The organism is Nonomuraea sp. NPDC050394 (assembly GCF_044459065.1).
Lineage (GTDB): Bacteria > Actinomycetota > Actinomycetes > Streptosporangiales > Streptosporangiaceae > Nonomuraea.
The window spans coordinates 77,797-187,956 of sequence record NZ_JBITIO010000002.1; the positions used below are offsets into that span (position 1 = coordinate 77,797).

General features: G+C 71.9%; 103 protein-coding genes and 1 pseudogene (2 of these 104 cut by a window edge). 53 read left to right on the plus strand and 51 right to left on the minus strand.

Annotation, left to right across the window (positions count from 1 at the left end):
• Together ACIBKY_RS08575 and ACIBKY_RS08580 are read left to right on the plus strand one after the other, a co-directional pair.
• Positions 1-23, plus strand: the 3' end of a protein-coding gene (locus tag ACIBKY_RS08575) for an ABC transporter permease (protein WP_397095571.1). It extends 865 nt beyond the left edge of the window; only the last 23 of its 888 coding nucleotides appear in the window; the start codon falls outside the window, past its left edge; the stop codon is at positions 21-23.
• Positions 20-2,079 (plus strand): annotated as a pseudogene (locus ACIBKY_RS08580) (dipeptide ABC transporter ATP-binding protein). Before ACIBKY_RS08575 ends, ACIBKY_RS08580 begins: the two are co-directional and overlap by 4 nt.
• A 4-nt stretch (positions 2,080-2,083) precedes the next feature.
• Here ACIBKY_RS08580 and ACIBKY_RS08585 read toward each other — a convergent pair.
• Positions 2,084-2,341 carry a hypothetical protein gene (locus ACIBKY_RS08585; protein WP_397095572.1) on the minus strand — a complete coding sequence of 86 codons (258 nt, stop codon included), beginning with the start codon at positions 2,339-2,341 and terminating at the stop codon, positions 2,084-2,086.
• A 117-nt stretch (positions 2,342-2,458) separates the two neighbouring features.
• On the opposite strand from ACIBKY_RS08585, the gene ACIBKY_RS08590 reads away from it, so the two are divergent.
• A complete protein-coding gene (locus tag ACIBKY_RS08590; RefSeq protein ID WP_397095574.1) occupies positions 2,459-3,745 on the plus strand; it encodes a cytochrome P450 in 1,287 nt (428 codons plus the stop codon).
• 103 nt (positions 3,746-3,848) lie between these two features.
• A complete protein-coding gene (locus ACIBKY_RS08595) occupies positions 3,849-4,418 on the plus strand; it encodes a hypothetical protein (protein WP_397095576.1) in 570 nt (189 codons plus the stop codon).
• Between the two features lies 1 nt (position 4,419).
• Here the strand turns inward: ACIBKY_RS08595 and menD are convergent, their stop codons facing one another.
• Both menD and ACIBKY_RS08605 read right to left on the minus strand, forming a co-directional pair.
• A complete protein-coding gene (gene menD, locus ACIBKY_RS08600) occupies positions 4,420-6,075 on the minus strand; it encodes a 2-succinyl-5-enolpyruvyl-6-hydroxy-3-cyclohexene-1-carboxylic-acid synthase (RefSeq protein WP_397095578.1) in 1,656 nt (551 codons plus the stop codon).
• Positions 6,072-7,016 (minus strand): o-succinylbenzoate synthase, encoded by a 945-nt coding sequence (locus ACIBKY_RS08605; RefSeq protein WP_397095579.1) that lies wholly within the window; start codon positions 7,014-7,016, stop codon positions 6,072-6,074. Before ACIBKY_RS08605 ends, menD begins: the two co-directional genes overlap by 4 nt.
• A 30-nt stretch (positions 7,017-7,046) precedes the next feature.
• Here ACIBKY_RS08605 and ACIBKY_RS08610 point away from each other — a divergent pair, with 30 nt between their 5' ends.
• From ACIBKY_RS08610 to ACIBKY_RS08625, 4 genes are all read left to right on the plus strand, one after another.
• Positions 7,047-8,171 carry an AMP-binding protein gene (locus ACIBKY_RS08610; RefSeq protein WP_397095581.1) on the plus strand — a complete coding sequence of 375 codons (1,125 nt, stop codon included), beginning with the start codon at positions 7,047-7,049 and terminating at the stop codon, positions 8,169-8,171.
• A 47-nt stretch (positions 8,172-8,218) separates the two neighbouring features.
• Positions 8,219-8,524 (plus strand): hypothetical protein, encoded by a 306-nt coding sequence (locus ACIBKY_RS08615; protein WP_397095582.1) that lies wholly within the window; start codon positions 8,219-8,221, stop codon positions 8,522-8,524.
• Positions 8,525-8,693: 169 nt separating this feature from the next.
• A complete protein-coding gene (locus ACIBKY_RS08620) occupies positions 8,694-10,004 on the plus strand; it encodes an RNA polymerase sigma factor (protein ID WP_397095583.1) in 1,311 nt (436 codons plus the stop codon).
• 191 nt (positions 10,005-10,195) lie between these two features.
• Entirely contained in the window at positions 10,196-11,350 is a 1,155-nt protein-coding gene (locus tag ACIBKY_RS08625) for a phosphatidylserine/phosphatidylglycerophosphate/cardiolipin synthase family protein (protein WP_397095585.1), read from the plus strand.
• 75 nt (positions 11,351-11,425) lie between these two features.
• Here the strand turns inward: ACIBKY_RS08625 and ACIBKY_RS08630 are convergent, their stop codons facing one another.
• From ACIBKY_RS08630 to ACIBKY_RS08665, 8 genes are all read right to left on the minus strand, one after another.
• A complete protein-coding gene (locus ACIBKY_RS08630) occupies positions 11,426-12,307 on the minus strand; it encodes a hypothetical protein (RefSeq protein WP_397095587.1) in 882 nt (293 codons plus the stop codon).
• A complete protein-coding gene (locus ACIBKY_RS08635; RefSeq protein WP_397095588.1) occupies positions 12,304-14,019 on the minus strand; it encodes an ABC transporter ATP-binding protein in 1,716 nt (571 codons plus the stop codon). Before ACIBKY_RS08635 ends, ACIBKY_RS08630 begins: the two co-directional genes overlap by 4 nt.
• Positions 14,019-15,215: a cytochrome P450 gene (locus ACIBKY_RS08640; protein WP_397095590.1), complete on the minus strand. Its 1,197-nt coding sequence runs from the start codon at positions 15,213-15,215 to the stop codon at positions 14,019-14,021. Before ACIBKY_RS08640 ends, ACIBKY_RS08635 begins: the two co-directional genes overlap by 1 nt.
• Positions 15,212-15,643: a lasso peptide biosynthesis B2 protein gene (locus ACIBKY_RS08645; RefSeq protein ID WP_397095591.1), complete on the minus strand. Its 432-nt coding sequence runs from the start codon at positions 15,641-15,643 to the stop codon at positions 15,212-15,214. Before ACIBKY_RS08645 ends, ACIBKY_RS08640 begins: the two co-directional genes overlap by 4 nt.
• On the minus strand, positions 15,640-15,903 hold the full coding sequence (locus tag ACIBKY_RS08650; protein WP_397095593.1) for a lasso peptide biosynthesis PqqD family chaperone: 264 nt from the start codon (positions 15,901-15,903) through the stop codon (positions 15,640-15,642). Before ACIBKY_RS08650 ends, ACIBKY_RS08645 begins: the two co-directional genes overlap by 4 nt.
• Positions 15,884-17,695: an asparagine synthase-related protein gene (locus ACIBKY_RS08655; RefSeq protein ID WP_397095594.1), complete on the minus strand. Its 1,812-nt coding sequence runs from the start codon at positions 17,693-17,695 to the stop codon at positions 15,884-15,886. Before ACIBKY_RS08655 ends, ACIBKY_RS08650 begins: the two co-directional genes overlap by 20 nt.
• A 314-nt stretch (positions 17,696-18,009) precedes the next feature.
• The gene (locus tag ACIBKY_RS08660; protein WP_397095596.1) at positions 18,010-18,192 is read right to left on the minus strand and encodes a hypothetical protein; all 183 of its coding nucleotides are present in this window, start codon (positions 18,190-18,192) and stop codon (positions 18,010-18,012) included.
• Positions 18,189-18,749 carry a MauE/DoxX family redox-associated membrane protein gene (locus ACIBKY_RS08665; RefSeq protein ID WP_397095598.1) on the minus strand — a complete coding sequence of 187 codons (561 nt, stop codon included), beginning with the start codon at positions 18,747-18,749 and terminating at the stop codon, positions 18,189-18,191. Before ACIBKY_RS08665 ends, ACIBKY_RS08660 begins: the two co-directional genes overlap by 4 nt.
• Positions 18,750-18,950: 201 nt before the next feature.
• On the opposite strand from ACIBKY_RS08665, the gene ACIBKY_RS08670 reads away from it, so the two are divergent.
• Both ACIBKY_RS08670 and ACIBKY_RS08675 read left to right on the plus strand, forming a co-directional pair.
• Positions 18,951-21,206, plus strand: coding sequence for an ATP-binding protein (locus ACIBKY_RS08670; RefSeq protein ID WP_397095599.1), 2,256 nt, complete (start codon positions 18,951-18,953; stop codon positions 21,204-21,206).
• Positions 21,207-21,713: 507 nt separating this feature from the next.
• The gene (locus ACIBKY_RS08675; protein WP_397095601.1) at positions 21,714-23,612 is read left to right on the plus strand and encodes an ABC transporter ATP-binding protein; all 1,899 of its coding nucleotides are present in this window, start codon (positions 21,714-21,716) and stop codon (positions 23,610-23,612) included.
• Positions 23,613-23,737: 125 nt separating this feature from the next.
• Here the strand turns inward: ACIBKY_RS08675 and ACIBKY_RS08680 are convergent, their stop codons facing one another.
• Both ACIBKY_RS08680 and ACIBKY_RS08685 read right to left on the minus strand, forming a co-directional pair.
• Positions 23,738-24,982 carry an AI-2E family transporter gene (locus ACIBKY_RS08680; protein ID WP_397095602.1) on the minus strand — a complete coding sequence of 415 codons (1,245 nt, stop codon included), beginning with the start codon at positions 24,980-24,982 and terminating at the stop codon, positions 23,738-23,740.
• 74 nt (positions 24,983-25,056) lie between these two features.
• Complete coding sequence (locus ACIBKY_RS08685) at positions 25,057-26,148, minus strand: winged helix DNA-binding domain-containing protein (protein WP_397095604.1); 1,092 nt, start codon at positions 26,146-26,148, stop codon at positions 25,057-25,059.
• A gap of 62 nt (positions 26,149-26,210) precedes the next feature.
• Between ACIBKY_RS08685 and ACIBKY_RS08690 the strand changes: the two genes are divergently transcribed.
• Genes ACIBKY_RS08690 through ACIBKY_RS08710 form a run of 5 tightly spaced genes read left to right on the plus strand, consistent with a single transcriptional unit; the run spans position 26,211 to position 30,808 of the window.
• Positions 26,211-27,149 (plus strand): helix-turn-helix transcriptional regulator, encoded by a 939-nt coding sequence (locus ACIBKY_RS08690; protein ID WP_397095606.1) that lies wholly within the window; start codon positions 26,211-26,213, stop codon positions 27,147-27,149.
• 41 nt (positions 27,150-27,190) lie between these two features.
• On the plus strand, positions 27,191-27,949 hold the full coding sequence (locus tag ACIBKY_RS08695) for an ABC transporter permease (RefSeq protein WP_397095607.1): 759 nt from the start codon (positions 27,191-27,193) through the stop codon (positions 27,947-27,949).
• A complete protein-coding gene (locus ACIBKY_RS08700) occupies positions 27,946-28,719 on the plus strand; it encodes an ABC transporter permease (RefSeq protein WP_397095609.1) in 774 nt (257 codons plus the stop codon). The genes ACIBKY_RS08695 and ACIBKY_RS08700 overlap by 4 nt, the downstream gene beginning before the upstream one ends.
• A 59-nt stretch (positions 28,720-28,778) precedes the next feature.
• Positions 28,779-29,741, plus strand: a complete 963-nt coding sequence (locus tag ACIBKY_RS08705; protein WP_397095611.1) for an ABC transporter substrate-binding protein — start codon at positions 28,779-28,781, stop codon at positions 29,739-29,741.
• On the plus strand, positions 29,738-30,808 hold the full coding sequence (locus ACIBKY_RS08710) for a nitrilase-related carbon-nitrogen hydrolase (protein ID WP_397095613.1): 1,071 nt from the start codon (positions 29,738-29,740) through the stop codon (positions 30,806-30,808). Before ACIBKY_RS08705 ends, ACIBKY_RS08710 begins: the two co-directional genes overlap by 4 nt.
• Here ACIBKY_RS08710 and ACIBKY_RS08715 read toward each other — a convergent pair.
• Positions 30,765-31,859, minus strand: coding sequence for a response regulator transcription factor (locus ACIBKY_RS08715; RefSeq protein WP_397095615.1), 1,095 nt, complete (start codon positions 31,857-31,859; stop codon positions 30,765-30,767). The genes ACIBKY_RS08710 and ACIBKY_RS08715 overlap by 44 nt on opposite strands.
• Positions 31,860-31,948: 89 nt before the next feature.
• On the opposite strand from ACIBKY_RS08715, the gene ACIBKY_RS08720 reads away from it, so the two are divergent.
• From ACIBKY_RS08720 to ACIBKY_RS08735, 4 genes are all read left to right on the plus strand, one after another.
• Positions 31,949-33,334, plus strand: a complete 1,386-nt coding sequence (locus ACIBKY_RS08720; protein WP_397095617.1) for an FAD/NAD(P)-binding protein — start codon at positions 31,949-31,951, stop codon at positions 33,332-33,334.
• A 133-nt stretch (positions 33,335-33,467) separates the two neighbouring features.
• Positions 33,468-34,025 carry a hypothetical protein gene (locus tag ACIBKY_RS08725; RefSeq protein WP_397095619.1) on the plus strand — a complete coding sequence of 186 codons (558 nt, stop codon included), beginning with the start codon at positions 33,468-33,470 and terminating at the stop codon, positions 34,023-34,025.
• 40 nt (positions 34,026-34,065) lie between these two features.
• On the plus strand, positions 34,066-34,374 hold the full coding sequence (locus tag ACIBKY_RS08730) for a hypothetical protein (protein ID WP_397095621.1): 309 nt from the start codon (positions 34,066-34,068) through the stop codon (positions 34,372-34,374).
• 76 nt (positions 34,375-34,450) lie between these two features.
• Positions 34,451-35,074: a maleylpyruvate isomerase family mycothiol-dependent enzyme gene (locus ACIBKY_RS08735; protein WP_397095622.1), complete on the plus strand. Its 624-nt coding sequence runs from the start codon at positions 34,451-34,453 to the stop codon at positions 35,072-35,074.
• A 6-nt stretch (positions 35,075-35,080) separates the two neighbouring features.
• On the opposite strand, the gene ACIBKY_RS08740 is transcribed toward ACIBKY_RS08735, so the two are convergent.
• Genes ACIBKY_RS08740 through ACIBKY_RS08760 form a run of 5 tightly spaced genes read right to left on the minus strand, consistent with a single transcriptional unit; the run spans position 35,081 to position 39,065 of the window.
• The gene (locus ACIBKY_RS08740; RefSeq protein WP_397095623.1) at positions 35,081-36,625 is read right to left on the minus strand and encodes a hydantoinase/oxoprolinase N-terminal domain-containing protein; all 1,545 of its coding nucleotides are present in this window, start codon (positions 36,623-36,625) and stop codon (positions 35,081-35,083) included.
• Positions 36,622-37,695: a DUF917 domain-containing protein gene (locus tag ACIBKY_RS08745; protein ID WP_397095625.1), complete on the minus strand. Its 1,074-nt coding sequence runs from the start codon at positions 37,693-37,695 to the stop codon at positions 36,622-36,624. Before ACIBKY_RS08745 ends, ACIBKY_RS08740 begins: the two co-directional genes overlap by 4 nt.
• Positions 37,696-37,714: 19 nt before the next feature.
• Positions 37,715-38,197: a RidA family protein gene (locus ACIBKY_RS08750; RefSeq protein WP_397095627.1), complete on the minus strand. Its 483-nt coding sequence runs from the start codon at positions 38,195-38,197 to the stop codon at positions 37,715-37,717.
• A gap of 5 nt (positions 38,198-38,202) precedes the next feature.
• Positions 38,203-38,511 (minus strand): DUF6092 family protein, encoded by a 309-nt coding sequence (locus tag ACIBKY_RS08755; protein ID WP_397095628.1) that lies wholly within the window; start codon positions 38,509-38,511, stop codon positions 38,203-38,205.
• Complete coding sequence (locus ACIBKY_RS08760; protein WP_397095630.1) at positions 38,508-39,065, minus strand: nitroreductase family protein; 558 nt, start codon at positions 39,063-39,065, stop codon at positions 38,508-38,510. The genes ACIBKY_RS08755 and ACIBKY_RS08760 overlap by 4 nt, the downstream gene beginning before the upstream one ends.
• A gap of 131 nt (positions 39,066-39,196) precedes the next feature.
• On the opposite strand from ACIBKY_RS08760, the gene ACIBKY_RS08765 reads away from it, so the two are divergent.
• Genes ACIBKY_RS08765 through ACIBKY_RS08775 form a run of 3 tightly spaced genes read left to right on the plus strand, consistent with a single transcriptional unit; the run spans position 39,197 to position 43,089 of the window.
• Positions 39,197-40,777, plus strand: coding sequence for a PucR family transcriptional regulator (locus ACIBKY_RS08765; protein WP_397095632.1), 1,581 nt, complete (start codon positions 39,197-39,199; stop codon positions 40,775-40,777).
• Complete coding sequence (locus tag ACIBKY_RS08770) at positions 40,774-42,405, plus strand: DUF885 family protein (protein WP_397095634.1); 1,632 nt, start codon at positions 40,774-40,776, stop codon at positions 42,403-42,405. The genes ACIBKY_RS08765 and ACIBKY_RS08770 overlap by 4 nt, the downstream gene beginning before the upstream one ends.
• A 30-nt stretch (positions 42,406-42,435) precedes the next feature.
• Complete coding sequence (locus ACIBKY_RS08775; protein WP_397095636.1) at positions 42,436-43,089, plus strand: class I SAM-dependent methyltransferase; 654 nt, start codon at positions 42,436-42,438, stop codon at positions 43,087-43,089.
• On the opposite strand, the gene ACIBKY_RS08780 is transcribed toward ACIBKY_RS08775, so the two are convergent.
• Together ACIBKY_RS08780 and ACIBKY_RS08785 are read right to left on the minus strand one after the other, a co-directional pair.
• Positions 43,067-43,525: a peroxiredoxin gene (locus ACIBKY_RS08780; protein WP_397095638.1), complete on the minus strand. Its 459-nt coding sequence runs from the start codon at positions 43,523-43,525 to the stop codon at positions 43,067-43,069. The two genes, ACIBKY_RS08775 and ACIBKY_RS08780, sit on opposite strands and share 23 nt — an antisense overlap.
• A gap of 9 nt (positions 43,526-43,534) precedes the next feature.
• Positions 43,535-44,335, minus strand: coding sequence for a helix-turn-helix domain-containing protein (locus ACIBKY_RS08785; RefSeq protein ID WP_397095640.1), 801 nt, complete (start codon positions 44,333-44,335; stop codon positions 43,535-43,537).
• Between the two features lie 103 nt (positions 44,336-44,438).
• Between ACIBKY_RS08785 and ACIBKY_RS08790 the strand changes: the two genes are divergently transcribed.
• A complete protein-coding gene (locus ACIBKY_RS08790; protein ID WP_397095642.1) occupies positions 44,439-45,263 on the plus strand; it encodes a phytanoyl-CoA dioxygenase family protein in 825 nt (274 codons plus the stop codon).
• On the opposite strand, the gene ACIBKY_RS08795 is transcribed toward ACIBKY_RS08790, so the two are convergent.
• A complete protein-coding gene (locus tag ACIBKY_RS08795) occupies positions 45,203-46,405 on the minus strand; it encodes an ROK family transcriptional regulator (RefSeq protein ID WP_397095643.1) in 1,203 nt (400 codons plus the stop codon). The two genes, ACIBKY_RS08790 and ACIBKY_RS08795, sit on opposite strands and share 61 nt — an antisense overlap.
• 162 nt (positions 46,406-46,567) lie before the next feature.
• On the opposite strand from ACIBKY_RS08795, the gene ACIBKY_RS08800 reads away from it, so the two are divergent.
• Genes ACIBKY_RS08800 through ACIBKY_RS08825 form a run of 6 tightly spaced genes read left to right on the plus strand, consistent with a single transcriptional unit; the run spans position 46,568 to position 53,346 of the window.
• Positions 46,568-47,881 carry a glycoside hydrolase family 36 protein gene (locus ACIBKY_RS08800; RefSeq protein ID WP_397095645.1) on the plus strand — a complete coding sequence of 438 codons (1,314 nt, stop codon included), beginning with the start codon at positions 46,568-46,570 and terminating at the stop codon, positions 47,879-47,881.
• Complete coding sequence (locus ACIBKY_RS08805; protein WP_397095647.1) at positions 47,878-48,813, plus strand: carbohydrate ABC transporter permease; 936 nt, start codon at positions 47,878-47,880, stop codon at positions 48,811-48,813. The genes ACIBKY_RS08800 and ACIBKY_RS08805 overlap by 4 nt, the downstream gene beginning before the upstream one ends.
• An 8-nt stretch (positions 48,814-48,821) precedes the next feature.
• On the plus strand, positions 48,822-49,628 hold the full coding sequence (locus ACIBKY_RS08810; RefSeq protein WP_397095649.1) for a carbohydrate ABC transporter permease: 807 nt from the start codon (positions 48,822-48,824) through the stop codon (positions 49,626-49,628).
• Between the two features lie 14 nt (positions 49,629-49,642).
• The gene (locus tag ACIBKY_RS08815; protein ID WP_397095651.1) at positions 49,643-50,956 is read left to right on the plus strand and encodes an ABC transporter substrate-binding protein; all 1,314 of its coding nucleotides are present in this window, start codon (positions 49,643-49,645) and stop codon (positions 50,954-50,956) included.
• A 9-nt stretch (positions 50,957-50,965) separates the two neighbouring features.
• Positions 50,966-52,495 carry an alkaline phosphatase D family protein gene (locus ACIBKY_RS08820; protein WP_397095653.1) on the plus strand — a complete coding sequence of 510 codons (1,530 nt, stop codon included), beginning with the start codon at positions 50,966-50,968 and terminating at the stop codon, positions 52,493-52,495.
• Positions 52,496-52,539: 44 nt separating this feature from the next.
• Complete coding sequence (locus tag ACIBKY_RS08825) at positions 52,540-53,346, plus strand: SDR family oxidoreductase (protein WP_397095655.1); 807 nt, start codon at positions 52,540-52,542, stop codon at positions 53,344-53,346.
• On the opposite strand, the gene ACIBKY_RS08830 is transcribed toward ACIBKY_RS08825, so the two are convergent.
• Together ACIBKY_RS08830 and ACIBKY_RS08835 are read right to left on the minus strand one after the other, a co-directional pair.
• Positions 53,330-54,904: an ABC transporter substrate-binding protein gene (locus ACIBKY_RS08830; RefSeq protein ID WP_397095657.1), complete on the minus strand. Its 1,575-nt coding sequence runs from the start codon at positions 54,902-54,904 to the stop codon at positions 53,330-53,332. The genes ACIBKY_RS08825 and ACIBKY_RS08830 overlap by 17 nt on opposite strands.
• Before the next feature lie 178 nt (positions 54,905-55,082).
• Entirely contained in the window at positions 55,083-55,688 is a 606-nt protein-coding gene (locus ACIBKY_RS08835; protein ID WP_397095659.1) for a TetR/AcrR family transcriptional regulator, read from the minus strand.
• Between the two features lie 37 nt (positions 55,689-55,725).
• Between ACIBKY_RS08835 and ACIBKY_RS08840 the strand changes: the two genes are divergently transcribed.
• Positions 55,726-56,208 carry a hypothetical protein gene (locus ACIBKY_RS08840; RefSeq protein ID WP_397095661.1) on the plus strand — a complete coding sequence of 161 codons (483 nt, stop codon included), beginning with the start codon at positions 55,726-55,728 and terminating at the stop codon, positions 56,206-56,208.
• Between the two features lie 113 nt (positions 56,209-56,321).
• Positions 56,322-56,723: a hypothetical protein gene (locus ACIBKY_RS08845; protein ID WP_397095663.1), complete on the plus strand. Its 402-nt coding sequence runs from the start codon at positions 56,322-56,324 to the stop codon at positions 56,721-56,723.
• Positions 56,724-56,769: 46 nt separating this feature from the next.
• On the opposite strand, the gene ACIBKY_RS08850 is transcribed toward ACIBKY_RS08845, so the two are convergent.
• The 3 genes from ACIBKY_RS08850 to ACIBKY_RS08860 form a co-directional block, all read right to left on the minus strand.
• The gene (locus tag ACIBKY_RS08850; protein ID WP_397095665.1) at positions 56,770-57,912 is read right to left on the minus strand and encodes an NAD(P)/FAD-dependent oxidoreductase; all 1,143 of its coding nucleotides are present in this window, start codon (positions 57,910-57,912) and stop codon (positions 56,770-56,772) included.
• A 67-nt stretch (positions 57,913-57,979) separates the two neighbouring features.
• On the minus strand, positions 57,980-58,852 hold the full coding sequence (gene sigJ / locus ACIBKY_RS08855) for an RNA polymerase sigma factor SigJ (protein ID WP_397095667.1): 873 nt from the start codon (positions 58,850-58,852) through the stop codon (positions 57,980-57,982).
• Positions 58,853-59,042: 190 nt separating this feature from the next.
• The gene (locus tag ACIBKY_RS08860) at positions 59,043-59,906 is read right to left on the minus strand and encodes an alpha/beta fold hydrolase (protein ID WP_397095668.1); all 864 of its coding nucleotides are present in this window, start codon (positions 59,904-59,906) and stop codon (positions 59,043-59,045) included.
• 96 nt (positions 59,907-60,002) lie between these two features.
• On the opposite strand from ACIBKY_RS08860, the gene ACIBKY_RS08865 reads away from it, so the two are divergent.
• Both ACIBKY_RS08865 and ACIBKY_RS08870 read left to right on the plus strand, forming a co-directional pair.
• Entirely contained in the window at positions 60,003-60,464 is a 462-nt protein-coding gene (locus ACIBKY_RS08865) for a pyridoxamine 5'-phosphate oxidase family protein (protein ID WP_397095669.1), read from the plus strand.
• Positions 60,465-60,567: 103 nt separating this feature from the next.
• On the plus strand, positions 60,568-63,201 hold the full coding sequence (locus ACIBKY_RS08870) for a DUF6493 family protein (protein ID WP_397095671.1): 2,634 nt from the start codon (positions 60,568-60,570) through the stop codon (positions 63,199-63,201).
• A gap of 41 nt (positions 63,202-63,242) precedes the next feature.
• Here ACIBKY_RS08870 and ACIBKY_RS08875 read toward each other — a convergent pair whose 3' ends face one another.
• Positions 63,243-66,566 carry a DNA-directed RNA polymerase subunit beta gene (locus ACIBKY_RS08875; protein ID WP_397096863.1) on the minus strand — a complete coding sequence of 1,108 codons (3,324 nt, stop codon included), beginning with the start codon at positions 66,564-66,566 and terminating at the stop codon, positions 63,243-63,245.
• A 700-nt stretch (positions 66,567-67,266) separates the two neighbouring features.
• Here ACIBKY_RS08875 and helR point away from each other — a divergent pair.
• Positions 67,267-69,414, plus strand: coding sequence for an RNA polymerase recycling motor ATPase HelR (gene helR / locus ACIBKY_RS08880; RefSeq protein ID WP_397095672.1), 2,148 nt, complete (start codon positions 67,267-67,269; stop codon positions 69,412-69,414).
• A gap of 18 nt (positions 69,415-69,432) precedes the next feature.
• Here the strand turns inward: helR and ACIBKY_RS08885 are convergent, their stop codons facing one another.
• Complete coding sequence (locus tag ACIBKY_RS08885; RefSeq protein WP_397095673.1) at positions 69,433-70,032, minus strand: TetR/AcrR family transcriptional regulator; 600 nt, start codon at positions 70,030-70,032, stop codon at positions 69,433-69,435.
• A gap of 101 nt (positions 70,033-70,133) precedes the next feature.
• Here ACIBKY_RS08885 and ACIBKY_RS08890 point away from each other — a divergent pair, with 101 nt between their 5' ends.
• From ACIBKY_RS08890 to ACIBKY_RS08900, 3 genes are all read left to right on the plus strand, one after another.
• Positions 70,134-71,504 carry an APC family permease gene (locus tag ACIBKY_RS08890; RefSeq protein ID WP_397095674.1) on the plus strand — a complete coding sequence of 457 codons (1,371 nt, stop codon included), beginning with the start codon at positions 70,134-70,136 and terminating at the stop codon, positions 71,502-71,504.
• A gap of 93 nt (positions 71,505-71,597) precedes the next feature.
• Positions 71,598-72,356 (plus strand): IclR family transcriptional regulator, encoded by a 759-nt coding sequence (locus tag ACIBKY_RS08895; protein ID WP_397095675.1) that lies wholly within the window; start codon positions 71,598-71,600, stop codon positions 72,354-72,356.
• 80 nt (positions 72,357-72,436) lie between these two features.
• Complete coding sequence (locus ACIBKY_RS08900) at positions 72,437-73,318, plus strand: SMP-30/gluconolactonase/LRE family protein (protein ID WP_397095676.1); 882 nt, start codon at positions 72,437-72,439, stop codon at positions 73,316-73,318.
• On the opposite strand, the gene ACIBKY_RS08905 is transcribed toward ACIBKY_RS08900, so the two are convergent.
• The 4 genes from ACIBKY_RS08905 to ACIBKY_RS08920 are packed head-to-tail and all read right to left on the minus strand — an operon-like array spanning position 73,308 to position 77,615.
• On the minus strand, positions 73,308-74,120 hold the full coding sequence (locus ACIBKY_RS08905) for a carbohydrate ABC transporter permease (protein ID WP_379627200.1): 813 nt from the start codon (positions 74,118-74,120) through the stop codon (positions 73,308-73,310). The two genes, ACIBKY_RS08900 and ACIBKY_RS08905, sit on opposite strands and share 11 nt — an antisense overlap.
• Entirely contained in the window at positions 74,117-75,043 is a 927-nt protein-coding gene (locus ACIBKY_RS08910; RefSeq protein WP_397095678.1) for a carbohydrate ABC transporter permease, read from the minus strand. The genes ACIBKY_RS08905 and ACIBKY_RS08910 overlap by 4 nt, the downstream gene beginning before the upstream one ends.
• Positions 75,040-76,326, minus strand: a complete 1,287-nt coding sequence (locus ACIBKY_RS08915; RefSeq protein ID WP_397095679.1) for an ABC transporter substrate-binding protein — start codon at positions 76,324-76,326, stop codon at positions 75,040-75,042. Before ACIBKY_RS08915 ends, ACIBKY_RS08910 begins: the two co-directional genes overlap by 4 nt.
• Positions 76,323-77,615 carry an alpha-glucosidase/alpha-galactosidase gene (locus ACIBKY_RS08920; protein ID WP_397095681.1) on the minus strand — a complete coding sequence of 431 codons (1,293 nt, stop codon included), beginning with the start codon at positions 77,613-77,615 and terminating at the stop codon, positions 76,323-76,325. Before ACIBKY_RS08920 ends, ACIBKY_RS08915 begins: the two co-directional genes overlap by 4 nt.
• Before the next feature lie 214 nt (positions 77,616-77,829).
• Between ACIBKY_RS08920 and ACIBKY_RS08925 the strand changes: the two genes are divergently transcribed.
• Positions 77,830-78,780, plus strand: coding sequence for an endo alpha-1,4 polygalactosaminidase (locus tag ACIBKY_RS08925; RefSeq protein ID WP_397095683.1), 951 nt, complete (start codon positions 77,830-77,832; stop codon positions 78,778-78,780).
• A 38-nt stretch (positions 78,781-78,818) separates the two neighbouring features.
• Here ACIBKY_RS08925 and ACIBKY_RS08930 read toward each other — a convergent pair whose 3' ends face one another.
• Genes ACIBKY_RS08930 through ACIBKY_RS08940 form a run of 3 tightly spaced genes read right to left on the minus strand, consistent with a single transcriptional unit; the run spans position 78,819 to position 81,646 of the window.
• The gene (locus tag ACIBKY_RS08930; protein WP_397095684.1) at positions 78,819-79,868 is read right to left on the minus strand and encodes an amidohydrolase family protein; all 1,050 of its coding nucleotides are present in this window, start codon (positions 79,866-79,868) and stop codon (positions 78,819-78,821) included.
• Positions 79,869-79,880: 12 nt separating this feature from the next.
• Positions 79,881-80,816, minus strand: coding sequence for a zinc-binding dehydrogenase (locus tag ACIBKY_RS08935; protein WP_397095685.1), 936 nt, complete (start codon positions 80,814-80,816; stop codon positions 79,881-79,883).
• Positions 80,813-81,646, minus strand: coding sequence for a fumarylacetoacetate hydrolase family protein (locus ACIBKY_RS08940; protein WP_397095687.1), 834 nt, complete (start codon positions 81,644-81,646; stop codon positions 80,813-80,815). Before ACIBKY_RS08940 ends, ACIBKY_RS08935 begins: the two co-directional genes overlap by 4 nt.
• Positions 81,647-81,831: 185 nt before the next feature.
• Between ACIBKY_RS08940 and ACIBKY_RS08945 the strand changes: the two genes are divergently transcribed.
• Together ACIBKY_RS08945 and ACIBKY_RS08950 are read left to right on the plus strand one after the other, a co-directional pair.
• Entirely contained in the window at positions 81,832-82,914 is a 1,083-nt protein-coding gene (locus tag ACIBKY_RS08945; protein ID WP_397095688.1) for an alanine racemase, read from the plus strand.
• Positions 82,915-82,925: 11 nt separating this feature from the next.
• The gene (locus tag ACIBKY_RS08950; protein WP_397095690.1) at positions 82,926-83,690 is read left to right on the plus strand and encodes an SDR family NAD(P)-dependent oxidoreductase; all 765 of its coding nucleotides are present in this window, start codon (positions 82,926-82,928) and stop codon (positions 83,688-83,690) included.
• Here ACIBKY_RS08950 and ACIBKY_RS08955 read toward each other — a convergent pair.
• The 3 genes from ACIBKY_RS08955 to ACIBKY_RS08965 all read right to left on the minus strand — a co-directional run bounded on the left by ACIBKY_RS08955 (position 83,683) and on the right by ACIBKY_RS08965 (position 88,516).
• Positions 83,683-84,243 (minus strand): dihydrofolate reductase family protein, encoded by a 561-nt coding sequence (locus tag ACIBKY_RS08955; protein ID WP_397095691.1) that lies wholly within the window; start codon positions 84,241-84,243, stop codon positions 83,683-83,685. The two genes, ACIBKY_RS08950 and ACIBKY_RS08955, sit on opposite strands and share 8 nt — an antisense overlap.
• A gap of 92 nt (positions 84,244-84,335) precedes the next feature.
• Entirely contained in the window at positions 84,336-87,296 is a 2,961-nt protein-coding gene (locus ACIBKY_RS08960; RefSeq protein WP_397095693.1) for an AAA family ATPase, read from the minus strand.
• A gap of 263 nt (positions 87,297-87,559) precedes the next feature.
• Positions 87,560-88,516 carry a helix-turn-helix transcriptional regulator gene (locus tag ACIBKY_RS08965; protein ID WP_397095694.1) on the minus strand — a complete coding sequence of 319 codons (957 nt, stop codon included), beginning with the start codon at positions 88,514-88,516 and terminating at the stop codon, positions 87,560-87,562.
• Between the two features lie 99 nt (positions 88,517-88,615).
• Here ACIBKY_RS08965 and ACIBKY_RS08970 point away from each other — a divergent pair, with 99 nt between their 5' ends.
• Together ACIBKY_RS08970 and ACIBKY_RS08975 are read left to right on the plus strand one after the other, a co-directional pair.
• Positions 88,616-88,822 (plus strand): hypothetical protein, encoded by a 207-nt coding sequence (locus tag ACIBKY_RS08970; protein WP_397095695.1) that lies wholly within the window; start codon positions 88,616-88,618, stop codon positions 88,820-88,822.
• Between the two features lie 49 nt (positions 88,823-88,871).
• Positions 88,872-89,807 (plus strand): Gfo/Idh/MocA family protein, encoded by a 936-nt coding sequence (locus tag ACIBKY_RS08975; RefSeq protein WP_397095696.1) that lies wholly within the window; start codon positions 88,872-88,874, stop codon positions 89,805-89,807.
• A gap of 57 nt (positions 89,808-89,864) precedes the next feature.
• Here the strand turns inward: ACIBKY_RS08975 and ACIBKY_RS08980 are convergent, their stop codons facing one another.
• A complete protein-coding gene (locus ACIBKY_RS08980) occupies positions 89,865-90,314 on the minus strand; it encodes an iron chaperone (RefSeq protein ID WP_397095698.1) in 450 nt (149 codons plus the stop codon).
• Positions 90,315-90,440: 126 nt separating this feature from the next.
• Between ACIBKY_RS08980 and ACIBKY_RS08985 the strand changes: the two genes are divergently transcribed.
• The 4 genes from ACIBKY_RS08985 to ACIBKY_RS09000 all read left to right on the plus strand — a co-directional run bounded on the left by ACIBKY_RS08985 (position 90,441) and on the right by ACIBKY_RS09000 (position 93,248).
• Complete coding sequence (locus ACIBKY_RS08985) at positions 90,441-91,550, plus strand: MFS transporter (RefSeq protein WP_397095700.1); 1,110 nt, start codon at positions 90,441-90,443, stop codon at positions 91,548-91,550.
• Between the two features lie 216 nt (positions 91,551-91,766).
• Positions 91,767-92,453, plus strand: coding sequence for a hypothetical protein (locus ACIBKY_RS08990; protein ID WP_397095702.1), 687 nt, complete (start codon positions 91,767-91,769; stop codon positions 92,451-92,453).
• Positions 92,454-92,555: 102 nt separating this feature from the next.
• Positions 92,556-92,924: a nuclear transport factor 2 family protein gene (locus tag ACIBKY_RS08995; protein WP_397095703.1), complete on the plus strand. Its 369-nt coding sequence runs from the start codon at positions 92,556-92,558 to the stop codon at positions 92,922-92,924.
• A 33-nt stretch (positions 92,925-92,957) separates the two neighbouring features.
• The gene (locus ACIBKY_RS09000; RefSeq protein WP_397095704.1) at positions 92,958-93,248 is read left to right on the plus strand and encodes a DUF1330 domain-containing protein; all 291 of its coding nucleotides are present in this window, start codon (positions 92,958-92,960) and stop codon (positions 93,246-93,248) included.
• Between the two features lie 13 nt (positions 93,249-93,261).
• Here ACIBKY_RS09000 and ACIBKY_RS09005 read toward each other — a convergent pair whose 3' ends face one another.
• The 7 genes from ACIBKY_RS09005 to ACIBKY_RS09035 form a co-directional block, all read right to left on the minus strand.
• Positions 93,262-94,671, minus strand: coding sequence for an amino acid permease (locus ACIBKY_RS09005; RefSeq protein WP_397095705.1), 1,410 nt, complete (start codon positions 94,669-94,671; stop codon positions 93,262-93,264).
• Positions 94,672-94,745: 74 nt separating this feature from the next.
• Positions 94,746-95,564 (minus strand): GNAT family N-acetyltransferase, encoded by an 819-nt coding sequence (locus ACIBKY_RS09010; protein WP_397095707.1) that lies wholly within the window; start codon positions 95,562-95,564, stop codon positions 94,746-94,748.
• Positions 95,565-95,608: 44 nt separating this feature from the next.
• Positions 95,609-96,787 (minus strand): ABC transporter permease, encoded by a 1,179-nt coding sequence (locus ACIBKY_RS09015; protein WP_397095709.1) that lies wholly within the window; start codon positions 96,785-96,787, stop codon positions 95,609-95,611.
• Positions 96,774-97,451 carry an ABC transporter ATP-binding protein gene (locus ACIBKY_RS09020; RefSeq protein ID WP_397095710.1) on the minus strand — a complete coding sequence of 226 codons (678 nt, stop codon included), beginning with the start codon at positions 97,449-97,451 and terminating at the stop codon, positions 96,774-96,776. Before ACIBKY_RS09020 ends, ACIBKY_RS09015 begins: the two co-directional genes overlap by 14 nt.
• Positions 97,444-99,198 carry a peptidoglycan-binding protein gene (locus ACIBKY_RS09025; RefSeq protein ID WP_397095712.1) on the minus strand — a complete coding sequence of 585 codons (1,755 nt, stop codon included), beginning with the start codon at positions 99,196-99,198 and terminating at the stop codon, positions 97,444-97,446. The genes ACIBKY_RS09020 and ACIBKY_RS09025 overlap by 8 nt, the downstream gene beginning before the upstream one ends.
• Before the next feature lies 1 nt (position 99,199).
• Entirely contained in the window at positions 99,200-100,078 is an 879-nt protein-coding gene (locus ACIBKY_RS09030; protein WP_397095714.1) for a hypothetical protein, read from the minus strand.
• A 243-nt stretch (positions 100,079-100,321) separates the two neighbouring features.
• Entirely contained in the window at positions 100,322-101,425 is a 1,104-nt protein-coding gene (locus ACIBKY_RS09035; RefSeq protein WP_397095716.1) for a serine hydrolase domain-containing protein, read from the minus strand.
• Positions 101,426-101,571: 146 nt separating this feature from the next.
• On the opposite strand from ACIBKY_RS09035, the gene ACIBKY_RS09040 reads away from it, so the two are divergent.
• The 3 genes from ACIBKY_RS09040 to ACIBKY_RS09050 all read left to right on the plus strand — a co-directional run bounded on the left by ACIBKY_RS09040 (position 101,572) and on the right by ACIBKY_RS09050 (position 103,979).
• Complete coding sequence (locus ACIBKY_RS09040) at positions 101,572-103,179, plus strand: PucR family transcriptional regulator (protein WP_397095718.1); 1,608 nt, start codon at positions 101,572-101,574, stop codon at positions 103,177-103,179.
• A gap of 12 nt (positions 103,180-103,191) precedes the next feature.
• Positions 103,192-103,542: an STAS domain-containing protein gene (locus tag ACIBKY_RS09045; protein ID WP_397095720.1), complete on the plus strand. Its 351-nt coding sequence runs from the start codon at positions 103,192-103,194 to the stop codon at positions 103,540-103,542.
• Positions 103,543-103,775: 233 nt separating this feature from the next.
• Positions 103,776-103,979: a cold-shock protein gene (locus ACIBKY_RS09050; protein WP_184963150.1), complete on the plus strand. Its 204-nt coding sequence runs from the start codon at positions 103,776-103,778 to the stop codon at positions 103,977-103,979.
• Here ACIBKY_RS09050 and ACIBKY_RS09055 read toward each other — a convergent pair.
• Both ACIBKY_RS09055 and ACIBKY_RS09060 read right to left on the minus strand, forming a co-directional pair.
• A complete protein-coding gene (locus ACIBKY_RS09055; RefSeq protein WP_397095721.1) occupies positions 103,976-104,905 on the minus strand; it encodes a DMT family transporter in 930 nt (309 codons plus the stop codon). The two genes, ACIBKY_RS09050 and ACIBKY_RS09055, sit on opposite strands and share 4 nt — an antisense overlap.
• Positions 104,902-105,405: a MarR family winged helix-turn-helix transcriptional regulator gene (locus ACIBKY_RS09060; protein ID WP_397095722.1), complete on the minus strand. Its 504-nt coding sequence runs from the start codon at positions 105,403-105,405 to the stop codon at positions 104,902-104,904. The genes ACIBKY_RS09055 and ACIBKY_RS09060 overlap by 4 nt, the downstream gene beginning before the upstream one ends.
• A 107-nt stretch (positions 105,406-105,512) precedes the next feature.
• Here ACIBKY_RS09060 and ACIBKY_RS09065 point away from each other — a divergent pair, with 107 nt between their 5' ends.
• Entirely contained in the window at positions 105,513-106,934 is a 1,422-nt protein-coding gene (locus ACIBKY_RS09065; RefSeq protein WP_397095723.1) for a hypothetical protein, read from the plus strand.
• 186 nt (positions 106,935-107,120) lie between these two features.
• Here ACIBKY_RS09065 and ACIBKY_RS09070 read toward each other — a convergent pair whose 3' ends face one another.
• The gene (locus ACIBKY_RS09070) at positions 107,121-107,267 is read right to left on the minus strand and encodes a hypothetical protein (RefSeq protein ID WP_397095724.1); all 147 of its coding nucleotides are present in this window, start codon (positions 107,265-107,267) and stop codon (positions 107,121-107,123) included.
• A 61-nt stretch (positions 107,268-107,328) separates the two neighbouring features.
• Between ACIBKY_RS09070 and ACIBKY_RS09075 the strand changes: the two genes are divergently transcribed.
• Positions 107,329-108,021: an alpha/beta fold hydrolase gene (locus ACIBKY_RS09075; protein ID WP_397095725.1), complete on the plus strand. Its 693-nt coding sequence runs from the start codon at positions 107,329-107,331 to the stop codon at positions 108,019-108,021.
• A gap of 127 nt (positions 108,022-108,148) precedes the next feature.
• Complete coding sequence (locus ACIBKY_RS09080; protein WP_397095726.1) at positions 108,149-109,213, plus strand: P1 family peptidase; 1,065 nt, start codon at positions 108,149-108,151, stop codon at positions 109,211-109,213.
• 90 nt (positions 109,214-109,303) lie between these two features.
• Here ACIBKY_RS09080 and ACIBKY_RS09085 read toward each other — a convergent pair whose 3' ends face one another.
• Positions 109,304-109,702, minus strand: coding sequence for a hypothetical protein (locus ACIBKY_RS09085; protein ID WP_397095727.1), 399 nt, complete (start codon positions 109,700-109,702; stop codon positions 109,304-109,306).
• A gap of 106 nt (positions 109,703-109,808) precedes the next feature.
• Here ACIBKY_RS09085 and ACIBKY_RS09090 point away from each other — a divergent pair, with 106 nt between their 5' ends.
• Positions 109,809-110,160 carry the 5' portion of a TetR/AcrR family transcriptional regulator C-terminal domain-containing protein gene (locus ACIBKY_RS09090; RefSeq protein ID WP_379623095.1) on the plus strand. The gene runs 209 nt beyond the window's last position, so only the first 352 of its 561 coding nucleotides appear in the window; its start codon is at positions 109,809-109,811; the stop codon falls past the right edge of the window.

Genomic DNA, 110,160 nt, shown 5'->3' on the forward strand with positions numbered 1-110,160 from the left:
CGCAGCGGAAGGTGCGCACATGAGCGAGCACGAGATCGTGCTGGAGGTCGAGGACCTCACCGTGTCGTTCCCGAGCGAGGACGGCCTGGTCAGGGCGGTCCGCGGCGTCAGCTACGAGCTGCGGCGGGGCGAGGTGCTCGGCATCGTCGGCGAGTCCGGCTCGGGCAAGTCAGTCACCTCGATGGCGGTGATGGGCCTGCTGCCGGGATCGGCGAAGGTCGGCGGCTCGGTCCGCTTCCGCGGCCGGGAACTGGTCGGGGCGCCGGACAAGGAACTGCGGGCCGTCCGCGGCGGCCGGATCGCGATGGTCTTCCAGGACCCGATGACCTCGCTCAACCCCGTCCACCCGGTGGGCGACCAGATCGCCGAGGCGGTCAGGGCGCACAACGACGTCAGCGCCGCCGCGGCCCGTGAGCGCGCGGTCGAACTGCTGGCGATGATGCAGATCCCCCGGCCGAGGGAACGTGCCCGCGACTACCCGCACGAGTTCTCCGGCGGCATGCGCCAGCGTGTCGTCATCGCCACCGCGATGGCCAACGACCCCGACGTCATCATCGCCGACGAGCCCACCACCGCGCTGGACGTCACCGTCCAGGCGCAGGTGCTGCGCGCGCTGGAGACCGCGCGGGCGGCCACCGGCGCCGCTATGGTGCTGATCACCCACGATCTCGGCGTCGTCGCCGGCACCGCCGACCGGGTCCTGGTCATGTACGCGGGCCGGCCGGTGGAACTCGGGGACGTGGATGCCATCTACTACGAGCCGCGCATGCCGTACACGCTGGGACTGATCGGGAGCCTGCCCCGGCTGGACGACGCCCGCAGGGGCGAGCGGCTGGTCCCGATCACCGGCTCGCCGCCGTCGCTGCTCGACCTGCCGCCGGGGTGCCCGTTCGGGCCGCGCTGCCCGATGCGGCAGGACCGGTGCCACAGCGCCGAGCCGGAACTGCTCGCCACCGCCCCCGGCCACCTGGCCGCCTGCCACTTCTCGGCCGATCTGGAAGGCCGCCGCCCCGAGGACGTCTTCGCCCTGACCTCGGCAGACCACAATGGAGGCGCAGCATGAGCGGGTCGCCGCTGCTGTCGGTGCGGGATCTGGTCAAGCACTATCCGGTACGCGGCAAGGGCCTGATCCCGCGTACCACGGGACAGGTGCACGCCGTCTGCGGCGTCTCCTTCGACCTGCACCGGGGCGAGACCCTCGGCCTGGTCGGCGAGTCGGGCTGCGGCAAGTCGACCACCGGCAGGGCCGTGCTCAAACTGCAGCCGCCCACCTCGGGGACGGTGCGGTTCGACGGCAGGGACCTCGCGGCGGCCGGTGCCGCGGAGACGCGCCGGCTGCGCCGGCGCATGCAGATCGTGTTCCAGGACCCGTACGCCTCCCTCGACCCGCGGATGACCGTCGGCGACGCCATCGCCGAGCCGCTGCGCATCCACGACACCTACCGCCAGGAGGGCCACGAGCGGGTACGCGAGCTCCTGTCCACCGTCGGGCTCAACCCCGAGCACGGCAACCGGTATCCGCACGAGTTCTCCGGCGGCCAGCGTCAGCGCGTCGGCATCGCCAGGGCGCTGGCGATGCGGCCCGAGCTGATCGTCCTGGACGAGCCGGTGTCGGCGCTCGACGTGTCGATCCAGGCCGGTGTGGTGAACCTGCTCCAGGACCTCCAGGAACAGCTGGGCCTGGCCTACCTGTTCGTGGCGCACGACCTGTCGGTGGTCCGGCACATCGCGCACCGGGTCGCGGTCATGTACCTCGGCCGGATCGTGGAGATCGGCGACAGGGACGAGCTGTTCGACCGGCCCGCCCACCCCTACACCCAGGCGCTCATCTCGGCCATCCCGCTGCCCGACCCGCGGCTCGAACGCGTCAGGGCGCGCGGGCGGATCGTTATCGGCGGCGACGTGCCCAACCCGGTCAGCCCGCCGAGCGGCTGCCGCTTCCGCACCCGCTGCCCGAAGTTCACCCAGCTCACCGAGGGCGAGCGGACGATCTGCGTCGAGCAGGCGCCCGAGCTGATCGACCGCGGCCACGGCCACCCGGCCGCCTGCCACTACGCGGAGGTGGCCGCCGTCGTCTGACGCCCTACCGCCACGGCTCGCCGTGCTCGTCCCCGGGACGGCGGCGCCGGGCGGGCGGCGGCGGGGGCGGGTCGTCACGGCGGGAGGAGGAGTGGGAGTCCCCCATGATCTGGATGACGACCCACGCCACCGCCACCGGGACCCCGACGATGAAGATGGAGATCTTCCAGCCACCCGGGACGACGATCGCCACGATGAGGGCCACGACGAGCAGCGCGAACGCCGCCACGAGGCCGAGACCGAGCTTCTTCCACAGCGACATACGACCTCCCGGGAAACGGCTGGAACGCGACAAAGTATCCCCGACTCGTTGATCTCTCGCATCACCCGCCAAACCCCGGGGTAGCGGGGCAGGGACGCGTGTGCGAGGGTGGCGAGCATGGTGATCCCGGGGCCGGCGCCGTCCGCGGCGGGCGACAACCTCGACGACATCGCCGCCGCCGGTGGCCTGCACACCTTCCAGCTGGCCCTGCACCGCGACTACGGCGACGTGGCCGCGTTCCGGATGCCCGGCTCGCGGCTCGTGTCCGTCGCCGATCCCGTGCTGCTGGAACGGGTGGCGCGGGTCGACAAGCGGCCGGAGCGGCTGTTCGAGTTCCTCGCCCCGCTCTTCGAGACGGGCAACCTGCAGGTGATGCCGGCCGAGGAACACGTGCCGTGGCGCAAGCTCGTCCTGTCCGCACTGGCCGGGCGCAAGTCGCACGAGGCGCACTATCCCTCCTTCGCCCGCATGACCGCCGCCATGGCCGACCGCTGGGCGGCCGCGGACGGGCCGGTGGCGCTGCAGAAGGAGCTCAGCGAACTGTCCCTGCGCATGATCTGCCAGTACGCGCTGGGCATGGAGATGGACGAAGGCGAACTGCCCCGGCGGATCGTGGGCGCCTTCGAAGAGGTCCTGTCGGAGTATCTGGGCAGGCTGTACGGCACGCCGTACCGGGAGGGCAGGGCGCGGGAAGGGCTGGCGTTCCTGCGCGACGCGGTCGACCAGGTGCTCGCCGGGCGCCGCCCGCCGGACCGGCCCGACCTGATCACGCTGATGGCCGAGGCCGGCGAGCGGCCTGCGCGGGTGCGCGACACCGTGCTGTCGATGATGCTGGCGGCCCACCACACCACCGGCGTGGCGATCTCCTGGACCCTCTACCTGCTGGCCGCGCACCCGGAGGTGACCGGACGGATCCGCGCGGAACTCGCGGGGGTGCCGGACGTGCCCGGGTTCGCCGACCTGAGCCGGCTGCGGGTGCTGGAGATGGCGCTGAAGGAGTCGATGCGGCGCTACCCGCCCGGCCCGTACGGCGCCCGCGAGACCACCGAGCACCTCACGCTGGGCGGCTACGACCTCCCGGCCGGGACGACGGTGTTCGTGCCGATCTGGGCGGTGCACATGAATCCGCGGGTCTGGACGGATCCGGAGCGCTTCGACCCCGACCGGTTCGCGCCCGAGCGGATGCCGGAGCGGCCGAGGCTGGCCTACATCCCGTTCGGCTTCGGCCCGCGCGCCTGCGAAGGGGCGTCGCTGGCCATGCTGGAGGCGCGGCTGGTGCTGGCCGTCCTGCTCAAACGCTTCACCTTCCGCCCGGTCGAAGGGCATCCGGTGGTGCCGGTGGAGCGGTTCGTGCTGTGGGCCGAGCACGACATCGAGATGACGGTACTGCCGGCGCCGTCCTGACCGGTTCTTTCGGGCTGCTTACGTCAGGCCCGCGGCCCTCCTCCCGAGGGGTCCGGGACGCTCATGATACGAGCGACAAAGCCCCGACAAATCGGAGTGAACGATGTTCCGACTCACCGCGGCCGCCGGATTCCTGTGCGCGGTCGTCCTCGCCTTCAACACCGCCCGCCGCGCCGGACTCCTGCCGGAGACGGCGCTCACCCACGCGATCGCGCCCCTGGCTCCGCTGGCCGGCCTGTTCGCGATCACCGGCTGCTACTTCCTCATCTCCCGTACGGCCGGCCGCCTCGGCCTGATCGGCTTCACGCTCAACGCCGCGGGCCTGGCCGGTGCCTTCGCCGTCGAGTACACCCTGCACTTCGTCTTCCCCGCCCTCGGCCGGAGCACCGTCGCCACCCTGGTCGCCGGGGGCACCGGCCGGGCGTTCCTGGTGACGTCCCTGGTACTGATGGCAGGCGTCCTCACCTTCGCCGCGGCCGCCATCAGGGCGGGCGGCCTGCCCACCGGCGCCATCGTCCTCTACACGGCGGGCATGATCCCCGGCTCGCTCAGGAACGTCGTCCCGGAACCCCTCTACCTGCTGGGCCTGCTGGTCGCCGCCGCCGGAGTGGCCTGGCTGGCCCTGGCCCTGTGGCGGGCGGAACCCGCGCGCGCGGCCCTGGCACAGGCCTGACTCAGAGCGCCGCCCGGATCGCCGTCTGGGCGGCCTCGCGCAACTGGGCGTGGATGAGGGCGTTGGACTCGCGCTCCGAACGCACCTCGACCACCCGCAACCCCTCCCCGCGCAACGCCTTGCCCAGCTCCGAGATGTCACTCACCAGCGTGTACGGCGTCCCCGTGGCCGCCGCCACATACCCGAGATCGACCCCGTGCGGCGTCCCGAAGACCCGCTCGAACGGATCGCGCACCGCCGCCTGCGGCAGCAGCGAGAAGATCCCGCCGCCGTCGTTGTTCACCACGACGAGGCACAGGTCGGGCCGGGGCTCGCGGGGCCCGAGGATCAGCCCGTTCTGGTCGTGCAGGAACGACAGGTCCCCCAGCAGCGCGAACGACGGCCCGTTGTGCCCGAGCGCCGCCCCCATCGCGCTCGACACCAGCCCGTCGATCCCGGAGGCGCCCCGGCTGCTCAGCACCCGGATCCCGCGCCGGGGCCGCATCGCCTGGTCGAGGTCCCTGATCGGCATGGACGAGCCGCTGAACAGCAGCGCCCCGTTCGGCAGCGCGTCCACCAGGTCACGGGCCAGGCGCGGCTCGCTGAGCCCGGAGGCGTCGAGAAGCTCGTCGATCGCGGCGCGGGCGGCGAGGTCGGCGCCACGCCAGGAGTGCAGCCACGTGTCGTCTCCGGAGGCGACCGGGATCTCCACCGCCTGCGCGACCTGCGTGGCCGAGCGGGTCGGATCGGGCCAGCGGGCCAGGTCGGGAGCGACGACGATGTGCTCCTGCGCCCGCTTCAGCCACGTCAGCAGCGGGCGCGACAGCCCGGGACGGCCCAGCGTCACGACCACGTCGGGCTGGTGGGCATCGGCGAACTCGGGCGTGCCGAGCAGGAAGTGGTAGGTGGAGATCGCGTGGTCACCGTAGCGCCCGCCGCCGTTGGGCTCCGACAGCACCGGCCAGCCGGCCATGCCCGCGGCGGCGATGTAGCGGCGCACGTTGGCCGCGCCGTCGCCGACGACCAGGACGCCGCGGCGGGTGGGCGGGATGTGCAGCGCCACGGGCGGCGGGGCGACGCGGGCGCGCACCCACGGGCCGTTGACGTCGCCGTCGAGCGACTCGCACCAGCTCGTGTCGCCGTCGGGGATGAGCGGCTCGCGGAAGGAGAGGTTGAGGTGGACCGGTCCCGGATCGGCCGGGCCGAGGGTGCGCTGGTAGGCGCGGCAGGCCAGCGAGCGCCAGTACGCCACCTGGCCGGGACGATCCTCCGGCACTCCCACCTCGGCGAACCAGCGGACGGCGGAGCCGTACAGCTTGATCTGGTCGATGGTCTGGTTGGCGCCGGTGCCGCGCAGTTCGGGCGGCCGGTCGGCCGTCAGGACCAGCAGGGGTACGCCTGATTCGCCCGCCTCGATGACGGCGGGGTGGAAGTTGGCGGCGGCGGTCCCGGACGAGCAGAGCAGGGCGACGGGCCGCTCCGACCGCTTGGCCAGGCCGAGCGCGAGGAAGGAGGCCGAGCGCTCGTCGATGCGCACGTGCAGGCGGACCCGGGACTCGGCGTGCAGGGCCAGCGCGAGGGGGGCGGAGCGGGAGCCGGGCGCGAGCACGACGTCGGTGAGTCCGCAGCGCACCAACTCGTCGACCAGCACGGAGGCCAGCGCGGTGGCGGGGTTCACGGGGCAGCCTCCTGCATCCGGCGAAGCCACGAGGGGGATTCGATCTCAAATTCCGACAAATACGAAAAATCCACGTTCGGGCGGCGGACCGCTATCTGTCCGTCTACCGGCATGAGGGAGTCTTTCACGACATCTCCCGAAAGGAGGGTCATGGTGCCCAGACCGCACGCATAGGGCAGCTCGGGCAGGGCGGCGGCCAGCGCCAGACCCGCGGCCAGGCCGACGGAGCTCTCCACCGCGCTGGAGACGACCGCGGGCAGCCCGCACGACTCCACCACGCGCAACGCGTTGCGCACACCGCCGAGCGGCTGCACCTTCACCACCGCGACGTCGGCCGCCTCCGCCGCGCGCACCCGCAGCGGATCCTCCGCCTTGCGGATCGACTCGTCGGCGGCGATCGGCACGTCACACCTGCGCCGCACCTGGGCCAGTTCGTCGAGGGTGGCACACGGCTGCTCGGCGTACTCCAGGTCGAACCGGCCGAGGTCCCTCAGCCGGCGTACCGCCTCATCCACGCTCCATGCGCCGTTGGCGTCCACGCGCAGCTTCCCCGAGGGGCCGAGCGCGTCGCGCACCGCCTCCACCCGGGCCAGGTCCTCGGCGAAGTTCTGGCCGCGCTCGGCGACCTTCACCTTGGCGGTGGCGCAGCCGGCCCGCCGTACGAGCTGGAAGGCCTTGTCCGGCGGCACGGCGGGGATCGTCGAGTTGACCGGGACGGCGGCGCGCACGGGCGCGGGCCAGCCCTCGTCGGCGGCCTCGCGGGCGCAGGCCAGCCAGCGTGAGCACTCGCGCGGACCGTACTCGGGGAACGGCGAGAACTCCCCCCAGCCGGCGGGCCCGTGGATGAGCACGCCTTCCCTGACGGTCTGCCCGCGAAAACGCTCGCGCATGGGGATCCGGAAGACGACGGGAGAACGCTCCACGACCCTCCCCGCACTCATATCCGAACTGTCGCCACTAACCTTACGAGCATGGTGAGCAAACCGTTGCACGCCCTCGCGCTGCCACCCGGTCCGCGGCTGTTCGCGGCGATTCGCGATGCTCTGACCGGCGACGGTCCCGCCGTACTCCCCCTGCCGCCCGCCGACGCCGGCGCCACCCTCACGGCCCTGCGCCCCACCCATCTCGACGGGGTACGGCAGGCCGGCGGGGAAGGCGTGCCCGAGGACGTCGCGGTCGTGATCGCGACCAGCGGCAGCACCGGCCGGCCGAAGGGCGTCATGCTCACCGGGCGGGCGCTGCGCTCCTCCGCCGAGGCGTCGCTGCGCCACCTGAAGGCCGCCAAGGGCGAGCGCTGGCTGTGCTGCCTGCCCCCCTCGCACGTGTCCGGCCTGCAGGTGCTGGTCAGGTCGGTACTGACCGGCAGCGAGCCGGTCATCCACGACGGCTTCTCCCCCGAGGCGGTGCTGGGCTCGGGGGCCGAGCACGTGTCGCTGGTGCCGACCCAGCTGCACCGGCTGGTGGAGCGGGGCGCGGACCTGTCGGTGTTCCGCTCGATCCTGCTCGGCGGCGCGGCGCCCCGGCCGGGCCTGCTGCGGGAGGCACGGGCGCTCGGTGCCCGGATTGTCACGACGTACGGGATGAGCGAGACCAGCGGCGGCTGCGTGTACGACGGCCGGCCCCTTTACAATGTAGATCTCAAAATCGGGGGCGACGGCCGGGTGCGGATCGCCGGTCCCGTCCTGTTCTCCGGCTACCGCTTCGGCGCGGCGCCGTTCGAGGACGGCTGGTTCGTCACCTCCGACCTGGGCGAGCTGAACGGCGGGCGGCTACGCGTGCTCGGCCGGGCCGACGACGTCATCAACACCGGCGGCGAGAAGGTCGTGGCCGGGGTCGTGGCCGCCGTGCTCGGCGAGCACCCCGAGATCGCCGACGTGGCGGTCGTGGGCGGCCCCGACCCGGAATGGGGCGAGCGCGTCGTCGCGGTCGTGGTGCCCGCCGACCCCTCGCGCCCGCCGACGCTGGACCAGCTCCGCGCCTACGCCAAGGACCGGCTCCCGGCCTACGCCGCCCCGCGCGAACTGCGGCTTCTCCCCCGGTTGCCGCTCCTGCCGAACGGTAAAACCGACCTCGCCCTGTTGCGGACCGGAACCTGACGCGGCCGGGCTGCGTCATAGGTGGCGAGAGAAAGAGGGAGCTCTTCATGAACCAGACCCGCAAGATGTGGGCGTCCGCTGCGGCCGTCGGCGTGATCCTCGTCGGTGGCGCCACAGTCGCGGCAGCCGCCTCGGCGGGCCGGGTCGACCAGGCCCGGGGAGAGACCCGGGCCGAGGTCGGGAAGACCGCGCCCACGCCCACCCCGACCGATGGCATCGTGGTCTCCCAGGACATCAACCCCGACCCCGCCAAGGTCCTGGAGCACTGGACCGAGCAGGGCATGGAGGGCGCGGAACCGATGCCGATGCCCGAGGTCGAGCTCAAGCCGGGAGAGTTCGAACTGGCGGAGTGAATTCCCGCAGGGTGTGGGGTGGATCGCATTCTCCGCGGTCCGCCCTTTTTTGCCGGGTCCGGGAACAAATGGCGGCGAATGACGTTATTGATACTGGTGCGTCGAGCGGCCACACCGCCCCACCACAAACTGCCTGATCGCTTCGACTCCGTATGGAGGAGGTGTCCTCATGCCCAGAACCGCCGTGGCGGCCCCGCCCGCGACCCTCGACCAGCTCCTTGACCGAGGGCGAGCTCAGGGTCACCTTTCTCTTTCGGAACTGCGTGACGCGTTCGCGCTGGCCGGCATCAGCCCCGCCGAGGGCCGTTCCATCCTGCGCGAGCTGACCGAGGCCGGTGTCAGCCTGGCCGCGGAGAACGAGCCCGCCCTGACCAAGAAGGCCCCGGCCGCGAAGAAGACCACCGCCAAGAAGACGGCCGGCAAGACGACCGCGGCCAAGAAGAGCGCCGCGCCGAAGACGCCCGAGAAGGCCGAAGCCGCCTCTTCGGAGGACGAGCCCGACGAGCCGGCGATGTCCGACGAGGACGCCGAACTGGAGCAGGAACCGCTCGACCTCGACGACAACCAGTCCGTCATGGGCGACTCCGTGCACACCTACCTCAAGTCGATCGGCCGCCGCACGCTGCTGACCGCCGCCCAGGAGGTGGAGCTGGCCAGGCGCATCGAGGCCGGCCTGTACGCCGAGTACAAGCTCGACAGCGACCAGAACTGCTCCGCCGCGGCACGCGCGGACCTGGAGCTGGTCATCGAGGACGGCAGGCAGGCCAAGGACCACATGCTGGAGGCCAACCTGCGCCTGGTGGTGTCGGTGGCCAAGAAGTACACCGACCGCGGCATGTCGCTGCTGGACGTCGTCCAGGAGGGCAACCTCGGGCTGATCCGCGCCGTGGAGAAGTTCGACTACACCAAGGGCTTCAAGTTCTCCACCTACGCCATGTGGTGGATCAGGCAGGCCATCCAGCGTGGCTTCGCCGACTCCGCCCGCACGATCCGGCTGCCGGTCCACGTGCTGGAGATGCTGTCGAAGCTGTCGCGGATCGAGCGCGACATGCACCAGCGCCTCGGCCGCGAGCCCACGCCGGAGGAGCTGGCCGTCGAGCTCGACAAGACGCCCGACCAGATCGAGGAACTGCTGCGCACCAGCCGCCAGCCCATCTCGCTCAACGCCACGATCGGCGAGGACGGCGAGACCACGATCGGCGACCTCATCGAGGACGTCGACTCACCCGAGGCCTCCGAGATCGTCGACCGCCAGCTGCTGGGCGACCAGCTGCGCGGTGTGCTCGACAACCTCTCGCCGCGCGAGTCCAAGATCATGGCGTTGCGGTTCGGCCTGGTGGACGGCAAGCCGCACACCCTGGACGAGATCGGCAAGCACCTCGGCCTGACCCGCGAGCGGATCCGCCAGCTGGAGAAGGAGTCGCTGTCCAAGCTCCGCCACCCCAGCAACACGCGCCCGCTCCTGGACTGGGCCAGCTGACCCGCCCCGGAAGGGCCCGGCACCCCGCGCGGTGCCGGGTCTTTCCGCTTTCCGGTACGGCGGGCCGCCCCACCCGGCCCCAGTGCCCGGTGACCGTCCGCCCTGGCGAGCCGCGTGACCGGATCCGGACCACCACCTCGAACCCCGGTACCAGCGGATATGTCCACGTTCCGTAGTGTGATACTTACGATATGACCGTCTTTGCCGGAGGCAAGATCGAGGCATTTGTCGGGCCCACCGAGCTGGGTGCGGCCGACAACCTCGAACAGGTGATCATCGACTTCATCGGCGGCGCCAAGCGATTCCTCGACATCGCCGTCCAGGAGCTCGACTCCGAGCCCATCGCCCAGGCCATCCTCGACGCCCGCTTCCGCGGCGTGGACGTCCGCATGGTCCTGGAGCAGGACTACCTGATCTCCGCCAAGCTCCCGAACATCGCCCCGAAGGCCGGGGAGGACGAGGCCGCCGCCCGCCTGCGCGTGCAGTGGGGCCAGGAGAGCGGCGCCAAGAGCCTGGAACCCAACCGGAAGATCCTCGCCGCGCTGCTGCGCTGCAACGTCGACGTCAAGGCCGACTACAACCCGGCGATCTTCCACCAGAAGTTCATCATCCGCGACTTCCGCGAACGCGCCCTGCCCAGCTCCGCGATCCTGTCCGGCTCGGCGAACTTCACCGGCACCGACTGCCACCGCAACCTCAACCACATCGTGGTCTTCAACGACGCCCGGGTCTGCCGCGAGTACACCACCGAGTTCGCCCAGATGCGCGCCGGCCAGTTCGGCCGCGGCGCCCACGGCAAGGTGCCCATGGCGTTCAACCTCAACGGCGTGCCGGTCAAGATCCTGTTCGCGCCCGACCACGCGCCCGAGCTGGAGATCATGAAGCAGATGCTCAAGGCGGCCAAGCGGGTCGACTTCGCGATCTTCACCTTCTCCGGCTCCTCCGGCATCGACGACGCCATGATCGCGCTGGCCGCGGCCAAGCGGACCGTCACCGGCGTCATGGACCCCGGTCAGGGCGCCCAGGCCTGGGCCGCCACCCACGACCTCGACCGCGCCCACATCGAGCTGTACTTCCCCAAGCGCAGCGCCGCCTTCGGCAAGCTGCACCACAAGCTCATGGTCATCGACGAGTCCGTCGTCGTCGCCGGGTCCTTCAACTACACCGCGCCGGCCAACAACTACAACGACGAGAACATCTTCGTCCTCGGCAGCCCCTACCCGGACCTGCCCAAACGTGAGGGAGGCCCGGTCGACCCCGCCGCCTGCGCGGAGCTGGCCCGCTTCTTCCGCACCGAGATCGAGCGCATCGAGGCCGCCGGAGAACGTTTCATCGCCAAACCCTGAGCGCGATCCGCCGGCGGCGGGACCGGCGGGCATGGACGGCGCGCCTCCAGCGCGGGGTGCGGCCCGGCTCTGAAGCTAGGCGGCCACCCCGGCGGGGCGGCGCACCGGGGCGGTGGCGACGATCTGGCCGGTGGCGGTGTCGATGGCCGAGACGAGGTGGGCGCGGGTGCTGCAGACGTACAGGAGGTTTCCCCTCGGGGACAGGGTGAGCGACTCCGGGCTCTCGCCGACCTCGGCCCGGGAGACGATCCGCCTGGTCGAGGTGTCGATGCCGAGGACGCTCCGGCTGTAGTAGTGGGTGACGTAGACCCGGTCGTGGCCGGGTGAGGCGGCGATGCCGTAGGGGCCGGACTCGACGCCGACGGTGGCGACCTCCTCCAGGGTGGCCGTGTCCAGGACCAGCACGTCGTTGTCCTGGCCGGGCAGGTTGGCGCCGGTGGTGGTGACGTAGACGTGGGCGCCGTCGCGGGTCACGGCGACGCCGTTGGGGTGCGGGCCGACGGGGACGGTGGCGATCACCTTGCCCGCCGCCGTGTCGATCACCGACAGGTCGTGGCTCTCGAAGTTGGTCACGTACAGGCGCCCGCCCGACAGCGCGGGGGCGGCGGCGTTGCGGCCGACGGCGATGGTGGCGGTCACGGCGGCGCGCCGCAGGTCGATCACCGAGACGTCGCTGCTCTGGTAGTTGGTGACGTAGGCGTGGCGGCCCGCGGGGTCGATGACGATGCCGCCCGGGTGGTCGCCGACGGGGATGCGGTCCACGACGGCCAGGGTGGCGGTGCTGATGACGGTGACGCTCCGTCCGCCGAAGTCGGTGACGTACAGGCGCCCGCCCGACAGCGCCGGCGCGTACGGCCGTGCCCCCGCGCCGACGCTCGCCAGGTGTTCGAGGGTGACGGCGTCGAGGACGGTCACGGACGAGGTGTCCGGGCCGGCCACGTAGATCCGGTCGTTCATGAGCTCGCGGCGGGCAGGAGCTGGCCGGCCGCCAGGTCGCGGTAGAGGCCGTCGGCCATGAGCAGTTCCCGATGGGTTCCCGCCGCGCGCACTCTGCCCTCCTCCAGGACGATGATGGTGTCGGCGTTGACCACGGTGGACAGCCGGTGGGCGATCACGATGACGGTGGTGGTGGCGGCGATCTCCTCGACCGCCTGCCGCAGGGCCAGCTCGGAGGCGGCGTCGAGCTGGGAGGTGATCTCGTCGAGCAGAAGCAGCCGGGGACGGCGCAGCAGGGCGCGGGCGACGGCGACGCGCTGGCGCTGCCCGCCGGACAGGGTGGTGCCCCGGTGACCGACCGGCGTGTCGAGTCCCTGGGGAAGCTGGTCGAGCAGGGGCGTGAGCCCGGCCCGCGCCAGCACCTCGTGGATCTGCTCGTCGGTGGCCTCGGGCGCGGCGTAGCGCAGGTTGTCGCGCAGCGTCCCGGCGAGGATGGGCGCGTCCTGCTCGACGTAGCCGATGGCCGCCCGCAGCTCGGCCAGCGGCCAGTCGCGCACGTCGCGCCCGGCCACCTCGACGGCGCCGTCCTCGACGTCGTAGAAGCGCTCCAGCAGGCCGAACAGCGTGCTCTTGCCCGCTCCCGACGGGCCCACGACGGCGGTCATGGTCCTGGGCGCGACGCTGATGTCCACGTTCTCCAGTACGGCGGCGCCGCCATAGCCGAAGCGCACGCCGCGAAAGCGCACCGAGGCCCCGTCGCCACCCGGGTCACCGGGAGCCTCCAGGGGTTCGGCGGGCAGGCGGTCGACCTCCTGGAGGCGCCGGACCGCGGCCAGTCCCACCTGCACCTGCGTGAACGCCGACAGGATCTGGCCGATCGGGCCCGACAGGTACATCAGGCAGAACAAGAACATGATCATCGAGGGCAGGGTCAGCGTGCCCTGGCTCACCCGCAGGCCGCCCAGGCCGAGCACGACGAGGAAGGTGACCTGGGTCGACAGGGTTCCGGCCACGCCGGTCGCCGACTGCCAGCGGGCGGCGGTGATCGCGTGCCGCCATGCCGTACCGGATGCCCGCGCGGCCCGCGCGCTCTCGCGGCGCTCGCCGCCGCTGGCCTTGACCGTCCGGTAGGCGCCGAGCACGCGCTCCACGATCGCGCCGAGCAGCCCGACGGCGGCCTGCGTGCGCTGGGTGGCGGCCGAGACGCGCGGCATGACCAGCGCCATCCCGGCCAGCGTGAGCGCCAGGACCGCGGCGGTGGCGCCCAGCAGCACCAGGTCGGTCGTGGCCATGAGCGCGAGCGCGCCGGCGCCGAGTACCAGGCCGGTGGCTCCGGTGACGACGGCGTTGGTGGTCGCCGAGCGCAGCAGGGTGATGTCGGCGGTGAGCCTGGACATGAGGTCGCCGGGTTCGAGCCGGTCGAAGTCGGCCAGGCGCAGGCGGAAGACGCGCTCGGTCAGCCGGTCGCGGGCGGCGCGCACGACGTTCTCGCCGGCGACCTCCAGCACGTAGCGGCCGCAGGCCGACAGCACGGCGCCGGCGACGAGCAGCGAGGTGAGCATGGCGAGCGTGCCGAGCACCGGGGTTCCGGCGAGGAGGTCTTCGGTGACCATCTTGGCGGCCACCGGCTGGATCAGGCCCGCGGCGCCGCCGGCCAGGCCGAGCAGGCCTCCGGCGAGGATCCGGCCCCGGTGCGGGCGTACCTGGGCCAGCAGGGCGTGCCAGGCGGCCATCACGGCCCCCAGGTGACGGGCAGGCGGGTCACGCCCTGCAGGGACAGCGCGGGTTTGACCGGCAGGCCGCCGGCCGGCTCGGCGAGCCGGAGCGTGGGCAGGCGGGCGAGCAGCGCGCTCAGCGCGCTCTCCAGCTCGGCTCTGGCCAGGTTGTTGCCCAGGCACTGGTGCGGGCCGTGGCCGAAAGTCAGGTGACGGGCATCCCGGCGGTCCAGGTCGAGGTCGTCCGGGGCGGGGAAGGCCGCGGCGTCGCGGTTGGCGGCGGCCAGCAGCACGACGACGCCGTCGCCGTCCCTGATCAGCCGGTCCCCGAGCGGGATGTCGGCGGTCGCGACCCTCGGCAGCGGGTCGGCGACGCTCGTGTGGCGCAGGAGTTCGTCCACGGCCCGGGGCATCGTGGCGGCGGTGAGCGCCTTCAGCCCGCCCGGCCGGGTCAGCAGCGTGAGCACGCTCAGCGCGAGCGTGTTGGCGGTGGTCTCGTGCCCGGCGATGACCAGCATGGCGGCCATCTCCCGGGCCTGCCGTTCGCTCAGTTCGCCGCCGGTGACCCGGCGGGCCAGGGTGGAGAGCACGTCGTCGCCCGGCCGGGCCGCCTTGTCGCGCAGGAGCCGGGCGAGCAGGTCGTAGACCACCCGGAAGGGCGGGCCCGTGGCCGGGTCGAGGAGCGTGGGCCAGCGCAGGTGATCGGTGAAGACGGCCTGGTCCTCGGGCGGAACGCCGAGCACCGCGCAGAGCGTGAGCGCGGGCAGCGGCGCGGCCAGCGCGCTCACCAGGTCGGCGGGCGGTCCCGCGCCGATCATCTCCGTGATCAGCCCGTCGGCCAGCGAGCGCAGGTGCGGGCGCAGCTCGCGCACCCGGCGCAGGCTGAAGTGGGGGATGACCATCCGCCGGTGCTCGGCGTGCAGGGGGTCGTCCATCTCCACGAAGCTCAGCGCCCGCTTCTTGCGCTCCGGATCCGGCGGCGGCGCGCCCTTCTCCCGCGCCAGGTGCGGGTGGGCCGGGTGCAGCGCGTCCGAGGACAGCCGCGGATCGGCCAGCAGCGAACGCGCCGGCGCGTGGCCGGTCACCACCCAGACCGGGGTGCCGTCGCGCAGGGCGGCGCGGGCCAGCGGCCCGTGCTCGCGCAGGCCGTCATACCCCGGCGGCGGATGGTGGGGGCAGCCGCGTGGCATCGGGATCTGCGGCAGCTCGCTCATGGGGTGGCCTCCGGTGGTACCTGCAACAGGACGCGGTGGTAGCCCGGCGGGGCGGGCTCGTCGACAGGCCGGCCCTCGGCCAGGACCCAGGCGTGCGCGCCGAACGGCGGCAGCACCCGCACGCCCGCGCACCAGGTCGGCCAGCTCCCGCGGGACCTGCACAGCAGCGCGGTCGCGATCGAGCGGGGCAGGCAGCCCTTCGGGCTCGCGCACGCCCTGCTGGTGCGGGTGACCACCTCGCGGGCCCGGCCGGCCTCGGCGTAGGTGGCCGGGCGGGTGCCCGCGCTGACCCGGCTCAGCACCTTGACGATGGTGCTCGGCGAGCGTCTGGCCAGCGCCTTGGCGGCCAGCACCGCCAGGCGGGCGCGCCAGCGCTCCAGCGGCGGGTACGCCCGCGGCGCGAGCGCCATCGTGGGGTCGACGCTCATGCCGGCCTCCGTACCAGGATGCCCATGGTCACGAGGCCGTCCATGAGGTGGGCGACGTCCCGGGCGGCTTCTCCGCCGTCCACGTCGAAGGCCGCCACGAGCAGCTCGACGGCGTGCCCGGGGTCGCCGGACTCCAGGGCGGAGCGCAGCACGATCGCTCCGGTGGGGTTGAGGCTCCAGTACTCGCCGCGTACCTGGTGGAGCAGGGCCATGCCGTAGTCGGTGTCGACGGCGGAGATGTCAGGCGCCAGCGCGTACACGCTCGTCCTCCTTCACGGTGCGCAGCCACATCTCGCACGCCAGCGTGGGCTCGATGCGGCGGTGCTGGGTCAGCACGTCGATCGGCCCGCGGCAGGTGGCGCGGAAGAGGTCCCGGTCGATGAGGCCGAGCTCGCCCAGGAGGCTGTCCTCGGCGAGTGCCATGATCTGGTCGCGGTGTTTCCTGCTGCCCATGACCGCGCTGGCGGAGGTCTCCGACTTCGTGGTACGGCCCAGCGTCACCTCGGGCACGATGCCGCGCATGGCGTCGGCCAGCACCGGCTTGTACCTGGCCGGGTCGTAGCGGTCCCCGGGCCTGGCCGACAGCGCCGCCTCGATGACCCGGTCGTCGAAGAAGGGCGCGGACATGGTGATGCCCCGGGCGGCGGCGATCTGCTGAAAGTCGGCGACCATCTGGCAGCCGCCGTGGATCGCGGCGAGGTTGTGGTGGGCGCCGCGTCCCCGCGCCAGCGGCGGGTGGCCGGCGGCCGCCTCGCGCAGCTCACCGGCGGCCAGCTCGACCGCGTACGGCGTCGCCCACGCCGGCATCGTCGGCGGCAGGTCCCACCCCAGCGCGGGCCCGTCCACGCCGTGCCCGTCGCGCCCGAGGCCGTCGGCGGCGGCCCGCATCCAGGCGTCGTACGCCCGGCCGCTCACCAGGTGCCGCAGCGTCTGCCGCAGCGGCCAGCGGTTCTTGGCCGCGGCCGTCAGCAGGTGGCGCGTCCCGGTGAGCGGCGCCTGCCTGATCAGCGTGGGCAGCCAGGTGGGCATCATCGTGGCGGCCTCGTCCCCGCCCAGCCCGACCAGGTGGGCGCCGGGCGCGTACGCCTGGCCGCGCCGCAGGATGTGCATGAGCCGGCTGCGGTGGTGCAGCAGCAGGAACGGCGCGTCGAAGCGCTCGTGCGCGCCGAGCATGTCGTGGTAGACCAGCGGGCACTCCCGCGCGGAGATGATCTCGTGCCGCACCGGGTGTCCCGCGGCGGCCAGCGCGGCGGCGGTGCGCTCCGCCCACGGCACGTCCTCGTCCATGGGGTCGGGCTGGGCGGCGGTCAGGGCCACGACGTCGGCGCCGGTGCGGGCGGCCAGGGAGCAGATCGACGAGGAGTCCATGCCGCTCAGGTGCGCGACGACCGTGCGGCCGGGCCGCGCGCGCAGGGCGACCGCCTCGCTCAGCGCGGTTCTGAGCGCCGCGACCGCCTCCTCGCGCTCCATCGGCTCGGGAAGCCGCCACCAGCGCGCCTGTGTGAGGCCGCCGCGCTCGTCGAGGAGGACGTCGTGGCCGGGTGGCACGGCGTCGACGCCGTCCCACACCGGCAGCCAGTTCAGCGGCCACGGCGGGTGGGCGAACAGCAGCCGGGTGGCGAGCCTGGCCGGGTTCGGCGTGGCCCCGGTCAGTCCCGCCAGCACGAGCGCCCGGTTCCCCGCGACGGGCGTCCCGCCGACCCGGCAGGTGTACACCCTGCGCAGCCCCGAGGCCGTCCCCCGCACCCGGACCCGGCCGCCCTCCGAGACCATCAGGTAGGCGCTGCCGGGGCCGGGCCCCGGCAGGCCGGGCGCGCCCGCGGCCAGGTGCTCCTCGCTCATCGCGTGCTCGCCGAAGGCCGCCGTCGCCGCGCCCGGTCTCCTGCCGACCGTGAGCGCGCCGGGCGGCCAGCGCCCGATGAGCCACGGCCGTCCGGAGGGGTGGCTCACCTCGTGCGCGCCGCCGCAGCTGTCGTGGATCCGCCGTGCCACGTCCGTGCTCTCCTCCCGGTCGGGCAGGACGGTGAACCATGGGTCTTCTGTCGCGGACAAGGTCGCTCTCCCATCCTTCGCGGTACGGCAGGCGGTGCGGTGGCCGCCTGCCGTACCTCATGGGCGGTTAACGGCAGTAGTTCGGGTAGATCCACTCCCAGTGGGGGCCGCCGCAGCCCCCGTTGGTCAGGGTGTGGAAGTCGCCGGCGAACGTGATCTCCGGGCGTTCGTAGACGCGCATGTCCTTCACCTCCAGGTTTCCGCTACCAGTCGAGACGGTCGGTCAGCCATTCCCAGACACAGCCGCAGCCGGCGTTCGTCAGGGCCGAGAATCCGCCTTCCAGCGTGATTTCCGGACGTTCGTAGACACGCATTCAGCTCACCTCCTTTCCTGCTCGGCTTTCGATCCGGCCGGGTTCCGGCTCCGGATCCCGGACCTGGGCGGGACCGTGGGGCGAGAGCGCCTCGATCCCGGTCATCAACCGGAGCATGCGGGCCAGCAGCAACGTCAGCACCAGCAGCCACACCAGCGCCCCGTAGACCAGGATCGTGGTCATGCCCGCCTCCTCTCCTTGTGCGCCGACTGGACGGTGAGGTAGGTCCCGAAGGCCGCGGGCAGGCCGATCACCAGGACCGTCAGGCCGAGCGCGTCCGCCACCGCCCCCGCGTGCACGGCGGGCGCCCCGGTCAGATACACCGCCAGCGCGGCCAGCGCGCCCGCCGCCATCGCCGCCGCGCGCACCGGCGTCACCCAGGACAGGTGCGCCTGCCCGAACAGGCACCCGCAGGCGAAGCGGTCCCCGCGCGCCAGCGCCGGCACCGAGATCGCGATGAAGCACAGCGACAGCGCTCCCGCCATCGCGCATCCCGCGACGGTCAGCGGTGGCGGCCCCAGCAGCGCCACCGCCGTGAGCACCTCCACCGCGCCGAGCCCGACGGCGAAGACGGTGCTCTCCTTGCGCATCACCCGGAACTGCACCGCCGCCCGCGCGGCCGAGCCCGGCCGGACCACCTTGCCCACCCCCGCGACGCCGAACAGCAGGGCCAGGACGATCCGCACCGCCAGCACCGCCGGCGCGCCGAGCGATTCCCACGAAGTCGTTATGACGCTCACAGGTCCGACACTGCGTCGGTCTTGCCCGTCTCACCAGGGAAATGAGATGCGATGAGAAATCCGGGCGGGATGAGCTGGGCATTTGCCATGGTTCGTCCCGCCGCGCGGTCATCCGCAGGATGGCATGGTGGGAAATGACGGAGGCCGTCATGACCGGGGGGACGGATGCCGGAATCTGAGGCACGGCAACAATTCGCGCTCATGTTGCAGTCGTGGAAAAAGCGCTCCGGCCGCAGTTATCAGGCGCTGGGCCGGCGGCTGGAGCTGAGCCATTCGACGGTCCACCGGTTCTGCACCGGCAAGCAGCTGCCGCAGGACGTCGCGCTGGTCGAGCGGCTGGCCACCGCGCTCGGGGCCGACCGGCAGGAGGCGCAGATCCTGCGCGGGGTGTGGCGGCTGGCGCGGGACGCACCGCAGGCCAGACCCGACGCCACGCCCTCGCCCTCGCCCTCGCCCTCGCCCGAGGAACCGCCGCACGACGATCTGCCGCGTGACATCGCCGACTTCACCGGGCGGGCGGAGGAACTGGGCGCGCTGCTCAAGGCCGGCGGCACGCCCAGCGGCGTCTGGACGGTCGACGGGATGGCCGGCGTGGGCAAGACGACGCTCGTCCTGCACGCGGCGCACCAGCTCAAGGAGGGCTATCCGGACGGCCGGATCTTCCTCGACCTGCACGGGCACACCGCCGGCGTCGCGCCGATGCCGGCCTCCGACGCGCTGAAGGCGCTGCTGAGCGCCGCCGGGGTGCCGGAGGAGGGCATTCCCGCCGAGGCCGGCCGGCGCGCCTCCCTGTGGCGCTCGGCGCTGGCCAGGCGGCGCATGCTGATCGTCCTGGACAACGCCGTCGACGCCGAGCAGGTGATGCCGCTGTTACCCGGGGCCACGCCGTCCCTGATGATGATCACCAGCCGGGCCCGGCTGGTGGACCTGGACGGCACGGGCACGATCACGCTGGGCGAGCTCAGCGCCGAAGACGCCCTGGCCATGTTCATGAAGATCACCGACGCCGGCCCGCCCGCCGACCTCGGCGACGCCGAGGAGACGGTACGGCTGTGCGGCTACCTCCCCCTCGCCATCAGGATCGTCACCGCCCGGTTACGCCACCGCCTGTCGTGGGCCCCCGGCCACCTCAACGAGAAGCTGCGCCAGGAGCACCGTCGCCTGGCCGAGCTGCAGGCGGGCAGCCGCAGCGTCATCGCCGCCTTCTCCACCTCCTACGGCAAGCTCGGCGGACCGGCCCGCCGGATGTTCCGCCTGCTCGGCCTGATTCCCGGCGTGGACGTGGACCTCGCGGGCGCCGCCGCGCTGACCGGCCAGCCGGTCGAGGCCGCGGAGCCGCTGCTGGAGCAGCTCATCCAGGCACACCTGCTGCAGCGCCCGTCGGCCGACCGTTACCGCTTCCACGATCTGGTGCGCGACTACGCGCGGGCGGTGCTGGCCGAGCAGGAGCGGCAGGAACAGCGGCAGGCCGCCCTCGGCCGGATCGTCGAGCACTACCTGCGCATCGCCGATCACGCCGCCGAGCTGATCGAGCCCAGCCGGCGGCCCAACCCGCCCTCCGGCGCGGTCGCCGCCCCCGCCCTGCGCCTGGCCGACCGCCGGGAGGCGATCTGCTGGCTCGAACGCGAGCTGCCCAACCTGATCGCCGCCATCGAGAGCGCCGCCGCCGGGGGCCTGCTCGTCCAGACCTGGCAGCTGGCCCGCTCGCTGTGGCACTTCTTCCTGCTGCGCGGCGACCCGCGCGACTGGATCCACACCCACCGGCTGGCCCTGAGCGCCGTGCAGCGGCTGGGCGACCGCGAGGGCGAGGCCGAGACGCTCAAGAACCTCGGCGTCGCGTACTGGCTGTCGGACGACCGGGAGGGCGCCATCGCGCTGCACCACCAGGCCCTGGTGCTGGACTGCTGGAACGGCGACCCGGTCGGGCAGGCCAAGACGCTGACCCATCTCGGCTACATCCACCACCGCGCGGGCGAGTACGCCGTGGCCGCCGACCACTTCCTGCTGTCCGTCATGCTCTACCGGGAGGTGGACGACCCGGTCGGGGGCAACCGCGGGCTCAGCGGGCTCGGCGACAGCCTGCGCAGGCTGGGGCGGGCGGAGCGGGCGATGCCGTACCTGCTGGAGGCCTTGTCCCTGAGCAGGAGCGCGGCCGATCCGTGGGGGGAGATCCAGGCGCGCACGGGGGTGGCGCTGGCGCACCTGGAGGCGGGTGAGGCGGGGCTGGCCTGCCGCCACCTCGTACGGGCGCTGGAGCTGAGCAGGCTGCTGGGTGACCGGCTGAGCGAGAGCACGGTACGCACCGCCCTGGGAGCCACGTGGCTGGAGGTGGGCGATGCCGGGATGGCCCGCAGGCACTTCACCAGAGCCCTGACGCTGAGCAGGCAGAGCGGCGACCGCTGGGGCCAGACGGAGGCCAGCGCGGGCCTGAGGGCCGCGCGCACCCGGCAACAGTAAAGGGAGGCAAGATCACGAGGCCCCGGCGGGCACAGGACGGGACCGGCGGACCGCGTCACTGCCCAGCAGACCTGCCGACTAAACGAAAGGCTCGACACCGAAAAACTAGCAGGTGAGCCGCACCGCGGCGAAAGCTCACATAGGAAAGGTTGCCGTTTTCGTTAGAGATCGGCCCGTCTATTTATTTGCGCTTTAACGTGGGTGCCGCGAAACAGCTTGAAGCGGCGACCCCGGCGGCTTCCCGCCCGGCGGGCACGGACCTCCGACACCGCGCTGAACAGGCAGGATTGACGCTTTTCCGGGACCGCGCGGCCGATTATCGAGCGCGGCCTCCCGGCCGTCGCGTCAAACCCTGCCCAAATGCTCCCCTAAAGGCCGATATGGCGCGATTCGGATGTTAGCGTCCTATTTGTCAGCACAGGCAGCACTCGCATGGTGAGTGCACGCACAAAGGAGGGGGATCATGACTCCTGTCGGTTTCCCTACGCGTCACTGGGATGACTGGGGATGGGGCGGCGGCTGGGGCTGGGGCGGCCGCAGACGCTGCCGCCGTCGTCGCCGCTGCGGTTGCGGGCGGCGGAGGTGGTGGTGGTAGCCACCACTGGGAAGAGCCGGCGGGTTTCCCGTCGGCTCTCCCTTTCCGCCCGGCCGGGGGCGCGATCGGGCACGCACGGGCCGGAGCTCGCGCCCGCCGTCATGATCCGCAAGACCTTCGCCGAGTTCTGGCCCGACACCCGCGGCGTCCGCAGGCTGTTCGTCATCGGCGGCGTGCTGGCGATCGCGGCGGCGCTGTGCGAGGTGGCGGCCATCGGACTGTTCGCCGTCATCACCGACGAGGTGCTTGCCCGGCAGGATCTGGGGGCGTTCTGGACCCCGGCGCTCACCTGGCTCGGCCTGGCGGTGGTCGCCGGCCTGGCATCCTTCGGCGGCGCCTACATCACGGCGCTGGCCGCCGAGCGCTTCCTGCTGAACCTGCGCGACCGGGTGTTCGCGCACGTGCAGACGCTCACCCCGGACTTCTTCAACAACCGGCGCCTGGGCGACCTGATGGCCCGGCTCACCGACGACATCGAGGCCATCGAGACGCTGGTCGGGTCCGGCCTGGTCAAGGCGTTCACGACGGTCATCAGCGTGATCGTGTTCGCGACCGCGGCGTTCGTCGTCCGCTGGGACCTCGCGCTGATCACCTTCGCGCTCATCCCCGGGTTCGTCATCATCTCCAAGCTGTTCGCGGCCAAGTTCAGGGGCGCGGCCGCCCGCGAGCGGCAGAGCAACGGCATGATGAACAGCGTCATCGAGGAGAGCCTGTCCAACCAGACCCTGGTGCAGGCGCACAACCGCCAGGAGGCCGAGGCGGGCCACCTGCACCGCCAGGGCGAGACCTGGCTGCGGGCCAACATGTCACAGGCCTGGCTGTCCGGCCTGTACGGCCCCGCCGTACAGGTGCTCGAGACCATCTGCATGATCGTCATCCTGGGCTTCGGCGCGTGGGAGATCTCGGCGGGCCGCCTGACGATCGGTGGACTGCTGGCGTTCGCGGCGTACCTCGCCTTCCTCTACCCCGCCGTCCAGAACCTGGGCGAACTGGCGCTCACCGTCTCCGAGGCCGCGGCCGGCTCCGACCGCGTGATGGAGGTGCTCAAGGCCCGTCCCGGCGTCGCCGACAGCCCCGCCGCCCGGCCGCTGATCGGGCCCGTGCCCGGCCGGATCACGTTCGAGCAGGTGGGCTTCACCTACCCGAACAGGACCAGGCCGACGCTGGCCGATCTGTCCTTCACCGTCGAGCCCGGCCGGACCATCGTCTGCACCGGCCCCAGCGGCGCGGGCAAGTCGACGCTGGCCAAGCTGCTGCTGCGCTTCTACGAGCCCACCAGCGGCCGGATCCTGCTGGACGGCACGGACATCCGCGACATCACCAGCACCTCGCTGCGCGACCACATCACGATCCTGCAGCAGGAGAACCTGCTCTTCTCCGGTACGGCCCGCGACAACATCGCCTACGGCAAGCCCGGGGCGAGTTTCGAGGAGATCGTGGCCGCCGCCAAGCTGGCCGACGCGCACGACTTCATCAACAGGCTGCCCGACAAGTACGACACTCCGCTCGGCCAGCGCGGGCGGCTGCTGTCCGGTGGGCAGCTCCAGCGCATCGCGATCGCGCGTGCCCTGCTGCGCAACGCGCCGGTGCTCGTCCTGGACGAGCCGATGACCGGCCTGGACGCCGCGACGGCGGCGCGCGTGCTGGAGCCGATGCGGCGGCTGATGGAAGGCCGTACCACCATCCTGATCACCCACGACCTGCGGCACGTGCCGCCGGACGCGGCGATGATCGTGCTCGAACCGGTCCGGCGGTCCAGCCGGATCCGGATCAAGCACATGCCGCCCGCGCTGTCGCGCCTGAGCCGCTGACGCGACCGGGTCCGGGACGGCCACCTCTCACCGGCGCTCCCGGACCCGCTGACCCCACGCGCACCCGATGCGCCGGGAGCTCTCCTTGATTCAGGCCCGCGGCGCGGATGTCCGCGTGAAGACGCTCAGTGCTGTTCCTGCCGCGGGAAGACCACCTCGCCGACGATCAGCTGGACGGCCGCGGCGACCGGGATGGCCAGGAGCGCGCCCACGACGCCGAGCAGGGCGCCGCCGATGAGCGCGGCGACGATCGTGGTGGCGGCGGGCACGTCGACGGAGGACTTCATCACCCTCGGCGCGATCAGGTAGTTCTCGATCTGCTGGTAGACGATGAAGAACACCAGCGTGGCGATCGCCACCGGCAGCGAGACGAACAACGCCACCACGGTGGCCACCGACGCGCCGATGCCGGCCCCGATCAGCGGGATGAGGTCGGTGATGGCGACGATGAGGGACAGCGGCAGCGCGTACGGCACGCCGGCGATCGACAGGAAGAAGAAGCTCGTCACACCGGCGATGAACGAGATGATCAGGTTGCCGGCCACGTAGCCGCCGACCCGGTTGAGTATCTCGTCGCCGAGCAGTTGCACGCGGGCGCGGCGGCTCCTGGGAACGAGCCGGTAGCCGGTGTGGGTGACCGAGCGCAACGAGGCCAGGAAGTACAGGGTGAGGATGAGCACCGTCAGCGCCGAGAACACCGCGCTGACCAGGACCCCGGCCACGCCCAGCAGCCCGCCGAACACCTGCCTGCCGAGATCTCCGCTGGTCAGGTAGGTCTGCAGGCGCTCCAGCAGGCCGTAGCGCTGGTCCAGGTCGCGTATCTGGGGGTTGTTCTGCAGTTGCTCGACGTAGGCGGGGACCTGGTCGATGAACTGGCCGGCCTGCTGCGACAGCGCCGGGACGACCGCGAGGCCGAACCCGGCGAAGAAGACGATCACGCCGGCGAACACCACCGAGATCGCGGCCCAGCGCGGCAGGCCGCGCTCCTGCAGCCACCTCACGGCGGGATCCAGGCCGACGGCCAGGAACAGCGAGACCACGATCAGGATGATCATCGAGGCGGCCGCGGTCAGGGCCTGGACCAGCAGCCAGGCGGTCAGCACGCCGAGCGCGGCGGTGAAGCCGAAGGTGAACGGGCTGCTGCCGAACGGCCGTCCCGGCTTGCCGAACGGCATCATCCCGGCCGGCTCGGCACCTGCGTGGGGGCCGGGCTCCGGCAGGCCCGGGTCGCCCTCCTTGGCGGAGCCCGGGCGCGGGACAGGGTCACTCCCCTTGGTGGGGGCCGGGCGCCGGACGGGGTCACTCCCCTTGGCGGGGGCCGGGCGCCGGGCGCGGCCGGGGCGGTCGGGCGCGGGGCGGTCGTCGGTCATGGCGGCTCCTGAACGTGAGGGCCGACATCTGCCCTCACCGGCCGCCTCCTACCGTCCCGGCCGTGTCCGCGTGCTCAGGGAGAGATCCGCACCCGGCCGGTTTCGCCGTCGGACAGGAACGACGCCAGGGCCTGTCCCTGCTCGGTCACCTCCGCGCGCTCGGCGCGGGACAGGGCGCGCAACGGGGTGACGGTCACGGTGCCCGCCTCGGCGGTCCAGGTCGCCGACACCCGGCCGTCGGCCAGGACCACGCGGGTGCCCGCGACCGACAGGCCGCGGTGGGCGTCGTCGACGATCCGGGTGCGGTCGTCATAACCGAGGAGCGCGTTGTCGAAGGCGGGCAGAAACCGTACCGGGGCGGGCGTGTCCGGGTCGGGGCGCGGGGCGCCGGGGAGGTCCAGGAGTTCCCGGCCGCGTTCGTCGCGGAAGGCGACCAGTTCCCCGCGGATCGACGCCACCGCCGCCGGCAGCCCGGCCAGGCCGCTCCAGGCGCGCACGTCGGCCGTGGCGGCGGGGCCGTAGGCGGCCAGGTACCGCCGGACCAGCGCCGCGCCGGCCGGGTCGGCGCCGTTGTCCGGCGAGGGCACGACGTCGCGGCCCAGCCAGGAGGAGAGCAGGGTGTTGCGCACACCGCCCTTGGCCCGCCACAGCCCGCGCGGCGGCATCTGCACCATCGGGATGAGCGCGGCCACCAGCATCTCGCCCAGGGCCCGCGTCCCCGGCTCCGGCCACCGGCCGGCCACCGCGCGGGCGATCTCCGCCATTGAGCGCGGCTCGCCGTCGGCCATGACGGCCAGGCCGGCCGCGGCCAGTTCGCCCAGGTCCACCCCGGCGAGCTCACGGCGGTAGGTCCCGAGAACCCGCTGCCGCAGCATGGCGTCGTGGCGGGGGCGCCAGGCCAGGACGTCCTCGGCGGTGAGCAGGTGAACGGTTCTGCGCATGAGGTGGGTACGGACCACGCTCCGCCGTACCAGCAGATCGGACAGCTCGGCCGGATCGAACGCCCGCAACCGCGACCAGAGCCCCACGAACGGTTCCTGTGGCTCCTGCGCCTGCAGCCCGCACAGGTGCGCGACGGCGTCCAGGGCCGGCAGGTCGGCGCGGTCGAGGAGCATCTGACGGGCGAGGGTCGCGCGGTTGAGCGCCCGGGTGCCGAGAACGGTCATCCCCCAAAGATCGCAGAAGAAGCGGTCAGTTTGTGTCCTCTTCCCGCGGCAACATAGAGGTCATGCTCAAGACGTCGGCACGGCTGCTGTCGCTGCTCTCCCTGCTCCAGGTACGCCGTGACTGGCCCGGCGCCCTGCTGGCCGAGCGGCTGGAGATCAGCCCGCGCACCGTGCGCAGGGACGTGGACCGGCTGCGCGAGCTCGGCTACCCCATCCTGGCCGTGAAGGGCCCCGACGGCGGCTACCGGCTCGACGCCGGCACCGACCTGCCGCCGCTGCTGTTCGACGACGAGCAGGCCGTCGCGCTGGCCATCGCCCTGCAGAGCGCGGCCACCAGCGGCGCCGGCATCGAGGAGGCCGCGGCGCGGGCGCTGAACACCGTCCGGCAGGTCATGCCCGCCCGGCTGCGCCGCCGCATCGACACCCTCCAGATCACCCCCGTCGAGGCGGCCCGGCGGCATCCCCCGGCCGACAGCGGTGTGCTGTCGGAGCTCGGCGCCGCCGTCCACGCCCGCGAGGTGCTGCGCTTCGGCTACGCGGGAGCCGAGGGACCGCCGCGCCGGGTGGAGCCCCATCACCTGCTGACCTGGGGCGGGCGCTGGTACCTGGTCGCCTGGGATCTGGACCGCGGCGACTGGCGTACCTTCCGCGCCGACCGTGTCACCCCGCGCGGGCCGTCGGGTCCCCGCTTCGCCCCGCGTGACCTGGGGGACGTGGCGGCGTTCGTGGCGGAGAGGTTCCAGGGCGGCTCCGGCGACTGGCCCTGCCGCGGCGAGGTGATCCTCGGCCTGCCCGCCGCCGACGTCTCCCCCTACGCCCGCGACGGCGTCGTGGAGGAACTCGGCCCGGACCGCTGCCGGCTCATCCTCGGCTCGTGGTCCTGGCCCGGCCTGGCCGCCACCATCGGCCGGTTCGACGCCGACATCGAGGTCGTCGGGCCGCCCGCACTCAAAGACGCCTTCGCCCATCTTGCTCGCCGTTATGCGAAAGCATCAGGATAAAAACCCCGGAGGCCGGTATTTCTGCTGAGCGCGACACTCCCTTGGACAACGCCTTAGTCTGCGGGCTCATCGGCATGGCCGGCCTGTTTGTTCTGGCGGAGGCGGCGGGCAGGCTGGAAATCGTCCCCACGGCGCAATTCCCGCTGGCCTCCACCGTGCTCACCACCGCCGCGCGACTCGCCATGGATCCGGAATTCCTGCTGGATGTCGGCGCCACTTTCGCGGGCTGGGCACTGGGGCTGCTGCTCACCATCGCGGTGGCGGTACCGGCCGGGCTCCTGCTCGGCAGCGTGCCGCCGGTCGAGGCGGCGCTGCGGCCGGTGATCGAGTTCCTGCGGCCCATCCCGTCGGTGGCGCTCATCCCGCTGGCCGCGTTCGTCTTCAGCGAGCGGCTCGACATGAAGATCGCGATGATCGTGTACGCCTCCGTCTGGCCCGTGCTGATCAACACGATGTACGGCCTCAAGGAGGTCGATCCCCTGGCCAAGGAGACGCTGCGGGCCTTCGGCTTCGGCCGGGTCGCGGTGTTGCTGCGGGTCTCGCTGCCGAGCACGGCGCCGTTCATCGCGACGGGGATCCGGGTGGCCGCGACGATCGCGCTCATTCTGGCCATCAGCACCGAGTTGCTGGCCGGCGGGTCGAGCGGGATCGGCGCGTTCATCATCCTGGCCGGCAGCAGCCCCGACGGGCTCACGCTGACGGTGGCCGCCACCGTGTGGGCGGGAGTGCTGGGCGTCGTCACGAACGGGGCGTTCACCTGGGCGGAGCGCCGCCTGTTCCGCTGGCGGGCGGCCCGGTGATCGCGCGGGTCGTGGTGGTGCCCGCCGTCCTGATCGTCTGGGAACTGGCCACGCGGGCCATGGCGCACCCGTTCTTCCCGCCGCCGTCGGTGATCGTGGCGCACATGCGCGAGCTGTGGTTCACCGGTTCCCCCGCCCGGCTCTGGCTGAACGACACGGCTCTGGCCAACTTCCCGCCGAGCCTCGGCAGGCTGCTGGCGGGCTGGGCCGTGTCGGGCGTGGCCGGTGTCGCGCTGGGCGTGGCCCTGGGCCGCTCGCCGCTGCTCTACCGGCTCCTCGACCCGGCCATCCAGTTCGGCAGGGCGCTGCCGCCGCCCGCGCTGCTGCCGATGATGCTGGCGTTGTTCTCGACGGGCGCCCGCATGCAGATCGCCGTGATCACGTTCGGGATCGTGTGGCCGGTGCTGTTCAACGCGGCGGACGGGGCCCGCCACGTGGATCCGCTGCATCTGGACACGGCGCGGGTCTTCGGCCTCTCGCGCGGGCGGCGCCTGTTCAGGGTGATCCTCCCGGCCGCCGCACCGAAGATCTTCGCCGGGCTGCGGCTCAGCCTCTCCCTGGCGCTGATCCTCATGGTCATCGCGGAGTTCTTCAGCACCGAGGGCATCGGCTTCCAGCTCCGCGCGGCGCAGCGGGCCTTCGACCTGCCGGGCGTCTGGGGCGCCATCGTGCTGCTGGGCGTGCTGGGCTATTCGCTCAACCAGGGCTTTCTTTTTCTGGAACGCCACATCCTCACCTGGCATGACTCCGCGCAAGATAACAGGTCATGACAGGGGATCCATTCCCGGGTAGTCTCAAGATCACGGTAATATCGGCCCTTGGAGCTCTTATGTTAGAGTTTCGCCGCTTTTATCTCTTTTGTGCCGCCACGTTGGCCATCGCCGCGTGCGGCGGACATTCGGCCGGGCAGGAAAATGGCCGGGAAAAGACCGATATCACGATCGGCATGCTGGCCCTTCCCGAGGTGGCGCCCGTGCAACTCGCCATCGACAAGGGCTACTTCGCCGCCGAGGGACTCAAGGTCGAGGTCGAGGTGATCGCGGGCGGCGCGGCGGCGATGCCCGACCTGGTCTCCGGCAAGCTCGACGTCCTGCACAGCAACTACGTCTCCGCCCTGGCCGCCTCCGCCGGCGGCGTGGTCAAGATCAAGATCATTGGCGACGCCTACGTGGCCAAGCCCGGCAACTTCGTCCTCATGACGAAGAAGGGCTCGCCGATCACCACGGTCGCCGGGCTCAAGGGGGCGACGATCGGCGTCAACACCCTGAACAACGTGGCCACGCTGTCCGTGAGCGCCCTGCTGAAGCCCGCCGGGCTCACACCGGCGGACGTCAGGTTCGTCGAGCGGCCCTTCCCCGAGATGGCCGCGGCGCTGGAGGGCGGCCAGGTGGACGTGGCCTTCCTGCCCGAGCCGTTCCACCAGGCGGCGGCCAGGAAGGGCGCGGTCGTGCTGAGCGACATCTTCACCGGGCCCACCGCCGACTTCCCGATCTCCGGCTACCTCACCACGGAGACCTTCGCGCGGGGCAACCCGAAGGCCGTGGCCGCCTTCCAGCGGGCCGTGCGCAAGGCCGCCGACCTGGCCGTCGCCAGCCCCGCCGAGATCGCCCCGGCCCTGGAGAAGTACACGAAGATCGACCGCGCCACGGCCGGCGAGATGAAGCTCGGCGGCTACTCCACGTCCGTCGACGCCGCGCGCCTGCAGCGGGTGGCGGACATGATGCTCGAGTTCGGCTACCTGAAGCGGAAGTTCGACGTCACACCGATGCTGGCCGGAGGTGCCTCCTCATGATCGCTCCCTATCAGGCGGTGGGGCTCGTGCCCACCATGCGCGGCATCCGCGACCGCGAGGACATCAACCGCAACATCGACCACATCGGTCACCTCATCAAGGCCGCCTCCTGGCTGTCCAGCCTGGACCTCCCGGTACGGCTGATCGCGATCCCGGAAGGCGCGCTCCAGGGCTTCAACGACGAGGTCCTCGACCTCGACCACGAGGACTTCGCCGCCAACTGCGCCATCGACGTGCCCGGTCCGGAGACCGCCCGGCTGGCCGAACTGGCCGTCCGGTGGGACGCCTATCTCATCGCGCAGGCCAAGGCCCGCCACCCGGAGTTCCCCGGCCTGTTCTTCAACCTCGGCTTCGTCATCGACCCGCGGGGCGACATCGTGCTCAGGCACTACAAGACGGTGCCGCTGCTGCCCGTGGAGCACTCGGTGACGCCTCACGACGTGTGGGACCGCTGGGTGGAGCTCTACGGCGAGACGCTCGACAGCTTCTACCCGGTCGCCGACACCGAGATTGGCCGCATCGGCATCCTCATGGCCAACGAGGGTTCCTACCCGGAGAACGCCCGCGGCCTGGCCATGAACGGCGCCGAGATCATCTACCGCGGCCCCTACCCCCACCCGCACGCCGGCAACGGCATCTACGAGGTCCAGAACCGCGCCAGAGCCCTGGACAACAACGCCTACCTCATCGCCTGCAACCTGGGCACCTACTACCTCGACGCCGACTCCGAGCACCCGATCGACACCTTCGGCGGCCAGTCGATGATCGTCGACTACAAGGGTCAGGTCGCCGGCCGGCACGACTACAGCGGCGGCTCGTCCTGGGTCGCGGGCACGATCGACATCGGCGCCCTGCGCCACTTCCGCTCCACCGCCCAGTGGGACAACTGGATCAAGGACCTGAAGACCGAGCAGTACCGGGTCATCTACGACCAGCCCATCTATCCCAAGAACATGTACCTGACGCGCAAGCCGTACACGCACGCGGAGTTCCGTTCCGAGGTCATCCTCCGGCAGATCGAGCTCATGCACGATCGCGATATCTGGGTACGTCCGGAGAAGTCCTGACCCGGCGCGGCCAGAAGTTCTCGGCGAACAGGCGGGCCACCAGCTCGCCCCTGCTCGACACGCGGACCTTGCCGAAGACCGCCTTGACGTGGTCGCGGACCGTGTGCGGGGAGATGAACAGGCGGCCGGCGATCTGCCCGGTGGTCAGGCCGAGCGCGATGAGCTGGGTGATCTCCAGTTCGCGGGGCGACAGCTCGTACGCCTCGGCCATGATGACCGCCATGTCGGAGGCGGCGGCGGGCTCGATGACCAGGACGATCGGGCCCGCCGCACCGCCGGGGCCGCTCATGGCGGAGGCGTGACACACCAGCCAGTGCCCGTCGGCGGTGCGGATGCGCACGCGGGCGGCCTGACCGGGCGCGCTGGCGCGGGCCTGGAGGGCGGCGGTGACGATCCAGATGGGCAGGCGCACGCCCAGCTCACTGCTCGCCGACGGGCCGGCGGGGAGCCTGGCCAGGTAGTGGCGCGCCTCCTCGTTGACCGACGTCGCCCGTCCCGACGCGTCGAACAGCACCAGGCCCGGCCCCGGCGCGTCCGGCGCCGGCCGTACGTCCGCGGGCCGGGCGAAGGAGCGCAGCCGGGCGGCCAGCGGCGCCGACACGCTCGCCACGAACTCCAGCTCCTCCGGCCCGAACGGCGCCCGCCCCTTGTCGCGGAACAGGCTCACCACGCCCCACGTGCGCCGGCCGGTGCGCAGGACCGCGCGCAGCTCCTCGTTCTGCGCCTGCCAGGGACGGCGGCCCCCGTGCCGCCGGCTCGCCACGGCCACCTCGGCGCGGGCCAGGTCGCGGAAGGCGAAGGGGCTGTCCTCCAGGATCTCGCTCTCCCAGTAGGCGGCGCAGTGCTCGCCGCCGCCGAGGTTCTCCACCCGCATCGGGGCCGTGACCAGCCCGGTCTCGGGGTCGGTCGCCGACCACACCGCGGCGTCGAAGGCCACGACCCGCCGTAGCCGCGCCGAGGTGACGGCGAACAGCTCGTCGGCGTGTTCCGCCCGTTCCGCCCGAGCCAGCATGTCGGTACGGCGCCGCCGTACCGCAGAAGGAGAACCCACGCCCCCACCCTGCCTGTTCATGGGCGGGCACGCGCATCCCCCAGATGAGGGATGGGCCAGGGGCGGGGGTGGCGGCCAGCATCTCCCCCATGAGAATCGCCATCGCCGGAGGTGGGGCCGCCGCGGTCGCCCTGCTCGACTCCCTTGCCCGGCTGGACGCGCGGCCCGCCTCCGTCACCGTGTTCGAGCCGTCGGCGCGGCTGTGGAGCGGGCGGGCGTACGGGCCCGACCTTGACGCCGTACGGGTGAACGCGCCGCCGGTGATCATGTCGATCCGCGACGGCGACCAGGGGCACTACGCGCGCTGGCTCGGCGAGCGGGCGGCGGCCCACCTGGACGAGCGCTTCGGCGTGCCGCTGGTGCCGCGCGCCGTGTACGGCGAGTACCTGCACGAGGTCGCCACAGCGGCGGCGGCCCGGTTGCCGGTGGACGTGCGCCGCGACCGGGTGACCGGCGTCTCGCGGCGCGGCGTGGAGCTGGTGGTGCGTACGTCCGGCGGCCACGAGCAGGCGGTGGACCGGATGGTGCTGTGCGTCGGCGGCGGGACTCCGCACGACCTCTTCGGCCTGGCGGGCACGCCCGGCTACGTCGCCGACCCCTATCCGCTCGCCCGCACCGTGCGGGACGTGCCGCACGACGGCGCGGTCGCGGTGATCGGCAGCGGGCTGACCGCGGTCGACGTCGTGGTCGCCCTCGCGTCGGCGGGCCACGCGGGCCCGATCACCCTGATGTCGCGCAGCGGCGTCCTGCCCCACGTGTGGCAGCGGCCGGTCCGCCACGAGACGCGGCACCTGACGGCCGCCCGTCTGCGCGAGGTCCGCACGACCGGCGACGTGGCCCGGCTGGTGCGCGCGGAGCTGGACGACCTGGGCGAGGACTTCGACGCCTTCGCCGCCGACCTGCTGGCCACCCCGCTCGAAGATCCGGTCGTCCGGCTGCGCCGCCAGCTCGCCGCGATCGACGCCCCGGAGCTGGGCCGCCGGATCGTGCAGCAGGCGGCGCACACGCTCGGCCCGCTGGCCTGGAGCCTTCTGGAGGACCGCGACCGGCTGACGGCCGCGCACCACCGCACGGCCGTCAGCGTCAGCTCGCCGATGGTGCCGGTGAACGCCGTCCAGCTCGGCCGGTTGCTGGAGGCCGGGCAGCTCACGCTCGTCCGCGGCCTGCGCGCGGTCGTGCCGTCGCACCCGGGCTTCCGCGTCACGGCCCGCGGCGGCGGCCCGCGTGCCGACGTCGTGGTCAACGCCGTCAACCCGCCGCCGCACGCGGTGCCCGAGGCGGCCGCGTCCCTGGTGGCCTCGCTGCTGGCCGAGGGCCTGGCGGCGACGGGGCCGAAGGGCGGGCTGGAGGTGGCGCCCGGCGCCGCGCTGCACGTCGTGGGCGATCTGGCGGCGGGCGGGACGTTCGTGACGTCGAGCATCCCTGCGGTCGCCGCCCAGGCCGCCGCCACCGCGCGGGCGCTCATCGCTCAGTAGCCGGCGTCCCGGCCGCTTCTGCCCGGGTCGGCGACTCTCTCGATTCCGGCGGCGGGACTCCCGCGCGCCGATGGGTCGGGGACGTGGCGCCAGCGGCGCCTCGTGCTTCTCCTCCCCGGCCTAGGATGGGGTGGTGGAGCCCGTCTCGAACGAGCACGAGGGGCCGCTGGCGGAGTTCGCGGCCCTCCGGCAGGAGATCGAAGCACGCGAGTTACGCAGGCAGAGCCTCTTCAACCTGCACGTCACCGCCTCAGGCGCCGTCCTCGGATACACGATCTCCCCCTACGGCAGCCCGCTCGTGGCCCTGATCCTGCCGTTCACCACGTACCTGTTCTGCGCCCGGTACGTCACCCATTCCGGCTTCGTCCAGGAGATCGGCCGCTACATCCGCGACGAGCTGTCGGCCAAGGTGCCGGGCGGGCTGCACTGGGAGGCCTGGCACGCCGCCCAGCCCCGGCTGGTGCGCATCCCGCGCCTCGCGATGCCGACGCTGGTGGCCTTCCCCTTCGTCAGCCTCGTGTCTCTGTGCTGGTGCCTGGTGCCGGTCGCGGGTGGCTGGAGCGGCGCCACCGTGCTCGCCCGCCTGGTCGTGCTGGCCGCCTGGCTCGCCGGATGCTACGGGCTTTTCCTTACGTATCGGCTGGCCAGCGACATCGACCGGCGCTGGCGGGAGTCCGAGAACTCGGTCTAATCCACCCTCAGTCGAACACCTGTTCCTATATAATGATCGCATGGAGCTGAAACCGAAGGGTTTGCCCGATCTGTGGCGTCCGCCGATCGTGGAGTACGCGGAGGCGATGTTTCCGGTGGCCGACGGCGGCGAGGCGCGCTACCTGCTCGCCTGGGGCGACGACCGCGACGGCGAGCGCTGGGGCTATCTGCTGTGGCGGCCGCAGACGCTCGACACCCACGACGGCATACGGCACAGCGGCCACGTGCGCTGGGTGCACTGGCAGGACATCCGCCCGGTGGCGGGGGAGGACTACGAGACCGTCCCGGTGTGCGACCCCCTGCTGGCCGGGCACGACGATCCCATCTGACCGCTGAGGGGCTGTCGATTCTCCGGGTGCTCACGCGTCATGAGGCGTGAGCACGCATCGGAGAAAGGCAGAACCCATGACCGACATCCAGGCGGCCATCGCCGCCGAGCGCCGCGACCTGGCCGCCCTCCTCGCGGGGCTGACCCCCGAGCAGTGGCAGACGCCCTCGCTGTGCGCGGGCTGGCGGGTACGCGAGGTCGCCGCCCACCTGTCCATGGCCTTCAGGTATTCCATGCCACGAGTCGTCCTGTCCATCCTGCGTGCCCGCGGCGACTTCCACCGGGCCTGCGACCGCCTGGCCCGGCGGGACGCCGCGGTCATGGACACCGGGCGGCTCGTGGCGGCCCTGAGTGACAACGCCGAGCACCCCTGGACCCCGCCGGGCGGCGGGCCCGGGGAGGCGCTGCGCCACGACGTGATCCACGGGCTCGACATCACGCTCCCGCTCGGGCTGGACAGGAAGGTCCCGCCGGATCGCCTCAGGCCGGCCATGCCCGCCGACCTGTCGGCCAAGAGCATCACGTTCTTCGGCGCCGACCTCGACGGGGTCCGCTTCGCCGCCGACGACCTCGACTGGAGCGCCGGCTCGGGCGACCTCGTCAGCGGCTCGGCCCAGGACATCCTGCTGGCCGTCACCGGCAGGAAGCTGCCCGCCGGGCGGCTGTCCGGAGCCGCGGCCGCCCGGTTCACCAGCTCATGAGAAGGGTCAGGTCAGCGGGCCGGTTGCCTTGACCTGGACGCGGACGCTGTCGCCGGGCAGGTAGGAGATGGGGATCTCGGTGATGGCGGTGATGCGCGTGCCCGCGGGGTCGGCTCCGGCGCGTACCGCGGCGTCGACGGCGGCTCGCCTGGCGGCTTCGAGGCAGGCCTCGCGGCCACCGTCGGAGAACTGGTAGGTCCGGTCCAGCGTCCCGGACGCCTCGGCGATGGCGGCGCCGATGGCGTTGGCGACCGCCGCGTACTCGTGCCGGTGCACGACGCTGACGCCCGGGATCTCGTCCGGGATCAGGTGCGCGCCGCCGCCGACGGCGACCAGCGGCAGGTCGGAACGGGCCACCTTGATGCGGTCGGCCAGCCTGCCGATCCGCTCGTCCACCCAGGACAGGGCCTGTCCGACGAGCGGGCGGGACACGTCGGCGGCGCGGCCAGGCTCGCCCGCCGTCAGGCGTCCGGCCAGGACCGACACGTCGGTGAGGGTCAGCGTGTCGCCGCCGAAGACGCGGGCGCGTTCGGTCAGCCGGTGCGCGACGCTGTCCGGCCCGATCCGCAGGCCCTCGTCCGCGCGGACCACCGTTCCGCCGCCGAGGCCGACGGAGATGAGGTCGGGCATGCGGTAGTTCGTCCGTACGCCGCCGATCTCGACCGGGAGGGCCGACTCGCGCGGGAAGCCGTTGACGAGCATGCCGACGTCGGTGGAGGTGCCGCCGACGTCCATGATGATCGCGTCGGCCAGCCCGGACAGGTGGGCCGCGCCGCGCATGGAGTTCGTCGGGCCGGAGCCGATCGTCATGACCGGCCGGCGTGCCGCCTCCTCCGCGCTCAGCAGCGTGCCGTCGTTCTGCGTCATGTAGATCTCCGCCCGCAGGTGGTGAGCCGACAGCGCCTGTTCGAGGCCGGTCACCACCTCCGCGCCGACGAAGCGAAGCGCCGCGTTGAGCGTCGCGGAGTTCTCGCGTTCGAGCAGGCCGAGCCCGCCGATCTGGTGTCCCAGGGTGACGGGGAAGTCCTGGCCGAGTTCTTCGGCGAGGATCTGCCCGGCGCGGATCTCGTGCTCGGGGTTGGCCGGGGAGTGCACGCCGGTCAGCGCGATGGCGTCGACGCCGGCGCCGCAGTCCTTGGCGAAGGCGCGCACGGCGTCCTCGTCGAGGGGGCCCATCGGGCTGCCGTCGAACTCGTGGCCCCCGCGCACGACCGCGCCGTACGCGCACACCAGGCCGGCCAGGTCACGCGGCCAGTCCGCCAGCGGCGAGATCGACATCGTGGCCGGGGCTCCGATGCGCAGCACGCCGACCCTGGCCAGGTTGCTTCTGGCGATGAGCGCGTTGACCGGGTGGGTGGTGCCGAGCATCACGTGGCTGACGTCGGCGGGCCGTACCCGGGCGAGCACGGCGGAAAGGCCCGTCCCGATGCCGTCGAACAGCGTCGCGGTCGTCGGGGTCTTGTGCCACGTCACGACCTGCCCGGCGGAGTCGATGGCGACGACGTCGGTGTTGGTGCCGCCGACGTCGATGCCGATGCGGATGGTCGTCATCGGGTCCCTCCGATGGGCACGAAGTCGAGGTCGTAGCCGAACGCGCGCGGTCCGGCCAGCGCGAGCCCTTCCGGCGTGTGCCACTGCGGCAGCGCCGGCATCGCGATCACGTGCAGCCGCTGGCCGTAGGCGACCGCCTCGGTGGTCATGGCGGTGCCGGTCTCGGTGTCGAGCAGCGTGATGAGGTCGGGGACCATGGCCTTCGGCTCGCCGTCCTCGAAGGCGATCAGGTTCTCGTTCTGCACCTCCACGCGCATGGCGCGGCCGGGGTCGTCGAGGTGGGTCAGCGTGATCGTGCCGCGGGCCCAGCCGCCGGTGGTGCGGCGTTCGATGTCGGCCACCTTGCCGGTGAACAGGATCTCGGCCTCGCAGAACCGCAGGAACTCCTCGTACGCCCCCGGCCTGCCCTCCTGGATCGCCCGGATCCTGCGCCCGATCTCCAGGCAGTAGGTCAGCGAGCCGTTCGCACCGAACCGCGCGCATTCGCCGGCGGTGACGGCATAGGCGCTGACCACCGCGAGCATCCCCATCTGGGCCACGCACGAGCGGGCCAGCTTCTCTCCGGTGGCGTTGTCGACGGAGTCGAAGAACACGTAGTTGCCCATGGAGTCGGCCATGGTCATCGGCGTGGAGGAGAGCCCGGCGAGGGTGAACAGGCTCATCTCGATCTGCGGGAACGCGCGCCTGATCGCGTCGGCGTCCACGCAGGGCAGCCCCAGCTCGGCGGCGACCACGAGCGGGAACAACGAGTTCAGGCCGCCGTTCTCCAGCGGTAACACGGCCACGCCCGTGCGGCCGAGGTGGCTTTCCAGCGCTCTGAGCACCCGGCCGGCCTCGTTGCCGTTCGGGAACTTCTCCACCACCACCGTGGGCGCCCCGACCATGCAGATCGGCAGGAGCAGGCCGTCCGGGTCGAGGTCGGCGGCGTTGACGATCTCGATGGGGCCGTGCTTGGCGATGGCCTCGCGCAGCATGATCTTCGCGATGTAGGGGTCACCGCCTCCCCCGGTGCCCAGGACGACCGCGCCGAGCGCGAGGTCCTCGACGTCGTCGAGCGTGATGCTGTTCACGAACCCACCTCCTGATGGTTCATCCGTCGATCTCCACTTCGGCTTCGATCTCCACGGGAATGCCGAACGGGAGCGAAGCGACTCCCACGGCCGAGCGCGCGTGCGTCGCGCTCTCCTCCGGCCACAGCTGGTGGATCAGGTCGGAGAAGCCGTTGATCACCGCGGGCATGCGGGTGAAGCCCGGTGCCGCGTTGACCATGCCGAACACCCGCAGCCAGGCCGTCACCCTGTCCAGGTCGCCGAGGGCCGCGCGCAGGCTGGTGATCATGTGCAGCCCGGTCGCCCTGGCCGCCGCGTAGCCCTCCTCCACGCTCACCTCGGCGCCGACCCGCCCGGCCGGGCCGTCCACCGACCAGTCGGGCAGCAGCGGCCCGTGCCCGGACAGAAAGGCCCGGTTCCCCCGCACCCGCACCGGCGGGAAGGGCAGCCGCAGCCCGTCCGGCGCGACGAGCGGCGCGGGCAGGACGAGGCCGAGCTCCCTGACGCGTTCCTCGACGCCCATCCCGATCACACCCCCGCCGCGCGGGTACGGCGCAGCGCCTGCGCGGCGAACCCGGCCACGTATCCCGCCATCCAGTCGGTGAAGGCGGCCTGGTCCGTCATGGCCAGCATGCGGTGGGCGGCGAAGTCGGCCCGCGCCCGCCGCGGGAAGTCGTCGTCGTGGTCGGCCATGATGCCCATGAGCCGGTCGGCCGCGTCGAGCATGCGGTACGCCGACAGCAGCCTGGTCTCGTCCAGGGCGAGCGGCGCGCTGCAGACCAGCAGCGTGACGGTCTCGTAGAGGGCGCAGTCCCGTTCCTGTCCGGCCGCGGTCATCGCGCGCCGTCCTCGAACGCGGCGCCGAAGGCGTTGTGGTGCAGCCCCGAGGTGAACCCGCGCACCGCGGGCGAGGCCGTCTCCTTGGTGACGTAGCCGACGGCGACCGTCACGTCGGGGCGGATGTGCGCGGGCAGCCCGAACAGGGCGCGGACCGCCTCGTCCGCCCAGCTGGTCACCGTGCAGACGCCCAGGTCCAGCGTCTGCGCCATCAGCGCGAGGTGCGCGCAGGCCGCGCCGGAGTCCAGGCGGCTGACGTGCTCGACCATGCGCGGGCCGCCGGTCGTGCCCGCCTGGTCGAGGTCGGTGCACAGGGCGAGCATGGCCGGGGCGTTGTTCAGGAATCCCGGCAGCACCTGCCGCGCGGTGGCCAGCAGCGCCGGATCGTCGACGACGACCACGTGGCGTACGCCCGAGCGGGCCTGCTGGGCGCGGGCCGCCGCCCAGGCCATCCGGCCCAGGACCTCGGCGGGCACCGGGCGGTCCTCGAAGATCCGGTGCATACGGCGGCGCCGCATGCCGTCGGCGACGTCGAGTGGCTTGGCATCGATCATGTGCGCTCCCTGGGGGGGTCGGGAAGGTTGTGCCTGACCCTAAGCCGGGCCGGACAAAAGGGATATGTGCGATAGCACATCTCAAATCCGCATCTTGTGCGCATCGCACATCCGGGACTACCGTGCGGCTGATGACGGTGGTCCGCGAACTCCTGCTCAGGCCCGACATCGGCCGGGCCGTCACGGTGCTCTGCGACGCCGGGCACTCCCGCGACATCGCGCAGGTCACGCTCATCGAGGACATGCGGGCCATCGCGCCCGCCCGCCACGGCCAGGCCGGGGTCTGCACCGGCAGGGTCTCCGACGAGATCAACCCCGACCTGCTGGACGTCGCGGTGCGCTTCGCCGCCGGCGCGAACGTGGCCGCGCTCGCCCTGGTCGGGCTGCCCCCCGACCGGCCGCTGCCGCTGACGGTCAGCAGGCTGGCCGAGCGGCGCGGGATCTCGTTGCTGTCGGTGGAGCGGGGTACGGACCTGGCGCGGCTCGTGATCGCGATCGAGCAGGAGCTCGCTCTTGGGCCGATGCGCACGATCTCCCGGGCGGCGGCCGCGCTGGCGGCCCTCGACCGCGCGCAGCCGGGACCCGACCCGATCGGCGAACTGGCCGCGCTCGCCGGGCACGAGCTCGGCCTGCCCGTCGCCGTCGAGCGACGCCCCGACGGCGAGGGCGTGCCCGTGACGGTCGCCGGGGCGGTGCGGGCGCGGCTGCGGTGCGCGCCGGCCGGGGACGCCTCCGACGCGGTCGTGCGCCTCGTGCTGCACCGGGCCGCCTCGCTGGCCGGGCACACGATCGAGCAGGCCCGCCGTACCTCGGAAGGACCGGCCGCGTCGCGGGCGGCACTGCTGGCGGAGCTGCTGCTGAGCGCGCCCGAGGACGCCGGGCCGCTGCTGGCAAGAACGCGGCGCGCGGGCTTCGTCGTCGACGGCTGGCACACCGTGATCCACATCGAGCTGGACAACCTCGACAGCCTGACCGGCGGCGAGGCGGCGCGCCACGAACTTACGGTCGAGGCCCGCCGCCTGGCGCTGCAGACGGCCTTGAACGACGGCGCGGACTGGCAGCGCGCGGACGCCGGCAGCGCCCTCACGCTGGTGCGCACCGACCGGTCGGAACCCGCCGCCACCCAGCCGAAGGCGCTCGCCCGCACCGCGAGCGCCGTCCTGGCCAGGCTCAAGGAGCAGTTCGCCGGCGTGCGCCTGTACTGCGGCGTCGGCGGCTCCTACCAGGGGCTCGAAGGTTTGCAGACCTCCGCGACCGAGGCCCGCGCCGGCGGGGCGGCCGCGCGCACCGCCCGCCACCAGGACCGTCCGCTCGCCTTCCGCGACCTGGGGTTCCGGCGCGTGCTGCTGCAGTGGTACGCCATGAACAGCTCGCGCGTCGTCGTCGACCGCCTGCTGGCCCCGCTCGACGAGCTCGGCCCGCGGCGCAAGGACGAGGCCATCCGCACGCTCCAGGCCTTCCTCGACCACCCGGGCTCGCCCCGCGACGCGGCGGCGGCGCTGGGCGTGCACCGCAACACCGTCGCCAACCGGGTCAAGAGGCTGCTCGACCTGCTCGACATGGACGGCGACAACGCCGACCACCGCCTCCTGCTGCAACTGGCCTGCCGCGTGGCCGCCCGAGCGAGCCAGGATGGACCGGTCGCGACCCCGATAGCCTCTGGATCCGGGGCCGGACACCCGGCAGGCGCACAGAAAGTCGGTACGAGATGACGGCGGAAAAGCTCGGGGATCTGGCGGAACGCTTCTGGCGGTGGCGGGCCGCGGCCGCTCCCGGCACCGGCGACGACATCACGCGAGTCGAGCGTCCGCCCGGCTGGGTGCCGGACTGGTCGGCGGCCGCGGTGGCGGCCCGGCGGGACACGTGGCGTTCCTATGACGCGGAGCTGCGCGCGCTCGACCTCGACGGGGAGCCCGTCCCGGTCAGGGTCGACGCCAGGCTGCTGGGGTCGGCGCTGGCCCGGGTGAGGTGGGAGCTGGACGTCCTGCGGGCCTGGCAGCGCAACCCCTGCTTCTACCTGGACCAGGCGTTGGTGGCCGTCTACAACCAGCTCCTGCCGGCGCCGCCGTTCACGCTCACGCGGGCCGCCTCGATCGTCGCCGCGCTGGACGCGATCCCCTCGGTGCTGGCCCAGGGCCGCGAGAACCTGGCGGGCCACGCCGCCGCGCCGTTCGCCCGCTCGGCGCTGACGCTGCTGGAGAACGCGGGCCCGTCCCTGAACGCCGCGATGTCCGCCCTCGCACCGCTCCTGCCGGACGGCACGCGGCTGGGCGAGACGACGCGGGCCGCCGTGCGCGCGCTCGGCGACTTCGCCGCCTGGCTGCGCGAGCGGCTGCCCGCCTTCACCGAGGGGACGGCGGTCGGGCCCGGCGCGCTGGCCTTCTTCCTGCACGAGGTCGCGCTCCTGCCCTACGGCGCGCGGCAGGTGCGTGCCATGGGACGCCAGGAATGGGACCGGGCCGAGGCGCTGGAGGCCACGCTCCGGCACCGTCACCGCGAGGTGCCCGAGCCCACCCTGCCCAGCGGCACCGCCGCCCTGGTCGAGGCGGAGGCCGCCGGCGAGCTGGCGTTGCGGGCCTTCTACACGGATACGGGCCTGCTGAGCCAGCCCGCCACCCTGCGCCACTACCTCTTCGCCGAGATGCCCGCCTACCTGGCGCCGCTGTCGTGGCTCGGTGTACCGCACGAGATCGGCGTCGAGTCGCGTCCCGGCGCCGACGCGATCAGATACGTGGAGCCGCCCCGGCCCGACCTGCCGTACTTCGAGCTGGCCGCCGCCCGCGACCCGCGGGTCCAGCTCGCCCACGAGGGCGTCCACGCCCAGCAGCTGGCGCTGTCATGGCACCACCCCGATCCGGTACGCCGCCGCTACTACGACTCGGCGGCCAACGAAGGCATCGCCTTCTACCACGAGGAGCTCATGCTGCAGGCGGGGCTGTTCGACGGCTCCCCGCACAGCGCCGTCTTCGTGGCCAACGCCATGCGGCTGCGGGCGCTGCGGGTGGAGGTGGACATCGCGCTCGCGCTCGGAGATCTCACGCTGGAGCAGGCCGCGGACGTCCTGGCCGACGCGGTGCCGATGGACAGGGCCACGGCGTGGGAGGAGGCCGTGTTCTTCGCGGGCAACCCCGGGCAGGGGCTCAGCTATCAGATCGGCAAGCTGCAGGTGTTCGACCTGCTGGCCGCCACCCGCCGCGCCAGGGGCGCGGCGTTCGATCTCGGGGCCTTCCACGACCGGCTCTGGCTGGAGGGCAACGTGCCGCTCGCGCTGCAGCGGTGGGAGTCGCTCGGTCTCACCGACCACATCGAGGAGGCCGACCGGCTGGCGCAGCAGGGGTAGCGGGGCCTCGGCCGCCTCTACGATGTCGCCATGGATGGGAGCCCCTCGGACGTCGTGCGGGCCTGGGACGCGCGTGCCGATCACTATCTGCGCCTGTTCCGGCACGAGCTGGAGAGCAAGCCCTTCGACCGGGAGGTCCTGGGCGCGTTCGCCGAGCGGGTCGGCGCCGGAGGCAGGGTGTGCGACGCGGGCTGCGGGCCCTGCGGTCACGTGACCGCGCTGCTGGCCGCGCACGGTCTGGACGTCTTCGGCATCGACCTGTCGCCGCGTTGCGTGGAGCTGGCCGGAGGCGAGCAGCCCGGATGCCGGTTCGAGGTGATGGACCAGCGGGCCGTCACGCCGGTGCTCGACGGCCTGGTGTCGTACTACTCCCTGCACGACCAGCCCAAGCGGGTGCTGCCGGGCACGCTCACCGCGTGGGCCGCGGCGATCCGTCCGGGCGGTCAGCTCCTGGTCGTCGCCAAGGAGGGGTCCGGCGACGGCGTCATCGCCGATCCGCTCGGCGGCGAACTGCTGGTCTACTGGGCCGAGTTCACCGCGAACGAGCTGCGTGCCGCGGCCGGGGCCGCCGGTTTCCTCGTGGACGACCTCACCGTCCGCGAGGCGTACGAGGACGAGATCCCCACCAGGCGGATCTACCTGTCGGCCACCCGGCGGCCGCTCAGCCGACCCGGCGGGCCCTGAGCGCTTCGAGGGCCTTGTCGGCGTGGACGGACATGCGGATCTCCGACTTGACCACCGCCAGCACGCGGAAGTCGGTGTCGATCACGAAGGTCTGGCGTCGGGTCGGCGCCAGGGCCAGCCCTCGCCGCACGCCGAACCTGCCGGTGACCGTCCCGTCCGGGTCGGACAGGAGCGGGTAACCGAGCCGGTGCGTGTCGGTGAACTCCCGCTGCCGCTCCACCTCGTCGGTGCTCACGCCGACGGGCCGCGCCGACACCTGCGCGAACTCGGCCGCCAGGTCGCGGAAATGGCACGCCTCGCGCGTGCAGCCTGCGGTCATCGCCGCCGGGAAGAAGAAAAGCACCACGGGACCGTCCGCCAGCAGGTCCGACAGCCGGCGCGGCCGGCCCGTCTCGTCGGGAAGCTCGAAGTCCTCGACGAGGTCGCCCGTTCTCATGCGACGACCTTACGTCCCGCCGGCCGACCGGTACTCGGTGGGGGTCTGGTCGTGGGCCCGGCGGAAGGCGCGGTAGAAGCTGGAGCGGGTCTGGAAGCCGCTGGCGTGCGCGATCCGGTCCACGCCCCAGTCGGTGCCGGACAGCAGGCGGCGGGCGTGGGCGAGGCGGAGCTGGGTGACGTACTGCCAGACGGGCATGCCGAGCGCCTGCTTGAAGGCCAGGGCCGCGTAGGTGGGGTGTACTCCGGCCGCCCGCGCGATCTCCTCCACGGTGAGGTCGCCGGTGTAGCCGCGGGCGATGACGGCCAGCATGCGTTCGGCGGAGCGGGCCTCCACGGCGCCGGTGGCCGCTCGCCTGCCGGTCGCGAGGCGGGCGAGCCTGGCGTGGAGCTCCAGCAGGCAGATCTCGGCCTCGTCGGCCACCGGGCGGCGGCCCAGGCGCAGCTCCTCCTCCCAGCGGCGCATGAGGAAGCGGTCGTGGGCGGATTCGCGGGCGGTGCCGTACAGGAAATGGCCCCGCAGGAGGCGGTCGAGCGCGCTCTGCAGGGCGGGCTGGCCGATGACGGCGCTCAGCGGGACGGTCACCCAGAGGAAGTCGACGTCGCGCTCGGACACCAGCCGGTGCGGGTAGCCGCCCCAGAAGACCGCGAGCCTGCCGCGCGGCAGGTCCACCGCGCCCGCCGCGGTGGTGTAGCGGGCGGTGCCGGACAGGACGAGGTTGAACTCCAGCTCGGGGTGGATGTGGGAACGCGGCATCGGTCCCGAGGTCACGTGGAAGGCCCGCAGGCCGATCACCTGGGCGAGGGGCACGACCTTGAGAATACGCGACTCCTTGCCGAGGTGGCGTGGATGCCCGGCGGGGGCGCCGCGCAGGAGGGTGGAGACAACACCCCTTGATGCGGAGGCAGGCACCATGTCCGAGCTCGACGACTTCATGTTCGACCTCAACGGCTACCTGATCCTGGAGAACGCGGTCGATCAGGACCTGCTGGCGCGGCTCAACGCCGAGTTCGACGCCTTCCCGCGCGATCTGGCCCGCGGCGAGTGGTACCGGGGCGGCCAGCGGCGCGACTACACCCCGGAGACCGGGTTCGAGCTGCACCAGGCGGTGGCGGCGGGGCGGCCGTTCGAGGAGCTGATCGACCACCCGAGCTGGTTCGAGCTGGTCAAGCACTACGCGGGCGAGGAGGACAGCTACATCCCCGGCGTCTTCATCGACGAGACGATCGCCTCGATCAGGGAGTCGGGCGGGCACCATCCCGTGCACTCCGGCGGCTACCGTACGGCGCTGCGCTGCGGCTACCGCTACGACCACGGCGTCTTCCGCTGCGGTCAGGTCAACATCATCCTCGCGCTCACCGACATCGGGCCGGGCGACGGCGCGACGATGGTGGTGCCCGGCTCGCACAAGTCGAACTTCACGCATCCGCTGGCCGGCGACTACGCGCGCGGCGACCGCATGGACACCCTGCCCGGAGCGATCCCGGCGTACCTGAACAAGGGCGACGCGCTGCTCTTCGTCGACGGGCTGATGCACGGCGGCTCCACCCGGACGAACCCGGGTGAGCGCCGCGTCCTCATCTACCGCTACGGGCCAGTCTGGGCCGGCAGCCGCTACGGCTACGCCTACGACGACGCCTGGCTCAAGGAACTGCCGGAGCGGCGGCGCAGCGTGCTCTACCCGGTGCCGCGCGTCCACGTCGGCGACCCCTGCCCGGCCGAGCCCGGCGACCGCTGAGCGCCGGGGTCCCCGTCGTCGGCGAACAGGTGGCGGTCGTGGTGGGCGACGGCGTACTCGATGGCGCCGAAGACCACGCACTCCTCCCCCAGCGTCGAGGCGCGGACCTCGGGCATGCGCATGCACACGCGTTCGAGGCGCTCGCGCAGCGGCGGGAGCAGGACGTCGGCCGAGCGGGAGAAGCCGCCGCCGAGCACGACGACCTCCGGGTCGAGCAGCAGCACCATGGCGGCGGTGCCGACGGCCAGGTCGTCGACGAAGCGCCCGACGCAGTCCAGGGCGACGGGGTCGCCGTCCCTGGCCGCCGCGAGCGTGTGTCCCGCCGCGTCCTCGGGCGGCACGTCGGCGGGTACGGCGGGGCAGGCGTGCAGGTGTTCCGGGGCGTCGTACCAGCGCGCCTCGGGCAGCATGGCGATCTCACCGGCGGCGGCGCCGTACCCCCGGTGGAGTTTGCCGTCGATGATCAGGGCCGATCCCATGCGCCGCCCGATGTGCAGGAAGACGACGTCGCCGGCGCCGCGCGCGGCCCCGCGCTTGGACTCGGCGAGTACGGCCAGCCTGCTGTCGTTCTCGATCAGCACCTCGCACGGGAACATGCGGCGCAGTTCGGCCGCCAGGTCCAGGCCGCGCCAGGCGGGGATGGCGGCCGAGAAGACGACGTGGCCCTCGCGGGTGACCACGCCGTTGGTGCCGACGGCCACGGTCCAGAGGTCGCTCATGCGCTTGCCGCTCAGCGACAGGCAGCCGGCGACCGCGCGCTCTATGGCGGCCAGCCGGTCGGCGAGCGGGGCTTCCGGCAGGACGGGCTGCCTGGTCTCGGCCAGGACCTCGCCGTCGAGGTCGGCCAGCGCGGCACGGACGTTGTGCGCGCCTATGTCGATGCCCACCAGGTAGCCGCTGTCGGCGCGGAAGCGGTAGCGCCGGGCGGGGCGGCCCATGCTGCCCGCGGTCGGCGGGACCTCGACGACCCAGCCGAGTTCGATGAGCTCGTCGACGACGTCTTTGGTGGAGGGTCTGGACAGGCCGGTCCGCTCGGCCAGGGCCGACAGCGTGAGCGGCCCGGCCCCGCGCAGCTCGCGCAGGGCCGACAGCGAGTTGAGCTGTCTCAGCCGGGACAGGTCACCGCCGCGAAGGTTCGTCATCGTCCTCCCTAATGGAGCTTTCCTGGTTATGTGAGCAGTATGCCAGTGCGCACTTCGGCGCGTTTTCCTTGGTTTTCGCTACGGAATCGGCATTGACCCGCTGAATCTCACGGTGCTAGTAATGAAGCACTCCTTCGTAAGTAGCGAGAGGAAACAAGCCTGATGCCGTTCGCAGACGTCGGCGAGGTCAGCTGCGACCCCCGGAACGCGCTGGTCTTCGAACACGGCTGGCAGTCGTGGAGCCCGACAGGCGCCTACCGCCTGGACGACCGGCCGCCCCGTGCGGCCGACCCCACGATCCAGACCCTCTGCTACCGCCCCGAGACGCCGGTGCCCGCCGGCGTGTTCCAGGGCGAGGGCCTGCTCGCGATCGACCCCGGCGACGGTGGTCCCGTCGAGCTGTGGTCCGCGCCCGGCCCCCTGGACGTGCCCTCGATCCGGGCCCGGCGCGAGCACGACCGGCTGATCGTCTCCGCCGACGGCCCGGTACGGCACAGCCGTACGTCACAGGGCCTGGACCAGGCGCTGCGTGACTGGGCCCGCACGATCGCCACCGGGCACGCCCCCGAGTCGTTCCCCGCGGTGCCGCCCATGTGGTGCACCTGGTACGGCTACTGGGACAAGGTCACCGAGGCCGACGTCCTGGAGAACCTGGATCTGGCCCGCCGCCACCGCGTGGACGCCGACATGTTCCTCATCGACGACGGCTACGAGGCCGGGATCGGCGACTGGCTGGACTTACGACCGGAGTTCGGCTCGCTGGAGCGCGCGGTCGGCGCGATCACCGACGCGGGCAGGCGGGCCGGGATCTGGGTCGCCCCCTTCCTGGCGGGCCACCGCAGCCGGATCTTCCGCGAGCACCCCGACTGGCTGGTCCCCGGGGTTTCGGCCGGGCACATGTGGGACCAGGACCTCGCCGTCCTCGACGTCACCCACCCCGACGCCGCCGCCCACCTGGTCCACGTCTTCGAGCGGCTGGCCGCGCTCGGCCTGACCCACTTCAAGCTCGACTACATCTACGCCGGCGCGCTGCCGGGCCGCCGCCACCAGGACGTGGACCCGATCGCCGCCTACCGCAGGGGCCTGGAGCTGATCCGCGAGGGCGCGGGACCCGGCGCCACCATCCACGGCTGCGGCGCCCCGATGCTGCCCAGTCTCGGCCTGGTCGACATCATGCGGGTCAGCCCCGACATCGCCCCCACGCTGCTGCCGAGGTCCGGCGACATCAGCCAGCCGTCGCAGCTCGGCGCCCGCCTGGCCGGGGCGGCCAGGGAGTTCCTGCACACCCGCTGGTGGGTCAACGACCCCGACTGCCTCATCGCCAGGCCCGAGGTGGAGGCCCGCGAGGACTGGGCCGCCCACATCGCGGCCACCGGCGGGCTGCGCGGCTCCAGCGATCCGATCGCCGCGCTCGACGCGTGGGGGCTGGAGACGACCAGACGCCTGCTGGTCCCGACCAGGACGGATCCGTCGTGACGGCCGACGCGCGGCCCCTGTCGGCGGCGGCCGGCCGGCGGCGTCCCGGGACGGCGCGCCGCCGCTGGCACTCCCTGCACCCCTACGTGTTCGTCGCGCCGAGCCTGTTCGGCGTCTTCGCCTTCCTCCTGCTGCCCGTCCTCATCGTCTTCGGCCTCAGCCTGTTCGACTGGGAACTGCTGTCGGAGCCGGTCTTCGTCGGCCTGGACAACTACGTCGCGATGGCGGCCGACGGCACGGTCTGGAGCTCGCTCGGCGTCACCGTCCTGTACGTCCTGCTGTGCATCCCGCTGCAGACGGTGCTGGCGCTGGCGCTGGCGATGCTGGTGAACCAGAAGCTCAAGGGGATCAAGTTCTTCCGCGCGCTGTTCGTGATCCCCTGGATCGCGACGCCGATGGTGCTCGGCCTGGTCTGGAGCTGGATCTTCGACCCGAGGGACGGCGCGATCAACCGGTTCCTGGAGGTGTTCGGCGTCACCGGGCCCGCCTGGCTGTCGGAGACGTCGCTGGCGCTGCCGGCGGTCGCCCTGGTGAGCGTCTGGCAGAACACCGGCTACAACATGCTGTTCTTCCTCGCCGGGCTGCAGGGCATCCCGCAGGAGCTGCACGACGCGTCCTCCGTCGACGGGGCCACGCCGCGCCAGCGCTTCTTCCGCGTGACGCTGCCGCTGCTCAACCCCACGATGTTCTTCGTCATGGTGACCAACATGATCGGCGCCTTCCAGGCCTTCGACACGATCTACTCGATGACGGCGGGCGGGCCCAGCGAGTCCACGACGGTCTTCAACTACAAGATCTTCCACACCGCGTTCAGGGAGTTCGACTTCGGCTACGCGGCCACGCTGTCGATCCTGCTCTTCCTGATCATTCTGCTGGTGACGACGGCGCAGATCCGGTTCTTCAGCAAGCGCACCACCTACGACCTGAGCTGAGGCAGACCGTGAAGCGATTCCTCCTCTACGCCGTCCTCGTCGTCGGCGCGTTCGTCTCCGTCTTCCCCTATCTGCTGGTCGTGCTGACCGCCTTCAAGGACCGCGCCCAGCTCCACACCACCGCGCCGTGGCTGCCCGGCGACCCGATGACGACGGCCAACCTGGAGAAGCTGCTGGGCGGCGACTTCCCCTCCTTCATCCTGAACACCCTGCTCATGACGCTCGCGCTGACGGCCGGGCAGCTGGTGTTCACCACGTTCGCCGCCTACGCGTTCGCCAGGCTCCGCTTCCGCGGCAGGGAAGCGCTGTTCTGGATGTTCGTCGCGACGATGATGGTGCCGGTCGCGGTGACGGTCATCCCGCTGTTCCTCATCATGCGTCAGCTCGACCTCATCAACACCTGGGGCGGGCTGCTGGTGCCGTACATCCTCGGCACGCCGTACGGGATCTTCCTCATGCGGCAGTTCTTCCGCGGCCTGCCCGCGGGACTGGAGGAGGCCGCGCGCATGGACGGCGCGGGGCCGCTGACGATCCTGCTGCGGGTACTGCTGCCGCTGTGCAAGCCCGCGCTGGGCACGCTGGCGATCATCACCGTGATCTCCTCGTGGAACAGCTTCATGTGGCCGCTGATCATCACCAGCGGCGACGAGACCAAGGTCATCACCGTCGCCCTGGCGGCGCTCAAGGTGGGCATCGGCGTCGACTACACGGCGATCATGTCCGGCGGGCTGATCGCGCTGGTCCCGATGGTCGTGATCTTCATTTTCTTCCAGCGTTACATCGTCCGGTCGGTCGTGTTGACCGGGCTGAAGTGAAAGGCGTACCCCCCATGAAATCCCCCCGTCTCCGCCTCGCCCTGGCGGCGCTGACCCTGCTCCCCCTCGCCGCCTGCGGCTCCGGATCCTCCGACGCCGGCGGGCCGGTGACGCTCACCTACCGCATCTGGGACGAGCAGCAGAAGGTCGGCTACGACAAGGTCATGGCCGCCTTCGAGAAGGCCAACCCGAACATCAAGGTCAAGATCGAGGTCCTGCCCTGGGACGACTACTGGACCAAGCTCACCGCCGACGCGGTCGCGGGCAGCGGCCCCGACGTGTTCTGGATGCAGGTCACCTACTTCCCCGAATTCGCCACCAAGGGCGTGCTGGCCGACCTCGGCTCGCTCGGGCTGGACACCGCGAAGTACCACCCCAACGTCGTCGCCTCCAACACCTATGAGGGCAAGCTGTACGGCGTGCCCAAGGACTGGGGCATGCCCGGCGTCCTGTACAACAAGGACCTGTTCAAGAAGGCCGGCGTGGAGATGCCGGACAAGCTCACCTGGGCCCCCGACGGCTCCGGCACGCTGCTTGAGCTGGCCAGGAAGCTGACCGTGGACGAGGCCGGCAAGCACCCCGGCGAGGCCGGCTTCAACGCGGCCAAGACCAAGGTGTACGGCTTCGCCTCGGCCAACCACTCGCAGACCCAGTGGATGAACTGGATCGAGTCCAACGGCGGCAAGCTCATCGACAAGCCGTTCGGCAAGTACACCTTCAACGACGACGCCTCGGTCCAGGCGGTGCAGTTCGGCGTGGACCTGGTGAACAAGCACCAGGTCTCGCCGCCCGCGAGCCAGACGAACCCGCCCACCGGCACGGCCGCCGACATGTTCAAGGGCGGCCAGGTCGCCATGTACCCGGCCAACAACGCGCTGCTGCCGTTCGTGGCGCCCGAGGCGGCGTTCGAGATCGGCGTCGCGATGATGCCCGAGGGCCCCAAGGGCCGCTCGGCCAACATCAACGGCCTGGGCGAGGCGGTGTACGCCAAGTCGAAGCACCTGGAGGAGGCCAAGAAGCTCGCCGCCTACCTGGGCACCGAGGAGGCGCAGAAGTCGATGGCCGACCAGGGCTTCGCCTTCCCCGCGCTCAAGGGTGACGCGCTGGCGCAGGGCTACGTCGACTTCTGGAAGAACACCAAGAAGATCGACGTCACTCCGTACCTGGAGGAGTCCAAGGGCACGACGTTCAACATGCCGATCGTGACCGGCTGGACGGGCTTCGAGCAGAAGCTGAACTCCATCTTCAACGAGATCTACCTGGGCCGGCTCCCGGTGAAGCAGGGCCTCGACCAGGCCGTCACGGACGGCAACGCGACCATCAAGTAGGAGTTCCTCATGATCACCCGGCGATCGTTGTTCGCCGGGGGCGCCGGCGTGGGCCTGACCGCCGCACTGGGGGACTCCCCCGTGCGCGCGGCGGCCCGGCGCGCCCCCTTATCCGATGTCTTCCGGCTGGGTGTCGCCTCGGGCGAGCCCGCGCCCGACGGCGTGGTCCTGTGGACCCGCCTGGCCATGGATCCGCTCGCGCTCGACGGTCTTGGCGGCATGCCGTACCGGCCGGTGCCGGTGTTGTGGCAGGTCGCCAAGGACGAGAACTTCCGGCGGGTCGTGCGCGCGGGAGCCGCGGTGGCCCGCCCGGACGCGGCGCACAGCGTCCACGTCGAGTTACACGGGCTCGAGCCCGGCGCCGACTACTTCTACCGCTTCCGGGCCGGCTCCGAGATCTCGCCGGTCGGCAGGACCGTCACCGCCCCCGCCCCGGGCACGCGTAGCCGCGCGCTGAACCTGTCCTTCACCTCCTGCGCCGACTACCAGACGGGCTGGTTCACCCCGTACCGGCGCATGGCCGAGGACCAGCCCGACCTCATCGCCTTCCTCGGCGACTACTTCTACGAGTACGGCGACTATCGCGCCCCGGTGCGCGACCAGGCCGGCGGCGAGTGTGTCGACCTGGCCGGATACCGCCTGCGCCTGGCGCAGCACCGCGCCGACCCCGACCTGCAGGCGGCGCACGCGATCGCGCCCTGGACGGTGGTCTGGGACGACCACGACGTGGAGAACGGCTGGGCGGGCGACGTCCCCGAGCAGCCGGAGCCGCCGTTCCTGCCGCGCCGGGCCGCCGCCTTCCAGGCCTACTACGAGAACATGCCGCTGCGCCGCGCCCAGCGCCCCGACGGCCCGGCGCTGCGGCTGTACCGCAGCATCCGCTGGGGAGCGGTGGCCAACCTGCACCTGCTCGACACCCGCCAGTACCGCGACCTGTACGCCTGCACCGGCCGGTCCGGGACCGTCGGCCCGGAGTGCGCGGAGCGGTTCGCGCCGGAGCGGACCATCCTCGGCCGCCGGCAGGAGGCCTGGCTGGAGGGCGAGCTGCGCCGTTCCCGCGCCACCTGGGACCTGCTGGGCCAGCAGGTCTTCATGATGGAGATGGACTGGGTGAACGGCGAGGCCAAGGGCTGGTCCAACGAGGGCTGGGACGGCTACGTCGCCTCGCGCGACAGGCTGACGGCCGCCATCGAGGACAACCGGCGCAACGGCGTCGTGCTCACCGGCGACGTGCACTCCCACTGGGCGGGCGAGATCAGGCGCGAGTCCAGGCCGGTGGCGGTCGAGCTGGTCACCACCTCGGTGACCTCGGCGGGCGACGGCCTGGACGAGTACCCCAACACCAAGCAGCTCCTGGCCGAGAACCCGCACGTCAAGTTCTTCAACGGCCGGCGCGGCTACGTGCGCGCCAAGGTCACCACGAGCGAGATGAGGGTCGACTTCCGCTCGCTGCCCTACGTCACCCGGCCGGACGCCCCCGCCCACACCTCGGGCTCCTTCGTCATCGAACCCGGCAATCCCACCCTGAATCCAGCGTGACCAGGTGGGTTGATTTTCTGTACCCACTCCCATAGTGTCTGGGCATGATCTCTGTCGTCCTGGTGGCGGGCGCCTCGTCGGGCGTGGGGCTGGAGACCGCGCGGGCACTGGCCCGTCGCGGTCATCAGGTGTACGGAACCAGCCGCGTGGCGGCTCGCGTCGACATCCCGGGAGTGACCCCGCTCGCCCTGGAGGCCGGCGACGAACGATCCGTCCGGGCGTGTGTCGACCACGTCCTCGCCCGTCATGGGCGCCTGGACGCGCTCGTGTACAGCGTGGGCTTCTACGTCGCCGGGGCAGTGGAGGAGACCTCGGACGAACTGGCCCTGGCCCAGCTGGAGGCGTACCTGCTGGGCGCCCACCAGCTGGTCCGCGCGGCGCTGCCCGCCATGCGCGAGCAGGGCGCGGGCCGGCTGGTCCTGATGAGCTCCACCGCGGCCGTCGCCGCCATCCCGTTCCACGCGATCTACTCGGCCAGCAAGGCCGCCGTGAACCACTACGCCGAGGCGCTGCGTTACGAGGTCGCGCCGTTCGGAGTGCGGGTGGCGTGCGTCGAGGCCACCAGCGTGCGTACCGGGGCGGCGGCCGCGATGCGGGAGAGCGACCCGATCTCCGGCTACGAACCGGTACGCACGCGGGTCATCGAACGGTTCCGGCGGCTACAGATCGACGGCCCGTCCCCGGCGCCGGTGGCCGACGGCATCGTCCGGGCCGTCGAGGCCCGCCGCCCGCGCCCCGTCTACCGGATCGGGGCGCAGGCCCGCATGCTGCCGTGGCTGCGCGCCGTACTCCCCCATCCGGTGTTCCGGCGGCTGTACGGCCGCTTCTTCCACCTCAGCCGCCCTGGGTGAGCCGGATCGAGGTGGGGTCGAACAACCCGAGGACCAGGTTGAACGTGGCGTTCTTGGTGGCCACCAGCACGGTGGTGTCGGCGACGGGAACCAGGTCGCCGTTCTCGAACAGCGCCGACTCGGCCTCCAGCCACAGCTTGCAGCCCGCCTCGCCGGGCTTCAGCGTGGCCTCCTCGACCAGCTTGCCGTAGCGCTCGTTGGCCAGGTGGGCGAAGTTGGCCCCCTTGGGCGCCGCGGGCCCGCTCAGGAAGCCGACGAGCTGCGAGGGCAGGGTGACGCCGATCGGCAGCCAGGCCACGTCCCAGTCCTGGGTGGCGTTGAGCGATTCGGCCAGCTTGGTGTCCAGGACGCCGTTGAGCTTGATCTCGACGCCCAGCTTCTTCCAGGTGGCGGCCAGGTACTCGGCGGCCGCCTGGATGCCCGCGCCCTTCGTGGTGACGTAGAGGTAGCGCAGCGACAGCCGCTTGCCGTCCTTGACCCGGATTCCGTCGGGACCCGCCTTCCAGCCGGCGGCGTCCAGCCCCGCGGCGGAGGCGGCGGCGTCGAAGGCGGGCACGTGACCGGCCACGCTGTCACCCTTGCACGGCCTGGGCTCGGCGACCATGCCTGTGGCCGGCCTGCCCGTCCCGCTGGTGGCGATGCCGCCCAGTTCCGGCAGGTTGACGGCCTGGGTCAGCGCTTTGCGCACGGCCGGGTCCTTGGTGGGCCGGTCGTCGCCCTGGTGGTAGAAGAACTGGTGCTGACCGGCCGACGGCAGCATCTTGCCGATGCCGGGCGCCGCCTCCAGGCGCGTACGATCGGCGCCGTAGAACGTGGCCCCGTTGATGGACCCGGCCAGCAGCAGGTTCGCGGCGGTCTGCTCGTTGGGCACGACCTTCAGCACCACCTTGTCCGGCAGCCCCTTCGACGTGGCCCCGTTGGGACCCCAGGCGTAGTCCTTGCGGACCTCGAAGGTGTAGGAGTCGCCGGGCACGGCCGACTTCAGCACGAACGGGCCCGTACCGGACGTGGCCCGGGCGATGGACGCGCGGTCCTTCACGCCCTTGCCGCAGACGATGAACAGGCTCTCGGCGCTCTGCAGGATGAAGGAGAACGGCTTGGGCGTGGACAGCGTCACCGTCCCGGCGGCGTCGTCGGCCACGGCCTTCATTCCGACCGGCAGCAGGACGCCGTAGATGGGCGACTTGGTGGCCGGGTCGGCGATGTGGTTGACGTTCTGCGCGACGTCGGCGGGGGTGAGCCTGGAGCCGTCGGAACAGGTGACGTCCTTGCGCAGGGTGAAGGTCACCGAGTCCGGCCTGACCTCCCACTTCTGCGCGAGACCGGGCACGATCGTGCCGTCTTCGGTACTGGCGACCAGGGTGTCGTAGGCGACCGACAGCACCAGGTTCGTGGCGCCGAGCACGCCGGTGGCCGGGTCGAGCACACCGGGGTCGGCGGACAGGGCGTAGGTGAACGTGCCGCCCGCGACCGGACCACCCGCGGGGGCCTGCGTGCCCCCGCCACCGCACGCGGCCGCGGCCAGAGCCAGGGCGGCGAGCACCGCTGCTTTCTTCATGCACGAACAGTGGTACCTGCCCGCCGCCGCATCTTCGTGCCACCCGACGAAACTCCGCCCCGCCCTCGTGCCACACACCCGAGCCGTCGGCCCGATACGGTCCCGCACACGATCGAGCCGGAGCAGGCGTACCGATGCGGCAGGAGCCCGCGGCCAGATCGAGGAGCTCACCAGGTCGCTACAGGTGGCCGGTGAGTGTCCGGAGGTGGTGGTGCAGGGTGCGGGCCATCAGCTCGGGCGTCATCCGGTCCGGCCGGAGCACGCCCTCCAGCGTCAGTCCGTCGATGAGCGCGGCCAGCCGCTCGGTCTCCAGTTCCGCGTCCAGCGGGCGGCGCCTGGCCAGGCCGTCGACGACCCGGCGTACCAGCGTGCGCATGCCGTCGTAGGACTCGCGTGCCAGCGGCTCCAGCTCGGGCCGGGTGCGGGCGGCCGTCGCGAACGCCAGCCACACCGTGGTCTCCTGCCGCCGCTGATCGTCGAGCGGCAGCAGTTCCGACAACATCCGCTCCGCGCCCTCGGCCCTGGCGTCGCGATCCTGTTCGGCCAGCAGCGGCCCGGCCCGTTCCATCAGCCGCGCGGCCACCCGGTCGAGGCAGGCCCGCATCGCGAACACCATCAGGTCGGTGTGGCTGTCGAAGTAGTGCCTGACCGAGCCGATGGCCAGCCCGGCCTCCTCGGCGACGTTGCGCAGGGACGCGTGTTCGAAGCCCGCGCGGCGCACGACGCGGAACACCGCGTCCACGACCTCGTCCCTGCGCGCTTCCGGATCGACCACTTTCGGCATGTGGCCTTTATAGCACGACCTTGCTATTTTATTTGGCATGGACGTGCTAAAAATACTCCTCATCGTCGGCCTGATCGGCTATGTCGTGGCCGGGCGCATGCGCGGCCGGCCGCTCATCGCCAAGGACGTCTACGTGCCCCCGGTCGTCATGGCCGCCATCGGCGCGCACGGCCTGCCGCAGCGCGACCTGTCCGCGGCCGACCTCGGCTGGCTGGCCGTCACGATCGCGCTCGGGGTGCTCTTCGGCGTGATCCGCGCCGCCACCACCGTCGTGTACGCCCGCGAAGGCGTCCTCTGGCACCGCTACACCTGGAAGACCCTGGTGGTTTGGGCCATCACGCTGGCCATCGGCCTGGGGGTGGGCGCGCTGGCCGTGGCGGCGGGGATGCACGCCGAGGCCAGGTCCATGCCGCTGTCGATCGGCGCCGGGCTGCTCGGCGAGGCTCTGGTCATCCTGTTCAGGTCGCGGACGGCCGGCGTGCCGTACGCGGAGCGGGAAACCACCCGGCGGCCGCGCTGAGATCTCTACACTGAGGCCGCCCCTTCATCCGCGACCCCCGACCCAGCGAAGCAAGGGGTTGGACGGGCCATCCCGTCGCCACACGAGAACCGATCACCCAAAAGGAGATTGGAATGCGTAAGTCGTACAAAATCGCACTACCGGCCCTGCTGGCGGCCGGCCTGCTCACGGCGCCGGGCGCGCTCACCTCCACCGCCTCAGCCGCCACCGCCTCAGCCGCCACAGCCTCGACGGCCCAGGCGGCGAGCGCGATGGCCCTGACCCTCGACAGCGCCGGCTGCGAGGCGATCGCCCGGCGCTTCCTCTGTGAGGTCCACGTCAGCGGCGCGGTCGCGCCGGTCGCCATCCGCTGGTTCGTCAACGGCAACGCCATCCCGTCCTTCGACAACCGCTCCTTCGTGGGCATCGGCTGCCAGCCCACGTTCAGGTACGACATCCGCGCCGTGATCTCCGACGGCACCGGCGCGTCCGTCCAGTTCCACACCACCCCCATCTGCCGCTCGGGCACCCCATGACCGCCGGTGCGGCGGCCCGGCGGGCCGCCGCACCGTGGGTGGAAGGTCAGGCGGCCTCCTCCTCCCGGGGGAAGAAGGGGAGGGCCTCGTAGACCTGGTCGGCGGCGGCGAGGATCCGCCCGGCGTCGTCGACCGGCGGGTGGATGTACGCGTTGATCTGCCGCTTGACGTCCGCGCCCGCGGCGCCCGAGGCCATCACCTTGCGGTCCCAGCCCCGGGTGAACAATCCTCCTGCCCCGCCCAGGTCCAGGCACGTGACATAGGGAGCCGGCGTGAAGTCGCGCGGCGGCCGGCCGAGCAGGTCGGCCGCCGCGTTGTACCCGGCGACCTTGCCGAGCGGGACGGCGTGCTGGCAGGCCTGCATGACCGTGTGCCCGGCGTCGAACGGCGCCGCGGCCGTGTCACCGGCGGCGAACACCTCGGGCGACGCACGCAGGTGGCGGTCCACCGGCACCCGGCCGAGGTGGTCGAGTTCGCCGGAGACCTGCCGGGTGAGCTCGCTGGCGCGCAGCCCGACGGACCAGACCACCGCGTCCGCCGCGACCTTGGTCCCGTCGGACAGCACCGCGTACCCGTCGCCGACCTCCGTCACCGTGGTCGCGAGCCGGCGTTCCACGCCCAGTTCGTCCAGCGCCGCCTCGATGTGCGCGCGCGGGCCGCTGCCGAGCCGGTGCCCGACCACCTCCGACCGGTCCACCAGCAGCACCCGGCCGCGCGCGGCCAGCGCGGTCGCGGCCTCCAGCCCGACGAACCCGGCGCCGGCGACCACGGCGGAGTAGCCCTCGATCCCCCGCAGGTGGCCGGTCAGCCGCCGGGCGCCGTCCAGGGTGTCGATGTCGAAGAGCCGTTCCGCCCCCGGCAGCCCCCGGGGCCGCACGAGCTTGCTGCCCGCCGCCAGCACCAGGCGGTCGTAGCCGATCTCCACGCCGTCGGCCACCACGACGCGGCGGCCGGTGTCGATCGTGCTCACCGTGGCCCGCAGGTGCTCGACCCCGATCGGCCCGAGAATCCTGCTCAGCTCCACCTTGGCCAGGTCCGGCTCCGGCTCGTACAGGCGCGGCCGCAGCACCAGGTGCCCGTTCGGCGCGATGAGCGTGATGCGCAGGTCCGCGTCCGCGCGGGCCAGCGCCGCTCCCGCCGCGCTCCACACGCCCGCGAAGCCACCTCCGATGATCACAACGTGTGCCATCGTCCCGTCCTCTCTCAGCTTTCACCCCCGGGAACGGGGGTTTCGGCAGGGAGACAAGACAGAGGATTCAGATGTGACCGAGGTGGGCGAGTTTTTCGGGATTGGCCAGTCTCCTGAACGCCGTGATCCGCCCGCCGGCGACCTCCACGGTGTCGACCCAGACCAGTTTCCCGCCGGCGTAGGTGGCCATGGCCGGCCCGCCGTTCACCTCGATGATCCGGTACGCGTCGGGGCGCAGGATCTCGATCGTGCGCACGGCCAGCATGGCGATGAGCTCGGCGCCCTGGAGCGGCCTGCGTGCCGCGGTCACCTTGCCGCCGCCGTCGCCGACGTAGACGGCCTCGGGGGCCAGCAGTTCGATGAGCCCGGCCATGTCCCCCGCGTCGGCGGCCGCCTTGAACGCCTTGAGCACCCGTTCGACCTCGGCCTTGGACGCCCGGGGCGGCTCCTCGGCCGCGGCGACCCGCGCCCTGGCGCGGGAGGCGAGCTTACGGCTGGCGGCGGCCGTGTTCCCGAGCACGTCGGCGACCTGGTCGAAGGGGAAGCCGAAAACGTCGTGCAGCACCAGCGCGACCCGTTCGGCGGGCGTGAGCGTCTCCATGACCACCAGCATCGCGGTGCCCACCGACTCGTCGACCAGCACCTGGGCGGCGGCGTCAGGGCCGGTGAGCAGCGGTTCCGGCAGCCAGGGGCCCACATAGGACTCGCGCCGGACCCGCGCCGAGCGCAGCACGTTGTACGACGTCCTGGCGGAAACCGTCACCAGCCAGGCCCGCAGATCCCGCACCTCGGACAGGTCCGCGGCGGCGGCGCGCAGCCAGACCTCCTGCGTCACGTCCTCGGCCTCGGCCACGGTGCCGAGGATCCGGTAGGCCGCCCCGAAGATCGCGGGGCGATGCGCGTGCCAGTCCGCCTCCGCCGGCGTGCCGTTCGCCTCCACCCTGCTGGCCTCCTCGCATCGGTGAGCGGCCTCCGATTCTAGGCAAAGAGCTCAGCCGCTCACGTCTTCGAACACCCGCAGGAAGTTCTCACCCAGGACGCAGCGGATCCGCTCGTCCCCGTGGCCGCGAGACTCCTCGTCCTTCAGCAGGCAGCCGCCCATGTTGTCGATGATCCCGCCGGCTCGACGCTCAGCCGTTGAGGACCTCGCGCAGCTTGCGGGCGAAGGCCTCCGGCTGCCCGGCGTAGCCGAACTCGCCGCCGAGGAAGCCGCCGTGGTGGCTGGGGAAGACCGTGGCACGCCGGCCGAGCAGTTCGGCCGTCGCCACCGCGGTGCGTCCGGTGAAGACGTCCGCCGACTCCTCCCCCACGGCGACGACGATCCGCGTCGGGGCCGCGGCGAGCGCGCCGGCGTCGGGCCGGTAGCCGCTGACCGCCCAGGACCGGTCGGACAGCAGCGGGTCGTCGCGCGAGCCGTCGTCCCCGGCCGGCATCCCGAACGCGGCCGGATCCGGCGCGGGCTGGGCGAAGTAGTCGTCGGTGAACTCGCCCTTCCACCCGGTCATCACCATGAAGGCCGCCATCCCGGCGCCCCAGCCGTTCTTCTCGTACGCCTCGCGGACGCCGGCCCTGGCGCGCTCGGCCGCTTCGGCGTCGGGCAGCACCGGGATGAGCGGCGGCTCGTGCGCCACCAGCGTGACGACGTCGCCGGGGTGGGCGGCCACAAGCGCGAGCGCGGTCACCGCGCCGCCGCTGCTGCCGAACATGTCGACCGGGCCCGCGCCGAGGGCCTCGATGATGGCGTGCACGTCGCCGGCCTGCGTGGTGGGCGTGTGGTCGTGCCGGCCGTCCTTGCGGGTGCTGCGGCCGAGCCCGCGCGGGTCGTAGGTGATCACCGTGCGCTCGGCGGAGTGCTCCGCCAGCGAGCTGAACCCGGTGGCATCCATGGGCTGGCCGATCAGGAACAGCGGCGGGCGTCCGTCGGCCGTGGGCAGCGGCCCGTGAACGTCGTAGACGAGGTCGACCTCGGGAGTCGTGAGCGTGTGCGTGGTCATGACGATGGAGACCCCTTTCGTGCCGGTAACTCATCGGACCCTACTCCGGCCCCCTGACGAACTCGTGAATGCGCGCCCGGCGCTACCCTGACCTCTGTGAATCCTCCAGCCCGTGACCCCGGCCGGCGTATCCGCGACACCCTGGACCGGCTCGACCGCGACGTCGACGCCTGGTTCGCGACCGCCGATCCGGCCGGCCTGCCGTACCTGATGCCGCTGTCGTTCCTGTGGGACGGCGAGGCGATGCTCGTCTCCACGTCCAGGACGAACCCGACGGCCAGGTTCCTGGAGGCCACCGGCAGGGTGAGGGTGGCGCTCGGGCTCACGCGCGACGTCGTCCTGATCCACGGCGAGCTCCGTGAGGTGATCCCGTCCGCCGAGCTGCCGGCCGAGGTCGGCGACGCGTTCGCCGCCAAGGCCGGTTTCGACCCGCGTGAGCAGGGCGGCTCCTATCCCTACTACCGCATCGTCCCGCTCCACGTGCAGGCCTGGCGCGAGGTGAACGAGCTCGCCGGGCGCGACATCATGCTCGACGGCAAGTGGCTTGACGTGACGTAGAGCGAGGTTTGTCGGGGGCGGCGGCTATGGTCCCGGCCATGATCGCTTGTTTGGGACGGGCCGCGGTGACGGCCCGCAACGCCCCGGCGGACGGGGCACCCGCGTGAACCCCTGGCGGGAGGCCCTCGACCGCATCGAGGCGGGCGAAGACGAGGAGCTGGCGAGGTTCCTGGACGGGCTCAACGACCTGGGGCGGCGCGCGGTCGCCGTGCAGTTGCCCGCCCACCTGGCCGAGGAGCTGCGCGGCGGGGTGGAGGCGCGCTGGGAGATCGAGGGCATGGCGCCCGGCTACCGGCTGGCGGGCGCGGCCTGCTTCACCGGCGCCCGCCAGGTGGCGGCCTGGCTGAACCGCAGGGAGCTGCGCCGCCCGGCCGACGCCGAGCGCGACGCGCGCCGGATCATGTCCGTGCTGCGCGACCGTGGCGTGGAGTGGCGTCGTGAGCTGGCCTTACGGCTGGCGGACGGGCTGCGCCGGCCGACCGGCAGGTCGCGGCGGCGCGACGAGGCGATGCCCGGCTGGGATCTGACCGCCGCCCTGGTGGCCGATACGGGTATCGAGCCGCCGGACGGTGACGCCTTCGTCGCCGGCTGGGTGGAGGGGCTGGTGCTGCGCCGGCGCTGGAACCGCGGCGGCGGCCTCGACGACGATCCGCTGCTCGGTTTCCTGGTGCCGCGCCTGTTCACGGCGCTGGGCGTGGCCGGTCCGCTGGCCCGGGACGAGCGGTGGAACTCGGGGCTGAGCATTCTGGCCGAGCTGGCCGTGCTGGCCGACGAGGGCAAGGTGGCGCGCGCGACGCTGGTCGGCGGCTGCGCCCGGCGGTTCCTGACCGATGGCCCGGCCGAGGAGATCGCCCCGTTCGTCCGGCTCTGGCGGTTGCTGGCACCGGAGCCGGACGAGCTTCCCGTTCTCGACTTCGTCCGCCTGCTGCCGCGGGCGTCGTCGCCGCTGGCGCAGCTCGCGCTGGAGGAGCTCGGGCGGGCGGAGAGCGCGGGGCTGCTGGACGACGAACTGTTCGCCGAGGCCGTGGGGGCGCTGGCGTACCGGCCGGAGAAGACGTTCGTGCGGGCCGCCGTGCGGTGGCTGGCGCGCACGCCCGCGCCGAGGGGCGGCGGCGCGGTGGGCGCGCTGGCTCCGGTGTTCGAGGTGAACACCCCGGCTCTGCGTGAGCGCGCGGTACGGCTCGCGCTCACGCTGGCCCCGCACGCCGCCGGCACCGGCCGGGAGGCGATCCGCGCGGCCGCCGGCCTGCTGCCCTCCGGCCCGCGGGAGCAGGTGGCCGCCGCCTATGGCGCGAGCGCCGTGATCGAGCCCGAGCCCCCGGTCGGCGCCGTCCTGCGCGCGAGCGGGTTGCCCGCCCTCGCGCCGCCGTTGGCCGCGCCGGGCGAGGTGGTCGCGGCGCTGCGGGAGCTGGGCGGGCCGGAGGAGCCGCACGCGTGCGAGCGGGTGCTGGCCGGGCTGGTCGAGCTGGCCCACCGCGACCGCGACGCGATGGCGGCGGCGCTGCGGCCCTGGTGGGAGCGGCGCTTGCCGGTGCCCGCCGGCTCCGGCCCGCACGTGTTCGACCACTTCCTCAGCCACGACCGCGGGGTGCACGCCCTGCTGGCCCGATGCGCGCTGGCGCTCGTCGCACCGGAGCGGAGCCGGGAGGTGAGCGCGGCGTCGGCCGGGTCGGACGCCTACCACGCCGCCCACGACTGGCCGCCCCAGATCCTCCTGCGGCGCCGCCTGGAGGAGGTGATCGCGCTCTTCGAACGCGAGCGGAGCGTTCCCGCGCTGCTGGCCACCCCGACCGAACCCACCGGCCACGTCGCCGCCGCGACCCTGGTGGAGCGGATGGAGACGCTCGGGAACGGCGAGCCGCTCCCCGCCGACTTCGAGCAGGCGCTGCTGCGGCTGCCCCGCCGCACCGACCCCGGACTGCAGGCCCGGGCGGAGAAGCTACCGACGCGGGCGGGGCGGACCCTGGCCGCCTGGCTGCGTGCGGGCGGGTGGCCGGACCCCGCCGTGACGTGGGAACTGCACGAGGAGCCGGCCGCCCACACCTGGACCCGTCAGTTGCGCCCCACGATCAAGCCGCCCGCCGGCCTGCCCGGATGGCTGGCGGAGCTGTGGATGCTCCAGCCCCGCCACGTCTATCTCTCCTACCCGCGCGACGCCATGTGGTGGCCGACGATCATGCCTTCGCACCGCGAGATCGTGGCCACCGCGCTCGTGCGCTGCATGCCCCTCATCCCCGAGGCGAACGACGTCAGGACGGACGCCCTGGCCGCCCTGGCCCATGGCGAAGGCCCCGTGGGCCAGGCCACCGCCCTCGCGATCGCGGGCGGTCTCGGACACCGGCGCGACGCCCGGCGTGCGGCGGCGCTCGACGCGGCCCGCACGCTGGCCGCCCGCGGGCAGTTGCCCGCCGGCGACCTCGGATGGGCCCTCGCGAAGCTGCTCCGGCACCAGCTCGTCCCGCTCAAGCAGGTCACCGGCTCGCTCGGCGACCTGACCGAGACCGGCGCGCACGCCGAGGTGTGGCACGCGCTCGCCGTGGCACTCCCGCCCCTGCTGCCCGGCCCCGGCGAACGACCGCGCGCCGGGCTGGGCGACCTGCTGGGCGTCGGCGTAGAGGCGGCCGCGCTCGCGGGCGCGCGGGCCGAGATCACCGGACTGGCCGAGATGGCCGCGCGCAAGGGCTCGAGCCTCGTCCTGTACGAGGCCCGCCGCCTGCACGAGACCATCTCCGCGTGACCCGGCCGGTGCCCGTCGCGCGCGGGCACCGGCACCCCGGGTCAGATCTCGTCGACGGACATCGCACCCTCGTTCGGGCGCCGGGCCAGGTCGATGCCGAGCTCTTCCGCCGCCCGGAAGACGTCCTCGTCGGTGTCGCGCAACTCGATGGACATGCCGTCGCTGGAGAGCACCTCGACGTTCAGGCACAGCGACTGCATTTCCTTGATGAGCACCTTGAAGGACTCCGGAATGCCCGGCTCGGGGACGTTCTCGCCCTTGACGATGGCCTCGTAGACCTTGACCCGGCCGAGGACGTCGTCGGACTTGATGGTCAGGAGCTCCTGCAGGGCGTAGGCCGCGCCGTAGGCCTCCAGCGCCCACACCTCCATCTCACCGAAGCGCTGGCCACCGAACTGGGCCTTACCGCCGAGCGGCTGCTGGGTGATCATGGAGTACGGGCCGGTGGACCGGGCGTGGATCTTGTCGTCCACCAGGTGCAGCAGCTTCAGGATGTACATGTACCCGACGGCGATCGGATACGGGAACGGCTCCCCCGAACGTCCGTCGAACAGCACCGCCTTTCCGCTCTCCTGCACCAGCCGGTCGCCGTCGCGGGTCTCCAGCGTGTGCCCGAGCAGGCCGACGATCTCCTCCTCGTTCGCGCCGTCGAAGACCGGCGTCGCCACGTTGGTACGCGGCTCGACCCGCTCGTAGCCCTTCTCCCGGAGGCGCTGCGCCCAGGCCTCCCGCACACCGGTGATGTCCCAGCCGCGGGCGGCGATCCACCCCAGATGGTTCTCCAGGACCTGCCCGATGTTCATCCGGCCGGGCACGCCCAGCGGGTTGAGGATGATGTCGACCGGCGTGCCGTCCTCGAGGAACGGCATGTCCTCGACGGGCAGGATCTTGGAGATGACGCCCTTGTTGCCGTGGCGGCCGGCGAGCTTGTCACCGTCGGTGATCTTACGCTTCTGGGCCACGTACACGCGGACCAGCTCGTTGACACCGGGGGGAAGCTCGTCGCCCTCCTCGCGGGAGAACACCCGAACCTCGATGACCTTGCCCGACTTGCCGTGCGGCACCTTCAGCGAGGTATCGCGCACTTCGCGGGCCTTCTCGCCGAAGATCGCGCGCAGCAGCCGCTCCTCGGGGGTCAGCTCGGTCTCGCCCTTGGGCGTGACCTTGCCGACGAGGATGTCGCCGGGCTCGACCTCGGCGCCGATGCGGATGATGCCGCGCTCGTCGAGGTCGGCCAGGAGCTCCTCGGAGACGTTCGGGATGTCCCGGGTGATCTCCTCGGGGCCCAGCTTGGTGTCACGGGCGTCGACCTCGTGCTCCTCGATGTGGATCGAGGACAGGACGTCGTCCTGCACCAGCCGCTGCGACAGGATGATCGCGTCTTCGTAGTTGTGGCCCTCCCACGGCATGAACGCCACGAGCAGGTTCTTGCCCAGGGCCATCTCGCCCTGGTCGGTGCAGGGACCGTCGGCGATCACCTGGTTGGCCTCGACCCGGTCGCCTTCGACGACGATGGGCTTCTGGTTGAACGAGGTGCCCTGATTGGAACGCTTGAACTTGGCCACCCTTGAGGTGATGCGGGTGCCGTCGTCGTTCATCACGGTGACGTAGTCGGCGGAGACCTCCTCCACCACACCGGCCTTCTCGGCCATGATCATGTCACCGCTGTCGGTCGCCGCACGGTACTCCATGCCGGTTCCGACCAGCGGCGCCTCACTCCTGAGCAGAGGTACGGCCTGCCGCTGCATCCCCGCCCCCATCAGGGCGCGGTTGGCGTCGTCGTGCTCCAGGAAGGGGATCATCGACGTGCCCACCGACACCGTCTGGTGCGGTGACACGTCCATGTAGTCGACTTCCTCGGCACGGGCGAGTTCGGTGTCACCGCCCTTGGTGCGGACCAGGACGCGGGACTCGGCGAAGGTGCCGTCGGCGTTGAGCGCCGTGTTGGCCTGCGCCTTGACGAAGCGGTCCTCCACGTCGGCGGTCAGGTAGTCGACCTGGTCGGTGACCTTGCCGTCGACGACCTTGCGGTAGGGCGTCTCGACGAAGCCGAAGGCGTTGATCCGGCCGAAGCACGCCAGGTAGCCGATGAGGCCGATGTTCGGGCCTTCCGGCGTCTCGATCGGGCACATCCTGCCGTAGTGGGACGGGTGCACGTCACGCATCTCCACACCCGCCCGCTCCCGCGACAGGCCGCCGGGGCCCAGCGCGGACATGCGGCGTCTGTTGGCCAGACCGGCCAGGGGGTTGGTCTGGTCCATGAACTGCGACATCTGCGAGGTGCCGAAGAACTCCCGGATCGAGGCGACGACCGGGCGGATGTTGATCAGGGTCTGCGGCGTGATCGCCTCGACGTCCTGGGTGGTCATCCGCTCACGCACGACGCGCTCCATCCGGGCCAGGCCCAGGCGGACCTGGTTCTGGATGAGCTCCCCGACGGTGCGCAGACGACGGTTGCCGAAGTGGTCGATGTCGTCGATCTCCGCGCCTTCAACCCCCGCGTGAAGGCGAAGCAGATAGTCGATCGTGGCGACGAGGTCGTCCTCGGTCAGCGTGGTGCGGGTGATCTCCGCGTCCACGTCCAGCTTTTTGTTGATCTTGTAGCGGCCGACCTTGGCGAGGTCGTAGCGCTTGGGGTTGAAGTAGAGGTTCTCCAGCAGGGCCTTCGCCGACTCCTTGGTCGGCGGCTCGCCCGGACGGAGCTTGCGGTAGATGTCGAGCAGGGCGTCGTCCTGGCCGGCCGTGTGGTCCTTCTCCAGGGTGGCCCGCATCGACTCGTACTGGCCGAAGCGCTCCAGAATCTGCTCGTTGGTCCATCCGAGCGCCTTCAGCAGCACGGTGACGGGCTGCTTGCGCTTGCGGTCGATGCGGACGCCGACGCTGTCGCGCTTGTCGATCTCGAACTCCAGCCAGGCGCCACGCGAGGGGATCACCTGGCAGCTGTACAGGTCCTTGTCGGAGGTCTTGTCGAGGGCGCGGTGGAAGTAGACGCCGGGAGAGCGGACGAGCTGGGAGATGATGACCCGCTCGGTGCCGTTCACGATGAACGTGCCCTTCGGGCTCATCAGCGGGAAGTCGCCCATGAACACCGTCTGGCTCTTGATCTCACCGGTGGCGTTGTTGATGAACTCCGCCGTCACGAAGAGCGGGGCGGTGAACGTCATGTCCTTGTCCTTGCACTCCTCGACCGAGTGCTTGGGCGGCTCGAACCGGTGGTCGCGGAACGACAGGGACATGGTCCCGGAGAAGTCCTCGATCGGGCTGATCTCTTCGAAGATCTCTTCCAGGCCGGACTGGGGCGTGATGTCCTTGCGCGCCCGCCAGTTGTCGTTGCCCAGCAGCCAGTCGAAGGATTCGGTCTGCATGGCCAGCAGGTCGGGGACTTCGAGGGTCTCCTGGATGCGGGCGAAGGAGAGGCGAGGTGGAGCGGTGCGTGAAGCTGCCAACAGTTGTCCTTCCGAGGCGGCGCGGATGGATCCGAGCGCACGCATGCCGGACGCCCCGTCAATCGCTAAGCGAAAGCGGGGCACCAAAGGGTCGTGCGAAACGGCAGCATACCCTAAAACACAAACAGAAGTCCACAACTACTTTGCTTGTCAACCTCAACGCATTTTCATTATTACACGCCTCGAAGGGCCTCGTCAATTCGAAAAAATCGTCCACGAGAGGCATCGCCGTAGGGCGCAAGAGTAGGTGGTCCGGCGGAGCGGACGTGAGGGAAAGGGGAAGACCCGCGCCTTTCCACTCTCAACGTATAGCGCACCGGGGGGCTTGCGGCAAGACCCCCGGCATGCCGCATACTCGCTGGCCGAGGCCAGAACCTGCGGAAACGGGGGACAGAATGCGGGTATTGCTGACGACGTACGGCTCGCGCGGCGACGTCGGACCCATGCTGGGACTCGCGGTGCGGCTGCGGGAACTCGGCGCCCCCGACCGCCGCGGACGCCTCCCGGCGCGTGTCCCAGCCGGCCGGACCGCGCCCTGGAGACGGCGCTGACCCCGGGCCCGCCACACGGGCGGGCACCCTGGCCGCGACCATACAACCCAGATTCGCCACCGAAGGACGTGAACCACCTGAACACCAGCGCGTTCGACCTACCCGCCCACCTCGCCCCCAAGGCAGGCCCGGCGCTGATCGCCGACGACGAGCGGCACTTCGCCGCCATCGCGCGCAGCCTTGAGCAGTCGATCGCCGAGCTTTCCGGCCGCCTGGACGCCGAGCGCAGGGCGCCGGGCGGCAAGGGGCGGCAGGCGCTGGACCGGGACCTGGAGATCCACCGGATCTCGGCCCGCCTGCGCGCGCTGCGCCGCTTCGGCCTCGACCTGTGCCTCGGGCACATGGTGAGCGCGGACGGCGCCGAGCCCGTGTACGTCGGCCGGCTCGGCCTCACCGACAGCGACGGCCGCCGGCTGCTGCTCGACTGGCGCTCCCCCGCGGCCGAGCCGTTCTTCGGCGCCACCCACGGCAACCCGATGGGGCTGGCCAGCCGCCGCAGGTACCGCTGGACCCGCGGCCGGATCAGCGACTACTGGGACGAGGTGTTCACCTCCGACGGGTTCGAGGGGCACGCCGCGCTCGACGACCAGTCCGCCTTCATCGCCAGCCTGGGCAGCAGCCGCTCGCCGCGGATGCGCGACGTGCTGGGCACCATCCAGGCCGACCAGGACGCCATCATCCGCGCGGGCTCGCGCGGCGCCCTGGTCGTCGACGGCGGTCCCGGCACCGGCAAGACCGTCGTCGCCCTGCACCGCTCGGCCTATCTCCTCTACTCCGATCCCCGTCTCGGCCACCACCGTGGCGGCGTGCTGTTCGTCGGTCCGCACCAGCCCTATCTGGCGTACGTCGCCGACGTACTGCCGAGCCTTGGCGAGGAGGGCGTGCAGACCTGCACCCTGCGCGACCTCGTCGCCGAGGGGGCGGGGGCGACGGCCGAGGCCGACCCGGAGGTGGCCCGGCTGAAGTCGTCGGCCGAGATGGTGACGGCGATCGAGCCCGCCGTCAGGTTCTACGAGAACCCGCCCGCCAAGCCGATGACGGTCACGACCCCCTGGTCCGACATCCGGCTGGGCGCCGAGGACTGGGCCGAGGCGTTCGAGGCGCCGGACCCCGGCACGCCGCACAACGACGCGCGCGAGCAGATCTGGCAGGAACTGCTCACGATCCTGGTGGACCGGCACGACGGCGAGGCACCCGAGCACCTGCTGCGCAAGTCTCTGACACAGAACAGGGAACTGCGCGAGGTCTTCAACCGCGCCTGGCCGCTGCTCGAAGCGGCCGACCTCGTCGGAGACCTGTGGACGGTGCCCGCCTACCTGCGCCTGTGCGCGCCCTGGCTCAGCATCGACGAGATCCGCACGCTGCAGCGCCAGGACGCGCAGGCCTGGACGGTGTCCGACCTGCCGCTCCTGGACGCGGCCCGCCAGCGGCTCGGCGACCCGGAGGCCGCCAAGCGCCGGCGCCGGCGCAAGGCCGCCGCGGAATCCGAGCGCGCCCACATGGCCGAGGCCATCGACCGCCTGCTGGAGGCCGACGACGACGGTGAGGGCGCGGTGACGATGCTCCACGGAAAGGACCTGCAGGACGCGCTGGTCGACGAGGGCGCGCCACCGGCCAGCGACCTGGACGTGCTGGCCGGGCCGTTCGCGCACGTCGTCGTGGACGAGGCGCAGGAGCTGACCGACGCCGAATGGCAGATGCTGCTGCTCAGGAACCCCTCGCGCAGCTTCACCATCGTCGGGGACCGCGCGCAGGCCAGGCACGGGTTCACCGAGTCGTGGGAGGAACGGCTGAAGCGGATCGGGCTCGACCGGGTCACCCTGGCCTCCCTGAGCGTCAACTACCGCACGCCCGAGCAGGTGATGGCCGAGGCCGAGCCGGTCATCCGGGCCGCGCTGCCCGACGCCAACGTACCGACCTCGATCCGCCGCGGCGACCTGCCCGTGGTGCGCGGACCGGTCTCCGACCTTCAGCAGATCCTCGACACGTGGCTCGCCGGGAGCGCCGACGGGATCGCCTGCGTCATCGGCGACCCCACGTTCCGGGCGACGCCGCGGGTGCGCTCGCTGACGCCGGAGCTGTCGAAGGGGCTGGAGTTCGACCTCGTCGTCCTCGTCGACCCGGACAGGTTCGGCGAGGGCATCGAAGGGGCGGTCGACCGGTACGTCGCGATGACGAGAGCGACGCGGCAGCTCGTCATCCTCACCGGTTCGTAGGGTGCGTGCGCCTCCGGGTCACAGGTTCACGCCTGTGGCCCCGGCGGCGTACGCGCGCAGGTGGCGCTCGGCCAGCGCGGGCGAGAGCGTGGGCACGGCCATCGTGATGTGCAGGCCGTAGCCGTCCTCCAGCGTCACGAGGTTACGCGCGATCGCCAGCGGATCGTCGCTCAGCGTGAACGCGCCGCAGGCGGCGCCCGCCTGCAGGATGGCCGCGTAGATGCCGACCTGCCGCTCGTAGAGCTTGATGTAGGCGGCGGCGCAGGCGGCGTCGCGCCTGGCGATGGCGCCCAGCTCGTACAGCAGGACGCACAGCTCGTCGCGCGGGTCGCCGGGCAGGCCGCTGGAGATCATCGCCGACAGCTGGCGCCGCGGGTCGCTCTCGTGGCGCACGACGGCCTCGCGCTCGTCGCAGAACCGCTCGACGGCCTCGCGGTGCACCTCCCGCAGCAGTTCGGTGAGGCCGGGGAAGTAGTAGAGCACCGAGCCGGAGGACATGCCCGCCTCCTCCGAAACGTCGCGCAGGCGCAGGCCCAGAAGTCCCCGCTCGACGACGCTGCGCCTGGCCGCGGCGATGAGATGGGCGCGCCGCTCGTGGGCGCGGCTCGGTCGTGCCATGGCACCTCGCATTCTTTGAAGGCATCTCAAACTTTAGTCGGCCGCTATTGACTGCGGTTCAGCGGAGTTCTTTGATGCTTGTTAAAAGTATGGAGGCGCGGATGAGCACGTCACAGACCCGTCCCGGTGCCCGGCTCAAGCGCGGGCTGCGCGCGTTCGGAACTCTCCTGATCGTCCTGTCGGCCATCACTCCCGCCTCGTCCGTCTTCATCATCGGCCCGGGCGTGGTCCGGCAGGCCGGGACGGGCGCGTTCTGGAGCTACGTCCTCGCCGCGGTGGTGGGCGTCTTCATGGCCTTCGTCTACGCCGAGCTGTCGTCGGCCTATCCGCTGACCGGCGGCGAGTACACGATCATCGGCAGGACACTCGGCCGGCTGCCCGGTTTCCTGGCGCTGGTTCTGGTCCTGGTCACGCAGCTGCTGATCCTCGCGGTGATCGCCCTGGGCGTCGGCACGTACCTGGGCGTGCTGTTCCCCGGCCTGCACGGTCCCCTCGCGGGCGCGGTCACCGTCGCCCTCGCCGCCGCGGTGGCGGTCTTCGACATCCGCTTCAACGCCGTGGTGACCGGTGTCTTCCTGGCCCTGGAGATGCTGGCCCTGCTCGCGCTGTCGGCCATCGGCGTGCTCAACGTCGAGCGTCCCTTCACCGACCTGCTGGTGAACCCGGTCGCGCCCGACGGCTCCCCCGCCACGCTCGGGCTGATCGCGCTCGCCACCGCCGTGGCGATCTTCTCCTACAACGGGTACGGCTCCGCCGTCTACTTCGGCGAGGAGACCCACGGCGCCCGGCGCAACATCGCCCGGGTCATCCTGTGGGCGCTGGCCATCACCGTGGCCGCCGAACTCATCCCGATCACCGCCGTCCTGCTGTCGGCCGGCAGCCTCGATGGCGGCAACGTGGTCCAGCAGGTCGTCGCCGAGCACGGCGGCGGCACCCTGAACACCCTGATCAGCCTGGGCGTCGCCCTGGCCATCGCCAACGCGGTGATCGCCATCATGCTGCTCACCGCGCGCCTGATCTTCAGCAGCGCCCGCGACGCGACCTGGCCGGCGCGGGTCAACGCCCTCTTCGGCCGCATCCACCCGCGTTTCGGCACCCCCTGGACCGCGACGATCGCCGCCGGCGCGGTCAGCGCGGCGCTCTGCTTCGTGCCGGAGCGCTACCTCCTGGTCGTCACCGGCACGTCCCTGGTGGTGATCTACGCCGCCCTCTGCGTCGCCGTCATCGGCGGCCGCCGCAACGGCAGCACCGCCCACGGCGTCTACCGGATGCCGTTGTACCCGCTGGCCCCCGTGGTGGCCCTGGCCGCGCTGGCGTACGTGATCTACACCAGCGCCATCGACCCCGTGATCGGCCGCCCCAGCCTGATCGTCACCGCCGCCATCCTGGTGGCGGGCACGGTGGTCTACCTCACCGTCGTACGGCCGCGCGGAACCTGGACCCTCCACGACACCGCCGACGACCCCGAATGACCAGCAGAAGCAGGAACTGAACGACAGGTCGATTACGGATCTTCCGCATAACGCTCTAGCATTCCATTATCCGGAATAAGCGAGGGAGGCGTTATGGCGGAGACCCAGTCACCGGTGGGAAGCGTGGACCGTGCCCTGCTGATCCTTCAGGAGATCGGCAGGCACAGCCGCGGAGTCACGCTCGACGAGCTGGCCACGCGGCTCGGGCTGCCCAAGAGTTCGCTGCATCGGCTGCTCGGCGCGCTGAAGCACCGGGGGTTCGCCGCGCAGCCCGAGCCGAGCGGGCCGTACTTCCTGGGCACCGAGATGCTCGCGACCGCGTTCAGGTTCTACGAGAGCATGGATCTGCGCACGCTCGTGCGGCCGTTGCTGCTGCGGCTCAGCGAGGAGTTCGCCGAGACCGTGCACATGGCGACGCTCGACGGCATCGAGGTGGTCTACCTGGACAAGGTCGAGGCGGTGCGCTCGATCACGATGACCTCGGTGGTGGGCGGGCGCAACGCCGCGCACTGCACGGGCGTGGGCAAGGCGCTGCTGGCCTGGACGTACCCGAGCGACGAGGCCATCAAGGGCTGGGCCGAGCGGTTCGGCCCGCTGGCGACCAGGACCCGCAACACGATCACGAACCCGGCGAAGCTGGCCACCCACCTCGATCAGGTACGGCGCCGCGGTTACGCGCTCGACCTGGAGGAGAACGAGCCGGGCGTGCGGTGTGTGGCGGCCCCCCTGTTCCTGGGCAGGACCGCCCCGGTCGCCGCGGTGAGCGTGACCGCGATCAAGGACAGGATGCCCCCGGCGCGGATGGAGGAGCTGGGCAACAGCCTGCGCAAGGCGATCGCCGAGCAGGGCTGACGGTTGACAGCCCGATTCCGGGATGATGGTGTGAGCTGGACGTGGAATTTGATTCTGTATAGCGGAAAGAAGGAGGAACCATGGAGCCGGAGGTCGTCCCCGTGCCGCGGGCGAGCCTGGGTGAGGGACCGCGCTGGGACGGGCACACGGGCACGCTCCTGTGGGTCGACATCCCGGCCGGGCTCGTGCACCGGCTCGATCCGGCCGACGGCTCGCACGAGGTGACCGAGGTCGGCCGGCCGGTGGGCGTGGCGGTGCCCAGGACCGGCGGCGGGCTGGCCTTGGCCGTGAGGGACGGCTTCGCCGTACTGCGGGACGGGGGCGGGCCGCGCGACGAGCGCGGGGTCCGCGACGGGCGCGGGCTGGAGGTGGTCGCGGCGGTCACGGCCGGCGAGCGGCCGGGCAACCGGATGAACGACGGCGCCTGCGACCGCGCCGGGCGGTTCTTCGCCGGGACCAAGGCCGAGGACGACACGCCGGGCGCGGGCGCTCTCTACCGGCTCGACCCCGACGGCCGCTGCGAGCGGGTGCTGGAAGGGGTCTCGATCTCCAACGGCATCGCCTGGAGCCCGGACGAGCGGCTGCTCTACTACGTGGACACCCCGACGGGCCGGGTGGACGTCTTCGACTACGACCCGGCCGGCGGGCGGCTGGCCGGCCGCCGGGTGTTCGCCGAGATCCCGCGCGGCTTCCCCGACGGGATCACGGTCGACGCCACCGGGCATGTGTGGGTCGCCCTGTGGGAGGGCGGCGCGGTCCTGCGCCTGCGGCCCGGCGGGCAGCTCGACCTGGTCGTGGAGGTGCCCGCCGCCAACGTGACGAGCTGCGCCTTCGGCGGCCCCGGCCTCGGCGAGCTGTACATCACCACGGCCTGGGACGGCAGGGCGGGCGGGGAGCTGTGGCGCTGCCGTACTCCCTACACGGGTCTCCCCGCCAACCCCTACCGCGACCTCAGCCCTTGACCGCGCCGGTCAGCGCCTGGACGAACCGGCGCTGGCCGAACAGGAACACCGCGAGCACCGGCAGCGTGGTCAGCACGGTGCCCGCCATGATGGCCGGCCAGTCGGCGCGGTGCTGGCCCTGGAAGGTCGTCAGGCCCACCTGGACCGTGTAGTTGTCCTCCGAGTTGATCGCCACCAGCGGCCAGAACAGGTCGTTCCACGCGGTGATGAACGTGATGACCGCCAGCGCGGCCAGGGCTGGCCTGGCCACCGGCAGCACCACCCGGTAGAACGTCGCCACCCGTGAGCAGCCGTCGATGCGCGCCGCCTCCTCCAGTTCCTTCGGGAAGGACTGGAAGAAGGAGGTCATCAGGAAGATGCCCACGGCCGAGGCGAGCTGCGGAACGATCAGCGCGCCCAGCGTGTCGGTCAGCCCGGCCTTGTTGAAGATCAGGAAGGTCGGGATGACCGTGAGCTGGAACGGGATCAGCGCGGTGGCGATGACCAGGATCAGCACCAGCTTGGAGCCGGCGAACCTGATCCTGGCGAACGCGTAGCCGGCCATGCTGCACAGCACCACCTGGGCCACCACGATCGCGCCCGAGACGATGATGCTGTTGACGAACCAGCGCAGGAAGTTCGAGCGCTCCACGACCGTGCGGTAGCCGCCCAGGTCGATGCTCTCCGGCCAGATCGCCGGGGGGAACCTGTTCAGCTCGGCCTGCGTCATGACCGAGCTGAGCAGCAGCCACACGAACGGCAGGACGACCACCGCCGACATCGGCACCAGGAGCAGATGCCACCTGCCGGACCAGCGCCTCATGTCGTCACCCCCTTGCGCCGCGCGAGCAGCAGGCCGGCGACGATCAGCACCAGGGTTCCGGCGAACAGGGCGTAGGCGACGGCCGCGCCGTACCCGGCGGTGGAGAAGCTGAAGGCGAGCTGCCACACGTAGTAGACGATGGTCACGGTCGCGTTGGCGGGGCCGCCCTTCGTCGTGGTCATGACCAGGTCGAAGAACTGCAGCGCGTCGATCACGCCCCACACCGTGAGGAAGATCGTCATCGGCCGCACCGACGGCACGATGATGTGACGGAACCTGGCCCAGGCGCCGGCGCCGTCGATCGCGGCGGCGTCCAGCACCTCCTTGCTGATCTCCTGGATGGCCGCCAGGTAGATCACCACGGCGAATCCGAAGCGGGTCCAGAAGAAGATCGCCGTGAGCACGAGCATCGCCTGCGAGGGGCTGCTGAGCAGGCCCTGCAGCGGCAGCCCGAGCTTGGCCAGCAGCCCGTTCACCAGTCCGAAGTCGCGGTCGAAGACGAAGCCCATGAGCAGGCCCGTCGCGGTGGCCGACACGACGTAGGGCACCAGGAAGCAGGTCCGGTAGAACCCGATGCCGCGTACCTTCCTGTTCAGCAGCACCGCCACGAGCAGCCCGGCGATGAGCGAGGACGGGATGTACAGCACCAGGAGCAGCCCGGTGTTGCGCAGCGCCTGGAAGAACACCGGGTCGGCCAGCAGCGCCCGGTAGTTGTCCAGCCCGACGTTGCGGCCCGGCGACATCAGGTCGGAGTCGGTGAACGACAGCGCCAGCGCCCAGGCCATGGGGATCAGCGAGAACCCCAGGATGACCAGGGTCGCCGGTCCGGCGAAGGACCACCCGGCGACGTTCTCGCCGAGCTTCCTGCGGTCCTTCTGCCGCCGGTGCTGGCTGGCGGTGGCGCCGAGGGCGGTCGCGCTCATGATCCCGGTACGGCCAGCGCCGCGTCGGCCTTCCTGGCCGCCTCGTCCAGGGCCGTCTTGGCGTCGCTCTTGCCGAGCAGGGCCTGGGCGATGCCCTCGGCGACGAACGCCGACACCCGCGGGTACCGCGTGGTCGGCGGCCGGACCCGCTTGGCGTTGGCCAGGTTGGCCGAGATCACGTCGATGCCCGGGTATTTCTTGAGATAGTCCTGGTAACCGGGCAGCTTGGTGATCGACTCTCGGATGGGCAGCGACCCCGTGTCGCTCATCCACACGAGCTGCCGCTCGGCCGCGGTCAGCCAGGCCAGGAACGTCGCCGCCGCCTTCACCCGGGGCTCGTCGTGCCGGAAGACCACCCAGTTGTCCGGCCCGGAGATGGTCTCGTGGTTGCCGTTCGTGCCGGGCAGCGGAGAGACGCCGTAGTCGACCTTGGCCGCCTGCAGGTCGGGCAGCACCCACGGCCCGGACATGAACATGGCCAGCCGTCCGGACTCGAACAGCTTCTGCCCCTTCTCGGCCGGGCTGGAGTCGAGGTAGAGCGACTTGTCGTCGACGGCCATGGCGCGCAGCCGGTCGAGGGCCTGCTGTCCCTGGGCGGAGTTGAAGACGGCCTTCTTGTGGTCGGGCGTGAGGATGTCGCCACCCGCCTGCCAGACCATCGGCCACAGACCCCAGACCGCCTCCTCGCCACCGCTGATCGGCCAGGTGGCGCCGAAGACGCCGGCCTTGGCGTCGGTGGACCGCTTGGCCATCGCGCGGAAGTCGTCCCAGGTCCAGTCCGGTCCGGGCGGCTTGAGCCCCGCCCCGGCCAGGACCTTCTTGTTGTAGAGGACCACCATGTTGTCGACGACCGCGGGGAAGCCGATGACCTTGCCGTTGACGGTGACGGCCTCGCGTTCGCTGGCCCAGAAGTCCTGCCACTTGACGGCCGGGTCCTTGACGAACTCGGTGAGGTCGGCCGTCTTGGGATTCCTGGCGATGTTGGGCGCCCAGGAGCCGTAGAGGTAGGCGATGTCGGGGTAGGCGTCGGAGGTGAGCGCGGCGGTGATCTTGGGCAGCATGCCGTCCGCGGTGGCTCCCCCGGACTCGGTGTCGACCTTGATGTCCGGGTGGCTCCGGTTGAACTCGGCGACCAGCTTCTCGATCGACTTGGCGGAGGCGTCCTCCTGGCCGTGCCAGATGGTGATCTCCACGGGGCCGTTCGCCGCCGGTTCCTTCCCGCCCGCCCCGCAGCCGGTCACGGCCAGCGCGAGGACGGCGGCGGCGGCCAGGGCCCGCCTCATCGCACACCCTCCGGCATCAGGTCGCCGTGGGCGGCGATCATCTCGTCCACGAGGTCGTGGATCTGCCGGAGCGTGAGGGTCGCCGCGGCGTTGGGGTCGAGCATGGCCGCGTGGTAGACGTGCTCGCGGCGCCCTTCGAGCGCGGCCAGCACGGTCAGCTCGCCCACGTTGAGGAACGTGGTGTTCAGGGCGGCGAGCTGCGGCGGCAGCGCGCCGACCCTGGTCGGGCGCACCCCGGCCCGGTCCACCAGGCACGGAACCTCGACGCAGGCGCCGGCGGGCAGGTTGGCGATCAGCCCGTCGTTGCGCACGTTGCCGTGGATGACCCGGGGCGTGCCGGTCTCGATGGAGTGGATGACCTCGGAGGCGAGCTCCATCGCGGGCTCGATGTCCACGCCCTCCCCCGCGGCCAGCCGCCGCCTGGTCTCCTCGTAGGTGTCGAGGTTCTCCTCCGACCAGCGCAGGTAGATCTCCACGGGGATGCGGAAGTGCGCGACCTGGTCGTCGTGATGGAGGAACCACGGCAGGTACTCCGAGCCGTGCTCGCTGGACTCGGTCGGGAAGTGGCCGAAGCGGCGGTACATCTCCACCCGGACGGTCCTGCGCAGTTCGGGGTCGGCGGCGATGACCTCGTCGAGCGCCGGGTAGAGGTCGCGCCCCTGATGCTCGAACCTCAGGACGAACGCCTGGTGGTTGGCCCCGGCCGTGACGAAGGAGACCTCCTCCTCCGGCACGCCGACCAGCGAGGCCAGGCGGGCCTGGGTGTCGCGGACCGAGTGGCAGAGACCCACCACGTTCGTGAACGGCGTGCCCTGGTAGACCGCGCGCGGGATCATCGCCATCGGGTTGGTGTAGTTGAGCAGGAGCGCGTCCGGCGCCAGTTCGGCCAGGTCGTGGCCCAGCCCCACCATGACGGGGATCGTGCGCAGCGCGCGGAAGATGCCGCCGATGCCGAGGGTGTCGGCGATCGTCTGGCGCAGGCCGTAGCGGCGCGGGATCTCGAAGTCGGTGCGCGTGGCGGCGTACCCGCCGACCGCGATCTCGTTGATCACGTAGTCGGCGCCCTCGACGGCCCTGCGCCGGTCGAGGTGGGCCTCGACCTTGGCGCCCAGGCCCAGCTTGGCGACCATCCAGGCGGCCATGGCCTCCGCGGTGGCCAGCCGTTCCGCGTCGATGTCGTGCAGGACGAGGGTGGTGGAATCCCCCAGTTCCGGAAATGTCAGAATGTCAGAGAGAACGTTCTTGGTGAATTCGACGCTGCCCGCGCCGACGAACACGATGCGTGCCATGGGCCACTTTCCCTCCACAGAGCACGAAGCGGGCGTGGGTCTCCGCTACGTGCGGCAGTATAACCAGCTATCCGTAATACAGACCAGAATTCCATACTGTGGAATGATCACCAGCTCGGAATTCTCGACATCGAGAGAAGGTTGACAACCTCCGATCTTCCTCTGTTTCCTTATCTGCGGAACATGATTCCACAATACGGAATGGAGGGTTGGTGTGTTGATCCATCGCATATCCCGCCTGGCCCTGGCCGCGGCGCTGGCGTTCGTGCCGGCACTGGCCTTCACCGCCGGTGCGACGGCCGAGGCGTCGGGCGGCGCGGCGATCTGGCGGCCGCCGGTGCAGAGCCGCTGGCAGTACCAGCTCCAGGGCAGCAAGGCCCATGCCGCCACCGGCGGCATCAACGTCGGCATCTGCGAGGTGCCGCAGTCCGGCGGCGCCTGCGTACGGCCGAGCGTCTTCGACATCGACCTGTACGTCGACGCCGAGGTGGCGGGCAACAACACCACGCTCAACACCGCGGGCGTCGACGCCATCCACGACAAGGGCGCCAAGGCCATCTGCTACATCGACGCGGGCTCGATCGAGGACTTCCGTCCCGACTACCCGGCCTTCGTCGAGTGGCACGACAGCCACGGCGGGTCGCTGCTGGGCAAGCCGTTCAGCGACGAGTTCCCGAACGAGCGCTGGGCCAACATCAACAACGACAAGGGCCAGCGGGACTTCCTGCTGAAGATGATGGAGGCCCGCGTCGACAAGTGTGTCAGGGCCGGGTTCGACGGGGTCGAGTTCGACGTCGTCCACGCGCACGAGGAGGGCCAGAAGGTCACCGGCTGGAACATCAGCGCGCAGACCCAGCTGACCTACAACAAGGCGCTGGCCGCCATGGCCCACAGGAAGGGCCTGTCCGTGGCGCTGAAGAACGACCTCAGCCAGGTGGAGGAGCTGGTCTCCCACTTCGACTACGCGGTCAACGAGGAGTGCTTCCAGTGGAAGGAGTGCGATGTCCTGTCCGCCTTCGTCAAGGCGGGCAAGCCGGTCTTCCAGGTGGAGTACAAGACCGCGCCGGGCGGCTTCTGCCCCAAGGCCGCCACGCTGAAGTTCAACTCCATCAAGAAGGCGAACGACTACTCGCTCTACGACAAGCCGTACAAGCCGTGTAGGTGAGGGACCGGGGCGGTCCCGCCGGGGGCGGGGCCGCCCGTTCACGCCAGCCTCGGCACGAGCGCGCGGACGTTGCCGGCGTAGACCTTGCCCAGCACGTCATCGGGCAGGTCCAGTCCGCTGATGGTCCACCGGCCCATCAGCGGAGGGTCCTCGGTGGAGTGGGCGAACGCCTCGTCGGCGGTCTCCAGGAAGCGGAAGTGGATCCGGTAGGTCTCCGGGTCCGGCGGGAGGTCGTCGGTGCCGAACAACACGCGGCCCGGATGGCGCATGATCAGCTCGCGCGCCGCCCGCGGCGCCCGGCCCAGCTCGGCGATCCGCGCGGCGATGTCGATGTGGAAGTTGGGGTGCTCGTCGAGCATTGCGCCGACCCAGGCCAGGTTCTCCGGCCAGCATCCGGCGTGCACGCCGATCACGGTGGTGGCCGGATGCATGCCGATCATGGTCTCCATGGCCTCGATCAGCCGCTCGAACGGCGGGAACTCCGGGCCGGAGAACACCCAGCCGGGGTGGGCGGCGAGCTGTTCGAGCCGTTCGTTGCGCTCGTCGACCGGCTCGAAGAACGCCACCGGGTCGGCGGTGTGCAGGGCGATCGGGATGCCCAGCTCCCCCGCCGCGGCCCACAGCGGGCCGAGCCGTACGTCGTCGAGCATGACCAGCTCGCCGCGGTGGTCGCGCACGCGCAGGCCGACGTCCTTCCAGACCTTCAGCCCCGCGGCGCCCTCGGCGACCGAGGCGCGCAGCTGCGCGGCCAGGCGCTCGCCGAAGCCGGGCTCTGCGGTCCGCGACCAGTCGACGTGGCAGAAGGTGGCGAACCTGCCGGGGTGGGCGGCGTCGTAGCGTTCGAGATTGGCGGCCAGCTCCGCGCCCCAGCGGCCGTCGAGGTTGACCATGGCGCGCACGTTGAGCGTGTCCATCTCGGCCAGCAGCGCGGGCACGTCCTTGACCATCCAGTCGCCGTCCTCGCTGAGCCAGCGGCCGAGGTGGGTGTGGGCGTCCACGACGGGCAGCCGGGCCCGCTCCACGAGGTGGACGGGGACCCTGAGCTGCGAGATCGGGCGGTAGTCGGACAGAGGTGTACGCACGGACATGGACGCCTCGATTCAGAAGGTCAGCAGGGCTTTGACGGGGGTGGTGCGCCCGTTCATCAGCGTGGTGAAGATCTCCGCGCCCTCGCCGATCGGGTAGGTGGCCACCCAGCCGAGGTCCCAGCCGGCGACCAGGCCGACGGCGGCGGCGAAGTCGGCGTCGCGGTAGGCGAAGGAGCCGACCACCTGCTTCTCCCCGCGTACCAGCGCGGCGGCGTCGAATCCGGCGGTCGGGTCGGCCAGGCCCAGCCAGACGGCGGTGCCTCCGGGACGCAGCCGGGCCAGCGACTGCTCGTGGGTGCCGGCGGCGCCCACCGCATCGAAGATCACGTCGTACTCTCCGGCCAGCTCCGTCACGGCCGCGCCGGCGCCGAGCCGGCCGGCGATCTCCCGGCGGTGCGCGGAGCGGTCGGCGACCTCGATCCGCGCCGCGCCGCCGGAGACCGCGACCAGCAGGCAGGCCAGGCCGATGGCACCGGCGCCGATCACGCCCACCCGGGCGCCGGCGGGCGCGCCGGCCAGCGACCAGGCGTGCACCGCGTTGGCCGCGGGCTCCACGATCGCGGCCGCCGTCCAGCCGAGCCCTTCGGGCAGCTCGGTCAGCGTGACCGAGGGGACCGCGACCCGCTCGGCGAAGCCGCCGGGCCGGTGCACCCCGACGATCTCCCGCTTCCTGCACACGTTCCGCAGCCCGAGCGCGCACAGGTCGCAGGCGCCGCACGACAGGATCGGGTTCACCACGACCGCCCTGCCGTCGCCGGTACGGCCGGCGAACTCGTGCCCCATCACCAGCGGCGGCACCCGGAACCCGGGGGTCCTGACCCCGTGCAGCTCGCTGCCGCAGATGCCGGAGGTCACCACGTGCACCAGCTCCTCACCGGCGCCGACCTCGGGTTCCGGCACGTCGCGGACCTCCATGGCGCCGGGTCCGGTGAACACCAGGGCCTTCATCGCGCGCCTTCCGTGACGGGGTTGACCAGGACGCCGATGCCCTCGACGCCGGTCTCGACGGTGTCGCCGGGGCGCAGGGAGCGCCGCGGGTTCATGAACTCGCCGCAGCCCCAGGGGGTGCCGGTCAGCACGACGTCGCCGGGTTCGAGGGTGAAGGCGCGCGAGCAGAAGGCGAGCAGCTCGGCCACCCCGAAGAGCATCTCGGCGGTGCTGGAGTCCTGGACGGTCTCGCCGTTGACGCGGGTCCACAGCTTCAGCGCCTGCGGGTCGCCAAGCTCGTCGGGCGTCACGATGACCGGGCCGAGCGGGCAGAAGGTGTCGAGGCTCTTGCCACGGGTCCACTGGCCGTCGGCGAACTGCAGGTCACGGGCGGAGACGTCGTTGGCCACGGTATAACCGGCCACGCCCGCCAGGGCCTCGTCCCCGCTCACGTTCCTGAGCGGCGTGCCGATGACCGCGGCCAGCTCGACCTCCCAGTCCACGCGCCCGGTCAGCCCGGTGTCGATGACGATGGGCTCGCCCGGCCCGATCACGCTGGAGGGGAACTTGGCGAACATCAGCGGCCGCTGCGGCTTGTCCATCCCGGCCTCGCGGATGTGGTCGAGGTAGTTGAGCCCGATCGCCACGATCTTGCCCGGCCGCAGGGGCCGGACGGGCACCGCGGCGTCGAGCGGCCCGGCGGTCCGCACCGTGCCCAGCCCGCCGGCCAGCCCGCCGGCCAGCACGGCCTCCAGCGGGGTGCCCGGGGGCACGTCGAGGGCGTACCAGCGTCCGTCGCGTTCCTCCGCGGCCATGCGGGTCTGTCCGACCCGGACCGTGCCGACTCTCATGCGAGCGCTCCATTCCATGATGCAGAATGCCATTCCGGCTTCGCGAAAAGGACAGCAGTGGAGGGGGCGCCTGTCAAGAGTTGCCTGGAACTGTCCAGCATTCTGTATGGCGGAAAGCTAATGCGCCTGACGGAATGACTGTGTTACGTTCGACGGGTATCGACCTGAGGGGGCGTGATCCATAGATGTATCCAGAAATCGACACCCCTGCCCTGGTCATCGACCTCGACGTGGTCAGGGCCAACGTGAGCGAGATGGCGAAGGTGGCCTCCGCGAACGGCGTCCGTCTCCGGCCGCACGTCAAGACCCACAAGATGCCCGAGCTGGCCAGGATGCAGCTCGAGGCCGGGGCGAGCGGCATCACCTGCGCCAAGCTCGGCGAGGCCGAGGTGATGGCGCAGGCCGGCATCGACGACATTCTGCTCGCGTTTCCGATCTGGGGCCGGCCCAAGCTGCGCCGCCTCGCCGCGCTGCGCGAGCGGGCCAGAGTGCGCGTCAGCCTCGACTCCCCCGAGGTCGCCGCCGAGCTCGGCCGCCTCGGCGGGCCGCCGGTGGAGGTGCTGGTCGAGGTCGACACCGGCCAGCACCGGCTGGGCCGGCCACCGGGCCGGCCCACCGCCGACCTGGTCGCCGAGATCGCCGCGGTCCCCGGCGTGGAGGTCACCGGCCTGCTCACCCTCGCCGGGCACGCCTACCACTGCCGCACCCCTGCCGAGCTCGCCGAGACCGCCCGCCGCGAAGGCGAGGACCTGGTGGCGACCGCCGAGATGTGCGCCCGCGACGGCATCGCGCTGCGCGAGATCAGCGTCGGCTCGACCCCCACCGCCCGCCACGTGGCCGGGGTCGCCGGCGTGACCGAGATCCGGCCGGGCACCTACATCTTCAACGACACCGCCATGATGCGCCTCGGCGTCGCCGCCGAGGAGAACACCGCGGCCAGGATCCTCACCACGGTGATCGGCCGGCCGGCGCCCGAGCGGGTCGTGTGCGACGCGGGCACCAAGTGCCTCACCTCCGACGGGTACGGCACACCGGGCTGGATCCGCGCCGTCGGCCTGCCGTACCTGAGGATGGAGTTCTTGAACGAGGAGCACGGCGTGGCCCTTCTGGAGCCCGGCCACCACCGTGAGCTGCCGGTCGGTTCGCGGATGGGGCTGATTCCCAGCCATGCTTGCTCTGTCGTCAACCTCTTCGACATCGCCTACGGCGTCGAGGACGGGGAAGTCATCACCGAACTGCGCGTCGCCGCCCGCGGGGCCGTGCGCTGAAAGGAGGCAGCATGCGCGGCCTGGCCGGCAAGCGGGTGCTGATCAGCGGGGGCAGCAGCGGCATCGGCGCCGCCACCGCCCGCAGGTTTCTCGAAGAGGGCGCCAGGGTCGTGCTCGGCGGCCTCGACGAGGCCGAGGTCGACGCCGCGGTGACCGGGCTCGCGGCGCTCGGCGAGGTGAGCGGGCTGGCCGGCGACATCAGCGCGGAGGCCGACGTGGCCCGCCTGGTCGACGGCGCCGTCGCGGCGCTGGGCGGGATCGACGTCCTGGTCAACAACGCCGGTACGGCCTGGCGCGAGCCGTTCCTGGAGATCACCCCGGGGCACTGGGACCGGATCATCTCGGTGAACCTGCGCGGCATGTTCCTGGTCGCCCAGGCGGTCGCCCAGCACATGGTGGAGCGCGGTTCCGGCGGGGTGATCCTGAACATGTCCTCCACCAACGGCCTGGGCGGCGAGGCCGACTACGCGCACTACAACGCCTCCAAGGGCGGAGTGCTCCTGCTGACCAGGACGATGGCGGTGGAGCTCGGCAAACACGGCATCCGGGTCAACGCGCTGTGCCCCGGCTACATCCAGACGCCGCTGAACTCCGCCATCTCCTCCGGCCTGGCCGGCGACTTCGTCTCCGCCTACGCCCGCGACCACATCCCGCTCGGCCGGGCGGGGCTGGCCGAGGAGGTCGCCGCCGCGTACGCCTTCCTGGCCTCCGACGACGCCGCATTCATCCACGGCACCGAGCTCGTCATCGACGGCGGCCAGCTGGCGATCATGTGAGCGGGCCCGCCGGACGGTAGCGCAGCCACAACACGCCCGACCGGTACGGCGTCGCGGCCACGAGCTGGAGCCGGATCGGGCCGACGCCGTCGAAGACGCGCGGGCCCGGCGACCAGAGGTAGGGGTTGACCCAGAACCAGAACTCGTCGACGAAGCCGCGCCTGGCCAGCGTGTGCGCGAGCTCGCCGCAGCCGGAGACGACCAGGTTGCCGCCGTGGGTGTCCTTCAGCTCGGGCACGGCCTCGTCGAGCTCGCCCTTGATCAGGGTGGCGTTCCACTCCAGCGGGCCGGGCCGGGTCCGGGAGGCGACGTACTTGGGCATGCCGTTGATGCGCTTGGCGTAGCGGCCGAGGGCGGGGTCGCCGCCGAGGTGGGGCCAGACGGCGGCCAGGCCCTCGTAGGTCTTGCGGCCGAGCACCAGCGCGTCGGCCAGCAGGAGTTGTTCGAGCGAGGCGTCACCGCTGTCGTTGTCCGGCTCCAGCCAGGTGTCAGGGGCGGGCGAGTCGAACACGCCGTTGACGGTGATCATGTTGTGCACGATGAGCTTTCCCATGGCCGGCCTTTCGACGGTTACCCCAGGAACGCTAGGTGCCGGGTCCGGCCAACCGCATCGGTCGAACTACTGGCGCTGAACCGGCGGCCTGCCTACAGGTCGAGCCGGCCCAGCTCGGCTCGCCTGCTGACGCCGAGCTTCGGATAGGCCTTGTACAGGTGGTGGCCCACGGTGCGCGGGCTGAGGAACAGCTGGGCGGCGATCTCGCGGTTGCTCAGGCCGAGGGCGGCGCGCCGGACGACCTGCAGTTCCTGGGCGGTGAGCCGGCCGGCGGCCGCGGTGTCCCCGTCCCCGTCCCCGTCCCCGGACGGGATGGGGCCGCCGAGCGCGACGAGCTCGGTCCGGACGCGGGCGTGCCAGCCGCGGGCGCCGATCTGGTCGAACGTCGCCAGCGCCTGCGACAGCAGGGTCCGCGCCGAGGTAGGACGGCGGTGGCGGCGCAGCCATTCGCCGTAGGCCAGCTGGGTGCGGGCACGGTCGTAGGGGCCGCAACCGTCGACGGCCAGCGACGCCTCGAAGCGCCGCCACGCCTCCCGGCTCTCGTCGAGGAGCGCGGCGCAGCGCAGCAGGAGCGCTTCGGCCGCGGGGCTCGCGGTGTGCCCGGCCCAGCTCTCGAGCCGCGGCAGGTGGTGGCGTGCCCGGTCCTGGTCGCCGGCGCGTACCCCCGCCTCGACGTGGTCGGGGATGGCGCGGACGGTCACGTCCCTGCCGGGCGGGCCCGCGCACACCTCGTCGAGCCGGTCGAGGGCGGCGTGGGGATCGCCGGCCATGAGGTCGATCAGCGCCAGCCCCCATCGGGCCTGGGCCGCGGCCATGCCGTGGCGGCCGGCGTGCTTGAGCACCAGTTCCGCCCGCTGCCCGGCGGTGTTCACCTCGCCACGGACGGCGGCGAGCCAGGACGAGATCGCCGTGAGCACGATCACCTGGAAATCCTGGCCCAGTTCGGCGGCCAGGGAGATGGCTTCCTCGACGTTCGCCTCCGCGTCGCGCAACCCGCCGGTGACGAGCTGGGCGAGCGCGAGCGGTTCCTGGACGTACGGCAGCCAGCCCACGGCGCCCTGGGCGCGCATCGTGGCGACCTGCCGGTCGAGCACCTTCAGGGCGAGGTCGTCGGCGCCGATCAGGATGCCCAGGAAGCCGGCGGTGAGCCCTTCGAGGGTGGCGTCCATGGCGCCGTCGCGGGCCGCGAGGAGCAGGTCGCGCATCGGCGGCACCGCCTCCTCGGTCCGGCCGCTCAGCAGGCCGACGAAGCCGCCCAGCGCGCGGGCGACCTCGGGCGGGCCGCCGCGCACACGCCCCAACTGCTCGCCGCACCGGGCGAGGAGCCCTTCGTCGGCGGCGTCGCGGGCGCACCACACCGCCTCGGTCAGCACGGAGATCGCGCGGACCGGATCGGCGGTGAGCACGGGGGTGGCGGCGTCGAGGGCGAGTGCGCAGGCCCGCGCGGGCGAGTCCCGTTCATAGGCGACCTGCGCCCTGATCCACGCCGCCTCAGCCCGAATCCACGCCACACTCGCGGCCGTCGCCCCACCCTCGACCACACTCGCGGCCGTGGCGGCGCCCTCGACCACACTTGGGGACGTCGCGCCGCCCTTGACCGCACTCGCGGCCGTTGCCCCGCCCTTGACCGCACTCGCGGCCGTCGCGCCACCCTTGACCGCACTTGGGGGCGTCGCCCCCTCTTCGGCGGCCTTGTCGGACAGCCCGCCGCCGGCGGCGGGCTGTCCGGACGCTTCGGCAGGTCGTCCGTCCGCTTCGGCGCCCGCCACAGCCGGACCGGTCATCGCGGTGACCGCTGCCGCCAAGGTGGACGCGTGGTCCAGCAGACCGGCGTCGTAGGCCGCGCGCGCCGCCGCGACCAGGCGGCGGGCCTGGACGGCGGCGTCGCCGCTCAGCTGCACGGCCCGTTCCAGCGCCCGGGACGCGGCCGCGGGCGCGCCTCGGGCGAGGGCACGCTCCGCGGCCCGTTCCAGCTCGTCGGCCACCCCGTCGTCGGTCCCGCCCGCGGCGGTCGCGGCGTGCCAGGCGCGCCGGTCGGCGTCGCGCGGATCGGACAGGACGTCGGCGAGCGCCCGGTGCGCGGCGAGCCGCCGCGCGAACGACGCCTCCTGGTAGGCCGCGGCCCGGATCAGCGGATGCCGGAACTCCACCGCGTCGGAGGTCACCCGCACGAGCCCCATGTGCTCGGCGGGCTCCAGGTCGTCCGCGTGCACCCCGAGCCGCTCCGCCGCGGCCAGGAACGACCACAGCTCGCAGCCGTGGCCGGCGGCCACGAGCAGCAGGGCCAGCCGCGTGCGCGAGGGCAGTGTGCGCATCTGCAGGCGGTAGTGCTCTTCCAGCCGGCCGGCCGCGGCCAGGGGCGCGACGGGTGACGGCAGGGTGCCGGTGCCGGACCTGGCCAGCTCCACGATCGCCAGCGGGTTGCCGCCCGACTCCACGAGTACCCGGTCGGCGACCGGCTGCGGCAGCGGGCCGACGGTGGCCAGCAGGTCGGCGGCGTCGCGCGCGCCGAGCCGCGGCAGCCTGATGTCGTCGATGCCCGAGGCGGGGAAGGGCCGCTCGCCCTCGCGCACCGCGAAGACCGCTCCCACCGGGTCGGTGTGGAGCCGCCGGATCGCGAACAGCAGCGCGTCCACGGAGGACCGGTCGAACCACTGCACGTCGTCGAACAGGCACAGCAGCGGGCTTTCGCCGGCCAGCTCCGACAGCAGTGTCAGCGTGGCGGCGCCGACCATGAGCCGGTCGCCGGAAGCCGGGCCCGTCCCGAACGCCGCCCGCAGCGCCTGCGCGTGCGGCGCCGGCAGCGTGTCGAAGCGCTCGACGTCGCGGGCCAGCATCAGCTGCAGAGCCGCGAACGGGATCTCGGCCTCGGACTCGATCCCGACCACCCGCAGGATCCGCATGCCGTCGGCGACGCCCGCCGCGTACTCCAGCAGGGCGGTCTTGCCGATGCCCGCCTCGCCGCGCACGACCAGCGACCGGCTCCGGCCGGCCTTCGCGTCGGCGACAAGGCGGACCAGCCGGGAGCGTTCGGCGGAACGTCCCACCATCATGGGAGAAGTCTAGTTTTCGCCCGCGTCGCGGGACGCGCGCAAGAGCGTAGGCAGGCGCGAGGGGCGGGCATATGCCCGGCTGGCTTCGCGCCGGGAGCGCCGTTGTCGAGGGGCGCGTATGGCCGGCTCGTACGACTGGGCGCGGGAGCGGGCCGGCCAGGCGGAGGCGCTCGCCGACGAAGACCGGCTGCCCGAGGCGGCGGAGCTGCTCCAGCCTGGGTAACGAGGTGGCGGCCGCCTCCTGGACACGTGGTTCCGGTGCGTCACGCGCTGCCCCGGATGGCGCGTTCGCCGACGGCGCGCAGGAGCGGGGCGAGGCCGGGCGGGTCGAGCAGGCTGTAGTCGAGGGGCAGCGTGGCGATGCGGCAGGCGAGGTACTCGGGCGCGTCGGCGCCCGTGGTCAACCGGCAGCTATGGGCGTCGACGGGCTCCAGGGCGCCCTGCCAGGCGGGGATCGCGGCGGCGGCCCGGTCGATGGGGGCGTGGATGAGCAGGCGGGCGCGGGTCTTGCCGGGCCGGCCGGCGAGGGTGTTCATGACCCATTCGGCGGCGTCGACGTCGCCGGGCAGGCGGCGGGCGGGGCCGCGCAGGCCGGTCTGGTGCAGTTGGCTGAGCCGGTCAAGGCGGAAGGTGCGCCACGCGTCGCGGTCGAGGTCGTAGGCGACCAGGTACCAGCGGCGGCCCGCGGCGACGAGCTGGTGCGGCTCGGCCAGGCGGCGTCCGGTCGAGCCGTCCGCCCTGCCGTACAGGAAGCGGATCTTCTCGTGGGCGACGCAGGCGGCGGCCAGGTCGGCGAGCAGGCCGGGGCCGATCTCGGGCCCGGCGGCGGGCAGGGTGGTGGCGGCTTCGGCCAGGGCGCTGACCTTGGTGCGTAGCCGTGCGGGGAGGACCTGTTCGACCTTGGCCAGGGCGCGCAGGACGGTGTCGGCGATGCCGCTGATGGGGGCGGCGGCGACGGTGCGCAGGCCCAGAGCGATGGCGACGGCTTCCTCGTCGTCGAGCAGGAGGGGCGGCATGGCGGTGCCGGATCCCATCCGGTAGCCGCCGGTGTTGCCCTGGGTGGCGTGGACGGGGTAGCCGAGCTCACGCAGCCGGTCGATGTCGCGGCGGATGGTGCGCGGGGTGACGCCGAGCCGATCGGCCAGCTCGGTGCCGGACCACTCGCGCGGGGTCTGCAGCAGTGACAGCAGCTGGAGCAGCCGTCCGGATGGGTCACGCATGGTTCCAGCCTGCCGTACCACTAGGACATTCGCTGACCTATTGACAGCCTACTGTCGGAGATGTCACGGCAAGGGAAGAGGGGGAACAGCGTGGGTTTCATGGATCCGGGGAACGTCGTCTGGTTCGAGATCGGCACCGGTGACGCCGCGGCGACCGAGGAGTTCTACGGCCGGGCGTTCGGCTGGCGGTTCGCCGCCGACGACACCGCCGGCGGGCCGGACGCCAACCCCGACGGGCTGGTCCGCACCCGCTCGCTCGACCCGTCGGGCAACCTGTTCGGCGTCTTCTCCGCGCCCGCCCGGTGACCACCCTCGTGGCCGGGGCGGACCCGGCCGCGCCTCCGAAGGGAGACATATGAAGATCGCCCTGCTGGGCACCGGATTCGGGCAGGCGCACGCCGCCGTCTACGCCGCGCGCGGCGACGTCGAGGTGACGATGTTCGGCCGCGATCCCGGCAAGACCGCCGAGGTCGCGAGCCGGTACGGCTTCGCCGCCTCCACCGACCTGGAGCGGGCCTTCGAGGATGACGCCGATCTGGTGGACATCTGCCTGCCGCTCCGGTTGCACGCCTCCTTGGTGTTGCGGGCGCTGGAAGCGCGCAAGCACGCCCTGGTCGAGCTGCCCCTGGCCGCCACGATGGCCGACGCGCGGGCGGTGGCCGAGGCGGCCGGACGCAGTGACCGGCACGTGTTCGTGGACATGTTCGAGCGGTTCATCCCGGCCAACAGGGCGCTGCTGGACGCGGTGCGCGACGGCGCCTACGGGCGGCTGGAGCAGCTCAGCCTGTGGAACCTGACCGCGCCGTTGTGGCCGGGCGCCTCCCTGGGGCTGAAGGCGCTGCCTCTGGAGGCCATGCACAGCGACATGGACATCGTCACCCAAGCGCTCGGCCTGCCCGCCCGGACGCACGTCACCACGGTCGCCCGCGACGACGACCACGCCGCGGTCGACGTCACGATGACCTTCGACGGCGCGACCGTCCGGGACTCGGTCTCGGCGCTCATGCCGATGCCGTGGGGCGCGCGCGGCGGATACACCGCCACCTTCGAGCGCGGCGTCCTGGAATCCGTGGGGACCATGGGATTCGACGGCAGGCCCACCGGCACCCTGACCGCCTACACCCCCGACGGAGTGCGGGAGGTGGAACTGCCGCCCGCCGACCAGTACGCGGCGATGATCGGCCACGTGCTGGCGGTCCTGCGCGGGGAGGCGGCCAACGAGATCGGCCCGGAGACGGTGCTGGACGCCCTCCGGCTCACCCTCGACATCGACAGGCGGGTCAATCCGTGAGGGAGCGGGACGGCCGGTCCGTCGAGGCCTGGCGCGCACCCGGGCTCCAGGGGCGGGTCAGCTCACGGCCTGCTTCACCAGTGCGCCGATGCGGGCCTCCACCTCGGGGGTGACCTCGGTCAGGGCGTAGGAGACCGGCCACATCGCACCGTCGTCCAGCTTCGCCGGGTCGCTGAAGCCGATCGTCGCGTAGCGTCCCTTGAACTTCTCCGCGGGCTGGAAGTGGCAGACGAGCTTGCCGTTGAGCGCGTAGGCGGGCATGCCGTACCAGAGCTTCGGGGCGAGGGCCGGGGCGCAGGCGGTGACGATGGCGTGGACGCGCTCGGCCAGGACGCGGTCCGCGTCGTTCATCTCGGCGATCTTGGCGAGCACGTCCCGCACCGCCTCGGCGGCCCTGTCGGCCTCGCTGCGGCGGGCCGTCGTCTTCAGCTCCTTGGCGTGGGCCTTCATCGCGGCGCGCTCCTCGGCCGTGAACCCCTCGTACGCGGTGGTGGTGGTGCTGCTCATCGTGTGCTCCTTCGTCGTTGTCGCCGTAAGACAAAGGTGCCTGAGCGGGTTGATACATCCGCTATGCGGAGACGATGCGGCCTCACGCCTTTTCTTTCTGGATACCGTCCTGTTAGTTTGCCAGCTATGCCCCTCTCGCTGTTCTTCCTCCTGGATGGCGTTGTTTTCGCCACATGGGTGGTTCGCATCCCCTCGGTCAAGGACCACCTCGGCGTCTCCACCGGCGGTCTCGGCGTGGCGCTCATGTGCATGGCGATCGGCACCGGCCTCGCCATGACCGTGAGCGGACGGCTCTGCCTGCGCTACGGCACGCGCCGCGTCATCCTCGCCGCCATCACCCTGCTCAGCCTGGCCCTGCCGGTGATCTCGCTCGCGGACACGATGGTGGCGCTGTGCCTGACGCTCGCCGTGACCGGGCTGTGTTACGGCACCCTCAACATCGGCCTGAACAGCGCGGCCGTCGAGGTCGAGCGGGCCACCCGCCGGCCGGTCATGTCGGTGCTGCACGGGCTGTGGAGCGCGGGCGGCCTGGCCGGGGCGCTGCTCGGCGGCCTTCTCCTGGGCTCGCTGACCACTACGCAGCACTTCCTGCTGGTGTCCGCCTTCGTCCTCCTCAGCACGGCCGTCCTGGCCGGGCCGCTCCTGCGAGGTACGCTCCTCGCCGCCGCGAGCACCCCCGCCCAGGGCGGACCGCGGACGTTCGGCCTGGCCGTGGCGCTGTGTGGAGTCCTGGCGGTGTGCGCGGCGTTCGGCGAGGGCGCGGTGGCCGACTGGAGCGTGCTGCACCTGCGCGACGACCTGCGCGCCGAGGCCGGCCTGGCCGCGTACGGCTTCTCGGCCTACTCGGTGGCGATCGCGATCACCCGGCTGGCGGGCAGCCGCCTGGTGGCGCGGTTCGGGCAGAGCACCGTGCTCGTGACCGGCGCCGTGCTGGCGGTGTGCGGCGGCCTGGCCGCGTCGTGGACGGGTTCGGTGGCGGTGGCGTTCGCCGGGTTCGTGGTGGTGGGATGCGGGCTGGCCAACGTCTTCCCGCTGGCCATCGCCCAGGCGGGGGCGCTCGGCGGACCGGCGGGCGTGAGCCTGGCCTCCAGCATCGGCCACGCGGGCATGCTCGGCGGGCCGCCGTTGATCGGCTTCCTGGCCGAGCACGTCGGACTGCCCGCCGCCCTGTCGGCCATCGCCGTCTCCTCGGCCGCCGTCGTCCCGCTCGCGCTGTACCTCCGCGTGGCGCGATAGATCTCCTACGCGGGCTACCTCAATATCGGGATAAGTAGCGATATCGTGCTTGGGCATGACAGGAGGGGAGATCGCCGCGGAGCCTCCCGGATCACGACTCGACCACCACGCCGCGACGGAATCCGTCAGGGCGGCATGCCGTACGGGCGAATCCATCGCGGAGCCCGAACGCGCACGGGCGTGCGGCCGCCGCCCGGGGCGGCACGAAAGGGAGCGATGGAATCACGCACAGGCGACGCCCTGATCGAGCTGATCCGCACGCACCCGGCCGACGACGACGTCGTGGGCCCGGCGGCCGGCGACCTGCTCGGCGAGCTGCACGCGGGATACCCGGTCGAGAACCTCGGCAGGCTTCTGCGCAGCGACGACGAGGCCGTCGCCGGGACGGGCGCCTGGTTGCTGGCGGAGCTGGCAGAGCTCGCCGCCCCGATGCTGGACGAGATCCCGGCCCTGCTCTCCCACCGCAACAGCACCGTCCGCTACTACGCGACAGCCGTCGTCCTGGAGAACGCCGGCGAACGCCACGGCCCCGTCATCGCCCAGGTCATCGCCCTGAGCCAGGACCCGGAGAGCGCCATCCGCTGGAAGGTACTCGAATTCCTGACCGAGGCCTCCGTCGAGCAGCTCGAGGCCGGTGCGGCGTGCCTGTCCCCCGGCCGGCTCAGGGACCTGACCGAATGGCTGGTCCTGCAGGAGGACGAGGAGCCCGACACCTCCGGCATCGTCACCCGGCTGGCGGCGGGCGATCCGGTGACCAGGCTGTTCGCCGCGGCGGCCGCCACCAGCCTGTCCGGCCCTGACGACATGAGCCTCCTGGAGCACGCGGCCGGGGCCGAGGACGAGGAGATCCGCTCGTTCGCCGGGGAACGGCTGGGCGAACTGCGCGAGCACGGAGCCGGCTGAGCGGCTACCGGGCAAAGTACCTAAGGACGACAGATTCGCCGTGCCCGGCGTTTGTCTAACGTCGGGGTCAAGACGAACGGACGATCTCCGAGGGGAAAGCACATGAGCGACATCAACGAGCTGGTCGAGCGCTACCTCGCCACCTGGAACCAGACCGACGCCGAGGCCCGCCGGGCGGAGCTGGCGGAGGTCTTCGCCGACGACGCCGTGTACACCGACCCGCTGGTGTCGGTCCGCGGCCGCGACGGTCTCGACGCGACGATCGCCGCCGTGCAGAGCCAGTTCGGCGGGCTGGTGTTCAGCCTCGCCGGGGCCGTGGACGCCCACCACGACATCGCCCGCTTCACCTGGCACCTTGGCCCGGAGGGCGCCGAGCCGCCGGCCATCGGTTTCGACGTCGCCGTCATCGGCGAGGACGGCCGGATCGCCCGGGTGCTCGGCTTTCTCGACAAGGTTCCGGCCGGAGCCTGAGTCCCGCATCCCATCCCTGAACCTGGAGGAATCATGGCCGCTTACCTGCTCGCCCACCTGCGCAAGCCCGAAGAGATCCACCCCGACGTCCTGGAGTACAAGGACCGGGTCCAGTCCACCCTGGACCCCTTCTCCGGCCGGTTCATCGTGCGCGGCGGCGAGGTCGACGTCCGGGAGGGCGAGTGGCCGGGCGACGTGGTCCTCGTGGAGTTCCCGTCCATGAAGCACGCCCGCGACTTCTACGACTCGGCCGCCTACCAGGAGATCCTCCACCTCCGCACGGACCACCTGAAGGGCGAGGTGATCCTCGTCGAAGGCGTCTGAACCCGCGGTGCCGTCACTCCCGCGGGCGGTTCAGCGCCGAGTGACGGTAGCTGTAGGCGGCGTAGATGACCAGGCCGATCGCGAACCAGATCGCGAAGCGCAGCCAGGTCGCCGGGCTCAGGAAGGTGATCAGCCACACCGAGAAGATGACGCCGATCGCCGGGACCACCGGCATGCCCGGTGTCCGGAAGGTACGCGGCAGGTCCGGCTGCCGGTAGCGCAGGACGATGACGGCCACGCACACCACGACGAAGGCCAGCAGGATGCCGATGTTGGTCAGCTCGGCCGCCTCGCGGATCGGCAGGAACCCGGCGATGAGCGCGGAGACCACGCCGACGATCCAGGTGATACGGCTCGGCACCCGGCGCACCGGGTGAACCTTGGCGAACCAGCGTGGCAGCAGCCCGTCACGGCTCATCGCGAACCACACGCGGGTGACGCCGAGCATGAAGGTGAACATGACGGTGAGGATGCCGATGATCGCTCCGACCGCGATGACGCCCGCGAGCTTGGACAGCCCGACCGCGGCGAAGGCCGAGGAGAAGCCGCTCTCGGGGTCGATGTCCCGGTAGTTCTGCATGCCGGTCAGGACCAGCGTGGCCAGGACGTAGAGCACCATCGAGATGGCCAGCGAGTAGATGATCGCCTTGGGCATGTGGCGCTGGGCGTCCTTGGACTCCTCGGCGGCCGTGCTCATCGCGTCGTAGCCGAAGACGGCGAAGAAGACGGTCGCCGCGCCGGTGATCGCGCCGGTCACGCCGAACGGGAAGAACGGGGTGTAGTTGGCCGGGTTGATGAAGAAGAAGCCGACCACGATCACCATCAGCACGACGGCGACCTTCAGCACGACGACGAAGGTCTCGAACCGTGCGGCCGCCCTGATCCCGAGGTTCAGCAGGAACGCGATGAGCAGGCACAGCACCACCGCGAACAGGTCGACGACCCGGCCGGGCCCGGTGCCCGGCGCGCCCAGCATCCATGCGGGCAGATCGAGGCCGAGGTTGCCGACCAGGAACCCGAAGTAGCCGGAGATGCCGATCCCCACGACCGCGACGATCGCGGTGTACTCCAGCAGCAGGTCCCAGCCGATCAACCACCCGGCCAGTTCGCCCAGGACGGCGTAGCCGTAGGTGTAGGCGGAGCCCGCTTTCGGGATGAGCCCGGCGAACTCCGCGTAGGAGAACGCCGCGGCCGCGCTGGCCACACCGGCGATGAGGAAGGAGATGAGCACGGCGGGCCCGGCGGTCTGGTTGGCGACCGCGCCGGCGAGGGCGAAGATCCCCGCGCCGATGATGCCGCCGATGCCGATCGCGGTGAGCTGCCACAGGCCGAGCACCCGTGTCAGTTCCCCTTCGTGCTCGCTGGCGATCTGCTCCACCGGCTTGCGCCGGAACACTCCCGAGCCGCCTCCGAACGAAGCCATCGTCTCGCCTCCCTGGTCACGACGCTGTCACCGGCGAGGGGGATGGCTAGAAACGTACCCGTTTTCGCGAAGAATCAGACAGGGACGTCTGCGGAGTCCCGGCCGGGGCGGACCCAGTCGCGGTTCTCGCGCAGGACCGTGAATCCGGCCGATCGGTAGAGCGCCGCCGCGGCGTGGTTCGACGACGGTGTCAGGACGGCGACCGCGCTCGCGCCCCGGTGGACGAGGGCCGCGCACGTGCCCAGCACGGCATCGCGCCCATAGCCGTGACCGCGATGGCCGGGGACGGTGCCGACCGGTTCGAGCAGACCGCACCTGCCCGCTCCGGCGAACCATCCGGTCGCCGCGGCCGCCGGCTCTCCCGCGGGCGTGCGCACGATCGTCTCCACGGCCAGGCCGCCCGCCGGCGAGCGCTTCATCGTGTGCCATTTCTCGACGGCGAACGTGGACCCGCTGAAGGCGGAGCGCTGCACCAGCGCCCGGTCGGCCGCGTCGGCCGCGCCGACCGGCTCGGCCCGGCTCCGCACCGGCCGAGGGGTCCACGACAGGACGAGCCAGGGCTCGCCCTCGCGTTCCCAGCCGGGCACCGGCAGGCCGTCGGACCAGTCGTTGCCGGGCTCGAGCAGTTCCTCGGCGCCGGCCGCGAGCGCGCCGAGATCGGCGCCGGGCGCGGCGGTCACGCGCAGCACGGGGCCGTCGAGAAAACCGGCCGCAACCGGCGCCGCGTCGTCGGTCCAGAGATAGACGGCGGCGTCGTCGAAGCGCAGGTACCACCCCACGTCTCCGGGATGGAGGCCGCCGGCCGGGGCGTCGGCCGGCGTCCATTCCGACAGCGCGCGCAGCGCGGGGCCGGTTTCGGCGGGGGTCAGGCGGTGCCGGGCCAGTGAGGTCACGGACGGCAGGTTAGCCAGCGCGCCGGCGGTGTCTCAAAGGCTTTTCACCGCAGCGCGTCGGCCGGTTCCATGCGGGCCGCGCGCAGCGCCGGATACAGGCCCGCCACCAACCCCACCAGCGCGCCGGCCACGGGTGCGGCCAGCGCCAGCCGTACGTCGAGTACCGGGGTCCACTGGCGCACGGCGGCCACCGCGACGACGGTCACCATGCCCACGCTGGCCCCGATCACCCCGCCGGTCAGGCCGATCAGGCTGGACTCCATCAGGAACTGGGCGGCGATGTGGCGGCGGGCCGCTCCCAGGGCGCGGCGCAGGCCGATCTCGGCGACCCGCTCCATGACGGTGACCAGCGTGACGTTGGCGATGCCCACCGCGCCGACGACCAGGGAGACCAGGCCGAGGATGAGGAAGAGGCCGTTGACGTCGTCCTGGGCGCCGTCGCGCGCCCGTTTGGGGCTCGGTGGCGCGATCACCTGCAGTTCGGCGCTGCGGTTGGGGCTCAGCGCGAGCGGCGCCTGGCGGGCGATGAGCTCGGCGGCGCCCAGCTGGGTGGCGACCAGGACGCGGGTGACGTCCTTGAGCCCGATGTCGGGGCCCAGCGTGGGCGGGACGAGGATCGCGCTGGCCAGGATCTGCTCGCGGCGCAGGCCGCCGATGATGCCGATGACGGTGTAGGCGCGGTCCTTGATGAACACGGCGGGCGCGTGTTCCAGGCTGGTGATGCCGAGCATGGCGGCGGCCTGCTCCCCCAGGACGACGACCCGGTCGCGGCGGGTGACGTGGCCGGCGTCGTAGTAGCGTCCGGCCAGCATCCGGCCGAGCGTGGTCTGCGGCAGGTCGGGGGTGGCCGCGACCACCGCGAGGGTCTGCCCGGACACCCGGGTGGGGTCGAGCAGGTTGTTGGCGGTCACGACGAGGTTGGAGCTCTTGTCGCTCTGCGCCAGCGCCGTCGCCGAGGTCACGCCGCGCAGGAGGCGAAGCTCCTTGGCCGCGTCCCAGGTCACGATGGGGTTGTGGCCACCGCGGGGCACCTCGACGGTGACGCTGGTGGCCAGCAGTTCGTCGAACCGGCCGACGATCTGGTTGCCCGCTGTGGCGGCGATGCCCAGGGTGACCACCAGCGTGCCGATGCCCAGGACGGTGCCGAGGGTGGTCAGGGCCGAGCGAACCGGACGGGCGAGCATCCCCGCCATGGACTCGGCCCACAGGTCACGGAGCTTCACTGAGCACCCCGTCCGCGATACGGACCCGGCGTTTGGCCCGTGCGCTCACCCCGTCCTCGTGCGTGATCACCAGGATGGTCAGCCCGTCGGCGCGCAGGCCGTCGAACAGGTCGAGGATGGCCTCGGTGTTGCGGCTGTCGAGGTTGCCGGTCGGCTCGTCGCACAGCAGCAGGGCGGGCCTGGCCATCAGGGCGCGGGCGATGGCCACGCGCTGGCGCTCGCCGCCCGACAGGCGGTCGGGCAGGAAGCGGATGCGATGGCTCATGCCCACCTGCTCCAGCGCCTGTTCCGCCCGGGCCCGGCGGCCGGCGCGCGGGTGCGGGCCGTACACCTCGGCGAGCATCACGTTCTCCACGACCGTCCGGTGGGACAGCAGGTGGAAGGACTGGAAGACGAAACCGATGCGGGTGCCCCGCAGCCGGGTCCGCCCGCCGTCGCGCAGCGCCGTGGTCTCGACCCCGTCCAGCCGGTACGTGCCGGAGGTCGGCCGGTCGAGCAGGCCGAGGATGTTGAGCAGGGTGGACTTGCCGGAGCCGGACGGCCCGACGATGGCCATGTAGTCGCCCTGCTCGACGCGCAGGTCCACGTCGGCCAGCGCGCGTACCGGCGGGTCGGACGGGAAGTCCCGGCAGACGCCCGCCAGCTCGATGACGGGCTCAAGCATCGCTCACCACGACCCGGTCGCCCTCTTTCAGCTCGCCCGCGCGCACCGGCGTCACCTTCACCACGCCGTCGGCGGTCAGGCCCGTGCGCACCTCGACCTCGCGGGTACGGTCGCCGTCCAGGGCGACCCTGACCCGCGGCCGGCCGTCGGCGGAGGTGATGACGGCGGCCACGGGAACGGCCAGCACCTCGCCCTCGGTCGAGCCGACCGAGATCCGCACGGTCATGGGCGAGCCGACCAGCGACTTGAGCTTCTTGCCCGAGCCGGGCGTGAGCAGGACGGGCACCGAACCGGACTCCTGTTCCTCGCCCTTCGGCTTGTCCGCTCCCGCCTTGGCGTCCTCCCCCACGGCGCTCAGGGTGGCGGGCAGCTGCGTCCCGTCCATGGTCTCCATCGTGGCCTCCTGGCCCGGGCGCAGCAGCTTGGCCTCCTTGGCCTCGACCGACCCGGTGACCGCGAAGGCCGAGCTGGTCACGGTCGCGACCTTGCCCTCGATGGTGTCGCCCGGCTTGACCTCGGCCTTGTCGATGCGGGCGGGCAGCTTCGGCAGGAAGACGATCTCGCCGGCCGGGACGCTGACCCCGTAGGTCTTGCGGAACTCGGCCAGCAAGGTCTGGGCGTCGGCCAGGTTCGCGACGCTGTGGGTGACCTTCGTCCGCAGCGGCGAGACCTTCCTGGCCCGCTTCAGCGCCTGGCCGGCGGTGGCCTCGGCCTCCTTCGCCGTGCGCACCGCCTTGCGCAGTTCCTCCAGCCGCTTGTCCCGGTCGGCGCGTACCTGCTCCTCATAGGCGGACACCGCCCGGTGGGCCTCGTCGAGGTCCTGCCGGGCGTTGTCCAGCTTCATCTCCAGCAGGCTCGTGTCCACCGCGCTGGGGGTGGGCGCCGGTGTCGCGGTCGACGTGGGCGCCGGCTTCCTGGCCTCGGTCAGCGCCTGCTCGGCCGCGAGCACCTGCTCCTCGGCAGCGCGTACGGCACGGCGCAGCGCGGCCAGCTGGGTCTCCTGCTCCGGCGTGACCTCCGGCGCCTCGGCCAGCGCCTTCCGCGCCGAGGTCAGGTCGCGGCGGGCGTTGTCGTGGCGCAGCCGCAGCGGCCGCACGTCCAGGCCCTCGTCCAGCGCCTTGCGGTCGGCGGCCAGGGTCTCCTGCGCGGTCTGAACGGCCTGGCGTAGCTGCTGCAGGCTCTTGCGCGCTTCCAGGTCGGGTTCCTGCGCCTTGTAGCCGCGTTTGGCGTACCAGCGCTTCACCGCCGCCACGGTGGCCGCGTCGAAGACACCGCTGGCCCGGACCCGCAGCGCGCGCTGGAGCTGTTTGACGTCGTCGCCCTCGGTGCCCGGCACGAGCGGGCGGTACATCGGCTTCTTGCCCTGCAGCGCGAACACCGGGCGGCCGTTGACCTGCATCAGCGTCTGGCCCGCGCGGATCGGGCCGGGTTTGGGCGCCGTGGTGACGCGCTGGGCGGCGCCGTTCGCCCCGCCGCCCGGCCCGGCCCCGGCGCCCCCGCTGTTCCCGCCGACCATCCCGGCCAGGGTGATCGGCAGCGGCGAGCCGTACGTCAGCGTGCCGCTGACCGTCACCGTGCTCGTGAGCTTGCGGCGCTCGACCGCCGAGGTGACCAGGGAGGGTTTGGGCGGGCGGCGCGAGGCGGCCTCCTCGGCCGGGGACCGCAGCCGGGAGCCGACGACCCAGCCGGCCGCGGCGATCACCAGCACCCCCGCCACGACCAGGGCGAGCACTCTGGATCTGCGCACGCTAGCTCGCAACCGTCGCCATCATCATGCCCACGCCGGGCAGGAACTGGGCCTTCTCGTAGACCCCGTTCGCCTTGGGCCGGTAGGCGGCGTAGAAGTCCTTGCCGCACTCCAGGTCCTCCAGGGAGGCCTTGATCTCGCGCTGCAGCAGGGGCCGCGCCTGGTCGGCGGTGGGCGTCTTGCCCTGGCCGAGCTTGCCGAACTCCTGCATGAACGGTTCCTCGGTGCTGCGCGCGATGTCCGAGGGGCGCTGCGAGGAGGTCCGGTAGCCCTTGCCCTTCAGGCAGTCGGCGAACGCGCCGGCCAGCTCCACCAGCTTGGGGTCGCCGTCGATCTCACGGGCGATGATCTGCTTCAGCATCTCGCCCTGGGCCTTGGAGACCTCCTCCATCGACTTCATGTTCTTGCCGGTGACCTTGTTGATCATCACCAGCGTGCAGGAGCCCATCGCATCGAAGTAGGCGTCCCGCTGGGCCTTCGGCAGTCCGGCGATGACCTTTCCGTTGGGGTCGTCGCCGGCTCCGTCCATCTCCTTCGTCCGCATCGCCATCCGGCCGACGCCGTCGTTGGGGTAGACGAAGGAGGCGGCGAAGCCGAAACCGTACTTTTCACGATATTTCCGCATGCCCTGGTAGTCGCCGGACATTTCCTGCTTGATGGCGTCCGGGAGTTTGGGCATGGTCACGACGGGGTGATAGGTGAACCCCTTGCCTTTCATGCAGGTGGCCAGCTGGGCCTGGTGCTGGCGCTGCTTGTTGGCGTTGTTGGCGGGATCCGCGGAGGGTGAGGCGGCCGCCCCGGTCTCACCGGAGGTGGAGCATCCGGCAAGGGCCGCCAGCAGGGCCGCAGCAATCATGAGCGGCGCTCGGGAGTTGGTCATGGGGCTTCACTGTCGCCACTACAAGCTGAAGCGAACCTGAACGCGCCTGAAGCGCGCTTCCGCAGCCGGATCAGCGAGGCAACACTCCAGCCGCGCGCCAGCGCCTGGTCACGGCCGTGCCGCAGCCGGTGGCGGGCTTGAGCAGACCCGGAAGCCCGCCGACGCTAGCGGGAGCAAGCAGGAGCCAGCGGGACGGCACGGACCCCGCCGGGGACGTCCCGGGCGGGGTCGCCGGCGTTCCGGCTAGCGGAGGTCGCGGATGAGGGTGCCGATGATGGAGTCGACCTTGTCCGAGTTGAACGAGTCCGAGCCGATCAGCAGAGTGACGGCCCGCCGCCCGTCGTCCGTGATGGCGTTCCTGAACTTGTGGCCGCTGGCCATACTGCCGCTGTGTCCCCACGTGACCAGGCCGGGGGTGTGCCGGTAGCCCTCGACGCCCAGGCCGTAGTCCTGGCCGAAGTCATCCTTGATGGTCTTCTTCATCTCGGCGAGCTGGGCCGGGGCCAGCAGCTTGCCGGTCATCAGCGCGCTCCAGAAGGCGGTCGTGTCGGCGCCGGTCGAGATCAGCGCGCCCGACGCGTCGGCCTCCGAGGTGTTCCACTCCGTCTTGTCCACCAGCTTCCCGCCCTTCTTGACGTAACCCCGCAGGTCGGGCTTGGGGATGGTGATCCGGTCGCCGGGCCAGGAGGTCCCGCGCAGCCGGAGCGGCTTGATGATGCGCCGCCTGATCTCATCGCCGATACCGCGGCCGGTGATCTTCGTGACGATCAGCCCGGCCAGGTTGTAGTTGGTGTTGGAGTAGGCGAAGCCCGACGGGGTCCTCTCGGGCGGGGGCAGGGGCAGCGCCTGCTCCACCGTCTGCAGGGGCTCGATGTGGTCCCAGCGGTGCTCTTCCTCGTCTTCCCAGAACGGCGCGGCCAGGTAGTCGGGCAGGCCGCTGGTGTGCTGCAGAAGCTGGCGGATCGTGATCTCGCGGCCGTCGTAGTCCTTGGTGCGGATGAGGCCCGGCAGATGGCGCTCGACGGTGTCGTCCAGCGTGAGTCTGCCCTCGCCGGCGAGCTGCAGCACGACCGTGGCCGTCCAGGTCTTGGTGTCGCTGCCGATGCGGCTGTGCTCGTCGCCGGTGACCTTGCGGCCGGTCCTGCGGTCGGCGAGGCCGACGCCGCCGGTCCAGACGCCGCAGCGCGGGCTCTTCACCGTGACCGCGATCCCCGCGCCGACCCTCTCCAGCGCCTTCAGCGCCGTGCGGATGGGCCGGGTGTCACACCGTGACGTCACGGCCGACGCGGCGGACGGCGTGGCCACCAGGGAGGCCGTGACCACGAAGGCCACGAGAACACCTCGCATATTGTCTCCTTTGACGATACTCCCGCGTAAGGCGGATGCCCACGGCACGTGCATGCAGCCAGCGTCGCCGCTGACCTGACCGTCCGCATTCGGTGCCCGTCCAGACATTCCGTGCATGCTTTGTACGGCCGGCCAAAGAGGTGAGGATGCTCGACACCGGAGTACCCGATCTCGCCCAAGTCCTGGACGCGCTGGGCTCTTCGCTGCTGCGCCCGTTGACCGTGCTGCCCGAAGGACCGGTGCCGGTCTCCGGCGTGCTCATCTTCGAGCCGCGCGCCCCGCTGCCGTCCGTCAGGGACGCGATCCTGCTGGCCGTCGGCGTGGGCACGGCCGAGACGCGGGCGAAGGAGCTCGTGGACGCGGCGGCCGGCGTCGGCTACGCCTGCCTGGTGGTGAAGAGCTTCGGCGAACCGGCCGCCGAACTGGCCGAAGCCGCGCAGCGCTCGGGAATCGTCCTGCTCGCCGCCGACGAGGCGGTCGCCTGGCATCACCTGGACGCCATGATCTCCACGGCCCTCGCCTCCACGGTCCGCTTCGAGCGGGCCGCGGGAGCGCCGGCGGTCGGCGATCTGTTCGCCCTGGCCAACGCGATCGCGGGCATGGTCGGCGGCGCCACCGTGATCGAGGATCCGCACCGGCGCATCCTCGCGTACTCGACCCTGCCGGGGCAGGCCATCGACGAGGGCCGCCGCCAGGGCATCCTCGGCCTGCAGGTGCCGGACGGCCCGGACTACGACGAGGTCTACCGCGCGCTGGTCAAGGCGGGGCGTACCTGCCGGTTCCCGGCCTTTCGCGGCGGGCTTCCCCGTCTCGGCGTTGTGGTCCGCGCGGGCAACGAGGAACTGGGCTCGATCTGGGTCGTCGACGCGGAAGGCTCGCTGGACGCCGCCGCCGAACAGGCGCTCTCCGATGTGGCCGACATCGTCTCGCTGCACCTGCTCGCGGCGCGTACAGCCGACGACGCCGTGCGGCGCAGGCGCGCGGATCTGCTGCGGCGGCTGCTGGCCGACCCGAGCAGTGTCACCGCGGTCGCGCCGCAGCTCGGCCTGGACCCGAACCTGCCGGTCGCGGTGGCCGCGTTCGCCGTCGTGTCGAGCAAGGCCGACGACGTTCTCGCGGCGCACGCGGCCACCCGGCTCGCCGACCTGGTAAGCCTGCACTGCGAGGCCCACTACGGCAGGCACGGCTGCGCCCTGATCGACGGCACCGTCTACGCGCTGCTGCCGAGCGGGCCGTCGCCGAAGGCGCACCACGAACTCGTCGCCGACATCGCCCGGCGGGCCCACGGCGCGCTGCGGGTGCCGATCCAGGCCGGGCTCGGCTCGCTCGTGCCGGGGCTGCGCTCGATCGCGAGCTCACGCGCCGACGCCGACCTCGTCCTGCGCGCCCTGACCGACCGGCCGGGCGAGCACCGGCCGTGCCAGGTCGCCACGATCGACGAGGTGTGGGCGGGCGCGACGCTGTCGGCGCTGGCCCAGATCCTGGCCGCGCACGACGCCCTGCCCCGCAGCCTCGGGCCGGCGGTCCGCGCCCACGATCTCGAGCACGGCACCACCTACGCCGACACCCTCCTCGCCTACCTGGACGCCGACGGCGATTTCGCCGCCGCCTCCCAGCGGCTGTCGGTGCACCCGAACACGATCCGCTACCGGCTTTCGCGCGCCGAGGAGATCTTCGGCTTCGACCTCGCCGACCCGGACGAACGCCTGGTGCTGTGGCTACGATTGCGGCTCGGCGACCAGGTCGGCTGGTAGGGATGTGACCCCATGACGGACGAGCTCGGTGTCTCCGTGACGACCTTCGCGCGCGGCGTCGTCATCCACCTGTCCGGGCCGCTGGGCAGCGGCGCAGCGATGCGGCTGGGGGAGGCGATCGCGGCCGTCGACGAGCGGGAGACGCCCACCGTCATCCTCGACCTCGCGAGGGTTCCGGCCTGCGACATCCAGGGCATGGGGGCGATCATCGCCGCCATGAAGCACGCGGCGCGCCGGGACCTCCGCCTGATCATGGCGGCTGTCAACCCGCCGATCTCGCGGGCCATCGAACGGCACGGCCTGACGGATCGGGCCGAACTGCGCGGCAGCCTGCGGGAGGCCGTGGACGAGCTCGAAGCCTGACTCACGACACGGGACCCCCGTTAACCGCTTTTTACCGCAGGCAGTCCAAGGGCCTGATACAGTCGTTGCCAGTTGCAGTTGTGGTACCCCATACAAACTTTTGGCGCACCTGGCGAACGTGATTGGTCAGGTGCGTTTTTTGTTGCCGGTCATCTCCGGATGGGCACATCGCGGCAACTCGGAATCCGTAGGTACGGATGCCGGTTCTGCACACCTATCAAAGGGAGATAGACATGGCCGTCGGAACTGTCAAGTGGTTCAACGCGGACAAGGGCTTCGGCTTCATCGAGCACGAGGGCGGTCCGGACGTCTTCGCGCACTACTCGCAGATCGTCTCTCAGGGCGGCTTCCGCGAGCTGCGTGAGGGCCAGAAGGTGTCGTTCGACATCACCCAGGGCCAGAAGGGCCCGCAGGCGGAGAACATCGTTCCCGCCTAGTCGGTACGCACGAAGGCCGGGGCTCGCATCCGATGGATGCGGGCCCCGGCTCGTTGGTCCCCCTTGACCGCGGGGAAGAGCATGATCCCGGCCACGACCAGCGCCGCCCCGGCCACGTGCCAGACGGTGAGCGCCTCGCCCAGGAAGGCCACGGCCGTCAGGACGCCGATCACCGGGACCATGTTGAGGATCACGCCTGCCGTACCGGCGGGAATGTGCCTGATCGCGTGGTTGTAGAGCACGAAGCCGAGCGCGAAGCAGACCCCGCCCACGAAGATCGCGGCCAGCCAGTACGGCGCCGCGACGTCGGTGGGCAGCGGTTCGCGGCCACTCATCCACGGCCACAGCGCCAGCGGCAGCACGAGCGCCGTGGCGTAGGTGAACTGGTAGGTCGTCATCGTGAGCGCGTCCACGGCCGGCGCGGTCCTGGCGGCGAGCGTGACGTAGACGGCCGCGGCCAGGGAGCCGCCGAGCACGATCAGGTCGCCGACGTTGAAGCCGCTCCCGAAGCCGCCGCCGAAGGCGCCGCCGTCGAGTGCCAGGACACCGAGCAGCGCCAGCACCAGCCCGAGCACGGACCTGCCGCGGATGCGTTCCTTCAGGAACATCGCCGCCAGCACCAGGACGAAGGCGGACTCGCTCGCCCCGAGCAGCGAGGCGTTCGTGGCCGTGGTGAAGGTCAGGCCCAGCGTGAGTCCGCCGTAGGCGAGCGCGGGCTCGAACAGGCCGAGCAGCGCGAACCGCCACTGACCGGGCGTGCCGTCGCGCCGGCCGCGCAGGAGCAGGATCACCCAGAGCACGGTTGTCGCGGCGGCGAGCTTGACGACCAGCAGGGTGAGCGGGCCGAAGCCGTCCAGGGCGTACTTGGTGGCGGTCGTCGCGGCGCCCCAGCCCACCGCGGCGACGATCAGGAGCGTGCGGTTCATGACACCGACCGTTCTACGGGGCAGTCATCTTGCGGGCAGGCGACGTAGTCGCAGAGGCGGCAGATGCGGTCGGCGCGCTCGCGGCTGACGGCCAGGGTGGTCAGCACCTGTTCGACGATGCCGGTCAGCTGCCGTTCCTGTTCGCCGGTGAGCGTGCCGAGCGCCCTTCGCAGGACGGCCCGCCGCCCGGCCACGATCGCCGTGGCCATCTCGGTGCCGCGTTCGGTCAGCCACAGCGACACGCTGCGCCGGTCACGTCCCGGACGCCGTTCGACCAGGCCTTCGGCGGCCAGCCGGTCGACCAGGCGGACCGTCCCCGAGCCGGTGATGCCGAGCACCCGGCTCAGCTCGTCGACGTGCTCGCCCGGCACGGCCAGGATCGTCGCCAGGGCCGAGGCTCCGGTGGCGCCCTGGGCGGTGACGCGCCGCGTGGCCTCGTCCAGTTCGTCGGCGAGCCCGACGACCAGAGCGCTGACGAGGTTCACTGATCTGTCGTCCATGCTCTCCATAATAGCTGACTGAGTCAGTCATATAAAGTGTCCGGGGGTGGCCCGCCGGAGCCGGTGATCGTATTGTCGGGAGAGATTCCCGACGTGAGGATCTCCGGATGCCCCGACCCCGCACCGTCCTGGCCTTATGCGCCCTCGTCACGCCCATCCTGTACGGCGGGCCCGCCCAAGCCGAGGCCGACCAGCCGTTACCCTCGGCGATCTTCCGCGCCACGCACAACAGCTATTCCGGCGACATCGGCGGCGCCAGGAAGTCGATCCCCCACCAGCTCGACCGCGGCATACGCTTCATCGAGCTCGACATCCACGACAACGGCTACGCCACCTCCCGCGACTACTCCGTCGGCCACGACTCCCCCGGCGACGAGGTCGACCACCAAACGGGCAACCCCGGCTCCAACAACCTGCGCGACTGGCTCACCGTGATCAACAACTGGTCCGCGCAGCACCCGGAGGCCGCGCCGATCGTCGTCGCGCTGGACGTCAAGGACAACCTGACCGACAACGGCTCCTACGCCGCGGGCAACCTGGCCGCGCTCAACGACGAGCTCACCTCCGTCTTCGGGCCGCGCCTGATGCAGGCCAAGGACTACCCCGCGCAGCCGCCCACGGTCGACGCGCTGCGCGGCCGGGTGCTCCCGGTGATCTCCGGCGACGGCGGGACCCGGGCCCAGTACAAGCGCGACGTCGGCCACAACCCGGCCGTCGCGATCAACGGCCGCGGGCAGGTCGTCGAGGTGCACGACTCGGGTTCCGGGGACCTCTGGTACTGGTCCGGCGTGTACGGCGCCGACGGCCGCGTCACCTGGCTGCGCCACGGCAGGTACGACAGCGGCGTGACCCCGGCCGTCACCCTCAATGACCACGGCGACCTGGTCGAGGTCCACCAGTCGCAGAACGCGACCACGCTCTGGTACCGCGTGGGCCGTCTCGCCGCCGACGGCGAGATCACCTGGTCGGCCTCGAACCGCTACGACAACGGCGTCCTGCCGACGGTCAGGTTCACCGACCCGGCGGGCACCCAACTGCGGGAGATCCACCGCAGCCAGGCGAACAGCCAGAACTGGACGTGGAACGGCACCTTCGACGCCGGAGCCCGATCGGTCGCCTGGAGCGGCAACGCCAGGACCTCCGACCCCCGCTACGACAAGAGCACCTCCGTCAGCGGCTCCTCCCGCGTGCGCGTGTGGACCGGCGCCGACGGACCGACCCCGGCCCAGACCCTGCGCGTGGACACCGACCGGCACACCGGCGCGCGCATCCGCTACCGGCAGACCGCCTTCATCGAGTTCCAGCAGGGCAACAGCGCCGAACTCCAGCAGGACGCGCTGTTCTACGCGGCACCCGCGAGCGCCTCCTCGTTCATGATCTCCTCCCGGCAGGCCGGGCGGCTGGTGCGCGGGTGGGGCTTCAACGCGGCGGGCAACGCGACCACGCCGCTGGCCAGCTATCCGGCGACGGACCACCCGGACGCCGCGTGGTACCAGGATCTCCTGACGAGGTCCGGCGCCGTGCGGTGACCCGGGACGGGCACGGCCGCATCACCACCGGCCGTGCCCGCCCCGGTCCGCGAGGTCAGGCCTTCCCACGCGGGAGCCGTGGATCAGTGCCGCTCGCGCAGGTTCGCCGCCGGCCTCCTGGCCGCCCGCACGGTCGTCTCGGGACCGTTGGGGATCAACGGGGTGGGGGTACCGGGGTTTCGGTGATCAGCCGGGCTTCCGTTCTCCGGTGTACGCCGGCAGCGCCCGGTCGGTGAGGAAGGCGGTCACGGTGGCGGCCGGGCCGGTGGTCGAACGCCACCGCGAGCCGGAACGGCCGCCGCGCCGGCCGGCTGGTGCGTCGCCGAACGCCATGAACTGGGCTATCCTCCCGGTCCAACAGTTTTTCTGGTCATATGAACCGGTTTGGAGCCTTATGTCTACGCTTGTGCTTCTCCATGCCTTCGGCTCCAGCGGGCGGGCCTGGTCTCCCCAGGTCGCCGAACTGTCCCCGCGGCACCGGGTGCTCACCCCCGACCTGCCCGGCCACGGCTCCAGCCCCGGCCCGTTCTCCCTGGACGCCGCCGTGCGCTCGGTCCGCGAGCTGCTCGCCGCCGAGGAGCAGGTCCACCTCGTCGGGATCTCCGGATCGGTGAGCGTCGCCCTCCTGACGGCCCTGGCCGAACCGGAGAAGGTCGCGAGCCTCGTCCTGTCCGGCGGCGTGGCGGCCCCGACCGGCGGCGACGGCCTCCAGCGCACCGTGATGGGGCTGCTGCCGGCCGGGATGATCGTGTCGATGATGAAGGGCATGTACTCCGGCGGCCGCCCCGAGCACACCGCGACCGCCGCCGAGGACCTGCGCACGGCGGGCAAGGCGGCGCTGCTCACCGGGCTGCGCGAGCTGGGCGAGCTCGACCTGCGGCCCAGGCTCGCCGAGATCAAGGCACCCGCCCTGGTACTCGTCGGCGAGAAGGACAAGGCCAACATCGCACCCGCCGAGGTCCTGGCCGCCGGACTCCCCCAGGCGGAACTGCGCGTCATCCCGGGCGCCGGGCACATCTGGAACCTCGAACAACCCGAGCTGTTCACCCGCCTCGCCACTGACTGGGCCGGCGTCCCACGGGATTAGCCCACGGCGGCCGCCCGGCGTTCCCGACGCCGTCCGGCCCCGCGGCGCAGGACATGAAGGCCGGGCCCCGCCGGCGACCGGATCGCGCCCCTGTTCTCCCGGTGATCGCCTTCCGTAGGATGGCCGGGTGCGCGCTCGTGAGCTTCCCATCGCCCTGCAGGGCCGCCCCGGTCCCGCCAACGCCATCACCGACGTCCCCGGTGTCCAGGTCGGCTACGTCACGCTGACCGAGGGCGCGGCCCGCACCGGGGTCACCGCCATCCTGCCCCGAGGCCGCGACGGGGTGGGCATGCCGTGCGCGGCGGGCGTCTACTCGCTCAACGGCAACGGCGAGATGACCGGCGTGACGTGGATCGAGGAGAGCGGCGCGCTGACGCTGCCCGTCGCGATCACCAACACCCACGCCGTCGGCACCGTGCACCGCGGCGTCATCGACTGGGTCGTCGCCGCCCATCCCGCGCTCGGCGCCGAGTGGCTGCTGCCGGTCGTGGCCGAGACCTGGGACGGCTACCTCAACGACATCAACGGCCCCCACGTCCGCCCTGAGCACGCCGGCCAGGCCATCGAGTCGGCCGCCGGCGGGCCGGTCGCCGAAGGCAACACCGGCGGCGGCACCGGCATGAACTGCTACGGATTCAAGGGCGGCTCGGGCACCGCCTCACGCCTGGTCGAGCACGCCGCCGACACGTACACGGTCGGCGCGTTCGTCCAGGCCAACTTCGGCAGACGATCCGAGCTGACCGTGGCCGGGGTGCGCGTCGGGCAGGACCTTCTCGACGACAACCCCATGGAGGAGCACGCGCGGGCACGGGCGGGCGCGGGCTCGGTGATCGTCGTGGTGGCCACGGACGCGCCGCTGCTGCCCGGCCAGTGCAAGGCGCTGGCGCGCCGGGTGCCGATGGGCCTGGCCAGGACCGGGACCACCGGCAGCCACTTCTCCGGCGACATCTTCCTGGCCTTCTCCACCGCCAACGAGGGGGCGCTGGCCAGCGGGTTCGCCGCCGGTGACGACTACGAGACGCTGCGGTTCGTGCCGTGGGGCCGCATGGACCCCTTCTACACGGCCGTCGTCGAGGCGGTGGAGGAGGCGGTGCTCAACGCGCTGACCGGCGCCGAGGAGAGCATCGGCCGCGACGGCCACCGCTCCCCCGCCCTGCCACTCGACCGGCTGGCGGAACTGCTCTCCCGCTGAAGCCACTCCCGGGCGCCGGGATACGGCGTCACCACTGGGGTACACCACCACCGCTGGGGTACGGCGCCGCCGTACCCCCGCCAGGGCTTGTCAGTACGCGGCCGGAATCGCGCGCGGCACGCGGGGCATGCCCCACAGGCGGTTCTCCTCGCGCAGCGTGCGCAGGCGCTCCACTTCGGCGCTCCACTCGGCCCCGGCGGGCGTGGCCTTGGCCTTGCGGCGGGCGATGCGGTCGTCGTAGGCCTTGACGCCGAACGTGGCCCGCTGGCCCGCCTCCGCCCCGCGCAACGCCTCGGTCAGCGCCTTGTCGAAGGCACGGCCCGCGGCCAGCAGCTCGATGTCGTCGACGTCGGCGGCCCGCAGCTCACGCACGGTCAGCTCGGCCTCGCGGGCCTTGGCCAGCAGCTCCGGGAAGGTCTTGGAGATCTCGATGTCCGCGTGGTAGCGCACCTCGGCCTCGCGGCTCACCCGGGGACGGAAAAACGCCATCGACTCTGCCTTTCTCAACGCTGCGTATCAGGCGTAGCGTACGCCGTCGCGGGACACGGGCCGTAATCGGACCCGCCCCGGCGCCTTTACATAGTAGATTTCTTACATGCCCGCGAAGCGACCGCCCGTACCCCTGTCCCGCGAGCGCATCATCGACGCCGCGCTGCACATCGCCGACAGCCAGGGCCTGCGCAGGCTGACCATGCGCCGCCTCGGCGACGCGCTGGAGGTGGAGGCCATGGCCATCTACCACCACCTGCCCCGCGGCAAGGACGCGCTGATGGACGCCCTGGCCGAGCACGTCACCGCCGTCCGGGTCGAGGCGGGTTCGAGCTGGCAGGAGACGGCCAAGGCCTGGTGCAGGGCCGGGCGCGAGGCGCTGCGCGACCACCCCGGGGTGCTCGCCCTCGCCCTGACCAAGCCGCCCAAGGGCGCCACCACGGTCTCGATCAGGGACC

Excerpts from the sequence above, each read along its gene's own strand:
- ACIBKY_RS09000 (WP_397095704.1), top strand. The coding sequence starts at position 92,958 with ATGGCCGCTTACCTGCTCGCCCACCTGCGCAAGCCCGAAGAGATCCAC.
- ACIBKY_RS08635 (WP_397095588.1), bottom strand. The coding sequence starts at position 14,019 with ATGGCCGCCTGGCACGCCCTGCTGGCCCAGGTACGCCCGCACCGGGGC.
- ACIBKY_RS08935 (WP_397095685.1), bottom strand. The coding sequence starts at position 80,816 with ATGAAGGCCCTGGTGTTCACCGGACCCGGCGCCATGGAGGTCCGCGAC.
- ACIBKY_RS09030 (WP_397095714.1), bottom strand. The coding sequence starts at position 100,078 with ATGACCAACTCCCGAGCGCCGCTCATGATTGCTGCGGCCCTGCTGGCG.
- ACIBKY_RS08920 (WP_397095681.1), bottom strand. The coding sequence starts at position 77,615 with ATGGCACGCATCGTGTTCGTCGGCGCGGGCAGCGTCGAATTCACCAAG.
- ACIBKY_RS08970 (WP_397095695.1), top strand. The coding sequence starts at position 88,616 with ATGGATCCGGGGAACGTCGTCTGGTTCGAGATCGGCACCGGTGACGCC.
- ACIBKY_RS08790 (WP_397095642.1), top strand. The coding sequence starts at position 44,439 with ATGTCCGAGCTCGACGACTTCATGTTCGACCTCAACGGCTACCTGATC.
- ACIBKY_RS08820 (WP_397095653.1), top strand. The coding sequence starts at position 50,966 with ATGATCACCCGGCGATCGTTGTTCGCCGGGGGCGCCGGCGTGGGCCTG.
- ACIBKY_RS08885 (WP_397095673.1), bottom strand. The coding sequence starts at position 70,032 with ATGGCACGACCGAGCCGCGCCCACGAGCGGCGCGCCCATCTCATCGCC.
- ACIBKY_RS08860 (WP_397095668.1), bottom strand. The coding sequence starts at position 59,906 with ATGACCACGCACACGCTCACGACTCCCGAGGTCGACCTCGTCTACGAC.
- ACIBKY_RS08690 (WP_397095606.1), top strand. The coding sequence starts at position 26,211 with ATGCTCAAGACGTCGGCACGGCTGCTGTCGCTGCTCTCCCTGCTCCAG.
- ACIBKY_RS08750 (WP_397095627.1), bottom strand. The coding sequence starts at position 38,197 with ATGGGCGTCGAGGAACGCGTCAGGGAGCTCGGCCTCGTCCTGCCCGCG.
- ACIBKY_RS08985 (WP_397095700.1), top strand. The coding sequence starts at position 90,441 with ATGCCCCTCTCGCTGTTCTTCCTCCTGGATGGCGTTGTTTTCGCCACA.
- ACIBKY_RS09050 (WP_184963150.1), top strand. The coding sequence starts at position 103,776 with ATGGCCGTCGGAACTGTCAAGTGGTTCAACGCGGACAAGGGCTTCGGC.
- ACIBKY_RS08710 (WP_397095613.1), top strand. The coding sequence starts at position 29,738 with ATGATCGCTCCCTATCAGGCGGTGGGGCTCGTGCCCACCATGCGCGGC.
- ACIBKY_RS08875 (WP_397096863.1), bottom strand. The coding sequence starts at position 66,566 with ATGCAGACCGAATCCTTCGACTGGCTGCTGGGCAACGACAACTGGCGG.
- ACIBKY_RS09035 (WP_397095716.1), bottom strand. The coding sequence starts at position 101,425 with ATGCGAGGTGTTCTCGTGGCCTTCGTGGTCACGGCCTCCCTGGTGGCC.
- ACIBKY_RS08775 (WP_397095636.1), top strand. The coding sequence starts at position 42,436 with ATGGATGGGAGCCCCTCGGACGTCGTGCGGGCCTGGGACGCGCGTGCC.
- ACIBKY_RS08900 (WP_397095676.1), top strand. The coding sequence starts at position 72,437 with ATGGAGCCGGAGGTCGTCCCCGTGCCGCGGGCGAGCCTGGGTGAGGGA.
- ACIBKY_RS08910 (WP_397095678.1), bottom strand. The coding sequence starts at position 75,043 with ATGAGCGCGACCGCCCTCGGCGCCACCGCCAGCCAGCACCGGCGGCAG.
- ACIBKY_RS08980 (WP_397095698.1), bottom strand. The coding sequence starts at position 90,314 with ATGAGCAGCACCACCACCACCGCGTACGAGGGGTTCACGGCCGAGGAG.
- ACIBKY_RS08590 (WP_397095574.1), top strand. The coding sequence starts at position 2,459 with ATGGTGATCCCGGGGCCGGCGCCGTCCGCGGCGGGCGACAACCTCGAC.
- ACIBKY_RS08930 (WP_397095684.1), bottom strand. The coding sequence starts at position 79,868 with ATGTCCGTGCGTACACCTCTGTCCGACTACCGCCCGATCTCGCAGCTC.
- ACIBKY_RS08735 (WP_397095622.1), top strand. The coding sequence starts at position 34,451 with ATGACCGACATCCAGGCGGCCATCGCCGCCGAGCGCCGCGACCTGGCC.
- ACIBKY_RS08675 (WP_397095601.1), top strand. The coding sequence starts at position 21,714 with ATGGGGCGGCGGCTGGGGCTGGGGCGGCCGCAGACGCTGCCGCCGTCG.
- ACIBKY_RS08795 (WP_397095643.1), bottom strand. The coding sequence starts at position 46,405 with ATGACGAACCTTCGCGGCGGTGACCTGTCCCGGCTGAGACAGCTCAAC.
- ACIBKY_RS08940 (WP_397095687.1), bottom strand. The coding sequence starts at position 81,646 with ATGAGAGTCGGCACGGTCCGGGTCGGACAGACCCGCATGGCCGCGGAG.
- ACIBKY_RS08895 (WP_397095675.1), top strand. The coding sequence starts at position 71,598 with ATGGCGGAGACCCAGTCACCGGTGGGAAGCGTGGACCGTGCCCTGCTG.
- ACIBKY_RS08685 (WP_397095604.1), bottom strand. The coding sequence starts at position 26,148 with ATGACCGTTCTCGGCACCCGGGCGCTCAACCGCGCGACCCTCGCCCGT.
- ACIBKY_RS09070 (WP_397095724.1), bottom strand. The coding sequence starts at position 107,267 with ATGGCGTTCGGCGACGCACCAGCCGGCCGGCGCGGCGGCCGTTCCGGC.
- ACIBKY_RS08625 (WP_397095585.1), top strand. The coding sequence starts at position 10,196 with ATGACCGTCTTTGCCGGAGGCAAGATCGAGGCATTTGTCGGGCCCACC.
- ACIBKY_RS08890 (WP_397095674.1), top strand. The coding sequence starts at position 70,134 with ATGAGCACGTCACAGACCCGTCCCGGTGCCCGGCTCAAGCGCGGGCTG.
- ACIBKY_RS08995 (WP_397095703.1), top strand. The coding sequence starts at position 92,556 with ATGAGCGACATCAACGAGCTGGTCGAGCGCTACCTCGCCACCTGGAAC.
- ACIBKY_RS08740 (WP_397095623.1), bottom strand. The coding sequence starts at position 36,625 with ATGACGACCATCCGCATCGGCATCGACGTCGGCGGCACCAACACCGAC.
- ACIBKY_RS08830 (WP_397095657.1), bottom strand. The coding sequence starts at position 54,904 with ATGAAGAAAGCAGCGGTGCTCGCCGCCCTGGCTCTGGCCGCGGCCGCG.
- ACIBKY_RS08780 (WP_397095638.1), bottom strand. The coding sequence starts at position 43,525 with ATGAGAACGGGCGACCTCGTCGAGGACTTCGAGCTTCCCGACGAGACG.
- ACIBKY_RS08955 (WP_397095691.1), bottom strand. The coding sequence starts at position 84,243 with ATGGGAAAGCTCATCGTGCACAACATGATCACCGTCAACGGCGTGTTC.
- ACIBKY_RS08755 (WP_397095628.1), bottom strand. The coding sequence starts at position 38,511 with ATGACCGCGGCCGGACAGGAACGGGACTGCGCCCTCTACGAGACCGTC.
- ACIBKY_RS08950 (WP_397095690.1), top strand. The coding sequence starts at position 82,926 with ATGCGCGGCCTGGCCGGCAAGCGGGTGCTGATCAGCGGGGGCAGCAGC.
- ACIBKY_RS08705 (WP_397095611.1), top strand. The coding sequence starts at position 28,779 with ATGTTAGAGTTTCGCCGCTTTTATCTCTTTTGTGCCGCCACGTTGGCC.
- ACIBKY_RS08615 (WP_397095582.1), top strand. The coding sequence starts at position 8,219 with ATGAACCAGACCCGCAAGATGTGGGCGTCCGCTGCGGCCGTCGGCGTG.
- ACIBKY_RS09075 (WP_397095725.1), top strand. The coding sequence starts at position 107,329 with ATGTCTACGCTTGTGCTTCTCCATGCCTTCGGCTCCAGCGGGCGGGCC.
- ACIBKY_RS08850 (WP_397095665.1), bottom strand. The coding sequence starts at position 57,912 with ATGGCACACGTTGTGATCATCGGAGGTGGCTTCGCGGGCGTGTGGAGC.
- ACIBKY_RS08620 (WP_397095583.1), top strand. The coding sequence starts at position 8,694 with ATGCCCAGAACCGCCGTGGCGGCCCCGCCCGCGACCCTCGACCAGCTC.
- ACIBKY_RS08605 (WP_397095579.1), bottom strand. The coding sequence starts at position 7,016 with ATGAGTGCGGGGAGGGTCGTGGAGCGTTCTCCCGTCGTCTTCCGGATC.
- ACIBKY_RS09040 (WP_397095718.1), top strand. The coding sequence starts at position 101,572 with ATGCTCGACACCGGAGTACCCGATCTCGCCCAAGTCCTGGACGCGCTG.
- ACIBKY_RS08915 (WP_397095679.1), bottom strand. The coding sequence starts at position 76,326 with ATGAGGCGGGCCCTGGCCGCCGCCGCCGTCCTCGCGCTGGCCGTGACC.
- ACIBKY_RS09055 (WP_397095721.1), bottom strand. The coding sequence starts at position 104,905 with ATGAACCGCACGCTCCTGATCGTCGCCGCGGTGGGCTGGGGCGCCGCG.
- ACIBKY_RS09005 (WP_397095705.1), bottom strand. The coding sequence starts at position 94,671 with ATGGCTTCGTTCGGAGGCGGCTCGGGAGTGTTCCGGCGCAAGCCGGTG.
- ACIBKY_RS09085 (WP_397095727.1), bottom strand. The coding sequence starts at position 109,702 with ATGGCGTTTTTCCGTCCCCGGGTGAGCCGCGAGGCCGAGGTGCGCTAC.
- ACIBKY_RS09060 (WP_397095722.1), bottom strand. The coding sequence starts at position 105,405 with ATGGACGACAGATCAGTGAACCTCGTCAGCGCTCTGGTCGTCGGGCTC.
- ACIBKY_RS08595 (WP_397095576.1), top strand. The coding sequence starts at position 3,849 with ATGTTCCGACTCACCGCGGCCGCCGGATTCCTGTGCGCGGTCGTCCTC.
- ACIBKY_RS08965 (WP_397095694.1), bottom strand. The coding sequence starts at position 88,516 with ATGCGTGACCCATCCGGACGGCTGCTCCAGCTGCTGTCACTGCTGCAG.
- ACIBKY_RS09020 (WP_397095710.1), bottom strand. The coding sequence starts at position 97,451 with ATGCTTGAGCCCGTCATCGAGCTGGCGGGCGTCTGCCGGGACTTCCCG.
- ACIBKY_RS08905 (WP_379627200.1), bottom strand. The coding sequence starts at position 74,120 with ATGAGGCGCTGGTCCGGCAGGTGGCATCTGCTCCTGGTGCCGATGTCG.
- ACIBKY_RS08680 (WP_397095602.1), bottom strand. The coding sequence starts at position 24,982 with ATGACCGACGACCGCCCCGCGCCCGACCGCCCCGGCCGCGCCCGGCGC.
- ACIBKY_RS08990 (WP_397095702.1), top strand. The coding sequence starts at position 91,767 with ATGGAATCACGCACAGGCGACGCCCTGATCGAGCTGATCCGCACGCAC.
- ACIBKY_RS08585 (WP_397095572.1), bottom strand. The coding sequence starts at position 2,341 with ATGTCGCTGTGGAAGAAGCTCGGTCTCGGCCTCGTGGCGGCGTTCGCG.
- ACIBKY_RS08640 (WP_397095590.1), bottom strand. The coding sequence starts at position 15,215 with ATGAGCGAGCTGCCGCAGATCCCGATGCCACGCGGCTGCCCCCACCAT.
- ACIBKY_RS08815 (WP_397095651.1), top strand. The coding sequence starts at position 49,643 with ATGAAATCCCCCCGTCTCCGCCTCGCCCTGGCGGCGCTGACCCTGCTC.
- ACIBKY_RS08800 (WP_397095645.1), top strand. The coding sequence starts at position 46,568 with ATGCCGTTCGCAGACGTCGGCGAGGTCAGCTGCGACCCCCGGAACGCG.
- ACIBKY_RS08760 (WP_397095630.1), bottom strand. The coding sequence starts at position 39,065 with ATGATCGATGCCAAGCCACTCGACGTCGCCGACGGCATGCGGCGCCGC.
- ACIBKY_RS09065 (WP_397095723.1), top strand. The coding sequence starts at position 105,513 with ATGCCCCGACCCCGCACCGTCCTGGCCTTATGCGCCCTCGTCACGCCC.
- ACIBKY_RS08645 (WP_397095591.1), bottom strand. The coding sequence starts at position 15,643 with ATGAGCGTCGACCCCACGATGGCGCTCGCGCCGCGGGCGTACCCGCCG.
- ACIBKY_RS08960 (WP_397095693.1), bottom strand. The coding sequence starts at position 87,296 with ATGATGGTGGGACGTTCCGCCGAACGCTCCCGGCTGGTCCGCCTTGTC.
- ACIBKY_RS08660 (WP_397095596.1), bottom strand. The coding sequence starts at position 18,192 with ATGACCACGATCCTGGTCTACGGGGCGCTGGTGTGGCTGCTGGTGCTG.
- ACIBKY_RS08670 (WP_397095599.1), top strand. The coding sequence starts at position 18,951 with ATGTTGCAGTCGTGGAAAAAGCGCTCCGGCCGCAGTTATCAGGCGCTG.
- ACIBKY_RS08610 (WP_397095581.1), top strand. The coding sequence starts at position 7,047 with ATGGTGAGCAAACCGTTGCACGCCCTCGCGCTGCCACCCGGTCCGCGG.
- ACIBKY_RS08825 (WP_397095655.1), top strand. The coding sequence starts at position 52,540 with ATGATCTCTGTCGTCCTGGTGGCGGGCGCCTCGTCGGGCGTGGGGCTG.
- ACIBKY_RS08840 (WP_397095661.1), top strand. The coding sequence starts at position 55,726 with ATGGACGTGCTAAAAATACTCCTCATCGTCGGCCTGATCGGCTATGTC.
- ACIBKY_RS08945 (WP_397095688.1), top strand. The coding sequence starts at position 81,832 with ATGTATCCAGAAATCGACACCCCTGCCCTGGTCATCGACCTCGACGTG.
- ACIBKY_RS08975 (WP_397095696.1), top strand. The coding sequence starts at position 88,872 with ATGAAGATCGCCCTGCTGGGCACCGGATTCGGGCAGGCGCACGCCGCC.
- ACIBKY_RS08845 (WP_397095663.1), top strand. The coding sequence starts at position 56,322 with ATGCGTAAGTCGTACAAAATCGCACTACCGGCCCTGCTGGCGGCCGGC.
- ACIBKY_RS08835 (WP_397095659.1), bottom strand. The coding sequence starts at position 55,688 with ATGCCGAAAGTGGTCGATCCGGAAGCGCGCAGGGACGAGGTCGTGGAC.
- ACIBKY_RS08765 (WP_397095632.1), top strand. The coding sequence starts at position 39,197 with ATGACGGTGGTCCGCGAACTCCTGCTCAGGCCCGACATCGGCCGGGCC.
- ACIBKY_RS08630 (WP_397095587.1), bottom strand. The coding sequence starts at position 12,307 with ATGAACGACCGGATCTACGTGGCCGGCCCGGACACCTCGTCCGTGACC.
- ACIBKY_RS08720 (WP_397095617.1), top strand. The coding sequence starts at position 31,949 with ATGAGAATCGCCATCGCCGGAGGTGGGGCCGCCGCGGTCGCCCTGCTC.
- ACIBKY_RS08770 (WP_397095634.1), top strand. The coding sequence starts at position 40,774 with ATGACGGCGGAAAAGCTCGGGGATCTGGCGGAACGCTTCTGGCGGTGG.
- ACIBKY_RS08730 (WP_397095621.1), top strand. The coding sequence starts at position 34,066 with ATGGAGCTGAAACCGAAGGGTTTGCCCGATCTGTGGCGTCCGCCGATC.
- ACIBKY_RS09045 (WP_397095720.1), top strand. The coding sequence starts at position 103,192 with ATGACGGACGAGCTCGGTGTCTCCGTGACGACCTTCGCGCGCGGCGTC.